The 92,143-nt window shown below is 47.9% G+C and carries 85 protein-coding genes, 1 pseudogene and 1 riboswitch (1 of these 87 cut by a window edge); of the genes and pseudogenes, 38 read left to right on the top strand and 48 right to left on the bottom strand.

The window, feature by feature from the left end:
* Positions 1 to 228, bottom strand: a pseudogene (locus ACSF8W_RS11975) (IS110 family transposase); the annotation flags it as partial.
* 108 nt (positions 229 to 336) lie between these two features.
* Here ACSF8W_RS11975 and ACSF8W_RS11970 point away from each other — a divergent pair.
* The gene (locus ACSF8W_RS11970; RefSeq protein ID WP_500847548.1) at positions 337 to 690 is read left to right on the top strand and encodes a tRNA-binding protein; all 354 of its coding nucleotides are present in this window, start codon (positions 337 to 339) and stop codon (positions 688 to 690) included.
* A 144-nt stretch (positions 691 to 834) separates the two neighbouring features.
* Positions 835 to 1,824, top strand: a complete 990-nt coding sequence (locus tag ACSF8W_RS11965) for a transposase (protein ID WP_500847547.1) — start codon at positions 835 to 837, stop codon at positions 1,822 to 1,824.
* A gap of 318 nt (positions 1,825 to 2,142) precedes the next feature.
* Here the strand turns inward: ACSF8W_RS11965 and ACSF8W_RS11960 are convergent, their stop codons facing one another.
* Positions 2,143 to 2,640, bottom strand: a complete 498-nt coding sequence (locus ACSF8W_RS11960; RefSeq protein ID WP_500847546.1) for a GNAT family N-acetyltransferase — start codon at positions 2,638 to 2,640, stop codon at positions 2,143 to 2,145.
* Positions 2,637 to 2,909 carry a type II toxin-antitoxin system TacA family antitoxin gene (locus ACSF8W_RS11955; protein WP_500847545.1) on the bottom strand — a complete coding sequence of 91 codons (273 nt, stop codon included), beginning with the start codon at positions 2,907 to 2,909 and terminating at the stop codon, positions 2,637 to 2,639. The genes ACSF8W_RS11960 and ACSF8W_RS11955 overlap by 4 nt, the downstream gene beginning before the upstream one ends.
* A gap of 207 nt (positions 2,910 to 3,116) precedes the next feature.
* On the opposite strand from ACSF8W_RS11955, the gene ACSF8W_RS11950 reads away from it, so the two are divergent.
* From ACSF8W_RS11950 to ACSF8W_RS11930, 5 genes are all read left to right on the top strand, one after another.
* Positions 3,117 to 3,392: a hypothetical protein gene (locus ACSF8W_RS11950; RefSeq protein WP_500847544.1), complete on the top strand. Its 276-nt coding sequence runs from the start codon at positions 3,117 to 3,119 to the stop codon at positions 3,390 to 3,392.
* Between the two features lie 43 nt (positions 3,393 to 3,435).
* Positions 3,436 to 3,693, top strand: coding sequence for a hypothetical protein (locus ACSF8W_RS11945; RefSeq protein ID WP_500847543.1), 258 nt, complete (start codon positions 3,436 to 3,438; stop codon positions 3,691 to 3,693).
* A gap of 432 nt (positions 3,694 to 4,125) precedes the next feature.
* On the top strand, positions 4,126 to 4,512 hold the full coding sequence (gene yidD, locus ACSF8W_RS11940; RefSeq protein WP_500847542.1) for a membrane protein insertion efficiency factor YidD: 387 nt from the start codon (positions 4,126 to 4,128) through the stop codon (positions 4,510 to 4,512).
* Positions 4,513 to 4,573: 61 nt separating this feature from the next.
* Entirely contained in the window at positions 4,574 to 5,119 is a 546-nt protein-coding gene (locus ACSF8W_RS11935) for a DinB family protein (protein ID WP_500847541.1), read from the top strand.
* A gap of 197 nt (positions 5,120 to 5,316) precedes the next feature.
* Entirely contained in the window at positions 5,317 to 5,733 is a 417-nt protein-coding gene (locus ACSF8W_RS11930; RefSeq protein WP_500847540.1) for a hypothetical protein, read from the top strand.
* Between the two features lie 112 nt (positions 5,734 to 5,845).
* Here ACSF8W_RS11930 and ACSF8W_RS11925 read toward each other — a convergent pair whose 3' ends face one another.
* Positions 5,846 to 7,744, bottom strand: coding sequence for a hypothetical protein (locus ACSF8W_RS11925; protein ID WP_500847539.1), 1,899 nt, complete (start codon positions 7,742 to 7,744; stop codon positions 5,846 to 5,848).
* Between the two features lie 823 nt (positions 7,745 to 8,567).
* Between ACSF8W_RS11925 and ACSF8W_RS11920 the strand changes: the two genes are divergently transcribed.
* The 3 genes from ACSF8W_RS11920 (at position 8,568) to def (ending at position 10,115) form a co-directional block, all read left to right on the top strand.
* Positions 8,568 to 8,852, top strand: coding sequence for a hypothetical protein (locus ACSF8W_RS11920; RefSeq protein WP_500847538.1), 285 nt, complete (start codon positions 8,568 to 8,570; stop codon positions 8,850 to 8,852).
* Between the two features lie 7 nt (positions 8,853 to 8,859).
* Entirely contained in the window at positions 8,860 to 9,459 is a 600-nt protein-coding gene (locus tag ACSF8W_RS11915) for a class I SAM-dependent methyltransferase (RefSeq protein ID WP_500847537.1), read from the top strand.
* 152 nt (positions 9,460 to 9,611) lie between these two features.
* The gene (gene def, locus ACSF8W_RS11910) at positions 9,612 to 10,115 is read left to right on the top strand and encodes a peptide deformylase (RefSeq protein ID WP_500847536.1); all 504 of its coding nucleotides are present in this window, start codon (positions 9,612 to 9,614) and stop codon (positions 10,113 to 10,115) included.
* Between the two features lie 130 nt (positions 10,116 to 10,245).
* Here def and ACSF8W_RS11905 read toward each other — a convergent pair whose 3' ends face one another.
* The 5 genes from ACSF8W_RS11905 to ACSF8W_RS11885 form a co-directional block, all read right to left on the bottom strand.
* Positions 10,246 to 11,469 (bottom strand): L-lactate MFS transporter, encoded by a 1,224-nt coding sequence (locus tag ACSF8W_RS11905; protein ID WP_500847535.1) that lies wholly within the window; start codon positions 11,467 to 11,469, stop codon positions 10,246 to 10,248.
* A 341-nt stretch (positions 11,470 to 11,810) separates the two neighbouring features.
* Positions 11,811 to 12,047, bottom strand: coding sequence for an HP1242/YdcH family protein (locus ACSF8W_RS11900; RefSeq protein WP_500847534.1), 237 nt, complete (start codon positions 12,045 to 12,047; stop codon positions 11,811 to 11,813).
* Between the two features lie 155 nt (positions 12,048 to 12,202).
* A complete protein-coding gene (gltS, locus tag ACSF8W_RS11895) occupies positions 12,203 to 13,429 on the bottom strand; it encodes a sodium/glutamate symporter (protein WP_500847533.1) in 1,227 nt (408 codons plus the stop codon).
* A gap of 605 nt (positions 13,430 to 14,034) precedes the next feature.
* A complete protein-coding gene (locus ACSF8W_RS11890) occupies positions 14,035 to 14,367 on the bottom strand; it encodes a hypothetical protein (protein WP_500847532.1) in 333 nt (110 codons plus the stop codon).
* Between the two features lie 198 nt (positions 14,368 to 14,565).
* Positions 14,566 to 17,736 carry a putative bifunctional diguanylate cyclase/phosphodiesterase gene (locus ACSF8W_RS11885; RefSeq protein WP_500847531.1) on the bottom strand — a complete coding sequence of 1,057 codons (3,171 nt, stop codon included), beginning with the start codon at positions 17,734 to 17,736 and terminating at the stop codon, positions 14,566 to 14,568.
* A 376-nt stretch (positions 17,737 to 18,112) separates the two neighbouring features.
* On the opposite strand from ACSF8W_RS11885, the gene galM reads away from it, so the two are divergent.
* Positions 18,113 to 19,186, top strand: coding sequence for a galactose-1-epimerase (galM, locus tag ACSF8W_RS11880; RefSeq protein ID WP_500847530.1), 1,074 nt, complete (start codon positions 18,113 to 18,115; stop codon positions 19,184 to 19,186).
* A gap of 60 nt (positions 19,187 to 19,246) precedes the next feature.
* Here galM and ACSF8W_RS11875 read toward each other — a convergent pair whose 3' ends face one another.
* Both ACSF8W_RS11875 and ACSF8W_RS11870 read right to left on the bottom strand, forming a co-directional pair.
* A complete protein-coding gene (locus ACSF8W_RS11875; protein ID WP_500847529.1) occupies positions 19,247 to 19,840 on the bottom strand; it encodes an HD domain-containing protein in 594 nt (197 codons plus the stop codon).
* 25 nt (positions 19,841 to 19,865) lie between these two features.
* Positions 19,866 to 20,885: a substrate-binding domain-containing protein gene (locus tag ACSF8W_RS11870; protein WP_500847528.1), complete on the bottom strand. Its 1,020-nt coding sequence runs from the start codon at positions 20,883 to 20,885 to the stop codon at positions 19,866 to 19,868.
* 390 nt (positions 20,886 to 21,275) lie between these two features.
* On the opposite strand from ACSF8W_RS11870, the gene ACSF8W_RS11865 reads away from it, so the two are divergent.
* Positions 21,276 to 21,587 carry a hypothetical protein gene (locus tag ACSF8W_RS11865; RefSeq protein WP_500847527.1) on the top strand — a complete coding sequence of 104 codons (312 nt, stop codon included), beginning with the start codon at positions 21,276 to 21,278 and terminating at the stop codon, positions 21,585 to 21,587.
* Positions 21,588 to 21,727: 140 nt separating this feature from the next.
* Here ACSF8W_RS11865 and torA (ACSF8W_RS11860) read toward each other — a convergent pair whose 3' ends face one another.
* From torA (ACSF8W_RS11860) to punC, 8 genes are all read right to left on the bottom strand, one after another.
* Positions 21,728 to 24,208, bottom strand: a complete 2,481-nt coding sequence (torA, locus tag ACSF8W_RS11860; RefSeq protein ID WP_500847526.1) for a trimethylamine-N-oxide reductase TorA — start codon at positions 24,206 to 24,208, stop codon at positions 21,728 to 21,730.
* Positions 24,209 to 24,231: 23 nt separating this feature from the next.
* Positions 24,232 to 25,410, bottom strand: coding sequence for a pentaheme c-type cytochrome TorC (torC, locus tag ACSF8W_RS11855; protein ID WP_500847525.1), 1,179 nt, complete (start codon positions 25,408 to 25,410; stop codon positions 24,232 to 24,234).
* Between the two features lie 52 nt (positions 25,411 to 25,462).
* Complete coding sequence (gene torE / locus ACSF8W_RS11850; RefSeq protein ID WP_500847524.1) at positions 25,463 to 25,639, bottom strand: trimethylamine N-oxide reductase system protein TorE; 177 nt, start codon at positions 25,637 to 25,639, stop codon at positions 25,463 to 25,465.
* A 426-nt stretch (positions 25,640 to 26,065) separates the two neighbouring features.
* Positions 26,066 to 26,737 carry an arginine ABC transporter permease ArtM gene (artM, locus tag ACSF8W_RS11845; RefSeq protein ID WP_500847523.1) on the bottom strand — a complete coding sequence of 224 codons (672 nt, stop codon included), beginning with the start codon at positions 26,735 to 26,737 and terminating at the stop codon, positions 26,066 to 26,068.
* Positions 26,734 to 27,423 (bottom strand): arginine ABC transporter permease ArtQ, encoded by a 690-nt coding sequence (gene artQ / locus ACSF8W_RS11840; protein ID WP_500847522.1) that lies wholly within the window; start codon positions 27,421 to 27,423, stop codon positions 26,734 to 26,736. The genes artM and artQ overlap by 4 nt, the downstream gene beginning before the upstream one ends.
* A gap of 39 nt (positions 27,424 to 27,462) precedes the next feature.
* Positions 27,463 to 28,194: a lysine/arginine/ornithine ABC transporter substrate-binding protein gene (locus ACSF8W_RS11835; protein ID WP_500847521.1), complete on the bottom strand. Its 732-nt coding sequence runs from the start codon at positions 28,192 to 28,194 to the stop codon at positions 27,463 to 27,465.
* 67 nt (positions 28,195 to 28,261) lie between these two features.
* On the bottom strand, positions 28,262 to 28,990 hold the full coding sequence (gene artP, locus ACSF8W_RS11830; RefSeq protein ID WP_500847520.1) for an arginine ABC transporter ATP-binding protein ArtP: 729 nt from the start codon (positions 28,988 to 28,990) through the stop codon (positions 28,262 to 28,264).
* Positions 28,991 to 29,443: 453 nt separating this feature from the next.
* The gene (punC, locus tag ACSF8W_RS11825; protein ID WP_500847519.1) at positions 29,444 to 30,646 is read right to left on the bottom strand and encodes a purine nucleoside transporter PunC; all 1,203 of its coding nucleotides are present in this window, start codon (positions 30,644 to 30,646) and stop codon (positions 29,444 to 29,446) included.
* 142 nt (positions 30,647 to 30,788) lie between these two features.
* Here punC and punR point away from each other — a divergent pair, with 142 nt between their 5' ends.
* The gene (punR, locus tag ACSF8W_RS11820; protein WP_500847518.1) at positions 30,789 to 31,691 is read left to right on the top strand and encodes a DNA-binding transcriptional activator PunR; all 903 of its coding nucleotides are present in this window, start codon (positions 30,789 to 30,791) and stop codon (positions 31,689 to 31,691) included.
* 164 nt (positions 31,692 to 31,855) lie between these two features.
* Here the strand turns inward: punR and ACSF8W_RS11815 are convergent, their stop codons facing one another.
* The 10 genes from ACSF8W_RS11815 to ACSF8W_RS11770 form a co-directional block, all read right to left on the bottom strand.
* Complete coding sequence (locus tag ACSF8W_RS11815) at positions 31,856 to 32,134, bottom strand: DUF2986 domain-containing protein (protein WP_500847517.1); 279 nt, start codon at positions 32,132 to 32,134, stop codon at positions 31,856 to 31,858.
* Positions 32,135 to 32,250: 116 nt separating this feature from the next.
* Positions 32,251 to 32,862 (bottom strand): CDP-alcohol phosphatidyltransferase family protein, encoded by a 612-nt coding sequence (locus ACSF8W_RS11810; protein ID WP_500847516.1) that lies wholly within the window; start codon positions 32,860 to 32,862, stop codon positions 32,251 to 32,253.
* Positions 32,856 to 33,527 carry an ATP-binding cassette domain-containing protein gene (locus ACSF8W_RS11805; RefSeq protein ID WP_500847515.1) on the bottom strand — a complete coding sequence of 224 codons (672 nt, stop codon included), beginning with the start codon at positions 33,525 to 33,527 and terminating at the stop codon, positions 32,856 to 32,858. The genes ACSF8W_RS11810 and ACSF8W_RS11805 overlap by 7 nt, the downstream gene beginning before the upstream one ends.
* A gap of 25 nt (positions 33,528 to 33,552) precedes the next feature.
* A complete protein-coding gene (locus ACSF8W_RS11800) occupies positions 33,553 to 35,289 on the bottom strand; it encodes an ABC transporter permease (RefSeq protein ID WP_500847514.1) in 1,737 nt (578 codons plus the stop codon).
* A 65-nt stretch (positions 35,290 to 35,354) separates the two neighbouring features.
* Positions 35,355 to 36,626 carry an ABC transporter substrate-binding protein gene (locus ACSF8W_RS11795; protein WP_500847513.1) on the bottom strand — a complete coding sequence of 424 codons (1,272 nt, stop codon included), beginning with the start codon at positions 36,624 to 36,626 and terminating at the stop codon, positions 35,355 to 35,357.
* A gap of 25 nt (positions 36,627 to 36,651) precedes the next feature.
* Entirely contained in the window at positions 36,652 to 38,904 is a 2,253-nt protein-coding gene (locus ACSF8W_RS11790) for a dihydrolipoyl dehydrogenase family protein (RefSeq protein ID WP_500847512.1), read from the bottom strand.
* A 9-nt stretch (positions 38,905 to 38,913) separates the two neighbouring features.
* Positions 38,914 to 39,504, bottom strand: a complete 591-nt coding sequence (locus ACSF8W_RS11785) for a carboxymuconolactone decarboxylase family protein (protein ID WP_500847511.1) — start codon at positions 39,502 to 39,504, stop codon at positions 38,914 to 38,916.
* 165 nt (positions 39,505 to 39,669) lie between these two features.
* On the bottom strand, positions 39,670 to 40,062 hold the full coding sequence (locus tag ACSF8W_RS11780) for a hypothetical protein (RefSeq protein ID WP_500847510.1): 393 nt from the start codon (positions 40,060 to 40,062) through the stop codon (positions 39,670 to 39,672).
* A gap of 304 nt (positions 40,063 to 40,366) precedes the next feature.
* Positions 40,367 to 40,960, bottom strand: coding sequence for a TfoX/Sxy family DNA transformation protein (locus tag ACSF8W_RS11775; RefSeq protein WP_500847509.1), 594 nt, complete (start codon positions 40,958 to 40,960; stop codon positions 40,367 to 40,369).
* A gap of 124 nt (positions 40,961 to 41,084) precedes the next feature.
* Positions 41,085 to 41,186: riboswitch (cyclic di-GMP riboswitch) on the bottom strand.
* A 217-nt stretch (positions 41,187 to 41,403) separates the two neighbouring features.
* A complete protein-coding gene (locus ACSF8W_RS11770; protein WP_500847508.1) occupies positions 41,404 to 42,411 on the bottom strand; it encodes a substrate-binding domain-containing protein in 1,008 nt (335 codons plus the stop codon).
* A 697-nt stretch (positions 42,412 to 43,108) separates the two neighbouring features.
* Between ACSF8W_RS11770 and ACSF8W_RS11765 the strand changes: the two genes are divergently transcribed.
* Positions 43,109 to 43,504: a hypothetical protein gene (locus tag ACSF8W_RS11765; protein ID WP_500847507.1), complete on the top strand. Its 396-nt coding sequence runs from the start codon at positions 43,109 to 43,111 to the stop codon at positions 43,502 to 43,504.
* Positions 43,505 to 43,607: 103 nt separating this feature from the next.
* Positions 43,608 to 43,793, top strand: a complete 186-nt coding sequence (locus tag ACSF8W_RS11760; protein WP_500847506.1) for a hypothetical protein — start codon at positions 43,608 to 43,610, stop codon at positions 43,791 to 43,793.
* A gap of 118 nt (positions 43,794 to 43,911) precedes the next feature.
* On the opposite strand, the gene ACSF8W_RS11755 is transcribed toward ACSF8W_RS11760, so the two are convergent.
* From ACSF8W_RS11755 to torC (ACSF8W_RS11740), 4 genes are all read right to left on the bottom strand, one after another.
* Positions 43,912 to 44,514, bottom strand: coding sequence for a hypothetical protein (locus ACSF8W_RS11755; protein WP_500847505.1), 603 nt, complete (start codon positions 44,512 to 44,514; stop codon positions 43,912 to 43,914).
* Between the two features lie 223 nt (positions 44,515 to 44,737).
* Positions 44,738 to 45,391, bottom strand: a complete 654-nt coding sequence (gene torD, locus ACSF8W_RS11750; protein ID WP_500847504.1) for a molecular chaperone TorD — start codon at positions 45,389 to 45,391, stop codon at positions 44,738 to 44,740.
* 185 nt (positions 45,392 to 45,576) lie between these two features.
* Positions 45,577 to 48,108, bottom strand: coding sequence for a trimethylamine-N-oxide reductase TorA (torA, locus tag ACSF8W_RS11745; RefSeq protein WP_500847503.1), 2,532 nt, complete (start codon positions 48,106 to 48,108; stop codon positions 45,577 to 45,579).
* 69 nt (positions 48,109 to 48,177) lie between these two features.
* Positions 48,178 to 49,344: a pentaheme c-type cytochrome TorC gene (torC, locus tag ACSF8W_RS11740; RefSeq protein WP_500847502.1), complete on the bottom strand. Its 1,167-nt coding sequence runs from the start codon at positions 49,342 to 49,344 to the stop codon at positions 48,178 to 48,180.
* Between the two features lie 205 nt (positions 49,345 to 49,549).
* Between torC (ACSF8W_RS11740) and torR the strand changes: the two genes are divergently transcribed.
* Together torR and ACSF8W_RS11730 are read left to right on the top strand one after the other, a co-directional pair.
* Positions 49,550 to 50,263, top strand: coding sequence for a two-component system response regulator TorR (gene torR / locus ACSF8W_RS11735; RefSeq protein ID WP_317521808.1), 714 nt, complete (start codon positions 49,550 to 49,552; stop codon positions 50,261 to 50,263).
* Positions 50,264 to 50,640: 377 nt separating this feature from the next.
* Positions 50,641 to 50,799 (top strand): hypothetical protein, encoded by a 159-nt coding sequence (locus tag ACSF8W_RS11730; RefSeq protein ID WP_500847501.1) that lies wholly within the window; start codon positions 50,641 to 50,643, stop codon positions 50,797 to 50,799.
* A gap of 60 nt (positions 50,800 to 50,859) precedes the next feature.
* Here ACSF8W_RS11730 and panP read toward each other — a convergent pair whose 3' ends face one another.
* From panP to ACSF8W_RS11700, 6 genes are all read right to left on the bottom strand, one after another.
* Complete coding sequence (panP, locus tag ACSF8W_RS11725; RefSeq protein WP_500847500.1) at positions 50,860 to 52,521, bottom strand: pyridoxal-dependent aspartate 1-decarboxylase PanP; 1,662 nt, start codon at positions 52,519 to 52,521, stop codon at positions 50,860 to 50,862.
* 75 nt (positions 52,522 to 52,596) lie between these two features.
* Entirely contained in the window at positions 52,597 to 53,586 is a 990-nt protein-coding gene (locus ACSF8W_RS11720; protein ID WP_500847499.1) for a DUF2860 domain-containing protein, read from the bottom strand.
* A gap of 43 nt (positions 53,587 to 53,629) precedes the next feature.
* Positions 53,630 to 54,157 (bottom strand): hypothetical protein, encoded by a 528-nt coding sequence (locus ACSF8W_RS11715; protein ID WP_500847498.1) that lies wholly within the window; start codon positions 54,155 to 54,157, stop codon positions 53,630 to 53,632.
* 235 nt (positions 54,158 to 54,392) lie between these two features.
* Entirely contained in the window at positions 54,393 to 54,491 is a 99-nt protein-coding gene (locus tag ACSF8W_RS11710) for a MetS family NSS transporter small subunit (protein ID WP_500847497.1), read from the bottom strand.
* Entirely contained in the window at positions 54,488 to 55,975 is a 1,488-nt protein-coding gene (locus ACSF8W_RS11705; protein WP_500847496.1) for a sodium-dependent transporter, read from the bottom strand. Before ACSF8W_RS11705 ends, ACSF8W_RS11710 begins: the two co-directional genes overlap by 4 nt.
* Positions 55,976 to 56,374: 399 nt before the next feature.
* Entirely contained in the window at positions 56,375 to 56,965 is a 591-nt protein-coding gene (locus ACSF8W_RS11700; protein ID WP_500847495.1) for an outer membrane beta-barrel protein, read from the bottom strand.
* A gap of 150 nt (positions 56,966 to 57,115) precedes the next feature.
* On the opposite strand from ACSF8W_RS11700, the gene cydH reads away from it, so the two are divergent.
* Both cydH and ACSF8W_RS11690 read left to right on the top strand, forming a co-directional pair.
* A complete protein-coding gene (gene cydH / locus ACSF8W_RS11695; protein WP_500847494.1) occupies positions 57,116 to 57,205 on the top strand; it encodes a cytochrome bd-I oxidase subunit CydH in 90 nt (29 codons plus the stop codon).
* Positions 57,206 to 57,306: 101 nt separating this feature from the next.
* Positions 57,307 to 58,500, top strand: a complete 1,194-nt coding sequence (locus ACSF8W_RS11690; RefSeq protein WP_500847493.1) for a patatin-like phospholipase family protein — start codon at positions 57,307 to 57,309, stop codon at positions 58,498 to 58,500.
* Between the two features lie 77 nt (positions 58,501 to 58,577).
* Here the strand turns inward: ACSF8W_RS11690 and ACSF8W_RS11685 are convergent, their stop codons facing one another.
* Positions 58,578 to 59,483 (bottom strand): manganese-dependent inorganic pyrophosphatase, encoded by a 906-nt coding sequence (locus ACSF8W_RS11685; RefSeq protein WP_428477660.1) that lies wholly within the window; start codon positions 59,481 to 59,483, stop codon positions 58,578 to 58,580.
* 323 nt (positions 59,484 to 59,806) lie between these two features.
* Between ACSF8W_RS11685 and ACSF8W_RS11680 the strand changes: the two genes are divergently transcribed.
* The 3 genes from ACSF8W_RS11680 to emrD all read left to right on the top strand — a co-directional run bounded on the left by ACSF8W_RS11680 (position 59,807) and on the right by emrD (position 62,685).
* Entirely contained in the window at positions 59,807 to 60,157 is a 351-nt protein-coding gene (locus ACSF8W_RS11680; RefSeq protein ID WP_500847492.1) for a hypothetical protein, read from the top strand.
* 303 nt (positions 60,158 to 60,460) lie between these two features.
* A complete protein-coding gene (locus ACSF8W_RS11675; protein ID WP_500847491.1) occupies positions 60,461 to 61,060 on the top strand; it encodes a GTP cyclohydrolase II in 600 nt (199 codons plus the stop codon).
* 440 nt (positions 61,061 to 61,500) lie between these two features.
* Positions 61,501 to 62,685, top strand: coding sequence for a multidrug efflux MFS transporter EmrD (emrD, locus tag ACSF8W_RS11670; protein ID WP_500847561.1), 1,185 nt, complete (start codon positions 61,501 to 61,503; stop codon positions 62,683 to 62,685).
* An 87-nt stretch (positions 62,686 to 62,772) separates the two neighbouring features.
* Here emrD and ACSF8W_RS11665 read toward each other — a convergent pair whose 3' ends face one another.
* The 3 genes from ACSF8W_RS11665 to ACSF8W_RS11655 all read right to left on the bottom strand — a co-directional run bounded on the left by ACSF8W_RS11665 (position 62,773) and on the right by ACSF8W_RS11655 (position 65,555).
* Complete coding sequence (locus tag ACSF8W_RS11665) at positions 62,773 to 63,099, bottom strand: HI1450 family dsDNA-mimic protein (protein ID WP_428477657.1); 327 nt, start codon at positions 63,097 to 63,099, stop codon at positions 62,773 to 62,775.
* 256 nt (positions 63,100 to 63,355) lie between these two features.
* Positions 63,356 to 63,922 (bottom strand): elongation factor P-like protein EfpL, encoded by a 567-nt coding sequence (gene efpL / locus ACSF8W_RS11660; RefSeq protein ID WP_500847490.1) that lies wholly within the window; start codon positions 63,920 to 63,922, stop codon positions 63,356 to 63,358.
* Positions 63,923 to 64,034: 112 nt separating this feature from the next.
* Entirely contained in the window at positions 64,035 to 65,555 is a 1,521-nt protein-coding gene (locus ACSF8W_RS11655; RefSeq protein WP_500847489.1) for an EAL domain-containing protein, read from the bottom strand.
* A gap of 277 nt (positions 65,556 to 65,832) precedes the next feature.
* Here ACSF8W_RS11655 and ACSF8W_RS11650 point away from each other — a divergent pair, with 277 nt between their 5' ends.
* The 3 genes from ACSF8W_RS11650 (at position 65,833) to cobT (ending at position 70,152) form a co-directional block, all read left to right on the top strand.
* Positions 65,833 to 66,606 carry a nucleotidyltransferase domain-containing protein gene (locus tag ACSF8W_RS11650; RefSeq protein WP_500847488.1) on the top strand — a complete coding sequence of 258 codons (774 nt, stop codon included), beginning with the start codon at positions 65,833 to 65,835 and terminating at the stop codon, positions 66,604 to 66,606.
* Positions 66,607 to 66,634: 28 nt separating this feature from the next.
* Positions 66,635 to 69,040, top strand: a complete 2,406-nt coding sequence (locus ACSF8W_RS11645; protein ID WP_500847560.1) for a DNA polymerase II — start codon at positions 66,635 to 66,637, stop codon at positions 69,038 to 69,040.
* Positions 69,041 to 69,123: 83 nt separating this feature from the next.
* Positions 69,124 to 70,152 carry a nicotinate-nucleotide--dimethylbenzimidazole phosphoribosyltransferase gene (gene cobT, locus ACSF8W_RS11640; RefSeq protein WP_500847559.1) on the top strand — a complete coding sequence of 343 codons (1,029 nt, stop codon included), beginning with the start codon at positions 69,124 to 69,126 and terminating at the stop codon, positions 70,150 to 70,152.
* Positions 70,153 to 70,273: 121 nt separating this feature from the next.
* Here cobT and ACSF8W_RS11635 read toward each other — a convergent pair whose 3' ends face one another.
* Entirely contained in the window at positions 70,274 to 70,585 is a 312-nt protein-coding gene (locus ACSF8W_RS11635) for a hypothetical protein (protein ID WP_428477653.1), read from the bottom strand.
* A 270-nt stretch (positions 70,586 to 70,855) separates the two neighbouring features.
* Between ACSF8W_RS11635 and ACSF8W_RS11630 the strand changes: the two genes are divergently transcribed.
* Both ACSF8W_RS11630 and ACSF8W_RS11625 read left to right on the top strand, forming a co-directional pair.
* On the top strand, positions 70,856 to 71,116 hold the full coding sequence (locus ACSF8W_RS11630) for a DUF1289 domain-containing protein (protein WP_500847487.1): 261 nt from the start codon (positions 70,856 to 70,858) through the stop codon (positions 71,114 to 71,116).
* A gap of 140 nt (positions 71,117 to 71,256) precedes the next feature.
* A complete protein-coding gene (locus tag ACSF8W_RS11625) occupies positions 71,257 to 72,450 on the top strand; it encodes an ISL3 family transposase (protein WP_500847551.1) in 1,194 nt (397 codons plus the stop codon).
* Between the two features lie 51 nt (positions 72,451 to 72,501).
* On the opposite strand, the gene rplY is transcribed toward ACSF8W_RS11625, so the two are convergent.
* Positions 72,502 to 72,780 carry a 50S ribosomal protein L25 gene (gene rplY / locus ACSF8W_RS11620; RefSeq protein WP_428477651.1) on the bottom strand — a complete coding sequence of 93 codons (279 nt, stop codon included), beginning with the start codon at positions 72,778 to 72,780 and terminating at the stop codon, positions 72,502 to 72,504.
* A gap of 396 nt (positions 72,781 to 73,176) precedes the next feature.
* Here rplY and ACSF8W_RS11615 point away from each other — a divergent pair, with 396 nt between their 5' ends.
* Complete coding sequence (locus ACSF8W_RS11615; RefSeq protein ID WP_500847486.1) at positions 73,177 to 73,506, top strand: hypothetical protein; 330 nt, start codon at positions 73,177 to 73,179, stop codon at positions 73,504 to 73,506.
* A 185-nt stretch (positions 73,507 to 73,691) separates the two neighbouring features.
* Here ACSF8W_RS11615 and radD read toward each other — a convergent pair whose 3' ends face one another.
* Complete coding sequence (radD, locus tag ACSF8W_RS11610) at positions 73,692 to 75,443, bottom strand: DNA repair helicase RadD (RefSeq protein WP_500847485.1); 1,752 nt, start codon at positions 75,441 to 75,443, stop codon at positions 73,692 to 73,694.
* Between the two features lie 204 nt (positions 75,444 to 75,647).
* On the bottom strand, positions 75,648 to 76,142 hold the full coding sequence (locus tag ACSF8W_RS11605; protein WP_500847484.1) for a GNAT family N-acetyltransferase: 495 nt from the start codon (positions 76,140 to 76,142) through the stop codon (positions 75,648 to 75,650).
* 311 nt (positions 76,143 to 76,453) lie between these two features.
* Between ACSF8W_RS11605 and rsuA the strand changes: the two genes are divergently transcribed.
* The 4 genes from rsuA (at position 76,454) to ACSF8W_RS11585 (ending at position 79,915) form a co-directional block, all read left to right on the top strand.
* Complete coding sequence (rsuA, locus tag ACSF8W_RS11600; protein WP_500847483.1) at positions 76,454 to 77,149, top strand: 16S rRNA pseudouridine(516) synthase RsuA; 696 nt, start codon at positions 76,454 to 76,456, stop codon at positions 77,147 to 77,149.
* A 178-nt stretch (positions 77,150 to 77,327) separates the two neighbouring features.
* Entirely contained in the window at positions 77,328 to 78,518 is a 1,191-nt protein-coding gene (locus ACSF8W_RS11595; RefSeq protein WP_500847482.1) for a Bcr/CflA family multidrug efflux MFS transporter, read from the top strand.
* A gap of 8 nt (positions 78,519 to 78,526) precedes the next feature.
* Positions 78,527 to 79,174, top strand: coding sequence for a DUF2913 family protein (locus tag ACSF8W_RS11590; RefSeq protein ID WP_500847481.1), 648 nt, complete (start codon positions 78,527 to 78,529; stop codon positions 79,172 to 79,174).
* Positions 79,175 to 79,378: 204 nt separating this feature from the next.
* Positions 79,379 to 79,915: an outer membrane protein gene (locus ACSF8W_RS11585; protein ID WP_500847480.1), complete on the top strand. Its 537-nt coding sequence runs from the start codon at positions 79,379 to 79,381 to the stop codon at positions 79,913 to 79,915.
* Between the two features lie 604 nt (positions 79,916 to 80,519).
* Here the strand turns inward: ACSF8W_RS11585 and ACSF8W_RS11580 are convergent.
* Positions 80,520 to 81,995: a DUF2867 domain-containing protein gene (locus ACSF8W_RS11580; RefSeq protein ID WP_500847479.1), complete on the bottom strand. Its 1,476-nt coding sequence runs from the start codon at positions 81,993 to 81,995 to the stop codon at positions 80,520 to 80,522.
* A gap of 438 nt (positions 81,996 to 82,433) precedes the next feature.
* Between ACSF8W_RS11580 and ACSF8W_RS11575 the strand changes: the two genes are divergently transcribed.
* The 6 genes from ACSF8W_RS11575 to ACSF8W_RS11550 form a co-directional block, all read left to right on the top strand.
* On the top strand, positions 82,434 to 83,105 hold the full coding sequence (locus ACSF8W_RS11575; protein ID WP_500847478.1) for an ABC transporter ATP-binding protein: 672 nt from the start codon (positions 82,434 to 82,436) through the stop codon (positions 83,103 to 83,105).
* Positions 83,086 to 85,551 carry an ABC transporter permease gene (locus ACSF8W_RS11570; protein ID WP_500847477.1) on the top strand — a complete coding sequence of 822 codons (2,466 nt, stop codon included), beginning with the start codon at positions 83,086 to 83,088 and terminating at the stop codon, positions 85,549 to 85,551. The genes ACSF8W_RS11575 and ACSF8W_RS11570 overlap by 20 nt, the downstream gene beginning before the upstream one ends.
* Positions 85,551 to 86,639, top strand: coding sequence for a lipocalin-like domain-containing protein (locus tag ACSF8W_RS11565; protein ID WP_500847476.1), 1,089 nt, complete (start codon positions 85,551 to 85,553; stop codon positions 86,637 to 86,639). Before ACSF8W_RS11570 ends, ACSF8W_RS11565 begins: the two co-directional genes overlap by 1 nt.
* Before the next feature lie 37 nt (positions 86,640 to 86,676).
* Positions 86,677 to 87,975 (top strand): amidohydrolase, encoded by a 1,299-nt coding sequence (locus ACSF8W_RS11560; protein ID WP_500847475.1) that lies wholly within the window; start codon positions 86,677 to 86,679, stop codon positions 87,973 to 87,975.
* 351 nt (positions 87,976 to 88,326) lie between these two features.
* Positions 88,327 to 90,468: an FUSC family protein gene (locus ACSF8W_RS11555; RefSeq protein WP_500847558.1), complete on the top strand. Its 2,142-nt coding sequence runs from the start codon at positions 88,327 to 88,329 to the stop codon at positions 90,466 to 90,468.
* 50 nt (positions 90,469 to 90,518) lie between these two features.
* A protein-coding gene (locus tag ACSF8W_RS11550; protein WP_500847557.1) for a TolC family protein crosses the window boundary here: on the top strand, positions 90,519 to 92,143 show its 5' portion. It continues 37 nt past the right edge of the window; 1,625 of the gene's 1,662 nt are visible here — the first part of the coding sequence; its start codon is at positions 90,519 to 90,521; its stop codon lies beyond the right edge, outside the window.

The following is a 92,143-nucleotide window of genomic DNA, read 5'->3' as shown; positions in this document are numbered from 1 at the left end:
AGCCGCCATGATTTTTGGTGTATGACCAAGCTTTGTTAATTCACGCGCCCAATAATGGGCACTGCCACAGGCTTCCATCCCGATGATAGCGGGTGGTAAGTTTGCAAAAGTTTCAATAACCTTAGATCGCGCTATTGTTTTGTGGTTCAGTACCTTGCCTGTAGAATCCTCACCATGGATACTGAACGAATGTTTGGCTAAATCGATGCCATAGAGTGATTTTGACATGGTGGCCTCCGCACATTTTTCACCCAGACTCATCAAGTGTGGCAGAGTCTGGATGAGGGGGAGTCCATGTCATTCGTTATGGCTCAAAAATAAATAAAGAGAATTAAAATGGAATATGCACCAATTAAAGAACTTATCGCATTCAGTGACTTTGAAAAATTAGATATACGAGTGGGGACGATTACAGCTGTTTCTGATGTTAAGAAATCCAATAAATTAATGAAGTTGACCGTAGACTTTGGTGACCATGAACGTTCAATTCTTGCTGGTATTAAGCAAGAACGTGAAAATCCATCTGAAATTGAAGGTAAGCAGGCTCTATTTGTTGTTAATTTACCTGAGCAGAAGATGGCTGGTGAAATATCTCAAGGTATGCTGTTTGATATTGGTTATGAAGATAAATTAACTCCTTGCTTGGCTATGCCAGAAACTCCAATGCCAAATGGTAGCAGAGCAGGTTAGATACTTGTCGTAGATTCTAAGCCATAACAACACGCCCTGAGGTGGACAGTCAAGATAAAAATAACCAAGACACCCATACTTTTGTACTTTCTGCCCTGTGTTCTAGGCTTTCTTTGTCATGGATGAATCAGGGAACCTGCAAACATGCCAAGGGCAAGGAAAACGCAAGTCAGCTTGACCGACACGCCGTATTACCATTGTGTGTCGCGTTGTGTGAGAAGAACCTTTTTATGCGGTAAAGATCCGCTAACGGGGCAATGTTTCGAGCACCGACGAGCATGGGTGGAGCAGCGACTGCTGTTTCTTGCCAAGGTGTTTGCGATTGATATTTGTGCTTACGCGGTGATGAGTAACCACACCCATGTGGTACTGCATGTGGATGCTGAACAAGCTAAAACGTGGTCACAGGAAGAGGTGATCACCCGCTGGCATCGGGTGTGTAAGGGGAATTTTCTTTCTAACACCTGGCTGGACGAAAGTCTGCGCAGTCAGATGGATCGCGCACAGCTACAGGCGGTCGAGCGTATTGCAGAAGACTGGCGAAAACGGCTGCATGACATCAGTTGGTTTATGCGTTTACTTAATGAACCCATTGCGCGCCAAGCCAATAAAGAAGACGGTTGTACCGGACGTTTTTGGGAAGGGCGCTTTAAATCTCAAGCCTTGTTAGATGAAGCGGCGCTCGTTGCCTGCATGGCTTACGTTGACCTTAACCCTGTTCGGGCGGGTATCGCGACAACCCCCGAATCCTCAGCCCATACCAGTATTAAAAAGCGCGCCAATGCTGCCAAATCAATCTATCAACCGAAGACCTTACTCCCTTTTGTGGGAAATCCTCGAGCCAATATGCCTAAAGGCTTACCTTTTGCGTTTACTGACTATTTATTACTTGTCGATGAAACAGGGCGTGCTATTCGTGAAGGAAAACACGGCTACATATCAAAAAACGCATTGAATGTGATTTCCCGTCTTGGCCTGAGTGAAGAAAATTGGTTGGAATTAGCCTGCCATTTAGAGCAAAACTTCTCTGGTGCAATCGGTAAAGAACACATGTTGCGTGAGTACCATCACCATATTGGCCAGCAACGAACTCAAGGAGTAAGTGCCAGTCGACGGCTGTTAAGCGCGGCCTGACAAATCACAGTAACGGCTGTATCTTCGACTGGCCATTTGGCTAGGCTTTGCCGGGCAAGAAATTGACGTAAATCGTCATGTAATAGCAGTGAGTTCAAAAATATGGATGCAGGAGGTTAATGGAACGGGGAAAGGATGAGAAAAATAATGTCTGAAGAAAGGATGCTGTTAACGGTTTTTATCGTGGGTGTCATTGTAAAAGTTGGGTGGCCTCCGAATGGCCTCCGAATGTTTCTTACTCAGACTCATCAAGTGTGGCAGAGTCTGGATGAGGGGGAGTCCATGTCATTCGTTAGTTTGCTAAAGGCTAGCGATTAACTAGCCTAAGCTTGCTCTCACATCAGCAATGGTGATGAAGAGTTTATTTTCAGCGTCTTCAAATGCTTGAAAACCATAACGTTCATAGAAGTGTTTCGCACCGTCTTTGGCATCAACGATAACAACTGGAAATGCAACGCTATCACTTGCAGCTAATAGCTTTCTGAGTGCGTCAATAAGCAGCCACTCACCAAAGCCTTTCCCTTTGTATCGGTCATCGACAGCAAGGCGGGCAATCAGACCACCAGAGGTGGATGATTGGTGTTTTTTTTGTAACTTATCGGGTAATGCCTTTAAGTCAATTGGTGTCATTGTTAGCGTGTAAAAGCCGATGACATGTGAGTTGTCGTTATCATCTTCCAAAACAAACGTTCTGGTGTTGTCCTTTTTTGCTTGCTGACTCGCCATTACTTTTAAGTAATTATTGAGAGCTTCGATACCACAGTTGAATCGGTTTCTATCGTGTTTAGCTTTATCTAGAAGTGCCGTATTCATCATTGAGTTTTGCTCTCGTATCGATCAGCAGCAGCTTTTAGTTTTGAGTTCTGTGTAGCAGGGCGGTCTAAAGCGTCCATCAGCAACATAGCATCAGCTTGGCTCAGTTTTAAAGCCTGTTCACGTTCGATGACTTGTTTGGCTTTTTCGATTGCAGCGCTTAGAACAAACGAGTTGATGCTAGACATGCCGGTGATCGCGGCAGCCTTAGTAAGTAAGTCTTGTGTATCGACATCAACTCTAGCGGTGATGCGAGGCAAAGAAGTAGCCATAATTATATCTCCTGTTGTGTCAAAGTGTCACATAGGTATTGTGGTCTTAAAATGAACAATAAGCAATTGTTGTGTCACTTTGGCACGCAAACTAACAAACGACTATGGTGTTGCGCAGCCAACACTAAATACAGGATGTTGAACAAGCCCAACGTTTCGTTATCGTGTAAATGGTGCGGTGGGTTTGAAGGGAGATCGGCCAGTCATATGAAAGACGTATTTGTAGCTGTCGTTGTTATGGGCATGTGCTTTGTCAGTTTTCTGGGGTGGGTTGCAATGATGTTTGCTGCTTTACCTGGCGATGAAATGAGCTATACCTTGTCAATGCGTATTGTTAGAGGTTTATTTTATACCTATCCCATTATCGCGCTATCATCAATTTACTTTTTATATAACCAACTTGACGTTAGTTACTATGCGTTATTATGGTGTGCAGTACCATTACTTCCTCTTGCACTCGTTTGGTTGATCTTTAGCCTATAGTGTTTGAGTTTTTATGTTCCGATGACTTACCTGTTGACGCATCATGATTGGGATTGTACCAATAACCAATATCTTAAAAAGGCAGCATAAAATGACGGTATATCAAAAAATTGCAATGGGGCTGGGTTCTGGGTTGCTTGTTGGTTCAGTTTCTGCTGTGTTACCAAGTGTGCAGTTTTGGTTTTTTGTCGCGGGTTTAAGCTTATTGAATTACGTTATTGTGACGAAGAAAAATAACGCAATCAATGTATTGCTTGTGATGCAGATGATCCTATGCGGTTGCGGCCTCTCAAAAGTATAGTGGTGTATGGCGTATTTCACGCTGTGCTGGTTTGCATCACAAAATGACAATGAAGAAGTTGTACGAAAGCATAATTTCGTTCTATCTCTGGATAAAGTTCAAGCGTTTTGTAAACTGAGTCTTTGGATCGCCAAGTTGACGATAGGTCAATATCTATAATTAAGCACAGTAGAGGGAAATACCATGAATAAGTATATTATTTCGTTAATTGTCTGAATATTTACTTTTTCATCATTAGCGTATGCGAGAACTGACGTCAGTGATTATTCAATACAGGATGCGCTAAATACAGAGCACGCAAAATCAAAGTTGGGTGATGATGTTAAATTTATTTTGGTACTCAGCGTCATGGTAAGGTAGTGAAAGATTTAGGTGAGTTTAAAACGAACAAAAAATGAACGCTTTAATTTAAACAGATATTGAATCATGTAGGTGTTAGGGGGTACAGTGCGAACGCTTGCTATTTTACTTATTCGTTTTTATCAGAAATATATTTCGCCCTATAAAGGTTTTCATTGTGCGCATGCTTATTTGCATCACGGCGATTCGTGTTCGGAAGCGATAAAAATGATCATTGAAAAGCAGGGGGTATGGCGCGGGTATGCTCTTGCTAAAGTACGGTTGAATGAATGTCAGCAAGCCTATGTGTATATAACGGAACATGATAGGCGCAAACGTAAAAAACGCGACTATTGTGATGTGTGTGCCGATCCTATGTCAGTGTGCGATGTGACAGAGTGTGTACCGAGTAAATCTTGTGATATGCCTGATTTACCGTGTGACTGTTCCTTACGTGCTTACCGCCGTCAATGCCTGTGAGTCTTCGCGCTGATACCGTGCCGGCAAACCGATAAGAAGCAACTAATGGACGAAAAGGTAAATGGATTTATCCTCAAATTTTAGAATGTTAGCGTTGTATAACCAACGTATGAATCAACAACTACTGGATGTGTGTCATCAACTGACCCATGAACAGTTACATCAAGAAACCCACGCTTTTTTCCCCAGTGTGATGGCGCATTGGAATCATATCTTATTCGGCGATTTGATCATGCTTCAGCGGTTAATCGCCAGTGGTTTGGTCCATGTGGATACCGAGGTTATTTATGCTTTACCGACGTCTAAATCAGTGAATGACACATTTGTGTCGACGCTCGATGATCTGGTGGTTTTACGTACCCAGGTTGACGCTGTCTATTTGGATATTACGCAATCTTTTACTGCCACGCTGTGTACTGAGACGGTTAGGTACACCACGACAAAAGGACAGGTGATAGAAAGAACGCTGGGGGAGTTTTGCCAGCATATCTTTAATCATCAGACCCATCATCGCGGCCAGTTAACTTGTATTTTAAGTCAACTCGGCCTGGACTTTGGCTGTACCGATCTGCCTATGGTTGTGCCTGAAGGCGCCCGCAGCGCGTGATTGGCTAGGTTTCCCCCTTGGCGGTGATTCCCTATATCAGTGAGTGCAAGTGTTGCAAGAACCTGCGATCACGCCCTGAGTTTTAGGTAGAACCGACTCTTATGCGGCAGAACCCGTTGTTCTTGTACACCCTACGTGGATACTGGATGCTTGCTGAACGTCATGAATGACGATGTGTGATTAACAGGAGTAATGGAATGCAAGGTGCTGGCGGTACATCCGGTGGGATTGGCCACTTTTTTATCGGCTTAATCATGATGTGTGGCGGTTTTTACATGCTGTTCAATGCCATTTCTGTGTCATCAAGTTTTGGGCTGGGTTCGCGGTTGTACGGTGTCTCGGCCTTTGGTTCGAGTATTGGTATTACTGGCGGGATGGTGATGATCCCATTCATGTTCGGCATTGGTTTTGTGTTTTTTAACAGCAAAAGCATTATGGGGTGGCTGCTGTCTATTGGCTCAATGACAGCGCTTATCTTTGGTGTGATCTCGTCTATTCGCTTCAGTTTTAAAACGATGACCGCCTTTGAACTTATCGTTATTCTGGTTTTGGCGATCGGGGGGCTGGGGGTATTTTTGCGCTCATTGAAAACCATCGATAAACAATACAGTTGAGTATACGAATAACTCGTCGGAAATGAAGCATTTGGGTGATGAAATACAGCGATAAAAAATCCGAGTGTATGGCATACACTCGGATTGGCGTTATCCGCGATCTTTTTATGTATTAGAAAATAGCGTTGAACTGAACGTAAGGGCCCCACATTACATCGAAACGATTGTAATCGAAGTAGATTTCATCGTCAGATGCGTCCATGAGGAAGTTGTCAGTGGTGTACTCTAAACGTGCACGTAGGCCGGTTTGAATCGAAAAACCTAAACCAGATGCTTCACGCCAGCGGCGCTGATAGATATAGCCCATGTCTAGGCCGCCACTCAACACAAAGCCGTATTCGCCTGCGATCCCTCCGGTTTCACCATTACGTGCGCGTTGCTCAGCGTCTGCTGACATGCTGTGTTTTACCACACCAAAGCCCAGATTTGGACGTAGGAAGAAACGGTCGTAGTCGACTTCGTAGCGGGCACCATAGGCCGCTTCGTCACTGCCCATTACCATCATCAAGCGTGCTTGTTCGTAATCTTCATCAAACGTTGCACCAAGCACATGGTCGCTGTCGCGATTGCGCGTAAAACCGACGGCGCTTGGCATTGCGTAGGTCGAATAGCTTAAACCCATGTACATGCCACCTTCGCTCAGTACCAAGGTTTCTACGTTTAGGTATTCTGTCGAGAACGCTTTGTTAACGTTGCACCCTGCTTCCAAACATAAGCTATCACGTTCAGATTTGTACGTCGCAACACCGTCTGTTTTTGTCCAATCAATCTTCAGACGTAGGGTGTCTGCACCTTCAAAAAAGCTGTTGAAGTCAACCAGACCCGTTAGCATGCTTACCGCATCAGAGGTACCGGCTGGACCGTGTTCTTCTGCTTGATTTGTCAGGTACTTCAACGAAACTTGTGTGTCACTGTAACGAGCTTGAAAATAAACAGAGTGTAATAAACTTGGGTCAATCTCGTAATCGGTTTCGATGTCATCTCCGACAGACTGGCTGGCTTCCCATAGGTTGTAAGTCATCCCATAGCCAGCCATAAAATCTAGCTGAGATTGTTCTGAAAAATCGTTGTGGTATTGATCGTCAACCAGCAATCTTTCAGGGTCGATCAAATAGGTACGCAAGCTTTCATCACGGCTGGCTGTTGGGCTTTCTGCGGTTACAGCGTATTGCGCACCGTACACGAAGACTTCGGGGTTAAAGCCGAAGTTTTCATCACCGTTCGTTAATACGTGGCGTTTTGATTGCTCACCAGCAAATGAATACACCGTTAACCCTTTGTTGAACGGGTTGATGTACTCGTACATGGCCACGACGCCTTTAGTGCGGTTTACCGGGTAAGTCGCAATCACATTGCGGCGGTCTGAGCGGTTATGTAGGCGGGTAGGTTGTGTTTGCCAAGCCGCGTCACCTTGACGATCAAGGGTGTATAGGTTGGTGTAGTTTACCGTGCGGTTGTCGGCATTTACGAATGCGATAGCAACAGTACCCGCTAGGTTATTGTTTACTTGCGCAAAGTCAGACGGCATCGGCAGTGTGATGTTGCGTTCACCGTATGCGGTGTGGATATCCAGAGTTTCTTCATTTACACACAGTAATTCGCCGTCAAAGCTAAAGCCAGTGGCTTGTGCATTTTCACATAGGCTGTGCTCGGTACGCATTTGGCTATAACGACCAGAGACAAAGTAGTAGTCATTGCGCGAGCTGCTTTCCCCGTTTTCTTTCACGTGCTCTTGTTTCACCAAGGCGTAGGCGCGGTTTTTGTAACGTGTGGATGTTAACAGTTCCGCATCGGGATTGAAGTGATGAACATAGCCTCCAATATTTAGTGACATGTCACATTCTTCGTCACAGTCTGGATTGCGTTGGTCAAACTCGATAAGGGGGGCCCTCGCGGCATTACGTAAGGCGTGCTCGGTAATGGTTTTTTCTGCCGGTGCAGTCAGCTCATACGCCGAAGCCGAATAGCTTATTGTGCCTAATAGCGCAGTAAGCAGTAAAGAATGTTTCATTGAGTATCAATTTCCAATGCAGGTTAACGTAACGTTCTGCCTGACGATTGTCGGGTTGGCAGAAAAGAATATTTCAGAGGCGATCGTCTACGTACTGGTTTTATGAAAATAACCAGTATGAAATGCCAAGATATATGATTTAAAGCATTCTATTTATTCTCTGAAATTAAAACTATCAATATCGAGAAAAGCAAACTCAATAGACTGAAAAACAAACTGTTCGCTACGTTGTTGCTCTAAATTCATGAATAATAGTAACTTTTACCATGGTGTCGTGAGGTGATGTTAGTTCTATGCTTATTTATCTTCTACAATAAAATAGATATATATTGGTGGGTTTGTATGTTCAAGAGGTATATTTGGTGTATTTGGAAAGTGACGAATTCATTTACTACTTAACAAGGTGCCTATGGCGGTAATGATTAAACGACGGCTTTTTAGCTCAAGTCAAAAGTGATGGTGAAACACGACCTGTGTGGTGATGTATTGGGTTAGAGAGTAAGCGTAAACAGGTTCGATTCACTCGCAAAATGGAAAGGTGAGGCCGTTTGAATCGGGTGTCGTTGTCGCCGCTTTGTTATATTGGTTCGCGTTATATCCATTTCGTTATATCTATGACGTATGGGTTGTTCTGGCTGCACTGAGATTGATGCCTGATCGTGAATCAAGGCCGTCACGGGTAGTGTGCACTTGAAAGGGGGGGAAGGTTAAAAAGATATGCGTCGAAGTATTGGGATTAAGTGACATTGGCAAATCATCTCACCCAGTGAGTTATAAGTACATCAATAATTAGTGTTAATCCTCATCATACAAGGAGAGTTACATGGCTAAATATCAATTTTTCTGCAAGCCGGAATCAAACCGACGCGAGTTCACGTATTTGGATATGGAAAGCAATACGTTTACTCAGGAAAAAGCCCAATTACTCGAGCTGGGCTTTGAAGTGGAAGATGATGTGTTTTATGCCGATTCGCCGGAAGAGGCGGTAGACAAGTTTAAGTCAAACATGTTGTCGCCAGCTGGCGATTATGCCAATTCTACACCGGCTGGGGGGATGGCAACCTTCTTATTTGAGTCTTACAAATCGTTGTTTGGCAAAAAGAAATAACCCAGACATGACGCCGACAGAAACAGGTCAAGCGTATGATCAAATCACCGACCAGTGGGATGATGGTACTTTTGACCGCCGTAATGGCATTGCTCAGCACGAAAAAGCTATCATGTTCGCGAAACAACGGGGTCTGGCATTGGATATTGGCTGTGGCCCGACAGGACGCATCATCGATGTTCTTTTAGAGGCTGGCTTTGCACCTACCGGATTGGATGTTTCTACCAAGATGTTGGTCTTGGCTCAGCAGCGTCATCCTCAGTTGCCCTTTGTACATGCAGATATCTGTGAATATACGCTGACGGAGAAGTACGACTTTATCACCGCGTGGGACAGCATTTGGCATATTCCACTTAGCCGGCAAACTGCAGTGATGGAGAAAATAGTTGCCAGTCTCAATGTTGGCGGGATTTTCATCTTTTCTTTTGGGGGGACCGATGAAGCAGGGGAGCATACTGATAATTACATGGGGCCAGAGGTGTATTACTCTTCACTAGGGACACAAGGATTTCTTCGTGTGTTTCTTGAGTTGGGATGTTTGATTCGTCATGTGGCGTTTGATCAGTACCCTGAGTTGCACACCTACATGATCGTTGAAAAGGCCTAATCCGCAAAGCTGTTTGGGGTGAGGGTAAGGGCGTAGGTTATGGCCTTCATTGGAAATATGCGGGGTGCATTACAGCGGTATTTGGGGTATAAGCATGGCATATCAACGCGTGTGTTGAGTCGCAGGCACTAACGAACAGAGAGTAAGCGTATATGGCGGTTTTAGAGATTTTAACCATCCCCGATCCAAGACTGAAAATCAAAGCGGAAGCTGTGACGGACATTGATGCCGTTCAGCCACTGATTGATGACATGCTGGAGACTTTGTACACCACAGGTAATGGTGTTGGTTTGGCATCTACGCAAGTCGGCCGTAAAGAGGCGGTGGTGGTTATCGACTTGTCAGATGAGCGTGATCAGCCGTTGGTGTTGATCAACCCTGAAGTCGTGAGTGGCGACAATAAAGCCATGGGCCAGGAAGGGTGTCTATCAGTACCTGAGTACTATGCCGATGTTGAGCGTTACACCTCTGTTGTGGTAAATGCATTAGACAGAGAAGGGCAGCCTATCACGATTGAGACCGATGAGTTCTTGGCTATCGTGATGCAGCACGAGATCGACCATTTAGGCGGTAACTTGTTCATTGATTATTTGTCACCCCTGAAGCGACAAATGGCGATGAAGAAAGTGAAGAAGCACCTGAAAACGCAAGGCTAATCGGAACAGCGAAAGCGTGCTGATACAAGCGCTAGCCGATACAAGCAAAAAAAAAGCACAGCCCGAAGGCTGTGCTTTTTTTCGCCGCTATACCCACGCTCATGAGATAGGGCGAAATGGAGGAGAACGATTAGGCGTTAGCCAATTTCTTCTCTAGGGCTTCCGCATCAACAGGTTTCGTGATGAACGACAGGAAGACTGCCACTGCCATCATTGCTGCACAGATTGTGTAAGCCAGTGTGTATGTGCCTGTTGTGTCAACGGCGATAGCAGCAACGACAGGACCGATGAAACCACTCACACCCCAAGCGGTGTATAGCACGCCGTAGTTTGCGCCGTAGTTTTTCAGACCGTAGTAGTCAGCCGTGATAGATGGGAATACAGCCAGTAGCGTACCGTAACCAACACCTGCCAGTGCTGCACCGATCATCAGTGTGAAGTCATTAGTGAACGTTGCGAACAACGCCATGTTGATACCCTGCATGATGAACGCGATCATCAGTGTTTTCACACCACCGATCTTATCAGACAGCATACCCGCAGCCACACGGCCACCAGAGTTGAAGATAGACAGAATAACAACCAAGTAAGCCGCTTGCGTGATGTTCGCTTGCTGAGCTGCGATAGAGGTGATGTTACCGATAACCATCAGGCCAGCAGATGATGCAAGAGCAAACATAACCCACAGAGAGTAGAACTGTGGTGTTTTAATCATTGCACGCCAGTTAATATCAACAGGCTTGGTTGATTTACCCACTGCGCTCGCAGGAACCGCAGGGGTGTAGTCTGCTGGTGGGTTGTTGATGGTGCACGCTAGTGGTACAGCGATAAGCAATACAGCGACACCTAGGATAAGGAAGCTGGTGTTGATGCCATACGTGCTGATCAGCATAGACGTTAGTGGCGCCAAGTAAACCGCAGCAAGACCGAAGCCCGCAGCGATCAGGCCATTGACCAAGCCTTTCTTAGACGGGTGGAACCATTTCATTGCAGAAGGCGCAAGACATGCGTAGCCGAAACCGATACCACAACCTGTCATCAGGCCGAAGGTCACGATAAGCAACATTGGAGAAGTCGCAAAGCTTGAGATGATCATACCAAGGCCGACCATCACAGTACCCAGAATAAGGATACGGCGAGGACCCATACGGTCTTGTAGTACACCTGCGATTAGCAGTGATGCTGCAAAGGTGATCACTGCAACGGTATAAGGCATAGATGCGTCAGCATTTGACCAACCAAGGTCAACCACTAGCGCTTGTTTGAATACACTCCATGCGTACAAAATACCCATACACAGGTTGATACAGAAACCTGCCAACAGGATCTGCATAGCTTTATCGATTTTTTTCATGTTGTTCTCTGTCACGACGACGAAAGCAGCTCGGACGATACCGTGCTGCACCTACTCTAAAATTTTTTGTCTTTATCAACAAAAGTTGTATTGCTGCTAAAGGTGCGCGGATTCTAACAACTATTTTCTAATAGGAAACCGTTTGACACACATCGTTACAATTGCGATGCGCTGTTCTTGAGTTGTTCATAACATATTTATGTTTTCTTTATTGATAATTCAGAGTGTTAGTGAATATGTCAATGGATGGAGGTACGCGGCGAATGTGTAACGAAGTGTGGCCACCGTACGTTATTTGTACGATGGCCACACAGAGGCGATATTCACCGGAGATAGGCAGGCTAATTAGAAAGAATACCGTACAGCTTATCTTTGAGTTGAAGGCGTTCTAATTTGAGTTGGGTGAAATGCGTATCATCGGTGGGGACGTTGTTTCCTTCAAGGCCGCGTATTTTATGGTCGAGGTGGTGGTATCGGTCAGACATCTGTTTAAAGTGCTGGTCGCTGTTCTTCAGATCCTTGATCTTGTCATGCCATTCAGGAAATTCGATAAAGAGTGCGTGATTCTCACCTAACATTGTCAGTACTCCGTCGGTTCGTCTTTCAAACATACCGCATAGAACGGCTGCGGATGACTTTAATCATAGATCCAGATCGCCAAAACAGAAAAGGCCAAGTCGTCGACTTGGCCTTTTTGTCAGGTCTGCAGTGCCCACGCGGAGTGGGCAATACGCTACTGAATGAAACTGATGTAGGTCTGCAAAATGATCAGGTTGGCGATATCAATGAAGAACGCCCCTACAATTGGCACCACCATAAAGGCTTGCGGAGAAGGACCGTTACGCGAAACCAGTGAGCCCATGTTCATCACGGCTGTTGGCGTTGCCCCCATACCAAATCCACAGTGACCGCCCGCGATAACGGCGGCATCGTAGTTTTTCCCCATGATGCGGAACGTCACAAAGTAGGCAAATACCGCCAGTACAACCGTTTGTACTGCCAAAATCGCTAACATGGGTAGCGCCAGCCCGAGCAATTCCCATAGCTGCAGGCTCATGAGTGCCATTGCTAAGAACAGGGATAACGAAATGGTACCCAAGGCATCCACGGTTTCATGGTTGATTTTGTAGACTTTGGTTGATTCACAAATGTTCGTGATGAAAACACCAATGAACAGTGAGTATACAAAGTCGGGGATACGCAGCCAGCTAATGCCAAAGCTGTCGATCACTTCTTTGACGTGCGCGGCACCTGCAACACAGATCAGAAGAATGAAGAGTGTTTCAATCGTATTTTTTGACGTAATACGATCTTCTTCATATTCACTGTAGGTAACCAGATCAGGGTGATCGATGTGGTGGTTTTCACTGGCGCCACCGAAATCTGATTTTAAGTTGAATTTGTCGATCAAGCGTTGTGCAACAGGGCCACCGATAATCCCGCCCATGACGAGCCCGAACGTAGCAGCAGCCATTGAAAGCTCGAGTGTCTGTAGGCCGTAGTTATCTGCAAAGGTTTGCGACCACGCAGCACCGGTACCATGTCCACCGGATAGGGTGATGGAACCCACCATTAAGCCCAGTAGCGGATCGAGCCCCAGCAGTTTACTCATGCTGACACCTACGGCGTTCTGGATAATGATGAACAGTGTTGCGACACCCAGGAACAAGAAGACGCGAGAACCCCCTTTGGCCAAAAGTTTGAGACTAGCGGCAAGGCCTACAGTGGCAAAAAACATCTGCATTAATGTGTCTTTCAAGCTGAGCTGGAAAGTAATGTCGTAACCTTGAGTGTGCATGATCGTAATAACGATCGCGACAATCAGTCCGCCCACGATGGGCTCTGGAATATTGTACTTCCGTAATACCTTAACTTTGCTATTAATGAAGTAGCCAAGAAAAAGCACAATAATCGCAATGAGAAACGAATCAAGTTCGCTTACTTGTATTATAGAGTTCATGATTATGTCTTTTCATTGTTTTTTTAGAAGGCAAGTTTACTCCCTAAAAAGGCGGCTGCCTATATTGCTATTTACCCATCAATAGTGTAGGCGTTGCATTTCTGTTTTGTTGTTTTTGTTTGTTTTTACGTGTATTTGTCTTGAAAGTGAAAGTAATGCGTTGGTTGTTGTGATGAATAGGTTGCGCAGTATGATTTGATGCAGAGGCATTGTTAATAAGCGTGAAACGGCCTCTGATAGGGCAAATCAAGTGGATGGTTGAAGCAAATCAGCGGTCTATTTGTGTTTTCTATAAAAGGAATAGTCACTTAGCAGAATATAAGAAAGAATATTGCTTGTAAGTGAGATGTTACGCTCAACTTGCTGTTGGTTAAACTTTATTCAGTGAGCGTGTATTTCTTGGATTGCGGGAAAGTGAATGAAAAACAACCAATATTTTTTTAAAATTATTGTTTAATAAATAGGATATTTCTTCTATGGCGGTAAATAAGCATTGAAGATTAGCAATAAAACGACGTTTTAAATGGTTATTTACGCAAATTTTTGAAAATTCAGACGCGTTTTTTATTTGAAGGGATTTTCATGACATGAGAAAGGCGCAGCGGCTAGCTGCGCTTTTTCAGTTTAAGTGACTTGCGGAGTTGATTGATATATTCCACTCGCGCTGGGTTTGCAGGGGGAGAAGTGGTTTCGAGTTGATGCAGGGTGTGTGCTTCCGTTTGTGTAACACAGCGGCCATTAATACGTTGATGGGGCAACTTGGTGTCCATCGTGGCTTGTTGAGACGCCTCTTCCTGCGCTTTCGCCAGTGCTTCGCGTGCAAGGCTTTGATTCGTTGGATCTTGTACAACGTGTTTACGCTTGTAAGCTTGGCCTGCGGGTTGCACTTGTTGCTCACGCTGTTTAATGAAATTGTCTAAATGTTCACTAAAGCTCATTGGATTCCTGCTTATATATACGACTTTCCTAAATTATATACCCAAGTGAACCCAAGATGCGCGTCTGAACGAGAATTAATGTGCGTAAATAGCGTGATGGCTCATCCAAATGAGGATATGTCATCATCATGCCATCACAAGAGCGGTATTTACCGTTTGGTGGGGATCCCTTTCACTTTGTCCCGTGGCAATGTTGGCTTAAAAAACGGGATCGGCATTAGCATTTAAATAGAGTTTCTCAAAATGCGGGATAGGCACCGGCCGACCAAATAAAAATCCTTGGAATTCTTCAACGCCAATGCGCGAAAGAAACTGCTCTTGAGAATCATACTCCACGCCTTCGGCAACCACGCGCATATTCAAATTATGTGCTAATTCGACAATGGAGCGAGTAATGGCGATGTTGTCTTTGTTCCACGGGAGGTCTTTGACAAATTCACGGTCAATTTTCAATATATGGGTCGGGAAGCGACTTAAATAGGCCAATGATGAATACCCCGTGCCGAAATCGTCAATCGCAATTTTGATCCCTAGCGCTTCTAGTTTGGTCAATTTGTCGAGGGCGGTTTCTACATCGGTCATGATCACGCTTTCGGTGATTTCCAGCTCAAGATAAGACGGGTTGCAGCCTGATTCTGATATCGCTTGCTGAACCGTGTCGACAATGCCAGGGTTGAGTAATTGGCGAGCAGAAAGATTGAGCGCAAAATTAAGGTAAAGCCCTTTATGTTGCCATTGCGCCAGTTGTTCACAGGCTTGCTTGATCATGTGTTCTCCCGCTTCCACGATCAAACCGGATCGCTCAAGGACAGGGATGACCTCCATCGGAGACTGTATTTCCCCTGCATCGTTATGCCAACGCAGTAAGGCCTCTACACCACAAATGTTATGGGTTGATGCATCCACTTTGGGTTGGTAATACAACTCATACTGTGGCGTCCCTAGGCTTTGCCGCAATGAGGATTCGAGATGTAACTGTTTCGCCGTTTCGATGCCCATTTCACGGGTATAGAAGCAGAATTGATTACGGCCTTCCCCTTTGGCTTGGTATAGGGCAATTTCCGTGTATTTATTGAGGTTTTCAATGTTATCGGTGTCATCCGGTAACAAGCTGATCCCTAAGCTGGCCGTCAGGAAAAACTCCCGCTTAAGAATGCAAAGGGGGGCGCTCAGTGTTTTCAGCAGACGTGCAGCCAAGGTCGCAATATTGTCTGGGGTGACCGAACGAGTGATCAAAATAGCAAATTCATCGCCACCTAAATGGGCGAGGAAGTCATGATTGCGCAAGGCGTGTTGAATGCGCTTCGCAACGGCTTGGATCACAATGTCACCGGTATCACGGCCGAGTGAATCATTGATTTGCTTAAAGTGGTCAAGATCCAAAATCAATAACGCGATGTGTTTGCGTGTATGCTGGCAGGCTTCAATGGCTTTTTCTATCTGCTGTTGTAGCAACATGCGGTTGGGTAAATCGGTCAGGTAGTCATAATGGGCCATTTTGTGCAGGCGATTTTCCGCCAGTACGCGTTCGGTAATGTCTTTACCGGTAGAGAGATAATGACTGATTTTTCCTAAGTGATTCACGATAGGCGAGATGGTTTTTTCTTCATACCAACTGTCGGCGTCCGACACGCGGTGGGCGATCACCCGTTGAATGACGGTGCCTTGTTTAAGCTGTTGTTGTACCGCGCGGATTTCATTGACGCTGGGTAAGCTTTTGCGTAACAGCAGGGCGGATTGTGTACCGATGATCGAATCAGCAGAGACTTTGTTATACCGCTCAAAGGAAGGGTTAACGTATTCAATGATGCCTTTCTCATTGGTGATCAAAATCGCATCCTGACTTTGCTCCAGCGCCCAAGACATACTTTTGAGTTTATTTTCCCGTTCAATCCACTCAGTCACATCCCGTAAGTTCAGGAGAATTTCACTGCTTGAACTGTAAGAGGTTTTGGTCGCAATCACTTCGATATGTCGTGTCTTAAAGGTATGAATATCGATTTGCTGTTTAATCACGTGGCCATTGGTGCTTTCTGTCGTGCAAAACTGTGCAATCAAGGCGTTGATTTGCTTTCGTACTTGCGGGCTTTTGATCAAGGCTTCCAACGGTTGAGGGAGCGTGTAGTCTTTTTCATCACACGATAAGATGTGTTTAGCGGCATCATTAATAGAGAGGATGCGCCGGTGCTTATCCATCGTCAATAAGCCATCTGGTACATGTTTTAGTACGGTGGCATATTTCAGGGCGGTGTCATTCACTTTCACATAGAGCTTTTTCTGGGCTTTAAGCGATTGGAATAAATGCCACGCAAACACCATGACTCCAGCAATGAGCGACATGATAAGAATGGTGAACGTGGTGAATTTGATGATCCGTTGCTGAGAATAGGCTTGCTTAATCAAGGTGTCGTGCATGTTAACACGGGTGATGAGCGTCCAAGGAAGATCGCTACCCTCAAAAGGTAACGTACGTAATTGATCATGGGGAGACGTCGGCTTGGAAAAGAACCGACTGTAGGTATAGAGGTAATCATCAACCTGAATCTGCCCATTGTGCTTTTTTTGAATATCCGCCCATAGCATGGCATAAGCGTCATTGAATTCGGCCACATTACTGTCGAAGTAGGAGGGCATAAAGGTCAGGCTTTCTTGTGGGTCAGGCCCGAGCAGCCAATGTCCCTGATTATTGATGAGCCATGTTTGTATGTTGCTTTGTGTTTCTGATTGCCCGTATAGATTCATCAATTTGTTTAAGTAGCTTTGCCCGCGGTAATTCACGGCGAGCAACCAACTCTCGCCCTGTACTTTAAAATGGCTGATGAAGCGGATAATAGGAATAGGATCGCCCGGGGTATTATCATCGTACAGTTGAAACGCAGAGGTATAGATCCGCTCTGGCAGGCTGTTTAAGGCATGCTTGATATCGGGAGGTATGCGGTGATTCGCTGGTGAGCCTTGCCCCGTGGGGGATGAAGGCTGTGCAATATGATGAGCGGTAAGATGGTTGGAATTATTCGCCTGAATAATCAGTGATCCGGTGTGGTTGTATAGGCTGATTTGCTCAAAATTGTCACGTGCGGTCGCGACTTGCGTGAAAATATCAATGAGATGGCGGTATTGTTCTTTTGGCGTCATGCGCATTTGAGACGTATTTCTGACCTTGTTAGTCAAATAGCGCAGGCCAGTGAGCACTGGCGTAAATTGATGTTGGGTGATGTGTAGTGATGACTGATGACGGCTGTGTTCACGTGCCTGTATGCTGCGCTTGAGTTGTTGTGCATCTTCATTATAGATGTAAAACGTACCTGCTAAAGAAGCTAAAAGCAGTACAATCAACAAGATAAGAAAACGAATTAACGCTTTTTTCATACATCGTCCATGAAGTCCCCAAACCAAGATAAGTATAGTGTTTTAGTGTCTTTGAGTGCATATTTAATATCTGCCTAAAAGGTATAAAATTATCGGTTCGTGTGCTGTGTAATGCTTTTTTGAACTTTAGGGCAACGGTTTCATCTGCGGCGTGGAGTCATTGCATGCTTATGAGAGATAAGCTTGGCAAAGTGAGCAATGGTATGCATTACATCACGAAATAACAGTTAATCCTGCAATGCATGTAAACGTTTACACCTTTTGTGCCTAGGATCACAGAAAGTAGTCGGAAGTCATTGATACACTGCTTATTATGAGAAAGGGAGCCTAAGACAAGGAAGCCCTGCGCCTATTTGCACAATGAAGGTGATAAATAATGACACTCCCTCTACATTTAGCTGGTTTATATGGCAGCATGCGTCAAGATCGTGCGATGGATGGTCAACCTGCCAATCTTTACACCCTCACCAATGCCGCGGGAATGACCGCAACATTTATGGACATCGGGGCGACGTGGATCAGCTGTACGCTGCCTGTTGCGGATGAACAGCGTGAGGTGGTGCTGGGATGCCGCACCTTAGCGGATTATCAAACACAGTCTGCGTATATGGGGGCGACGGTGGGGCGTTACGCGAACCGTTTGGCCAAAGGGCAGTTTACCGTCGATGGTACGAAGTATCAGGTCGCGGTTAATCAGGCTGGTAATACGTTGCATGGTGGGCCTGACGGATTTCATCAACGTCGTTGGGCCGTGCAAAAGCATGACGCCTCGCAGGTTGTTTTTACGTTGGTGTCTGAACATGGTGATCAAGGATTCCCCGGCCAACTGACGGCAAGCGTGACCTTTACCCTAACGAAAGACAATGCGTTAGTGATTACGTATGACGCCGAGTGCGATCAGGCGTGTCCGGTGAATCTCACCAATCATGCTTACTTTAACTTGGCGGGGGCAGAAAGCGGCCATGAGTGTTTGTCTCACACACTCACCATCGCCGCAGAGGCATTTGTACCGACTGACGAGGTGGGGATCCCTACCGGAGAATGGAAACCCGTTGTCGGAACGGGCTTTGATTTCCAAGAAGCAAAAACCATTCGTCAGGACTTCTTGGCGGATGATGAACAACGCTTGGCTAGTGGTTACGATCACGCCTTCGTTCTTTTACCGACCGTGACAGATGGTCACACGGTGGCGATGCAAGCGGTGTCGCCGGATCGCGATGTCACGTTGTCTGTGATGACCACGAAGCCAGCGGTACAGTTATATACCGGTAATTTCTTGGAAGGGAATCCCGCCAGAGAAGGGATTTACCATCAATTCGATGGTTTTTGTTTAGAAACCGAATACTTACCGGATGCGCCGAACCATCCTGAATGGCCAGAAACCGGCATTTTGGCAGTAGGTGAGCGTTATCAGCATAATACGACGTATCAGTTTTCGATAGCAAAATAATGCGTCAAGATATGCAAAGAGCCACATAATGTGGCTCTTTTTTTTCTCTGACACGCACGCTTACGCGTCTTTTAGCCAGCCGTTAGCAACCGCTAAGTCGATTTGTTGGCAAGCATAATCCCACAGCATAGGTGTAACTTGCTGCAAGTAGGTATTACGCGCGATCACTTGTGATTTAGTGACACCGTGACGAACCCAACTGCCACCCTGATTGGCCATGTTTTGCAGCAGAGGCAAAATACGATCCATGCCTTTGGCAAAGCGCGCATCCGCAGTTTCAGCTTGTTCAAACTCCAGCCATAAGGTTTTCATTGCTTCAAATTGCGCTTCGGGTAACAGGCCGAACAGGCGATTTGCCGCTGCAATTTCTTTGTCTTCTTGGCCATCGAGTTCTTGTTGGGCGGCGAAAGCGAACGTATCACCGGCATCAATTTCAACGATATCGTGGATCAGCAGCATCATGACGGCGCGGTTAATATCGACAGGCTCTTCGGTGTACTCGCTCAGCACCTGTGCCATCAGGGCAATGTGCCAGCTGTGTTCAGCACTGTTCTCTTGACGGTTATTGTCCGCTTTGACCGTGGTTTGGCGATAGACACCTTTCAGGCGGTCTAGTTCTAAGATAAACGCCAACTGTTGTGGAAGATTTTGCATAACGTCCTCTGTGTTTTCTTTCTATTTATTCGTGCGTCTTATTCGTACGAACTGGGCCGACAGAATGGCGTTTGACCAAGGTAGGGACAAACATTCTGATCGATGCATCGTTGGTTTCTTTCTGCGCCAGTTTGAGCGATAACAGTGCCGCTTGTTCCGCCATGATGTGAATAGGATAGCGAATTGTCGTCAGTTTTGGGTGCAAATATTTGGCAATCAAGCCGTCATCAAATCCGATCAGCGAGAGGGCTTCCGGCACCTGAATATGGTTATCTTCTAACACCGACAAGCCACCGGCGGCCATGTAGTCGTTATAGGTCGCGACGGCCGTGATCGGCAATTGCTTTGAGAGTAAGGCGATCATTGCCGACTCGCCGCCGTGTTCGTCTGGCGTGCCGTATTCGATGTAGTTTTCACTGCTGCATAAGCCATGTTCTGCCAATGCCGCCAAATAGCCGGCTTTACGTTGTTCGGTATCTTCAATGGCATGGTTAGAGCAAATGTAACCGATATGCTGGTGGCCGTGTTTGATCAAGTGCTCGGTCGCTAAATAGGCCCCTTTGAAGTTATCTAGTGCAATACAGCGCGGTGCGATCTCTTCAATATAACGGTTAATGATCACCAATCCCGGTACTTCCTCGGCATAGCGGATCAATTCTTCATTGGTTAAACCTTTGCTGTGAATAATCAACGAATCACAACGGCTATTAATCAGTAATTCGATGGCTTCACGTTCCGTTTGGGCATCGTGATAGCCATTGCCGATCAATAATTGTTTGCCTTTCAGGCGCACGACATGGTCGATGGCTTTGAGCATGATACCGAAAAAGGGATCGGAGACATCACCAACCACCACACCCACGGTATTAGTGGATTGGCTCACTAAAGCACGGGCATTCGCATTGGGGCGATAGCCGAGCGCTTGCATCGCGGCAGTTACCGCGGCGATAGAGGCTTGACTGGCTTTGGGCGATTGATTCACCACCCGAGATACGGTGGCGACAGATACGCCGGCGGCTTTCGCCACATCTTTAATGGTCGCCATGGTGACAGTCCTCGTGACGGGTTGGCTATGTGCGATTGATGGTGGGAGTTGTTTGCGGGCTATTAAACCGCGTCTGTGTAAACAGTGCAATCATCCCGTTTCCCCTTTTTATGGAATGCGATATTGATCGTTTAAAATCAGCAAGTAAGAGATGTGTAATCGTTGTCATTTCTGTCAATTATTCTCATGATGGATAAAAGGGATGAACTTGACCATTTCAAGGGGGGACAGACATCGAGGTCGCGTGATATATGCCGAGAAAATCGTGAGGAATATACGTGTAGCGTGTAAATGGGTGAGTCGATATGACAGTGTCGTGTGACGGCTAAGCGGTTTTATGTCACAGAATAAATAGATAAAGTAAAAAACGTGAAGTGAAGGAGGTGTCGCATGGAGGCGGTAACGGTACTTTTTGACGAGTTGTCTGGGCATGGCAACTATATCGGGCTTGTGTTTGGGTTGTTAGGTATAGCGTGCTTTTGGGTACTGCCCGTGATTGTGTCGCTCACCCATTCACCTAAATACACCAAAGTGATTGCGTTGGCGTGTGTGCCGGCTTTTTTCTATTCACCGTTGTGGGTGGGTTTACTGGTTTTTGCTGTGATGGGGCGGTATCTCGAAAAATGGGTGGATGACCTTAAATGCTTGAAAAACTTAATGGGTAATGTGCAACAAGGGAGTGGAGATAAGCGACATGGATGAAGTAAAAGTGTTATTTGAGGAAGCATTTGGCAGTGGCAACTCTGCGATGCTGGCGGTTGGGATCATTATCGCTATTACGTAAAAAATGCCCTGATACAGGATCAGGGCATGATGGATGGCGTTTCTGATTGCGTGTGTTACTAGAGTGCCGTGAGGGTTTGATTCACTTCAATCGGCCCGCCAAAGGCGGTGACCGGTGGCACTGTGCCTGTGAATTTCTCAAAATCTACTAAGCAGGTGTTGGCGCTGGTGGCTTGTGCTAACTCTGAAGACGGAATGTCTTGGGTCAGAGTATTAGGGTCACCATAGGTATCAATGGCTCCGACTTTTTCATTTAACGGCCCATACCACGCACCTTCTTCAATGCGGATCACCCCACGCGGGTAGCTGTCACTCAAAACCGCGCCGGCCAGTAGTTGACCGCGGTCGTTAAACACCCTGACCAAATCACCGTTTTGAATACCTTTCGCGGCGGCATCTTCTGGGTTGATGTAAACCGGTTCGCGACCTTGTACCGCATAGGTAGCGCGGAAGGCGTCTGATTCACACATCTGCGAATGCAAGCGCTTGTCTGGGTGGCAAGATTGCATCCAGAACGGGTGTTTCTTGGAACCCGGTCCACCGTGTGATCGTTCGCTTTTCTCAAACCACATCGGGTGCCCCTGACAGTGATCGTAGCCATAGCGGGCGATCTTCCGGCTAGTGATTTCAATGAAACCGGATGGGGTGCCAAGGGCGTTGATTTCAGGATCTTGACGGAAATCGGCGTGACGTACCCAAGGCTTGCCTGTCCCGAAATCCAGTAGGCCTTGTGCCCAGAACGTGTCAAAGTCCGGCATATCGAATTTGCCTTTATTGGCATTGCGACAGTCCGCGTATAACGAGCGTACCCATTCCATTTCATCCATACCGCGGGTGTATTCTTTGTGGCGACCGAAGCGGCGGGTTAATTCCGTGAAAATGTCAAAATCAGATTTTGATTGGTACAAGGGATCAACCAATTTGTGCATCGCCAGTAAACCGCGCCCACTGTAAGAGCCGTACACATCAATGTCATTACGTTCAAACTGGGTACAAGCGGGCAGCACGATATCCGAGAAGCGGCAGGTTGCCGTCCATGCAAAATCAATGGTGACGACGGTTTGCAGTTTCTGGAAGGCTTGCTTCATCCGGTTGCGATCTTGGTGGTGGTGCCAAGGGTTATTTCCGCTGATCACCATCATCTTGTAATCCGGCAGGATCACTTTGTTGCCGTTATAACGGATCTCTTTGCCGGGTTCTAATAAGCAATCTACCCAGCGTGCTACCGGAATCGTGCGGCTGTAGCCATTAAAATCGTTGTTATCCCACTTGGGCTTATAGCCTTCGTCGACATTACGCGGGAAGCCGCCTGGGGCTGCAAACCCAGTAGACGGTACACCGATCCCGCTGTAATGGTGACCGTAGGAGATCCCACCGCCTGGCAGGCCGATTTGACCGACCATCGCTGCGATAACCGCGCCCATCCAATACGGTTGTTCACCGTGTTCCTGACGCTGAATACACCAGCCAAACAGAATTTGGGTTCGTTCCGCGACCAGCATACGGGCAAAGTTACGAATGGTGTCGGCTTGTACCCCGCAGACCTTGGCGGCCCACTCTGGGGATTTTTCGATACGGTCTTTGGTGTTGCCTTGTACGTAGTCAATAAATTCATCAAAGCCAAGGCAGTACATTTTGATGAAGGCTTTGTCGTAAAGATCGTCGTTGTACAGGGTATGCGCGACCGCCAACATAAACGCCACATCGGTTTGTGGGTTAATGTAGAGGTGATCATTCTCGAGATACCGTTGCGTCTTGTTCTTGACCGGATCGACCGACAGCACATTGATCTCGCCGCTGGCCACTTTGGCTTTGAGCTTGGCAAGAAACGGGTAAGACTCGTGGGTTTCACAGTTCCAGCCCACTTGCAGGTTTTTCACCGGATCTGTGGCCCATAAAATGACATTCTTGCTGTGATCAAGAATCTCTGACCACGAAGTGCCTTGAGCATACACTTCGGTAGAGCCCAAGACATACGGCATGATGGTTTGACCAGCACCGGTCGAGTAGTCGCCGACTTTGGTAATGAAGTTGCCGTGCATGCCGACCGCCCGTTGCATGTGGCTGGTACAACTATGGAACTGGCCGGTTTGTCGCCATCCCGTTTGACCTGCATGCAGTGCCCATGGGCCGTAGTCTTTTTGAATGCGTTCCAGTTCACGGTAGAACAAATCGAGTGCGTCATCCCACGTCACGCGGATAAAACGGTTATTGCCGCGTGTTTCTGTGCTGTATTTGTGCTTTTTCAGCCAGTCAAGGCGCACCATAGGGTAGCGCACGCGAGAAGGGCTATAGATGATCCCTTTAATGCCGTTCAGCATTTCCGTCGGATATTGATCAACTTCAATTGGCTGAATGTCTTGCACTTTACCGGCATAAACATGGGCGCGGAACGCCCCCCAGTGAGAGCCTGACACTTTCCATGAACCGGTGGTTTCCACCGCGAACGCACGGGTAGAGGTGAGCAAGCTTGGGCCGATAACCCCGACAGCGCTGGTGGTAGCAAGGCCTTTGAGAAAACATCTTCTGGTTAAAGACATAGTGAGATTACTCCATCCATTGCTTAGTGTGAGTTGTCAGAAAAATCAGAAGAATGCTTCTGGAGGTACTTCAGCACCAGTGCTTCACTGTCACGGTCGAAGTTAACAAAGGCCAACATGCCGTTGAACATACTTGGCCAGGTATTGGCATCAAAATGCGCTTCTGCAGGTTGGGTATGGCATACCGAGCAGTTGGTGTTATAGGCTGAGCGTGCTTTATCCCACGCTGGCGTAATGTCGTTGATCAGCGATGCTTTTGGCATCCACACCGTAGCCGTGACACGCTGCCAAGGCAGACCCGTCAGTTCGTCCACTTTTTCTTCATATTTGCTGACGATTTGCGCGTTTTGGGCCGCGTCTTTTAGCAGTGACGCCACAGCAATGTTCATGCCGAAGTCTTCTTGGATCACGCGACCATAACCTTTGTTTTTACGCCAACCGGCAATTTCGACTTCAATCGCATCATCGTTTTCCGTCAGGATCTTAACCGCAGACGCGGGGTTCAACAGGCCCGCTTCTTTTTTCAACTCACTGTCTTCGTATACCGGTAAGTAGCGCACGCTATACACGGTTTCGCCGTCGTTATATTGGGTTTGATTGGCAATTTGCATGAGTTCAGCAATTAAGCCACCGCTGCTGTCCATGTTCTTGGGTAGGTGGTGGGCAATGCCTTTGTGGCAGTCGACACAGCTTTGATCCCGCTCCGCTGCATTTTGCATTTGCACGCGGGCGGTCGCTGACATTTTGCTGAAATCCATCCCGTCATAGTCATGGCAGTTACGGCATTCCAAGGAGTTATTGGCGCTAAAACGATCCCACTCGTGTTGGGCGAGCACAATACGGCGGTCTTCAAACTTTTCAGGGGTATCGATAGAGCCCGCGACATGGGCAAAGACTTCTTTGCTGGCTTGAATTTTGCGGGAGATTTTCGCCGTCCAGTCGTGGGGAACGTGGCAGTCAGGGCAGGTTGCCCGCACGCCTGAGCGGTTTTTGTCGTGAATAGTGCCCGCAAATTCAGGTACCACATTGTTTGCGTGGCAACTTACGCAAAACTCTTCGGTATTGGTGGCTTCCAGTGCGGTATTAAAGCCGCCCCAAAACAAAACGCCTGCGATAAATCCGCCGAGGGTGAGAACGCCCAGGCTGATATGAACACTGGGGCGAGACAGTGTCTGCCATGCTTTTGCTAGAAATGTTTTCATGATTGATTCTCTTTACATAAATCCCTGTAATGTGCAGCGCGTGATATTTTGGTTATGCCCCGTGTCCGGGAGGCCCCATGACAAAGAGTTGCAGCATCCAAATGGTGAAGCCGTAGCCACCGACGGCAATGACACTCAATAGTGGAAAGAGAACAACGGTGATGAAGAAAAACGCCATCCATTCGCGTGTTTTTCGTTTTTTTTCTGACATGCTAAGACGGTTATCCATAGAGCGATCTGCCTGTTCAGGAAGGAATAATACGATTGAGCGTAAGTGCTAAATATATTTTCAAGGCATGGTAATGGATGTTTTATTGGCGGTTCAATAAGCAAGAAGAATGAAACGGTGTTCAGTTTTTCATTATTTGAACTGAAACCGAAAGGTGAATAACTTAACTATTGATATGTTTATTTATTATTGATTATGAAAAATAATGAACGGTTATTTTTGGTGATAATTCAGAGGATGGGGCAGTTTTGCACAGTTTAACGCATTGAATAGACAATAAATGTAATCGATATCATAAAGCAATGTGTTGCATTGATTGCAAAGTGTGACAAGTATGACAGCAGATAAATAGTGCATGTTGGAATATGAAAAAGCCATTACAGCCTCAATGGGCGGTAATGGCTTCTGTTATTTTATCGCATGGTGCTATTGCGCATTTTCAAATTCGAGGGCTTTTTTCTCAACGTGACGGAATAGTAAGGTCAGGCATCCGTTCACTGCCAGATAAAATGCGCCGGCCACACTGAATACCACTAATGTGTCATAGGTTTGTGCATTAATCCGTTGTGCGTAACCCATGAGATCCATAATGGTGATCGTACTGGCTAACGAGGTGCCTTTGAATACCAAGATCACTTCGTTGGAATACGCCGGAATGGCACGACGAATCGCATAGGGCAGCAATACGCCCAAGGTGACTTTTGTATCCATCCCCAGTGCACGGCATGCCTGCCATTGACCTGAAGGGATGGCATTAAATGCCCCTTTGAACAGTTGGCTGCTGTATGCCGCGGTATTGAGCGCAAGTGCCAGCATGGCGCAGAACCACGGTTGGCGGAGCCATTCCCAGGCAATACTTTCCCGTACACTGTCAAATTGCCCTGGCCCGTAGTAAATCAGAAAGATTTGTACCAATAGGGGGGTGCCAGTAAATAGGGTGATCGTCGCACGGCTGATCCAGTGCAGGACTGGTGTGCGCAAAATCAGGGTTAATGTCATGCCCAACGCCAGTAAACAACCGACGACTAATGACGCAGCCGTTAACTCTAAGCTGGTAACAAGGCCTTGTGCAAGTTGCCAAAGATGTTGTTCATTCATGCTGAAGCCCCTTGCGCCTGATGCCCGTCTTGTACGCTGTATTTTTTATCAAGAATTTTGACAAAACGTTGTGTGATCAAGGTGATCACCAAGTAAACCGCGGCGGCAGACGCATACCAAGTAAAGCTTTCATGGGTTGCGGCGGCGGCTAACTGGGCTTGTTTTAGTAAATCGGTCACCCCGATCAAGGACACTAACGCGGTGTCTTTAAGCAGCACTAACCATTGGTTCGTTAAACCGGGCAGGGCGTGGCGCACCGCTTGTGGCAAGACAATACGAATAAAGGTATGGTGCTTGCTGATCCCTAATGCACTGGCGGCTTCACGCTGGCCGTTAGAGACGGCTTTTAATGCCCCCCGCAAGGTTTGTGCGGCATAGGCTGCAAAAATCAGTGACAGTGCGATCACCCCTGACAAGAATGGGCTGAGTTCCATGAACTCACCAGTGATCAAGAACAGCACTTGGGTTGAGCCAAAAAAGATAAATAGAACAATCAACAGTTCAGGCAAACCACGGAGTATGGTGACTAACGCCGTGGTTGGCCATGCGATGACGCGGTACCGAGACATCTCACCACCGGCAAACAGGACTGCTAATGCTAAACCGACGACTACGCTGGCAAGGCTGAGCTGGATGGTTACCCAGCTCGCTTCCAGTAGCGTCAGGGCATAACCTGATAACGCCATATATTACTCACTTATAAACAAGGTGACTGAGCACGTGTTTTATTCACCAAAATACTTGTCAAAGATCTGCTGGTAGGTGCCATTGTCTTTCACGGTTTTCAGTGCTGCATTCAGTTTGTTCAGCAGGGCTTCGTTGTCTTTATTCAAGGCAATACCGAACCCATTACCGAAGTATTTTGCATTGGTGACAGGGTTGCCGACGTAAACAAGGCTATCGTTTTTCTTGAACCATTCCGCCACAACCGCCGTATCACCAAACACAGAATCAATACGGCCATTTTGCATATCAATGAACGCATCTTGGTAGCTGGCGTATGGTACGGCGGTTACCTTGCCCATTTGCTCAGTCAGGTAGCTTTGGTGCGTAGAGCCGTTCTGAACACCGACACGCTTACCTTGCAGGGCGTTTTGGTCTGCGACTTTGTCTTTCAGCGCAACGAAAGCCGCTGAGTTTTCATAATAAGCATCGGTAAAGTTCACCACTTTCTGACGCTGTTCAGTGATATCAATACCGGAAATTGCTGCATCATAACGACGGAATTTTAAGGCCGGGATCAAGCTGTCAAAAGGCTGATTGTGGAAGCTGCATTTGGCTTCAATCACATCACAAAGGGCATTCGCAAGATCAACGTCAAAGCCTTGAATTTGATTGTTTTCATCCATGTATTCAAACGGGGCGTAAGTCGCTTCCATGGCGAACTTAATTTCTTCTTGAGCGGCTGCGCTAAAAGCCGTCAGGCCGATAATAGAAGCGAGTAGTAATTTTTTCATCGCGATACTCCGTGCGTTGTTTGCGGCATCACGTCGGCTGTGATGCATAGTAAAGTGGAAATAATAATCAGTGGTTGAGGTAGTCAGCAAACTGCGGGGTAGCAGGGTGAGTGAATGCCTCTTTGGTTCCGTGTTCAACCATGTGGCCTTTTTCAAGGTACAGCACATGACTGGCAATTTTTTTGGCGAAATCCACTTCGTGGGTAACGACCACTTGTGTGATGCCGGTTTCGCTTAACTGTTTGATGATACTGACCACTTGATTGGTGATTTCAGGATCAAGCGCCGCAGTGGGTTCATCGAACAGCAACACATCCGGTTTCATCATCAGGGCGCGGGCAATGGCGACCCGTTGTTGTTGCCCACCCGACAACTGGAGGGGCCAAGCCTGTGCTTTATCGGCCAGTTGTAGCGTGGTTAGAATCTCCAGTGCCGCTTTGGTGGCGGTGGCTTTATCCTGACCCAGCACTTTCATGGGGGCTTCAATCAAGTTGTCGATAACCGTTAAGTGTGGCCATAGATTGTATTGTTGAAAAACCATGCCGACTTTACGGCGTAATTTGAGTCCGGCTTTTTCACAAACCGGTTGAGAAAAGTCGAATTGCTCACCGGCAATGCTTAACGCACCACTGTTGGCGGTTTCGAGCAAATTCAACACCCTCAGTAACGAGCTTTTACCCGCACCGCTTGGGCCAAGTAACACTAAGGTTTCGCCTTGTTGGCATGTAAAGTCCACGTTATGAAGCACTTGCGTGTCACCGTAGAATTTGTTGATAGACTTAACTTGAATACTCATGCTGACTTACTGCATTAATTGTCATCTGTGGTTCATATTACCGATAGTGAGATCTTATGCAAGAAAATTGTATAAAAAATCCATTTATCGGTGCGCTTGTTTAACGAATGTACTATATGCGGTTGTATTTACCACTTAAATGTCCGGTTTTTCAGAGTTTGGTCAACAGATAACGTATGCATTATCGTGTGCCACACCGATTTAATGAGTGTTTTATTCACTATGGGGTCACGGTGTGATGCAAATAAGAAAAAAGAGAAAGGCAAGAAGCGGCAAAAAAGCGGGAGGGAGAAACAAGATGGTGTGATGAAGAAATAAGAAGGCGTGATGAATGGGGGGGGGATCTAAACGCAGGGTATAAAAAAGGCCACCCGAAGGTGACCTGATTACATCTGTGTCTATCTGTCATGTTATGCCGGTGCTGGCGCGCAGACATGACAGATAAGAAGGCACTTATGCGGTTTGCAGCGCGTGCTCGTTACGTGCTTTCACGACGAAGGCATAACCGATCAACGCCAGGAAGCCCGTTACGAACATGGCCGTTGTGACGGTCATCAGGCCGTTAGCTGCAAATGCCGATACCAAGCCGCTTGCTGCGAAACACACCATGGTCTGTAGGAAGTTCAGAAGACCCGCAGCGGTTGCGCTACAGTTTTTGAAATCTTCCAATGCTTTGCTGATGATGATGGGATAAATCGCACCGTTCGCAATCGCAAGGAAACAGAATGGCAATAGGATTGGCCAAATCGTTGTTGGTTCCGTGTTCAAAGAAATCAGGAACATAACTGTCACGCTACCAAAGAACAATTTCAAGATCCAAGGCAGAAGTTGCTGGCTGTCGTATTTGTTCAGCAATGCGCGGCAACCGTAACCACCAATGATGAAGGCAACGGTTTGTGGTGCGTAGCTTAGGCCGATATCGGCACCTGAGTAGCCCATTGCTGACATCACGAACGGCGAACCAGTGAGGTAAGCGAAGAACGCAGCCGAACACGCAGCGAAGATAATCATGTTACCAATGAATTTTTTTGAACTCAGGATCTGACGGTAGTCTTGACGCAGCTGAACCGTGATTTTTTCCTGTTTTTTGTCCAAATTGGCACTTTCAGGCTCTTTCAAGGTCATGATGGCCAAAACGGCACCAAAGCCAACTAATGCGATGAAGATACTGCGCCAGCCGAATTGGCCTTCAAGCAGTGCGCCAGCCAGTGGTGCCAATGCCGGAGACAGCGCGACCAACGGCATAATGGTCGCGAATACGCGCTCAGACACCTTGCCGTCATAACGGTCAATCACCACGGCCTGCCAAATCACGGTCGCGCTACAGGCGCCAAGTGCTTGAGCAAAACGGGCAACCAGCATCATCTCAACGTTCGGTGCAAATGCACACAGTACAGAGGCGATGCTGAACAAGGTCATACCGCCCAGTAGCACTTTAATGCGGCCGATGCGATCAGAAAGGGGACCATAGATCAGCTGACCAAGGGCCATGCCAAGCAGGAAAATACTCAGGCTTAAGCCAATCAGAGATTGTGAGGTGTTGAAATCAGCACGAATGGTTTCAAACGCAGGCAAATACATGTCCGTTGCCAAAAAGCCGAGCATACTCAGGCAGGCAAACCATAATGTGGTGATTTTTGAAGGTTGGTTAGTCATAAAAGGGTTCTATCATACTGTTTTTCTATATTGTGTAGTTTATCGATGGTTTTGGATGGTGTGAAACGGTAAAATTTCACTACTGCTTTCAAAAAAATTGATGCTAAATGTCGCGATAACGTTTGCGGTAAGGTGAAGGGCCATGTTTTCGTATAATGATCTGCAAGTAATTGATGTGGTGGCACGACGAGGCAGTTTTTCTGCGGCGGCTGAAGAGCTGCACAAAGTGCCCAGTGCCATCAGTTATACGGTGAGAACCATTGAAGAACGATTAGCTGTCGATTTATTTGTTCGCTTGCACCGACAGGTGCAATTAACCCCTGCTGGTGACTATTTCGTGGAAGAGGCGCGCGGGTTGCTCAAACAGATGGAGTTGCTGAAATTACAAACACAACGGGTGGCAAACGGGTGGTCACAGAGTGTGTCAGTCGCGTTGGATACTGTGGTGCGTGACAGCCGAGTGAATACCTTAGTGCGGGATTTTTACCGTCAGTTTCCCGATATGGAACTGCATTTGACCATGGAAGTGTTCAATGGGGTATGGGATGCCTTAGCGGATGGCCGTGCGGACATAGCTATCGGCGCAACCGCTGCGGTACCGGTGAGTGGGCATTTTGATTATCGGGATATGGGCGTATTAGTGTGGCGGTTTGTGGTGTCACCGGATCATCCGTTGGCCGGTGCCGATCACGCATTGGAACCGGAAGAGTTGGCGCAGTATCCGGCCATTTGCTTGGAAGATACCTCACGGGTGCTCCCTAAGCGAATCACTTGGTTGATGGATAACCAGCGTCGGATCATGGTGCCCAATTGGCACAGTGCGATGTCTTGTTTGAAGTCGGGATTGGGGATCTGTGTGGTGCCGGAACATATGGCGCTGGCGAAGATGGCCAGTGGTGAGCTGGTGGAAAAACAGTTGGCCGTGAAGCCGCCGGTCAGTCCGTGTTGTTTGGCGTGGAATAAAGAAACGCAGAACCCTGCGATAGATTGGTTACTGGCGTATTTGGGTGACAGTGAACAGCTGCATCGCGAGTGGATGCGTTAATGCCCGCAAGGGTATACCGTTAACGCCATGCCATTAAGCCGATAGCGCGCAGGCGAATACTTCAAACCGTGTGAAAGCAGGCAGCGAAATCGCCCGGCCTGCTTTACACGAAATCGGCGTTACACGTTCGGCAGATAGCCTTGGCGTGTTCAGCAAAAGACCGATTAGTTAGCGATCTCAGCCGTTTTTTCTTCAGCGACAGCATCTGTCTCTGTTTCAACGTCAGCGTTCACGTCAACGCCTTCTGCTTCAGTCTCTTCTACCGCAGCGTCTAGGGTTTCCATGTATTGCTCAACCGTCATGCCTGCCAGTTGCGCGGCTTCTTCATACTTCGCACGATCGGCTTTAGAAATGTAACGTGGCTTATTGCTACGGTGTAACTTTGCATTCTTACGCTTTTGGTGTTTTTTTAGCGCTTGATTGATTTTCTTCTTACGGTTCATGAGGACGTCGTTGCCTTTGAAAATGAGCGACGATTGTAGCGGGAATAATTTGCTTGGCAAGCGGAAGCCACCGATGCCAAGCAAGATGTTGACGTTGTTGTCCTTTGGTGTGCGGTTTAATACGCCTTTAAGGTGTGGTATCCCACCCAGATGCGCGTCATGGTGGTAACCCAACACAAGGTGCCGAAAATCCACGCGATAAGGGCAAAATGCTGCGGCAACAAGCAGAACAGAATAAAGCAGGCGATGGTTTCGGTGCCTTCGGTGAGGCCGCCTATGTAGTAAAGCGATTTCTGTTTGTACACGGGGCTTTCAATGTTGTGCTTACTGGCCATGATGGCAAAGCTGAGAAAGCTTGATCCGGTGCCGATAAAGGCAAAAATCAAAAAGGCCCCTGCGACCGCATTGGCGTCGGGATTGGCCAGCACAAACCCAAAGGGCACCAGTGAATAGAACAAAAAATCTAACGTGATATCGAGGAAGCCCCCGCAGTCCGTGATCCCTTGCCGACGGGCGATCGCTCCGTCTAAGCCATCAAAAATCCGGTTGAGTACAATAAACCCCAGCGCCCACTCATATTCTTGCAGCATTAATGCGGGCAGGGCGAACAAGCCCACCACAAATCCCGTAAGGGTCACTTGATTGGCGGTAATGCCCATGCGATCAGGCAGCGCAGAAAGGACGGTCAGCGGCCAGCGAATGAGTTTAATGGCGTAGCGATCTAACATGATAACGGTTCCTGTGAAGCATCAGAGGGGTGTGAAGGCCAAGGCCAGAGTAAGACACGCCCTTGAGGCGGGACATCGTCGTCATCATGAGTGACCATGATGGTTGGGATCTGACGGGCACGAATTTGGTTAAACACAAACTCACGAAACGCCGTACGCAAGGCTTTATCCAATTTACTGAACGGTTCATCTAACAATACAGCGTGTGGCTCAGAAAGAAGCATCCGCATCACGCTGATCCTTGCCCGCTGCCCGCCCGACAAGGCTTGCGGCAGGTTATCGCGTAATGCACTTAATCCCAATGTGTCCAATGTGTCCAACGCGAGTGTACGCCGTTCATTGCCTCGGTAGTGCTTGGGTAACCCAAACATCAGATTTTCCAAGACCGTCAGGTGTGGGAACAGCAAGTCATCTTGGAATAACAGGCCAATTTTTCGTGCGTTTGGTGTTAACGGTAACATGGGGATGTCATTGAGCATGACATTCCCCGTGACGTGAAACGGGCGTGAAATATGGCCAGCAAGGGCGCTTAACAGAGTGGATTTCCCGCAGCCGCTGGGGCCCATCAAGGTAAATATCTCCCCTTGAGCGACCGAAAAAGACAAGGGGCCAAACAGGATATCGTCACCCTGATGCAGGGTGAGGTTGTCGACAGACAGTGTCATCGGTGGTGTTGCTCCCTGATTGTGCTCATGATCGAGATTGTGATGATAAATGTGATTGCGGCTGACGCGGATGCACTGCTGAGTCGCGTTGGCCGTGTGAATAATGCGATGTCCAACGGTTTATCCATACCGCCAGCGTAAAGAACACCAAAGGTAATATTCCTTGTAGCAGACCATAAATCGCCATCACGCGGCGATCTTGCCCGCTGGCCAGTGCAACAGCTTCGGTGGTTAAGGTGCTGATCCGTCCAGCCCCTAGCATTTGGGTTGGCAGGTATTGTGCCAAACTCACGCTGATCCCCACGGCCAGCCCCATGAAAATAGCGGGTTGCACCAGTGGGCGTTTCACCTGCCACCAAGTTTGCCATGCGGTTTTGCCTAAACTGCGGCTGCATTGATCTAAGCGCACATCGTAGCTGCGCCACGCGCCTTCAAGGGATAAATACAGGTATGGGAACACGAAAAAGAGGTGGCTCCATGTCACCCATAACCCATAGTGCTGCCCGGGCACCCAATAGGTGGTGACCTGTATACCAAACAGCAAAGAGAGTTGGGGCGTTACCAGTGGTATGGCAATGACCCAATGCGGAATACCGATGTGATATTTCTGCCGGTATTCCAAACAGCCGATGGCGAGTATTAACGCTACGATGCCGCTACTCAGGGCAAGGAGCATACTGTTCCCTGCGAGTGTTAGCAAGGGCTCAAGTTCTTGTTCCCAAAAGCGAAAACTGTAGCGGCTTGGCAGCAAATCAGGAAAGCGCCAACGCTGTGCGAACGACCACACCAGCAATGTCGGTATCACGAGAAGGGGGATGGCGACAAAAGGCGAATACAGCGGTACGGCACGGTGTAAGCGTAAACGCAGACGGGAATTTATATGGGCCGATGAGGGACGTGCCGGGCCATTGAGTTGCCAGCGGCGCAGACCATCGACCACACACCACTCTACGCCACGTAGGACGAGTAGGGTGAACAATGTCAGCGCGAGTAAAAGCAATGCCCCCGCGGCGGCACGAGGCAGCAGGTGTAAATCCGGCTCATTGAACCAGCGCCACACTTGAATCGCAAAGGTAGACGGGCGTTGTGGCCCGATAAACAGCGCAATGTCGACAACCGATACCCCGTACGCGGCCACGGCCCACAACGGTAAACGCATCTTCGGTAACCATAAAGGAAGGATTAATTTTCGCCAACTTTCATGCTGGCTATATCCCAAACTGGCCGAGACGGCGAGCAGCGGTTTGACCTGCAATTGTTGCAATACGGCAATGCTCATCAGTAACAAGAAAGGCGTTTCTTTGAGGGCCAAAACGATAAGCAAACCGATGCCGTATGGATCTTGTACCACCGTAACACTGTCGCTTGGGGTGATCCCAGCGACGGCCAGCAGGCGGTAAAACCACCCGGTGGGGGCAAACAGCAAGGCAAAACCTATCGCAAAAGCAACATGTGGCATCGCCAGCATCGGCGATAACGTATTTTCTAAGCGTTGCCACTGTGCGGTGTCCCAATAACGCCGCAAGATAAAATAGGTAAAAATCAGCGCGAGTAAGGTGCTGCCCAACCCCGTAAACAGGGACAGCATCAGTGACGTGCTTAACCCCGGCCAATGCAGCAGGTGGGTAAACGCATCAACATTCGGGGTGAGATAGCCCAATGGCGGTAACCATGATAAGGCGGGAAGCATGACGCCGAGTAACCCGGGGATCAATGGCGCAATGCACAATAACAGGGCGAGCAGGTATAACAGATGGATCATACAACACTCAAACAATGGGAGGGTTACCCCTCCCGCGAAAATAGACAGTGATCAGTCAGTGAAGATCAATTGCCGTAACGTTTTTGCCACTCGAGTTCAATGGCGGTTAACCAACTCGGGTGCGGTTCTGGAATTGCTTTATACAGGCTAAAACCCTGTGTACCGGTCTTTGTGTCCTGGGCCTGCTTGCCTTTTGGTTGCTCGCTTTGTGCTTGCTTGCCTTCTGGCTGGATCTGCATCAGTGCCGTAGACGTTAATACCGACGGATCGCCCCAAATTTTGGCGTCCGCTTTACGTGCTTGCGCGGCGGGGCTCATCAAAAAGTTGATGGTAACCAGTGCGCCTGCTTTGGCGTTGGCATTCCATGGGATCGCTAAAAAGTGAATATTTGACAGGGCACCTTGCTGAAAAGCAAATGTCTGTGCTGTGTCGACTAAGTTACCTTGTTCAATCGCGGCATTGGCGGCATTGGGGTTAAAGGTGATGGCCAGTAACAACTGTTGGTCATCCAGCAATTGTACTGTTTCGCTGGTGCCAGACGGAAAACGCTGGCCTTGATGCCACGCCACCGGGTGAAGCTGATCAAGGTAGTTCCACAGGGGCGCCGTGACGCGTTCAAACCGCTGACGTTCTGTTTTGTTGTCAATGGGTTGGTACAGTTCATCGGGTTTGTCTGTCAGTTCCAATAGCGCGGCTTTTAAGAAGCTGCTGCCATGGAATTCAGGCGGCTGCGGGTAACTGATTTTCCCGGGATGCGCTTTGGCGAGCGTTAACAGTTCGGCAAAGCTGCGCGGAGGCTGTTTGAGGGTATCGGTGTCGTGGATAAACACCAACTGTCCCACGCCCCACGGGGCTTCGAGTCCGTCTGTCGGTTCGGTGAAATCGCGATCAATCGGTAGGCGCTTATCGACATATTGCCAGTTAGGTAGCTTTTCCGCGAACGGCCCGTACAGCAGATGGCTTTGTTTCATGGAGCGGAAGTTCTCGCCATTGATCCAAACCAAATCCACGCTGCCACCGCTGTCTTTTCCGGCGGTTTTTTCCGCGAGTAAGCGTTGGGTGGTTTCAGCAATGTCTGCCACTTTGACATGCTTGAGATTAACGCCATATTGCGATTTTAACTGGCGACTGGCCCAGCGCAGGTAATCGTTGATCTCCTGACTGCCACCCCATGCATTAAAATACACGGTTTGTCCGAATGCCTGCTTTTCGATGTCTGCCCACGGTTGCGAGGCGAGGGCGGTGACGTGAGCAGTATTGTCTGTGGTTGCCCACGCCGCGTGAGCGGCGAGGGCCAATTGGCTGGCCAATGCCAGCTTCATCAGTGTCTTTTTCATTACGGTTTACATTCCCTGTGCGTCATTATGCCCGTTTGGCTTCCGTATCCTGTTTGACGGCGGCCTTGGGTTCAGATGTGGACTGGGTGTTGGCTTGCGGCGGCTGAGTATCAGGCTGCTTTGCCTCATGGCGCATCCAGTCATGGTATTTTTTTACCCATGCTAATAAGCCTTGAGGGGCGTTGGCCCTTTTCCATTCGCCGGCCGTGTACTTGGCTGCCTCACTCATGGTGGGGTAAGGGTGCACGGTACCGAGAATTTTATTCAGCCCTAAGCCGTGGCGCATCGCAAGGGTAAACTCTGCTAACAGCTCACCGGCGTGATGACCGACAATCGTTGCGCCCAAAATCGTGTCTTTACCTTTGGGCGTGATCACTTTAATGAAGCCTTCATCGGTACCATCGGTGATGGCACGATCCAAATCATCAATGCCATAGGTTACTACATCAAACGCGATGCCTTTGGCGATGGCTTCTTTTTCGTTTAGCCCAACACGTGCGAGTTCAGGTGCGGTGTAGGTGACTGCAGGTAAGACCGAATAGTCGGTTTTGAATTTTTTGAACTGACCAAACAGCCCATTAACCGCAGCATACCAAGCTTGGTGCGCGGCGGCGTGGGTTAACTGGAACGGGCCGGCCACATCACCCACCGCGAAGATGTTCGGGTATTGGGTTTGCAGATAGTCATTCACTGCCACAGTGCCACGCTCGGTGGTGGTGATCCCGAGATCTTCTAAGCCAAAGCCGGTCACGTTTGCCACGCGACCCAGCGCGACCATGACGGCATCAAATTCAACATGGATCTCATTGCCGGTGTTATCCACCAAGAAGGCGTGTTGGATGCGTTGACCCTGATCGTCGAGGGTGTTGCTAAAACGGACTGCTTTGTGACCGGTTTTGACGTTCACGCCATCTTTGGTCAGGTTATCTGCCACCACTGCTGCGGCATCGCTGTCTTCGCGGATCAGCACTTGATCGGCCATTTCTACCAGTGTGACCGTACTGCCTAAACGCGAGAAGCTTTGGGCTAACTCACAACCAATCGGGCCGCCGCCCAGAACTAACAGGCGTTGAGGTTGTTCGGTTAATCCCCAGATCGAGTCAGACGTCAGGTAATTGACCGAATCAAGGCCAGGAATGGCTGGAACCAAAGGGCGGGCACCGGTAGCAATCACTATATTACGGGTGGTAATGCGTTGCCCGTTCACTTCCACTTCCCACGGTGATAAGACGGTTGCATCACCTTGGATGCAGTTGACGCCCAAGCCGGTATAACGGCTGACGCTGTCATGCGGTTCAATTTTGCTGATCACCGTATGTACACGGGCCATGACGTGTTGGAAATCTACCGTCACAGCGCCAGTGGTAATGCCAAACTCTTTCGCTTTCGTGATTTCAGACATGGTGTGCGCCGCACGGATCAGGGCCTTGGATGGCACACAACCGGTATTTAAGCAGTCGCCCCCCATTTTATGGCGCTCAATCAGGGTGACTTTGGCTTTAACCGCTGCGGCAATATAAGCACTGACCAAGCCGCCAGCCCCTGCACCAATGACCACCATGTTTTGATCAAAGTGAGCGGGCTTTTGCCATTGCGCATACACACGACGCTGTTTTAGCCATCCCATGATTGTTTTAGCAATAAGAGGGAACAGGCCCAGTAACACGAGGGAGATCAGCACGGGGGCGGAGACAATGCCCGTCAAGGTGTCGATTTGCCCTAGCTGCGTACCGGCATTGATGTAGATTGCCGTACCCGCGAGCATCCCGATCTGGCTGACGACGTAGAAACGTCGTGTGCTGATCGGTGTTAGTCCCATAAGCAGGTTAACGAGAAAGAACGGGAATATCGGAATGAGTCGCAAGGTAAAGAGGTAAAACGCCCCTTCTTTTTCAATGCCGGTATTAATGGTTGCCAAACGGTGGCCGAAACGTTGCTGTACCCAATCGCGCAAAATATAGCGGCTGAACAGAAAGGCCAAGGTTGCCCCAAGGGTGCTGGCGAAAGAAATCAGCAATAAGCTCCACCAGAAACCAAATAAGGCCGCGCCTAATAAGGTCATGATAACCGCCCCGGGTACTGATAGGGCGGTAATGGTGACATAGAGCGCGAAGAAGATCAGGCTAGACAGCAGTGGGTAGGCCGCAATGGTATCTTGTAAGGCCACCTGTTGGGCTTTCGCTTGGGCTAATGTGAAGTACTGGCCGAGATCAAAGCCTATCCATAAGCCAATTAATGACAGGACAAGGCCTGCCACCATGATTTTTTTTCTGTTCATAGCATACTCCTAGTGTTCATCCTTGGCGGCAGGCTGATCCGCCTGTTGAGCCGCATTAGGTTGAATGGGTAACGAACAAAAACCCTGTTCTGGGACATCAAGCGCGGTATTGAATTTCGCGGAGAGATTTTGAAAGGCAATCAACGCGGTTAACTCAACGATAGCATCTTCATCAAACCCTTGTTTTAACGTAGTAAGCATTTCGTCAGTCACGCGCATTCCTGTGATCGTCATCGCTTCTACGTAGTGCAAAACGGCCTGCTCTTGCGGGGTAAAAAGATCACTGTGTTGCCAATGGGCAAGGGCTTTAATTTTTTCTTCAGAGTCACAGCGTTCTGCCAGTTTCATGCCATTGGCATCCACACAGAAAGCGCAATCATTGAGTTGGGATACACGCACACACACCAAAGAACGCAGCACAGGCGTTAACGGTGAGTGTTTACGGTCAAGATAGCCAAAAAAACCGGCCACTAACCAAAACAGGGTAGGCTTGCGTCCCCACAGCAGGGCAGGGTTAAGCACCTTGCCATAGTGGCGTTGCTGCAGCCAAAGCAGTGGCTTGATCAGAAGGGAGTAGCGGCGTTTAGCTGAAATGCGCAAGGTAACCTCTGTGATTGTCTGAGTGTCAGTGAATGAGCAACCTGATAGGTCATATTACTTGATGATAGCCGTAATATTACCGAAATTATCAGGGAGTTATGACACAAAGACCTTGAGGCTGCTGAATAAATTTCAGAAAAAGAAAAAAAAGCGTCTATGAGTGTGTTAGTTGATGGTTAATTGCACAGTCCGAGAGGTGGGCTGGGCGAGCAATTCGCTTTTTGGGAGCTCAGTGAGCAAAATGTAGCCACAAGCCATAATGGGGATAATGGCGAGCACCATGGTTTTACCAATGTGATAGCTGCGATACCAATATTTGCGTGCGCGAATTTTTAGTGCCAGACCCCATACGAGCAGTGTGACATTCAGCACAGTAACGGCAAGTAACACATCATGCAATGCGTTGACCGGCGCCAATTGCTGGTGGACAAGCAAGATAAGGAGTGCGGGGGGCAGCAGGCTTAACAGGACTAATGCCCGCATGATACGTGGCCATTTACTGAATTTATCTTTGAACATGTGTTCACTTTGCCCAGGAAATGGCTTGGAATATTGCATGGTAGCCCCTTTAACGACATATATATCCAAGGGATGTGAGAGCGGGATATTTACACGAATGGAACAAGTTGCAATGCTATTGATTGAAACGAGATCCTTAACGTCACTTGGATAAAAGCCATTTTACAAGTGAATGTCGGTATTGGAAGAGGGCGAGGGTGTTTCTCAGCAGGTTTGGGAGGTAATTCAATGTTTGGCATTTGTTGACAGTATTTTGTCAATGCAAGACGTGACGGCAGGTTATAATCATAGAAATATAAATAAGAGATCATAAAATCTCTTATTTATATATAACGTGTTTATTTTAGCTTAATTTAGCTAACAGTTCTGAGCGGCGATCTTGTGGGATGACTGACCAGTGGCGACCGCTAATTGCGCCTTCAAGTGCCCATAGCATATCGATACTGACACTGCCTGAGTGGCTGTCTTGTAATGCTTTGTATGCGTTAATCGAACCGGCTTCAAGTAGTTGATCTACCGTGATAATACCGGCTTTCTTTAGCATGCGTTCGTTGGCAAGGCGCAAGTTTGGTAAGTCTTTAATGCGTTCAGGGCCAGCGGTGTTTTTTGATTCTTTATCAACCTGCGCGGCGGCCAGTGAACGCTCTGCTTGTGCGATAATTTGTGTTGTATCCTGCCACCATGCATCCGGAATAGCGTAATGTTTGGTCACGACAGGAAAGCCGCGCTTTTTATAAATATATGGCGTCAGGCCGGCTTGTTTAAATTCTCTTTCATTGGCCGCATTGGCGCGTAAATGCAGTTTGTCATTCACGACAAGTGCAAACATCGTTTCGCCAGAAAATATACCAAATCCGCCAAACATAGAACGTGATTTTACGTTCTCAAAGCGACCAAAAAATAAACGTAGTGAGTCTTTAAGTACTGGTTTGTCCATGCTTTTTCTCGATGATTGTTAATTAGGGTCACCTAACAACGAGCGAGGATTGTAGAATAGCAAAGCATGTTGTTCATTCTGTCAGAGAATAATGAGATTTGCCCTGACATAAATTGCTATATCCATCGGCAACCCCGCTACCATAATCAACAAATAGTGTGTATTTGTTTCTCTTAGGCCGGAGGCTTTGCGTCCCAATCTTTCGAGTGGTTTGCCTTGTTCGTGACAAAAAAGAGAATATCTTAGTTAATAAATTTGACCTTGCTCCCAATTTTAAAAGTGTGATCTTGCTCCCATTATTTGGCGTTATAATCTGCTCGTAGTAGCTTTTTTGTGTCGTTCTTAAGCGTGGTTTCGGCTAAAAATGGGACAAAAAAAGCGAAGGTCCAAGACCTTCGCTTTCGTTGTTCACGGTAAAAAGTCGCTTTTTGCGCGCGCTGAACTTAGTTATTCAGATCGCGGACAGATTTGCGGATCACCAATTCAGGTATCATTTCAAATACCTGTGTGGCATGTGTCTTGTCTTTCACACGCTGCATCAAGATCTCAACCGCACTCTTACCTAGGCGACGCTTAGGCTGGTGGATTGTGGTCAATGGTGGTGAGAAGTACGGCGCCAGGTCGATGTTATCGTAACCGATGATAGAGACATCTTCCGGTACGCGGATGCCTGCTTGCTGGAACGTACTGATCAAACCCATAGCCATGATGTCGTTGAAGCAGAAAATGGCGGTAGGACGAGATTCCATGGCAATGAACGCTTCTGCTGCTTTTACTGCAGACTCACATTCAAAGTCACCTTCCAATAGCCAATCGTCATTCACGGTCAGGCCAGCTTCGTTCATGGCTTTGCGGAAGCCTTTTAGACGTTCACTACAAGCTACTTTTTCACTTTGGCCAGTCAAACAGCCAATGGCTTTATGGCCATGCTCGATGAAGAATTTCGTCGCGACGTAACCGCCAAGCTCAGCATTGTCTTGAATGTTGTCGGTGTGCGGGCTTTCTGGGCCCCAGTCCATAACAACCATCGGTAAATCTTTCTGGCGTTCTAACAGTGTCAGCAACTGTTCATCCAGATCTGAACACATAACCAACAGGCCATCGACACGTTTTTCTGCCAGCATGCGCAAGTAATCACGCTGCTTAACCAAGTTGCCCTCGGTGTTACACAGAATCAGGGTGTAGCCTTCGCCGTACAGGTATTCTTCAACACCGTGAACCACTTCTGCAAAGAAAGGGTTGGTGGATTTTGTGACAAGCATGCCGATGGTACGGGTCGTGTTACATTTTAAGCTACGTGCGACCGCACTCGGGGCGTAATTCAGCTCATCAACCGCGGCAAGTACTTTCTTTTGTGTGGCTTCTGCGACGAAGCGCGTTTTGTTTATCACGTGAGAGACTGTTGTGGTCGATACGCCAGCCATACGTGCAACATCTTTAATCGTTGCCATAGTTATTCTTCTAATAATAAAAGGTCAGAGGACCCAATAATGAAAACTTTACCCAATAGAGCAATGGACTTATGCGTCAATACTGCGAAGTGCATTGCTCTTTTGGGTACAGGGACTAGAAACAGAAAAAGCCGCATCATAAAGCGGCTCCGTTTCGAGCGATTACCAATGTTCGTTTTAATCATCGCATGCAGTTGCATGGTGTAATCGCTTGCGTTCACATTTTACTTACCGTGGCCAAGAGTGCAATCTTTCTTGCTCGAATAACTAAGAATAGTTGATAGTCATCAACATTTGTCCTCTGCATTTAAATAATTTAGCGGTTATTTTTCACCGTTTTTTATTTCTATCTCTTTGATAAGATTAAAAATGACAAAGGGGTGAACTTGCGATTTTTGGCTCTGTTTATGGGGTAACACAAACGTATAATCGTCGCATATTACAATGCTGGTCACGTTAAAATAGTCGACTGAGTGATGGCCTATAACGCATTAAAATGTCGTTTTTGTATGATTTTTTGCCAATTTATTCAGTAGGATAGTGCTTTTTACCAATGTCCCCTTGTTGTTTTAGGGGATTATAGCGGACTCTGTCGGATTCCTTTGATCGTGATCATCGTCTGTTTTATCCAAGCTTGATGAAGCGAAAATCCGTGTGATAATTAAAATAACCCTCGTAAGATAGAACGGACAGTATCATGTCGACAAATAACAAAGCTGGTGTGCGATTTGCTTATATCGCAAGTTTTCTAACACCTTTTACCCTGCTTCTTTCTGGTATCGTTGCGATTATTTATTCAGGCTACAAGCTGAATAAAGGCACTGATGCCGTAAGCTACAGCCACTACTATACGATAATTCGTTCATTTTTCATGTTTTTTACCTTTTTCGTCGTATTGGGTGTAACGGCTGCAACTATGACCGGTATGTTGGCAGGTGCGGAATATTGGGTACATAGTGATATGCTGGATTACGTGTTAGACGTACTGCCATTTGTGGGCGCAGTGATTGCAGTGATTGCGGTTCTCAAATGGTTGTTCCAGTTGATCCGCGGTATGCGTTTGTTGAGCCAGAACAAGGCGATTGACCTATAAAGGCCAATTCTACGTCATGACAAAAACCGGTGCTTGCGCCGGTTTTTTTGTATCTGCCATACTGTCAGTAGCGATACGATAAAGTGTATCGCGGGGAGAACCTATGGTGGTAAAACGCATTGATACCTCAGGCTTGCCGGGCCACTTTTCGTATGATACCCCGCGAAAAATCAGTATGCATGATGATGTGCCGATTTGGCACGACTGTTGTGTGTGCGAGGCGGAACCGTATTGGTTAGCAATATTGGAAGAAGAAAAAGCCTTGTTGGACAAAGAGGATGAAGAATAAGGCAAAGAGGGTCAGTAGGCTAAAACACACCCTGTCGCTTCCTTACGGTCTGCGAGACAGTAGGGCATCCACAGGGTGTGTATTCAAAACAAACGTAGCAGAGGACGATTGAGCAGGGTTATTGCACCGTTTCAAGGAGGTGTTTTAGCTCATTCAACAGTTCGTCTGTTTTTGGATCAGAGGCTTTCATGGCCGCCAAAGTGTCTTGCTGAAGATTTTGCTGCAAGGTAACGAGCGTTGGATCGGTGATCAGGGTTTGACGCTGCTTCGCTAATTGCTGCTTTGCGGCGGCAAATTCTTTCACGAGTGCATTGCGCTCTTCTTCAGGCATGTTGGTGACACGCAGCTTTTCTTGCAAGGCTTCCGCTTTGGCGACAAAGGCATCCGGGTTGTAACCGATGTCTTCCGCTTTTTGTTTGTACGTCGTTTCCAGCGCCTTGGCTTGTTTGACCAATTCAGGGTGACTTTTCAATGCTTGCTGGCGGATGCTGGTGAGATCGCGCTGGATGGCATTGATTTTATGTATCGCGGCTTTTTTCTCTTGGGCTTGTGCCAATTCGGTTGCCGTTGGAGCGGGCGTGACTGTCTCGGCCGTTGTGTTATTGGCGGACGCGGGTAATGCTGCGCCGAGCGCACCGGCAAGTAAAACCGGAAGTGAATATTTCGTCAACGTTGACAGTAGTGATGAAGACGTCTTTTTTGCTGTATTGCTTATGGGCATTTCGGCACTCTTTTGTTTCATGTTTTGATACGCTGACTGTATAAAATACCATTGAGAGAAATGTCAGTCTAATGTCATGAATGCTGGATGAAAGCTGAACAGTGCTATGAGGACGGCAATGAAGACGAGAGCTAGGCGGGGGATAGCTGGCATAAAAAAGCCGGCAATCCGTATGCCGGCAAACGAAGATAGTGTTATGGATGCTGGCTAGTGCCAGTCAGGGTTATTGTTCGTCACCTGCAAGGAATGCAGCATCAAGCTGGCAGAATGCAAGCAGCACTTCAGCGGCTGCGGCATAAAAACCAAACTTGTCGTGTTCGTTTGCTTTTGCCGTAAACTGTGGCAACCAGTTTAGTAGCATTGCATTGATGAAGGATAGCTGGGCTTGCATCAGGGTTTCTGCGTCGTCGACAGACGCGCATTGGTTCGCCATGATGATCAGGTTACCCATGAAATCCAACTCGACAGCCAGGTGGTCAGCGGGCTCATTGAATTCTTTACGCTGCGCAATGTTGTAGGTTTCCATTAGCGCTTGCATATCTTGTGCGGGCTTGTCATTCATCAAACCGCTTTTGCCGACATACATGGACGCATATGGCAAGGCGCCAGACTTTGGTGTGCTTAGGAACAGGCCACAGAAGTCAGCCGCAAGTTCTAGCTGTGCATCGTCACGGACATCCAAACGTTTCAGCGCATCACGAAAGTGCTCAACAGGGGCTTTTAGCGCAGCCGTCATGGCAAGGCCAGACAGAAACGTGACCATCTCACCATTTTGGTACTGCTCAATGTCTTGCTCGGTTAATTCGCGAGCGAATAAAGATGACATCCACCAGTAAATTTCTGCGCGCTGCTCGTTGAAAGCAATAAATTCTTTCATGATTTCTCCACATCCAGACAATACGGCCTAATAGGGGTGACCGTAAAGAAAAACATATTCACATAGAATAAGCCTAATAAGTATATCTAATTTATTAACTTAGTGTATGTGGATAGGTTTTTTAGTTAAACCGAGTGAGTAAAAAAGGAGTCAGAGGCCGAAGCCCCTGACCCTTAGGCATTAACTTATGCTAGATCCATTGCTGGGAATAGCGGGTTAATGTCAGTCACTTCTTTTGGACCGTTGAAGCCAGTGACTGCAGGAACAGTACCAGTGAACTTCTCGATCTGTACCAGCGCAGAAGCAGCAGATGTTGCTTGAGCCAGTTTCGAAGAACCGATGTCTTGTGTCAGTACGTTTGGATCGCCGTATGTACAGATAGTGCCAGCTTTACCGCCTTCTAGCGGGCTGTACCATGCACCTTCGTGGATACGACAAACGCCAGACATGTAATCGTCAGTCACAACTGCACCAGCCAATACTTGGCCACGGTCGTTGAACACACGTACGATGTCACCAGACTTGATACCACGTGCCGCTGCATCTTGGGTGTTGATGTAGATAGGCTCGCGATCCGCAACCGCGTACGTTGCACGGTGCTCCGTTGACGAACAAAGCTGTGAGTGCAGACGGTGTTTCGGGTGCGTACTTTGTAGGTTCAATGGGAACTGCTGAGAACGTGGACCACCGTGGCTACGTTCTGTTTTTTCGAACCACATTGGGTGACCTTGACAGTCATCGTAACCCATGTCCGCGATAGTCTTACAGTAGATCTCGATAAGACCTGATGCAGTACCTAGTGGCTCAAGGTCAGGTTCCTTACGGAATGACTCGTGACGAACCCACTCTGCGCCTTCAGGGAATTCGATGAAACCTTCGGTTTCCCAGAATTTCTTGAAGTTAGACATACGAACGCCAAGACCACGGCCTTGCAGACGTGCACCGTTGTAGATCTCTTCGATCAGTTCCATCTGCGTTTTACCGCCAGTGAAGGCTTCTTCACGGTCGTAACGACGGCAAAGTTCACGGAAGATTTCGAAGTCATCTTTTGATTCGTACATTGGTTCAACAATCTTCGGCAGGGCAATGATACCCGCGTTAGAGTGGTTACCGTACTGTTCGATATCGTTACGCTCGTACGTCGTCGTTGCAGGCAGAACGATGTCCGCAAAGCGACATGTTGCCGTCCACTGGTGATCGATAGATACAACGGTTTCTAGCTTCTGCCACGCCGTGATCATGTTGTTACGATCTTGGTGGTGGTGGAATGGGTTGTTACCGCTGAAGATAGCCATCTTCATCACAGGGAACTTAATTTTCTGACCGTTGTACTTAATGGTCTCGCCAGGGTTCTTAATACAATCAACAAAACGTGCAACAGGGATGAACGTTGAGTAACCGTTGTATGAACCGTTGTGGATTGGCGGCACGCCAGTCACACCGCTAAAGCCAGACATCAGTGGGCCGTTCGAGGTGATAGAACCTGCGTCATTGTAGTGCCAGCCGAAACCGAAGCCACCGCCAGGTAGGCCGATTTGACCCAGCATTGCTGCCACAACCACTAGCATCCACGCGTACTGCTCACCGTGCTGCATGCGCTGTAGACACCAGCCACCGATGATTTGCGTACGGCCAGACGCCATTTGACGTGCTAGCGCACGGATTTCATCGGCTTTAACGCCACAGATCTTCTCTGCCCACTCAGGTGATTTCTCAACACCGTCTGTTTTACCTAGCAGGTAAGGCAGGAACTTGTCGAAGCCCGTGGTGTAGTCAGCCAAGAATTCTTTGTTGTATAGGTTTTCGCTGTACAGCGTGTGCGCGATAGCCAGCATCAGTGGAACGTCAGTTTGTGGGTTAACACGCACTTGTTCGCCGCCAACAGTCTTCTGAGTGTCGGTAACCACTGGGTCAACGAAGATCACTTTGATCTCGCCTTTCTTCACTTTCTCAGCAAGCTGATCGTAGTAAGCGTATGGGCTGTGGTCAGGAACCAACCAGCCAACCTGCAGGTTCTTGATTGGGTCAGAACCCCATACAACGATAGTGTCAGAGTGCTCAAGTACTAGCGGCCATGAAGTCTGTTGTTCGTAAACTTCCATTGCACCCGCAACGTACGGCAGGATCACCTGCGCAGCACCTGTTGAGTAGTCACCCATCTTACCAAGAGTGGTACCGTGTAGACCGATACCACGCTTCATCATTGTACCGGCGTTGTGTAGTTTACCTACAGACTGCCAGCCAGTGTGACCTGCGTATAGCGCACTTGGGCCGTAAGAGTTCTGGATGCGCTCCATTTCGTGGTAGAAGAAGTCAAGCGCTTGAGACCATGGCACACGTACGAAACGGTTGTCACCACGTTGTGTGGTGTCTGATTTGAAGCCGTGCTTCAACCAGTCAATACGCACCATTGGGTATTTAACACGTGCAGGGTTGTACACCACTTCACGTACACCGTTGATCATGGTGGTTGGGTGCTTGTCTTTCTCAAACGGTACGGTATCAACCCATACACCGTTGACGACTTTTGCACGGAATGCACCCCAGTGAGAGCCAGAAAGCACATCACCAGTGAACGTTGCTTTTGTCTCAGTTGCTGCCATCGCTTTGCGAGGAGCCAGCAGGCTTGTACCTACCACAGAGGCTGCACTTGCAGCGATCATGCCGGATAGGAAGCGACGACGTGTAACGCCTTTATTGAGTACTTGAGTTGCCATTGAGCAATCCTTAGTTTGAATTCTTGTTATCTAGGGTGGGGGAGATGTCTCCCCACACCCCGTCAGGAATTAGTGGTGGCCAGCGCCGCCTGTGTCGCTACCGTGGTTCTGTAGGTATTTCAACAGAGTACGTTCTTCCGTTTTACTAAGACGGTAGTAGGCGCTCATTGCGTTTAAACTCGAGATCCAACCATTTGCTGTGAAGTGGCCAGGTGCCGGTGCTGCGTGACACGCATTACACGTTGCACCGTACATGTCTTCTGCGTAGTTCCAGATAGGCTGGATGTTGTCTAGCATGTCATCAGGTGTGATCCATGCTTGAACAGACACGTGCTGCCAAACGATGTTAGTTGCGCTGTCAGTTTGCTCTTCAAGAATTTGCTCAGTCGCTTTCACGTCACCACGGATGGTTGCTTTGAATACACGTTTACCCATGTACTCAGTCATCACACGGCCTTTACCGCTCTTCTCTAGCCAGCCGTCGATTTGCACTTTTAGCATGCCATCTTTACGTTCAATCACTTTCACTTGAGAAGCAGGCAGTAGTTTACCGTCAGCTTTAGATTTCGCATCCGCTGTAGCGTAAAGATCTTTTTCGCCAAGAGAGTAAAGTACTTCAGCTGCTGCACCTTGAGACTTCGCTGTTGCTTGAAGCTCTTGGTAATCTTTCTGGAAGCCACCCGCCATGTTTGGCAGTTCGTGTGCGATACCTTTGTGACACTCGATACAGTTCATGTCTTCAGCAGCGGCTTTGTTCATTTCAAAGGCGGCTTTAGCAGACTGCTTAGAGTGATCCATCGCATCGTACGAGTGACAGCTCTTACAGGTTTTAGAGTTCTGGCTCTTCATTCGATCCCAAACGACTTGCGCCAGTTCAAGACGGTGTTCTTCCAATTTCTCTGGGGTATCAATCTTGCCCGTTACGAAGTGGTGGTAAACGTCTTTCCACGCACCTAGCTTACGCTGGATAGCACCAGGCAAGTCTTTAGGCTGGTGACAGTCAACACATTCAGCACGTACACCCGAGGCGTTCTTGAAGTGAATACTTTGTTTATATTCTTCGTAGTTCTGCTGCATGGTGTGACATGACGTACAGAATTCAGTTTGTGAGGCAAATTCAAAGCTCTTGTGAACTGTCAGAACACCCGCCAAGGTAATACCAATACCAACTAGCACAAGAGCAAGGATCGAATACTTGCTGCTTGGTTTAGTCAACATTTGCCAAAGTTTTTTCATAGTGGAAGATTCCAAATAAGAATGAAGTCAGTCGTAACGTAAAGTACGGTGACGTATAAATTTTTATGGGGTAATCTTAATTCCACGATGTGAATAAGGATAAGGGCGGCGATGAACAGGATTTTCTGCATTATGACAAATTGTGAATGGCTGCCAATTATGCTAACGTTTTATAGAACAGTAAATAATACATTAAGAGAATAAAATGAGTCACCACGTACTTGTTGTTGAGGATGAAATTGTTACCCGTACTAAGCTAGTCGGGTACTTCGAGAATGAAGGATATAAAGTCAGCCAAGCGGAAAGTGGCGCGCAGATGCGTGAGGTAATGGCCAGCGAAAAAATTGATCTGGTTATGCTCGATATTAACCTGCCTGGCGAAGACGGATTGATGCTAACGCGTGAACTTCGTAGCCGTTCAGAGGTAGGGATTATTCTAGTGACAGGCCGCACCGACAGTATCGATCGTATTGTTGGATTGGAGATGGGTGCGGATGACTATGTGACTAAGCCGTTCGAGCTGCGAGAGCTGCTTGTACGCGTAAAAAACCTGTTGTGGCGCATCTCTCTGGTCGAAAAGGCCCGAGATGAGACCATGGTGGAAATGCAAGAAGACAGCATTATTCGCTTTGGTGATTGGCAGTTTGATATTAACAAACGTGCCCTTACACACAACGGTGTGCCAGTGAAATTGACCAAAGCTGAATACGAGTTATTGGTTGCGTTCTCTTCTCATCCGAATGTTGTGCTTAGCCGTGAGCGTATCTTAAATATGCTAAGCCACCGCGTTGAAGCGCCGAATGATCGTACCATTGATGTACTGATCCGCCGCATGCGTTCTAAGATGGAAGTCGACCCGAAAAACCCACAAATTTTTGTGACCGTACACGGTGAAGGGTACATGTTTGCAGGCGATTAATTGCCATTAATGACCGTGTTTTACCGGTTTTCATAAATTGTCATATTTGGGCTGATATTCGATGAGTATCAGCCTTTTTTGCATCTGTCAATCGGCGACTTTGTTGATATTGATCAAAAAAAAAGAGGTGTTGTTAATAGCGCAAACGTGTCAATTCCTACCTTTCCTTGTCATTTTTTGTGATTTTACTGGTGTATTTATGACTTCAGTACCGAGTTGTTGGTTTTTTGACCAGTCTTCCGTCCTCCTATTTTGTAGAAAATTCCCCTTGAAAACACCAAGTGGTGATAATTTCATCGCTTTCGTGGTGGTTATTGCAGCATTTGATTGTTCCGTGTCTAGGGATTTATCCGGTTCTCAATGGATATAAATGCGTTATGAATACAATTTACGTCCCTAGTCATATTCACGTGAAGGAAAATGATGGGAGGAAGAGAGATAAAGATGGAGAGAAAGGGGGAGCCAGCCTGAAAGCGAAAAGCATATTAACGCTTTTGATTGGGGCGTTATCGGATGAAAAAAAAGGCTTTGCCTAGCATGACTAGGCAAAGTGAAGAAACGTACAGATCGACGCATTTATCATGATTTGTTACACTTTATGCGCGGCTATTTCGCTGCAAAATGTGCTCTGTTAACGTTGATATTTTCGGTGAGCTGATGAAGCTTTGCGTGGCAATTTCTGCTTGTTCAGCCAGCACATCATTTAAAATGCTCTCGGTCGTGAGCGGGTTGGCGAGCACGACACGAAATACCGTGGTGAGACGACGTGCCCAACGGTCTGGCGTAATCCGCGTTCGCGAGACAAAAGACTTCCCTGATTCTCGTTGACGCTTCTGAATAAACTGGGTGAGGTCATCCAATGCCGTAAGGAGTGTTTCCCGTTCATCATCGGTGGCCAGCGGCAATGCTAACTGCGTACGCGCGGGCACATAACGGTAGGTGAGCAGACACAATTCTGGCTGAGTGACTAATTCAAAGTCAGGGTGCTCTGCAATGCGTTGTGCAAAATAGTGTGCTTTTTCAATGCTGTTATTGATTAACATTTCATAGCCTTGGCGGCTGATAATGTTCAAGCTGGCATAGAGCAGCATGGCCATTCCACTGCGGGAGCCTTCCAAGGTATGTGTGCCTAAATCTTTTGAGCCTTTACGCAGGATATACTCTGCATGGTGTTCAATCGCCGTCATCAGTGCCGGGTTTTTGAAGATCACCATACCGGCACCCATGGGTACATACAGTTGCTTGTGTGCATCAATAGTGACAGAGTCAGCGCGTTCAATACCATTGAGCAGGTGGCGATATTTCTTCGACATTAATGTCGCGCCACCCCACGCCGCATCCACATGAAAATGGCAACCATAAGTTTGCGCGAGATCCGCCAATTCAGACAGGGGATCGATCGTGCCTGTTTCGGTGGTTCCCGCGACACCAATAATGGCGAAGGGTTTGATATTCTGTGCCACCAACGCATCTAATTTGGCTTTCATCTCCGACACAATCACGCGGTTGTCGCTGTCGGTTTTTATCGGGATCAAACTGTCTCGGCCAATCCCCAGTACATCGGCCGCTTTCTTCAGCGAATAGTGGCCACGTTCTGATACCAGCACCGCGAGATCCTGATAGCCATAATGCTTCATGGCACGAAATAGCCCTTCTTGCGCCACGCCTTTGAAGTCACCCTCTGGTTTCAGTGCGTTATTTCGCGCCACCCACAATGCAGTGATATTCGCAATGGTGCCACCAGAGCAAAAGGCCCCCAATGAATGGTTCGCACTGTGCATCCAACGTTGATAGAAGGGTTCGGGCTCATCATAAATGAGGTTGTGCAGCATACCCAACACTTGGCGTTCAAGCGGCGTAAATGCTTTAGAGGTCTCAATTTTTACCAAGTTTTGATTGAGCGCAATCATGATTTTGGATAAGGGCATCAAGAAATAGGGCAGGGCTGATGTCATGTGTCCAATGAATGTCGGTGCAGAAGTATGCACCGATTGCGCCACTAACTTATTGAGAAGAAAGTGTGTGTGATCGGAAACGAAAGCCGGGTTCTCTGGAAGTTCAGCCGATGAGAAGTCCTTTTCAATTTCCGCAAGCGGTTTCTCTGTCGCTGCAATGTGTGTTTGAAGGAACACATTGAGGTTTTCAGAGATCTCTTTTTCGATTCGTCCTAAGGTTGAATCGGGTGCCTCCGGCACGGTAAAAATACGATGCAAAGACGCTTGTGTTGCATCAGCTTTTTTCAAATCCACTACAGCCATAACCTTTGTCAGCTTGTCACTTTGTCGGCAAATTGTTGCTAATTTAATTCAAATTAGTGTGTCTGTCGAAAAAAATTAGAATCGGTAGTTCATGCCGACGCTGATCAACAAGCTGTCTTCATCATAAAAACGTATGTTTGATTGACTTTGGTTATAGCCTAAAAGTGACACGAAGCCCCAATTTTTCCATTCAAACGGCGCCTTATATTCATAGGCGATGAATGCCCCCCAGCGGTCATCTTTCTGCGTGCGATCAAAGACCGGATTGTTTTCATCAAAATCCACACGGTCATAACTGAAGGTCAGTGCGAGGCTTGAACTTTCAAGCATTTGAATCACGCCAAACTCTGCACCATAGCCGTCACTCGACATTGCGTTGCCTTTGGCATCAATACGGGTGTAACTGCCGGCAAAACGCAGGAACTGGGCGCGATTAAGTGGTTTAAAGTAGCTTAATTGACTGTAATAAATATCACTGTCACGGCGCATATCGGCTTGTTCATCAGGGGTGAGCCGTGCGCTGCCACTGCGTTCTTGATCGATGTCTTGTGAGCCCACGGCGAACTCTAAAGAGAAGGGACTGTTCATGATGCCATCATACTGAAAACGCACACCACGAATTTTGCTGTCAGTTTTTTCGCGTGCTTGACCCGTCAAATAGGGATCTTGCCATGTTTCGCTGTCCATCAACCCAGGCACATAACTGAGCGTTATTGCACTGCGGGGAGATAAACGGTATTTGTACCCTAACTCTACATGGAAGCGTCCCAAGGCCAAATCAGAACGGCTGGTACCGAAGTAGATCTGTTGGTTTAACGCATCATTGGTATAGCTAACGGTGCCCAGTGGGGCGATCAATGCCGAACTCTGCTTATCTCCCTTTGACGTTAAATCGGGGGTGACAGTGTTGTCGGTATTGAACTGAGAGTGACTTTGCGTATAACCCGCTAACAATGACAGATCCAGCCCGAAGCCGGCATGCCAAGGACGAGGTTGATTCGCCTGTGCCGTGGTCGTACACATCGCCGTTAAAACGGCAAGGGTGCATGTTGTGATCTTGTCCATGATCGACGTTTCCTTCTACGTGGTGAGAGGCGGGCTTATAGGCTTATTGGCACTGAATATCGGCGATGGCATTCATCTGTTGGTTATAGGCATTCAGAGGCAGCTCAATCTGTGCCGGATGCGTTAGCAATTCAGCAAAGGCGCTTCTGAGCGCGTAGTTTTTTGCGTGTGGTTTGCTTTGGCGATCATCGAATGCCAGCTTTGCCGCTTGACCGAGGGCACTCTCTTGCGTGGACAGTTCTTTAATGTCGCTTTGGGTCAGGTTAAGCCATGACTCTATCGGTAACGACAGTTGCAGTTTGTCTTTGTCGTTAGCCAAGTACCAATCAACCGCATCACGGTTAAACATGAAGTGGTGTTTTCTGCCCATCAGGAACCAGTCACCGACGGTTTTCAGGCTCGGATCTTTTGCGACAGATAAATCGACTAATTGCTGATACCAATTTAACGACGCATCAATGTATTGGTGATACTTGTCGCTTTCACACTGTGTGCGGGTGTCCATGTTAGGTGCGGCTACCGCAGTAACAGGAACCAAGCTCGTGGCAAGTAAGAGTGCAGCTAACTTCATGACGTATCCTTACGATGGAGAATGGTGGACCCAAAAGGCGATCGGCCGACAAGGCTTGAGTCACGTTTGATGAAGATTGTAACGGGATGATTGCGATAAGGAAAATGAAAGTTTGCTGGAATGATTGATCGTTAACAATAATCCTGTGTCATTAAAAAAACAAAAGGCGCCGAAGCGCCTTCTTAATGTGCCTTGAAGCATGCTCAAGGCTGTGCTGATAGCGTGGGCACTATGGCTATGGCTTTTTACTCATGGCGATGGAGATACAGTACGCTGCGCCGCCCCAAGTGATCCCAAAGCCAAACAACATCATAATGATTGCGCCTAACGTCATAGTTTTGCCTCCTGTTGATTGGCTGATTTTGAGGTGATGTTGATGATGATGGCGACAATCAGCATGGTGCCGACTAACCCCCAACCCAGTAACATCAAGTCAAATTGTGCGTAGCCCCCGTACCCTTCTTTAACGGTATGGAGCAGGTTTGTACTGAGAATAATCGCCAGCATGATAGGGCTCAGGAAGCGCAGGCAGATCTCAAACCATTTACCGATACTGAACTCAGAACAGGCATTCACATACTGGCGAATGTCAGAGATTTTGAGTAGCCAAGCGATAATGGCAATTTCAATTAAGCAACTGGTAAGCAGCGCAATGTTGTTTATGAAGTAATCGACTAAATCCAATAACAGTAACCCGCCGTTGGTCGCAAACGCCATGGATACCACGTACCCCGTACCGCACACGACCATCGCCGTTTTCTTACGTGTCCAATTGAGCTTATCGATGATGGCCGATGTCACGGCTTCAATGATGGAAATGTGTGAACTCAGGCCCGCCACGACCAAGGCCAAGAAGAACAGGGGACCCAGAATGTACGGAGCCGGTAGTAAGTTAATCGCCGCTGGAATCGTAACGAATGCAAGGCCGACCCCTGCGGATACCACTTCCGTAATGGGTTTGGCTTGTTCTTGTGCCATGTAACCCAATACCGCAAAGATCAATACACCCGCCATGATAGAGAAACCGCAGTTGATCAATACCGTCATAAACGCGTTATTGTTAATGTCAGATTGTTTGGGCAGATAGCTGGAATACGCAATCATGATGGCGAAGCCGACACTCAGCGTGAAAAATATTTGCCCGTAAGCGGCAGACCATACTTTCGCGTCTAAGATTTTGCTGAAATCGGGCTGGAACAGGTAATTCAAGCCATCCAATGCCCCGGGTAAGAAAACAACCCGCGTGATCAACCCCAGTACCATCAAAAAGAGTAACGGCATCATGATTTTACTGGCGCGTTCGATCCCGCCTTTCACGCCGGTAAAGATGGCAGCAAACGTGATAGCCCACGCGATGGTCATAGGAATGGCAATGTGCAGTTGTAAGTTACCCAGTTGCGTTGGGGTATTCTCCCCGAGCTGCAAGTATTGATTAAAGAAGAAGGCGTTGGTATCACTGCCCCAGCTTTGGGTAAAAGCAAACCCGAGGTAGGAGATCGCCCAACCGATAATTGCGACATAATACACCGCGATAATGGCGGCGATGGACACTTGGAACCAGCCTAGCCACTCGAACTTTGTGCCGAGCTTTGAGAAGGCACGCGGTGCCGCTCCCCGCAATTTATGGCCCAGACTGAATTCCATGATCATAAAAGGAATACCGGCGGTGATCATGGCAAAAAGGTAAGGAATAAAAAAGGCGCCACCACCGTTTTCGTAAGCCATATAAGGGAAGCGCCAGATATTACCTAATCCGATCGCAGACCCGACAGCGGCAAGAATAAACCCCGCCCGGGAGCCCCATTGTTCTCGATTCATAAACATCTCCTTATGCAAATCAAGTCCCTGTGAAAAGCGAATTTGTCAGATGAAAATGCCATAAGTTGAGCGAAAATGGCATTTTGAGTGAAAGGTTAAACTGAGTGACATGACGAGATTAACTATAGTGCAAATGTAAATCAATAGAGTGTTTGTTTGTGCGAACATGTGACAAAGGTGTTTCGTGTGTGTTTTGTTGTGAGGTTTGGTATGGAGAAAGAAATAATGGGAACAGTGGGAGTGAAATATACTGATATTTGACGACGTTTTGCCGTTTAATTATTTTTTAATTAAACGAAGAAACCCCTGCTGATGGCGGGAAATACGTTATTGGTATCGCGCAGGAAGAATAAAGGCCAGTATATCTGGCCTTTTATTTCGAATGCGGGGTAGCATGTGCTAGAAAGAAAAGGTGATGCCCACATTGGTTTGGAATTGGCTAAGCCATTTAGAATCGATCTTAATGTTGCACGATTCTGTGCCAGTTGGCAGCGTACAGTTTGCAATACTATCACTGTCAATCAAGTTGGCGAGCCAGCGTGCTTCGAACACGAGAAACAGGTTGTCTGTCAGGTGGTATTCTGCACCGCCTTGAAGGCCAGCAGAAAAGAACAAATCGCTGTCTGTCCAATCGGCGTCGACAATGGTGGCCCCCATACTGGCACCAAAGTACGTATCTAAGCGCTCAAAGGTTTCAAAGCGTAATGAACTTTGGAAATGCGTATAGGTGAAAGAACCGTCACCAAAATTTTCAACAGAATGTGGCTGGTGGCTGATGAATAAGCCAGCACGGCCATTGTATAAATCGGTTTCGAGCCCTAATGCGTAATGGGCATCATTGTCGGTATTGATCTTAATGCCACTTTCATCAGTGACGCTGTTAGAGAAGCTGTAGCCGAGATAAGGTGTGATATAAACGGTGCTTTCAGCCCATGCTGCACCGGAGGTGATCAGGCAAGTCGCCATCACCATTAATTGTCCTAATTTCATAGATATTCCCCAAAGGCTTTAAACGAACTCGCTGCTTATTTAGTGTGACATCTTTCTGATATTAGTGCTTTTGTAATGGTCAGAACCTTGAACTCCCCCTAAAATAGAGTTAACAAATTGTTAATGGTGCAGTGTAGTGAGGAGGAAAGTATGGAATTTGATCTAAAATTAGCGCTCGGCGTAACAGTAGCAGCAATGGCGGTGATTCTGACCTTTAGCCTCATCTCCATTACTATGTAAACCATTAATAAATTTAGAATAAAGTTACACGTATTCCAGTGTTGTTCAGCTAGGGACGGTATTCTGTCAGCAGTAAACTCAGTAGTGGGTGAGACAGGTCTATGACGAACCATTTACCGTTTAGTTTAAAAGATGTTGATCTATCTCTGGTCAATCATTTTTCACGGCAGTTACTGTCGGCACGAAAATTGAAAATCGCCCTCGTTGTCCAAGGTGGTGGGCAACGAGGCATTTTTACCGCCGGTGTTTTTGATGCTTTTCTGGAATCCGGCTTTGACCCGTTCGAGTTGTACATTGGGACATCGGCCGGGGCATTAAACTTATCCTCCTATATCAGCCGTCAGCCTCATTTTGGGTATCAATTCATTGTCGATTACACTACACGGCATGAATTTTTTAACGTCTATAACTACCTCAGCAAACAGCAGCCCATGAATCTTGACTGGGCTCTTGAAGCCGTGCGTCCGCATGGTTCACTTCCGTTAGATGTGTACACTGCCCGGCAGGTATTACAACACCGCCAAGCCTTCGCCTGTGCTACCCGTAAAGACACCCTGCAAGATATGTATATGCCCATGTACCAAGCTAATTGGTGCGAAGTGTTGCGTGCCAGTTGCGCCATTCCGGTGATTTATAACGAACCTGTGATTCTTGATGACTTGGATTGGGTCGATGGCGGTGTCAGTGCCGCGGTGCCAGTAAAAGAAGCTTGGTTGCGCCAAGCCGATTTAGTGGTGGTCATACGCACAGAGCCGATAGAGCCGGATGAAAGTAGCCCGTTTAATGATTGGCGGCATAAAATTGAAACCGTTTTGCCGGATTACATTGATCGATTAAGCCTAAATAGCTCTTTTGATCGGGTAAAAGGACTGCATTCGGAATTAACCACAAAATTTGAAGGATGGAAGCAGGCGTGGGGCGAACAACACCATCGTGCTGATAATGTCGTGGAAGAGGTGCTTAGTAATGATAAATCACGAGGTTGGGGATTGCTGTCTGCCGACAATGTGGAGCGTCTTCTGTCGTTGACGGGGCACAGCAAAAGCCGTGAAATTATGGATATGCTCAATCAACATTATCAAACCTACGAAGCCGCCCATGCGTTTATGCTGTCGCCACCTGCGGGACTCAAAGTGATTCAAATTGCGCCAGAGAAAAATCTGTGTAGTCGGGCGTTACTCAGTGATAAAGATGATCTTGAAAAAGATTACCGCGAAGGGAAAGTGGTGGGGCGAGAATTTGTCACTCATTTTGCTGAGATCTTAAATGAAACGTCGACTTTAAAAGGTCGATAGTGACAGCGGGAAGCCGGACAAAAAAAGGAACGCGCAATGCGTTCCTTTCTATTTGACGTATTAAACCGACTGCGCGATTAAGCCAGTACAGTTTGAAGCCAAGGCCAACCTTGCTTCTTACGGCTTAGCGTATCTTGCATCATCAGCATGCCATTTTCAGCGAACTGATCCAGCGTTGCATTCCACTCGCCTTTGTAAAGTAGGCGCGTTGTGCTGGTAGTGATGTCAGTCAGCATCAGTGCTGCCATCGCTAGGCCTTCTTCGTCACAACGACGCTGAAGATCGGCTTCTAGCTCTTCGATCATGCTGTCAACTTGCTCAAGCGTAGCAAGTTCGATCTGGCCAACAACAACGTCACGGTTGTTGAATGGGTAGGCTTTAAGATCTTTCTCAACAAGTTGAGCGGCGGTTAGACCTGCGATGTCAGTTTTCGCAATCAACAGCTCTTTGATGAAGGTATCAAGATCTTGTACATCAGCAATCACAGCCAATTCTGCAACCGCATCTTTGTCTTTTTGTGTGCAAGTTGGAGATGCAAAACCTACGGTGTCGCTTAGGATTGCAGACATCATCAGGATCGCCAATGGGCGAGTGATTTCTGTGTTTTCCATCTTGAATAGGTTGAACATGATGGTACATGTACAGCCTACAGGCCAAATCCATGCTTCAAGTGGGTTAACGGTTGTCACATCACCTAGACGGTGGTGGTCAACAATACCCATGATTTCCGCGTCAGCGATATCATCAGGACCTTGTGCTAGATCAGAGTAGTCAACCAGCCAGATTTTCTCGCCAGCCACACCTGTGCACATTTCAGGCTGCTCAACACCCGCTTGCGCTAGGATGTGTTGCGTTTCACGGTTTAGTTCACCTTGGCGAACCGCTTTCGCTTCTAGGCCGCGTGCTTTTAGAAGTTCTGCGCCAACTAGTGCAGAGCAGATGCTATCGCTATCTGGGTTTTTGTGACCAACAACTTGAATCATGTCGTTTCCTTTACTGCGTCGCAGGCAGCAAGTGGCTGCCTGACCAATTAATTAATCCTGCCTGGTAAACCAGTAAGAGTCAGGAATTGTAACCGCGCAATTTTAGAGCTTCTATCAAAAATAACAATTACCGGTGTGTAAAAAATCGCTGGTTGCTTATTTCATCAGCGACACCTTACTGAAAATGCAACACAAATGACCAATCATCCCAAAGGGAACGCCTGTGCATGGTGGCCAGTCAGTGGGCAAGGCTAGGATTTTGTCATACAAAGGTGTATATATAATGCAATATATAGTGTCCGTTTGATGTGAGAGTGATAAAAATGTTGGCTATTCGGTTGTTGCCTGTTGTGCTCAGTAGTTGGGTGTTTGCCGCACACTTTTTGCGCGTAGGCGCGATGGTGCCGTTGGCGCTTTTCGTGCTGTGCCCGTTGCTGTTGGTGATCCGCCACCGCGCTATTCCGTGGGTGATGAGTGGGTTATTGGCGGTGATTGCGTTGGGCTGGCTATGGATCACTTACGATATGGTGACAATGCGGGTGATGATGGGGGCTGACTGGATGCGTATGGCGATGATTATGGCAGGGGTTGTGTGTTTTACTTTAGCGTCAACATGTTGCTTTCAAACTCAATCTGCCCAGCGTTTCTACGCTAAGCGTGCCGCGTCGAAATAAAGCCATTCACCTTGCGGGTTTTTATTGTTATATTATAACAATAATGACGCAGTAAATTGGTCAAGTATGGCGCGAGTGTCATTCCATGCTTTCGGGCTGTTTTCGTGTCATAATTTTAGATATCATTGCGCGTCAAATGACCATAGCAACGAGTCTATTCTGTGCATTGCTTCTAAAGTGTCAGCACAGGATAGTGTGTATTGAGTTTTAGCCTTATGGTTTGTTCATGTCGGCGGGCCAACGATTGCTGGCTGTTGAGACGAGAGCATTGACTGCTTGGCTGTAGAAGTACTTAGGAACAACATGGTAAATGTAAGGGCACGAGTGCCTTTTAAAGTCGGCCAGAGAAGTGACATTGCGGCCGATCTGCTTTCATTCAATGGGTTGAAATCAGGTAAAGAGCATGTCGCATTGATTTTCCAAGATGCAGACCAACGTACAGAGCCGCCATTGGTACGCATGCATTCAGAATGCTTGACGGGCGACGTCTTCCATTCGTCACGTTGCGATTGTGGTGAACAGCTGGATGAAACCATCGAAAAGATGGGGCTAGAAGGCGGTGTGCTGCTGTATCTTCGCCAAGAAGGCCGCGGTATTGGTCTGTATAACAAAATCGATGCTTATGAGCTTCAGAGTCAGGGTATGAATACCTATGAAGCCAATAACCATCTGGGTTTTGGCGATGACTTGCGTGAATTCAGTGAAGCGGCATTAATGCTTCAGGCATTGGGTATTACGTCTATCCGTTTGGTAACGAATAACCCGAAGAAGATCCGTGAGTTAGAAGGGTTTGGTATCGTGATCACCGAAGTGGTCGGCACCAAAGCCCACGTGAAAGACGGTAACGAACAGTACCTGAAAACGAAAGCCAGCCACGGTAAACACCGCTTCCATTTTGATTAATCGTGCTTCACGGTTGCTGACAAAGCCTCGCCTTGTGCGGGGCTTTTTCTTATCTGTGTATGCGCTTTGTATGACTGATGGTATGCGTGACTTACGTTATGCGTCATCGTAGTTGCCCTCCGACACTTTCCTGTTTTGACTCCGCGCTATATTCCTACTGCTTTGTCATTAGTTTTACTAATGCAATTGATAACAAACAATCGTGCTGTAAATCACGCTAAATGGTTGCTCACACAGAGGTTGCGCATTACTATCTGCGCGAATAAAGCAGCTGTTGATGCTAATCTTTTGTTAAATTCCAATCATATAATTTGACCTGCAATTTAAATCCAGAGTTTTATTCTTTCATCGTGCGTTTATTTCAATAAATCACACCCAAAACAAAATATTATTCTGTGATAAGGAACCGGATTGTGGATCAGCAATCATCTTCTACGAACATGGGCAAGTTGCTATTTCTGATTATCGTGCTGGTCGCGGTAGGGCAAATGACACAAACCATGTATGTGCCTTCTATTCCCGCTATGTCTGAGTTCTTCTCAGTGAAGTCGTCATATCTGCAAGCGGTCATGGCGGCTTACTTAATCCCTTACGGTTTGTCCCAGTTCATTTATGGTCCACTGTCTGACCGTATCGGTCGTCGACCGGTGATTATTGTGGGTATGAGTATCTACTTAATCGGTGCGGTAGTGGCGTTGTTTGCACCGAGCTTTGAGTGGTTCTTGATGGCCAGCTTTGTGCAAGGCATGGGGACCGGTTGTAGCGGCGCAATGAGCCGTACTGTCACGCGCGATTGTTATGACGGTGCCGATCTACACCGTGCGAACAGTTTGGTCAGCATGGGTGTGATTTTCTCGCCACTGCTTGCACCAGTGTTGGGTGGCTACTTGTCTACCGTGTTTGCATGGCAAGCCAGTTATGTCTTCTTGTTGGTGTTCGGCGTGATCGTGACTGTTGCGATGATGTGTTTGTTTGCTGAAACCTTGCCTGCGGAAAAACGCCGCCATGAACGTGTCATGGTCAGTTACCGTTATGTCTTGGGTAACCGCCGTTTCCAAGGTTATGTGTTGTGTTTGATTGCCACCTTTGCCGGTATTGCTGTTTTTGAAGCGGCCGCGGGTGTGTTACTCGGCAGTGTGTTGAAGCTGAATCCTAACACGGTGAGCTTGCTGTTCGTGTTGCCGTTACCGGGTTATATGGCTGGTGCATGGTTATCATCGGTGTTTGCGAAGCGTTGGGGCAATACGCGTGCAATGTATGCGGGCATGGTGGCTATCATTGCAGGCGCTGTGACCATCTTAATTCCGGGTATCGCGGGCTTAGTGACCGTGAATTCACTGATTGGTGGGGCATTTATCTACTTTATTGGTGCTGGCGTGCTTTTCCCTGCCGCAACAACCGCTGCGATTCAACCTTTTCCACACCATGCGGGTACCGCTGGGGCAGTTCTGGGTGGTTTACAAAACTTGGGTGCGGGTATTGCGACACTGGCGGCATCCATGATGCGCGCAGAAGATCAATACAGCTTGGGGGCGGTGATGAGCGTGATGGCTATTTTAGTGGTGATCAGCATGTTCTGGGTACGCCACAGTGAGCACCAAGAGTCACACGCTGTTATGCAATAAATGCAGAACCTGTTCTGGTAGCAGTCACAATAAAAAAGCGGCGTATGTTATACGCCGCTTTTTTTACATCTGTGAGTGACGATTAAATCAGTCGCGCTTCCACAGAATGTGACAGAATTTGTTGTCAGGGTCACGGCTTACTAATAGGCGCGCAAACACATCATCAAGCTCGTCGTTCTCTTCGTTTACAAGACCAATACGCACTTCCGCGTACACGTCTTTATCGACATCAAAGCCAACGTGCTCTTCCCAGTCATCTTTGGTTTCAACGAGTTCCGCTGCGCCACGGTCATCAAACTGTAACGTGAATAGCAGTACGTCTGCGGGCTCCAAATTTTCAGAAGCCATCTCTAGAAAAATGTCGTAAGCCGCGTCAATAACGTCGTCGTATGAAATAAGGTTAGGTGTGTCCATGAACGCTGTCTATCTCTGGTTTTGAGTAAGGACACAGTATAACGAGAGAGAAAAGGAATACCAAGTGTGATGAGAAACCCGTAAGCATCAAAAGCCATGATCGATAGCGAGGGACTGTAGCAAAGCGGCGGGCGCGGATAACGAAAGAGAAAGTGAAAGAGGCAGAATAATAAAGATAGGGAAAAGACGAAAAAGTAGGATAGGGGGAAGCTCATCTAGCCGAGCGGCACTCGGCTAGATGAAATCGCATTAGCGATTATGCACGGCTTGTGTACTTACGCTCAGCCGTGTTAACCACGATGCGGTCTTCAGGAGAAATGTATTCAGGAACCTGAACCACTAGACCTGTAGAAAGACGCGCTGGCTTAGTACGCGCAGACGCTGAAGCACCTTTGATCGATGGATCAGTTTCAACGATAGTTAGCTCAACAGAAGAAGGCAGTTCTAGACCTGCTACTTTGTCGTTTACTAGGATCACGTGTAGACCTTGTGTGTCTTCAGTGATGAACAACATTTCGTCTGCGATATCAGCCGCGTTGAACGTGTGCTGATCGTAGTTTTCGGTATCCATGAAGATGATTGTGTCACCGTCAGCGTAAGAGTACGCAACTGCACGCTTAGTCATGTCAACGGTATCAACTACGTCATCTGCTTTTAGACGCTCATCAACACGTGCGCCTGTTGCTAGGTCAGTACAACGCATTTTGTAAATTTTTGTACCGCCACGGCCGCCAGGGGTCGTTACTTCAATGTCTTTTACTAGCAATGTCTTGCCGTTAGTAACAATGGCAAAACCTTTTTTAATCTCACTTGCTCTTGGCATGTTTATTACCTATTGCGTTAATAAAGCTTCTTACTTTAAAGAGGGCGGATTATACAACCGAAAAAGCCGTTAATCATCACTTTGTTTAGTAGTTTATGTCAGGTTTCGCCACTTACGCTGAATAGATTTTGAATTTTGCAATAAAACGTTTGTAAGGCATTGGTTTCGCGTAATAAAAACCTTGGCAGTAATCGATATCAAGGTCCAGAACCTGCTGTGCTTGTGCGCGACTTTCAACCCCCTCTGCCACCAAACTGCAATCAAGGCGGTGTCCCATTTCCGCCATGTTACCCAAAATGGATTGGGTCACAGAGTCCGTCACAGATGCAGCAACGAATGAGCGGTCAATTTTTAGGATATCAAAGCTCAGCGCTTGCAGCGTTGACAGCCCCGCATAGCCCGTACCGAAGTCATCTAACGCCCAGCGAATACCCAAATCACGTAAACGTTGCATACCGGATAACAACGACGGAATATCGGTATTGGAGAAATTATCACGCTCAGAAAACTCCATCACAATACCATGCGACAGCACCGGGTATTGTTTGATGATGCTGGCGACGGCGTTAACAAATGCAAAGTTTGCAATCATGGAAGCGGTAACATTAATCGACAGATAAAAGGGCTTACCAAATGTCATGATGTCCATTTTTTCAAAGGCAGCACGTTCAATCAATTGTAATGTGATATCGTTAATTTGCCCGGATTGTTCAGCGGCAGGAATAAATTCCAATGGTGCAATAATTTTACGCACAGGGTGTTGCCAGCGAACAAGTAATTCAGCGCCAACCCACCCCCCGGTTGAAGCATCAACAATCGGTTGATAATAAGCACAAAATTCATTTTGTTCGATGCCACGTTTTATTTCCAAAGACAGTGAATCACGCCATGTTAAATAATGGTTTAATAACAATGTAAATAATAATGAACATACGGCAATAATTAACAAACTATAGGGCAGAACGCTTAATGCCAGATCAATGAGCATCGCTCCTGTGTATCCGGTTGTGACCGTATAAGGAAAACGCGGCGACGCGATGGTTGTCTGGTAATAAATGCGCTCATTGGTTAATGGATGGCTGCGACTGAGTAGGGCGCTTTGGGTGTTATTCACCATAGAGAAAATTGTAAGATTGCCACCCACGCCCTTGAACCAAAAGTCTAAATATCGGGTTTCTAATAGCACGCGGTACCAGGTTTCATCAAAGCGAGCCATGAAGAAAATCCCTTCTACTTTGCGGCGCTGACTGATACCACGGTATAACGAATAAGGCTTATCTGATTGGTATTGAGTCGTATGCTCAGGATCGACAGGTAAGTTTATAGACGTTAAAATACGATCACTACATGCAAAGCGGTGATTTTTAATCACACTGATCTCTTCCGTCAATGTGGAATTAAAAGTGAGTGCTTCAAGTGCTTTAATGCTTTCTTTACTGCATGTTGGATACAAGCGATCAATTGTTGTTAAACGGCTTTCCAACTCAATAAAGTGAGGCTCAATAATGCTGAATAATTCAGACGCAGTGGCTGCGGACTCTTTTTTTGCCATGCTTTCAAAATAAAACAACAATGTTACACATCCAAAAATGAATGTTATAATAAAGATAAAATATGTATTATTTTTCGTCATTACTTTTCATGCGCCAGTCAGAATGGGCGGGACTATATAGTAATTTTATCTTTTTGGATATGGGAAAGTATAAATAAAAATATTGGATGAATGATTAAAATAAAAACACTATTTTGTATGTATTAAGGAAGCCATAAAATGCTTTTTCTGGATGATTATGTTTTGAGTTAGAGTAAATGCTCCATACTTATTCAGCAATGAGGCTGAGAAGGGCTTTTTCATGCACACGGCTTGTAGCGTATAATCGGCGGGTTTCTTCATTTAACAAGGCAAAATTGTGGCATCGGCTTTACCTGTACTCGTCAATCAATCCTCTCTACAGCCGCAAACGGCTGCGATAGTTCGGGGGATCCTTCATCAGTTTACCGTGGGATTAGGACCGGTATTGCACAGCCTGTATTTGGCAGGCAGTGTCGTGCGTGGCAGCGCGGTGGCGGGCCGTTCCGATGTGAACATCACACTGGTCGTAATGCGGGATCTGACACCCAATGAACAATCAACGATTCAGGCGATCGCGCGACGTGCTGAACAGCAACAACGTTTCTTTCCGCACGTGTCGGTGCAATGGGTCAGTAAACAAACCGCCACATCATTACACGCTATTTTTGATTGGGGATTTTGGCTAAAGCATTGTTGTTGCTGTGTTTATGGTGATGATTTATCGACCCGTTTTGGACGTTTTGAAGCCAGTTGGGATATTGCGCGTGCACAGAATGGCGATATTGCACTGCAACTGGAAGATTACCGCCAGAAAATAATGAAAACACAGGTGTTACCGCATTATTTGGCCTATTGCCGCGACATTGCGAAGAAAATGCTGTGGAGTGCTTATTCACTGGTATTTCACCGAGAGGGGCATTTAGTTTGGTCTATTGAGGAAGCGGCTGCGCTATTCTTAAAATATTATCCGGATAAATCCCTTAATGTAGAGCGTCTCTTTATTTTATTGGCGGGGCAACAAGTCCCGAAAAAAGCGGCGTTATTCATGATTAACGACTTTGGCCGTTGGATCGTGACTGAAATTGATAAAATCGACCGCAAAATTGGCTAATGCTAACGGTCACAGAGAGGTCAAGTTGCTGACTCAAGCACACGTTCAAACTCAAGCTCAACCCGCAAATAAAGGCTTCGTGTTAACGAGGCAGTCTCGCGATGTTCGTGGGCGTACAGAAATTGTGCTCTGGGTTAGCACCCCAACCGGTCCCGCGCGGCTTGTGGTGCACGATGAAAAGCCGGTCTGCTTTATTCGTCAGCAAGAACAAGAAGCGGCACAGGTAGCATTGCACAATGCGGGATTAAGGGTGACGTGGAAACCGTTGCCGCTTAAAAACTTCCAGCATGACGCTATGTCGGCCTGTTACTGCACCGCTATTCGGGACAGTTTGCAAATCAGCACGGTGTTAGCGCCGCTGGGGATTGATGTCTTTGAAGCCGATATCCGTTTAGCGGATCGCTATTTGATGGAACGCTTCATCAAAGGCGGCATCGCGTTTACCGGGCAGCATCAGTCACGTGCAGATTACGACGATTATACTGGCGTGAAAGCCAAAGCGGCTGATTACAAACCCACGCTGTCGACGGTGTCGTTGGATATCGAATGTTCTGAAAAAGGTATTTTGTATTCTGTTGGTTTACACAGTGAGCGTGATAGCCGCGTGATCATGGTGGGCGAACCGACCGCAGAGCAAGCAACGATACCGTGGATCCAATGGGTGGAATCTGAAAAAGCCCTGTTACTGGCGTTAGAAAGTTGGTTTTTACAGTTTGATCCCGACATTGTGATTGGTTGGAATGTGATTGATTTTGACTTTCGCCTGTTGCTTAAACGGGCTGAGTGGAATGCAATTACCTTACGGATAGGGCGAGGGAAGCAGCCACCGCATTGGCGTCAGTCGTCACAAAACCCGAATCAGGGGTTTATTAGCGTGCCAGGCCGGGTCGTCATGGACGGGATTGATACCTTGAAAACTGCGACATATAACTTCCGTTCATGGTCGTTAGAGTCTGTGGCACAGTCACTCTTGGGAGAAGGGAAGGCGATCCATAATGTCCACGATCGCATGGCGGAAATTAACCAGATGTTCCGCGAAGATAAAGTGGCCTTAGCGACCTATAACTTGCAAGACTGTAAGCTGGTCACGCGGATCTTCGATCACACGCATATGCTCGATTTTGCCATTGAACGTTGTTGTTTGACGGGGGTGGAGCTGGACCGTATCGGTGGTTCTGTTGCGGCGTTTACGAACTTGTATTTACCCCAGTTGCACCGCGCCGGTTATGTGGCCCCAAGCCTTGAGAGTGACAACTGGATTGCCAGCCCTGGCGGTTACGTGATGGATTCTAAGCCGGGGTTGTATCAGTCGGTATTGGTGCTGGATTTTAAATCCCTGTATCCGTCTATTATTCGTACCTTCCGCATTGATCCGCTGGGGTTGGTTGAAGGTTTGTTGTTAGAAGAAGGCAAAGGGGATGATCAGGCCATTGCCGGTTTCCGTGGCGGACAGTTTCATCGTCAGAAACACTTTCTGCCGCAAATGATTGAAGATTTATGGGCGGCGCGTGATCAAGCCAAGCGTGATGGCGAGAAAGCGTTTTCACAGGCGATCAAGATCATTATGAACTCGTTTTACGGCGTATTGGGATCCTCGGGGTGTCGATTCTTTGATCACCGCTTAGCGTCATCCATTACCATGCGTGGCCATGAGATCATGAAAACCACCCGTGAGCTGATTGAGCAGCAGGGCTATGACGTCATTTACGGTGACACCGATTCAACCTTTGTGTCCCTGAACAGCGCATATCGCACGGAGGATGCCGATGCCATTGGCCTGCAATTGGTCACACACATTAACCAATGGTGGATGGCACACTTGCGTGAGACGTACAGTGTGGAATCGGCGCTGGAGCTGGAATATGAGACGCATTACTGCAAATTCTTGATGCCGACGATTCGCGGGCAAGAAACCGGTAGCAAAAAACGCTATGCGGGCTTGATTCGACAAGGGGATGAAGAAAAAATTGTCTACAAAGGGTTAGAAACGGTGCGTACGGACTGGACGCCATTGGCGCAAACCTTCCAGCAGGCGTTATATCATCGCGTGTTCCATGACGTAGACGTGGACGAATATGTGCAAGAGTACGCCCGAGCGACACGGGCCGGTGAGTATGATGCTGAGTTAGTCTATCGCAAGCGGTTACGCCGTCACTTATCGGAATACCAGAAAAATGTGCCCCCGCATGTGCGTGCGGCGCGACTGGCTGATGAACACAATGTACGTATGGGTCGCCCGATGCAATACCAGAATGGGGGATGGATTGAATACGTGATCACCGTGAATGGTCCAGAACCGATTGAAGCCCAACACAGCCCGATTGATTATGACCACTATGTGGATAAGCAGCTTCGTCCTGTGGCTGATGGCATATTGCCGTTTATTGGACGCTCCTTTGATGCCATGACGGCACCGCAACTGGGCCTGTTTTAGTTGGCCTATTTTAGCGCATGACTATGCCAATATAGCCGTCATAGAAACATAACGATAATGTAAAATAAGGCAAAGAATACATGATGTTGAACACCCAGTATGCAGATGCGATCCAACAGCGGATCGATCAAAAAACCAAACCTGTCGGTGCGCTTGGTCAACTAGAGTTTGTCGCTTTTCAGTTGGCGATGATCCAAAGTCAGGGGAAGGCGGCAGCAGTTGATACCATTACTCTGACGCAGCCCTCGTTGCTGATTTTTGCTGGTGATCATGGTATTGCCGATGCTGGCGTGAGCATCGCACCGAGTGCTGTCACGCAGCAGATGGTGCTGAACTTTTTGGCCGGTGGTGCGGCGGTGAACAGTTTCTGTCGTGTCAGTAACGTGGCATTGAATGTGGTCGATTGCGGTATTTTGTATCCGGTAGAGACGGACTCCCCACTATTGCTGTCTCAGCGGTTGGGTGATCGCACCGCGAATTTTGCGGAACAAGCGGCGATGAATGCAGACCAAGTGGCGCAAGGCATTGCATACGGTAAAAGCGTGGTGCAGCGTGTGATTGACGGCGGCAGCAATCTGGTAATGTTTGGGGAAATGGGCATTGGAAATACCAGCAGTGCAGCGGCACTGTTGGCCGCAGTGTCTGGTCAACCGGTGGCAGAATGCGTGGGATTAGGGACGGGGATTTCTCCAGAACAATTGGTTCTGAAACAAGCGTTGGTAGCACAAGGTGTAGCGCGTTGTGACAGTCAGGATCCTTATGCTGCGTTAGCCGAAGTGGGTGGGTTTGAGATTGTGCAGATGGTCGGTGCTTTCTTGGGGGCGGCGGATAAACAAACCCCTGTGCTGGTGGACGGCTTTATCGTGACGGTAGCAGCGTTACTTGCTACGCGTATTCAACCAGAAGCCCGTGATTACATGATTTTTGCACATCAGTCGCATGAGTCAGGCCACCGTTTGGCGTTGTCATTACTCGATGCTACACCGTTGTTGGATTTGTCACTGCGTTTGGGTGAGGGCACGGGCGCAGTATTGGCGGTGCCATTAGTGTACGCATCTGCCGAGTTTTATAACACTATGGCCAGTTTCGCCGAAGCGGGTGTGACGGTGTGATCTTGCCATGACCGCATGATCTTCGCGTAAAGAAAAACCCGCATTATGCGGGTTTTTTGGATCGTGAGGATCAGCGCAGATCTATACGTGTGCTTCAATTCATACGGTTAATCACGGCAGATCAATTGAAAAATTGCACATCCGTAACGGTTGCTTTGGCGGCATGCACGGGCTCAAACTTGATGGCACCACGGTTAGGGGTACAGATCTGGTACTCATCCCCACAATCAAAAATGGCAAGGACGGTCTCTTCAACGCGGAAAACATCAGGCAGGGGTTGGCCAATCTCACATGTGCACGTTTGCCCTTCATGTTCCCATGACAGTTTATAAACACGCTGCGCTTGTTCAGGTGCAGCAATGTGCGTCGCGATAGAGCTGAAAATGGCTTCTGCTTGCTGTGGGCTTGTTGCCGATGGTACAAAAAAATCCATGGTTCCCTCCAAGTGAGATAGCAGACAATAGTGACTGCATTCAAAAAATAGCGTTATTTATCCTGATAACTCTCTCAGACTAGCAAAAAAATTGTTTAATTGGCAAGTTCGTTAATGTCATCTTTATTAACATTGATGAATTACATTAACAATTCTGCTGCGATATCACGTCATTGAAAGCGTGGATGAAAATGCCGCTATACTTGTTTTATCAGGTATTTAAGGCTTTATCAGACCGTTAAACGCAGAACGAGGAAGGGGAATAACACGGTGGAGCAATTAGATTTTTTTCCGATCCCCAGCCCGTGTATTGGCGTGTGCCAAGCCAATGATCGCGGATATTGCAAAGGGTGCTATCGTAGCCGTGAAGAGCGTTTTCATTGGCAACATCTGACGAATGAACAAAAACGCAATGTGGTGCGCCTTTGTCGCCAACGCTATTTACGGGTGCAGCGTGCAAGACGGGCTGCACAGCAAGGTGAAGAAGGGGGGAGGGGTGAAAATACGGATCCGCAACAGCCTTTGTTTTAACTGTCAGGGTGTTTTCTACAAGTATAAAATCTGCAGGCATAAAAAAAGGTTCATCGCGGATAAGCGGGAACTCAAAACAAAAACGGTAGTAAGTGATAGAGTTTTATCGCCAAACAAAACCAACACAAACTACCGTTTTCATGCCGAATCATACTTTCCTATCTTCATTCTGGGAAGGCTTTCAGATAGTAAAGTCTCATCAGACTGCATCACTTATTACGCTCACGCTTGAACCTCACTCTATCGCAAAGTGCCCTTGCGGACTTAATGCTCAATCCGTGCATGAGTACCAATGGCGTAACGTGAAGGAAGCAACGCTGCTTGGAACGCCAGTTGAACTCTTTGTTCAAACTCGGCGGATTAAATGCAGTCACTGCGGTATTAGAACGGAGCGATTATCTTGGCTGGAGCCTTATGCTCGTATCACCAATCGCATGCGAAGTTATATCGAACAACTGCTGCCTCTTTTGCCGATCAAGCATATCGCCGAGATGACAGGAGTGCATTGGCACACCATCAAAGAGATAGATAAGCGCCGGCTTCAACAAGTGGTACCTCAAGTTAAATGGGGTGAATTGAGGCAACTCGTCATGGATGAGTTCGCCATTTTTAAGGGGCACCGCTACGCCACTGTCATTGCAGATGCGAAAAGTCATCAGGTTATCTGGATTGGTCTAGGTCGCAGCCGCAAAGATATACGACCATTCTTCGAGTTGTTAGGCGAACATGGCAAGAATATCGAAGCGGTAGCCATGGATATGAATACGGCTTTTGATCTTGAGGTTCAAGCGCATTGCCCAAATGCACGTATTGTTTATGACTTGTTCCACGTTGTAGCAAAGTTCGGTCGAGAAGTGATGGATAGAGTCAGAGTCGACCAAGCCAATAAGCTAAAACATGATAAGAAAGCGAGGCAATGGGTAAAGCGGTCACGCTGGGTATTATTGAAAAATAGAGATAATTTAAATACACAGCAGAACAGCTATCTCAATGAAATATTGGAGATAAATAAGGACTTGATGACGACCTATGTATTGGGCGCACAGTTGAAGGAACTCTGGCGTTGTGAGTCAGAGCATCAGGCAAAGAGCTTATGGAAGGTGTGGTGGGCTCAAGTCAATGAAAGTGGAATTAAACCCCTACAAGAGTTTGCCCGAAAGCTCAGTCCTTACCTTCATGGGATTACCGCTTCAGCACGCTATCCGTTGAACACCTGTACGCTTGAAGGGATCAATAACAAGATAAAATTAATAAAACGGATGGGCTATGGTTACCGAGATACCGATTACTTCTTCTTAAAGATCAAAGCGGCTTTCCCCGGAAAGCCGCGATGAACCAAAAAAAAGCGCCATAAAGGCGCTTTTTTGAAGAGTATGAACCCGCAATTAGATGCGTTTGAAGTCCATGTGCTCAACTTTTGGCTTGAACGCGTGACGCTGGATATCTTGAGGCTTAACCTGGATTTCCTGGCCATCAACAACTAGAGTGATTGCTTCGTAGAACGCAGCTTTATCCATCTGGTTGATAACTTCGTCGTGGTTTAGCTCGATAGCGATCGGAGCAGCTTCGCCGCCGTAGATGATTGCTGGGAACTTGTTTGCGTGACGTAGGCGGCGGCTCGCACCTTTACCTAGGTCAGTACGTAGTACTGCTTCAAATTTCATCTTAAATACTCTTTAAGTTAGTAATAAGATCCATGATCCACCAAGTAATGCGACCTTACTCAATGTCATAAATCGAGCGCGGATATTACCAATGTTGTCCGTCAGCAGCAAGCATAAAACCCATCAAATTTAGTCAATGACGTAAATTATCACCGTATCGTTAGAAATACTCACACTGCACGCTATTTTATGGTTGTTTTCCAACCACTTTCATTGCGATGGCCTCGTTGGGGGGCCTCGAAAAGAGCATAAAATGGTAAGTGAGTGGGGGGTGAATCTGACAAGGAAGTGCGGTGAACCTCCCACTTTTTAATGAAGGAAACATGAAAATAGTGTACGCGATCATAAAATCAACGTAATTTCATCATGTTGATAACTAATTTTGATGAGTGAATCATGGATACGAAGACGAATAATGCGTCTTTTGTGACGCTGAAAGAGAAAGTGAGGAGCAGCATTGCTGTTTCGTCAAACGCGTTTGATAGCCAAGAAGCCAGTGCAACAGATATCACCCTCAATACGATTCGCGATCTTGCCAGTGAATATGACAAGAAAAGCATTGTGCGAGAATTGACTCGCTACCATGCCGAATTAGACAGTCTACTGAATTACGAGGCGGGCAATATGGCTGCCGCTGAAATGATGATGGCGGATAAAGCCCGTCGCCAACACTGCCAAGCGGCGTTGAAGTACCTTGAAAACAAAACGTTTGGGACGAGAGGCTAAGCTTTATCGAATAAGCTTTATCGAATAAGCTTCATCGCATAAGCTTTACCAAATAAGTGTTACCGAACAGACAGGCGCTGACCGATGACTGATGTTATATGCCCGCTCCCCACCTTAAAAAGAGAGGGGAGCTGGCATCGAATTGCGGCACTTTGGGTGTTGCTTATGCTTAGCGCATTTGCGCGTTAAGCATCTTGCTTTTGGTATTGGTCGAGATCAAACAACTTGTCTCGGATTGCCCAGAATCGGCCGCTCTTGCGCGCGATAATGATTTCCGGCGGGCGCAGGCGGTGCTCGTTGTTGGCCACTTTGCTTGGCGCGGTGTCCGTAAACGGGCGATGGCGATCCACCAAGTGGGGATTAATGAATTTCTTCAAAAACTCGGTTTTTTGTGTTTTGGTCGAGAGTGGCCACACTTCGCTGATCTCAGCCTCTTCATCGCTAATATAAATCACCTTCAATTGAGGCTTGCCAAACTTGTTCTTGCCCGGCTCTAAGCGAAAGTCGGTGCATGTCATGATCATCGCGTCTTTCAGCTTCAATGCATCACGCAGCTTTTTATCCGGATCCACCATTACTGCATCACACTGATGGCAGCGACGGGCAGCGATGTCGTTGTCTGCGCCGCATTCTTCACAGTATTTCGCGCGAAAACGGTAGCCGCACTCTTCGCGCTCGCCAGTGTCGTCGTCTTCAAAGTAGCCCTGACAGCGGCGGCCGTAATGCTCAATCAAAAAGCCGGCAGGATCCAACTTGCCCCAGAAGCTGTTATTAAAGCCACAGGCCGGACAGGGCACCATGATCACTTCACTGTCGCTGTTCGGTTTGGGATCGCCCACTTCCGGTTGGTACAGGTCGTAACAGTTACCGGCATATTCCAGTACCAAGCAATCTTTCTTGCCTTCAAACAAGCGCAAACCACGACCAACAATTTGCTGGTACAGGCTGATGGATTCGGTAGGGCGCAAAATCGCAATTAAATCCACATGCGGAGCGTCAAAGCCTGTGGTCAGTACCGACACATTGACTAGGTATTTGATCTCTTGGCGCTTGAAGGCATTGATGATGCGATCTCGCTCATCCAATGGGGTATCACCGACGACCAGTTCGGCGTTTTCATGGGCAAGGTAGCCCATGATTTCTTTGGCGTGGTTCACGGTGGACGCAAAAATCATTACGCCGCGGCGATCTTTCGCGTAGTCGACAACTTGATCGATGATCATCGGTGTGGCACGTTGCGACTGTTCAATCACACTGTCGAGATCAGCTTCTTTATAGCGGCCGTTGACTGACGGTTTAAGGCTGGAGAAATCATAGCCGAGCACCGCCATGTCCATCACTTTCGGTTCGGTAAGGAAGTTTTCATCCAGCAAGTAGCGGATCGGCAGTTCAAAAATACAATCTTGGAAGAAGCGGTCTTGCTCAGTACGGACTTGACCGCGCGTGTGGTATTTGTAGATCCAGCCCATCCCCAAACGGTATGGCGTGGCGGTTAAGCCCAAAATTTTGATGCCGGGATTAATGGCTTGCACATGGCTGATCACACGGCGGTACGCGCTATTTTCGTCATCGGGCACGCGGTGGCACTCGTCGATCACTAGCAGGGAAAACTCATTGGCGAAGAGATCCAAGCTGTTGGCCATCGATTGCACCGACGCAAACACCACTTGCTTGTCGGTTTCCTTACGGCCTAATCCGGCAGAGAAAATCGATGCTTTTAAGCCATAGCTTTCGTATTTGCTGTGGTTTTGTTCCACTAATTCTTTCACATGCGTCAGTACCAAGACTCGCCCGCGGGCAATGCGCGCTAATTCGGCCACGACCAAGCTCTTCCCAGCACCGGTAGGCAGGGCAAGAACGGCAGGTGTGCTGTGTTTTCTGAAATAGTGGATGGTGGCATTCACGCTATCTTGTTGATAGGGGCGGAGAGTATACATAGCTTGGGTCAGACGCTGTTCAATGGGAGATCTGTGGCTAGTGTACTGGTTGGCACTCGGATATGCGAGGAGATGAAAAAGAATCGCACCACATTCAACGAACGGATATAGAGCTTGTATACCGAGGTTGTATGCAGTGCGAGGACTGTTCTGAGAATCAAGGGCCGCGCGTTGTGAATTCAGTTGCGCGTTATATGGGCGTGCTCACGAGGCAATGGTTAGCGGCACTTCTTCAGGATGAAGCACTTTTGTCATCATGCAGAATTGACGGCGTGGGACAAAGTCATGCTTTTCATAGAACTTTCTCGCGCCACGGTTACCAATATTCACTTCAAGCGACAAGGCGTTAACGCCAGCCGCTGTGAGGTGTCGTTCAATGTTTGGCAGTAGATCGGTACCGATACCTTGCTGTCGCCAATCAGACTTCAGATAGAACTGATCGATAAGGCCAATACGGCCACCGTGTTCAAGGCTGAAGCTGTAGCTGATAATGATATGTCCAGCGATGCTTTTCTCGCCACCGTCTTCGATTTCAATCAGCCAGGCTTGGCCGAGCTCTGGGTTGCTGAGTAATTGATGGATCGCCTGTTGTGTCTGCTCTTTTTTTTGCGGAAGCACTTCATACTCAAACAGTTCTTCAACCAGTTTGAGCAACATATCCATGGAGGAGAGACTTGGCGCAACAAGTGAGATATTCATAATGAGACCTTTGCAGTTAGGCATCCTCACCGAAAGGTAAGGAGATTGTCTTTTTATACGAAATCAACATGCGTTCCGTCCATTGTTTGAGGTGGTAATCTTCAAAAAATGTTCGAGAGTTTGAGGTTAGTTAAATTCTGAAAAAATGCACGGAACTTTCGGGTCAATCGCATGGCGGGCACATTGCATCAATGCACATACCTCGCCGGACTTATTTACGTGCTTCAATTTTAGTTCAAAACCGACAATGGTAATGTGAAGTCGCCAGATAAGTTGTATCATAGGCGTTTTAGTACCCTCTGGAGCCAGTAATGAGGCTTGATAAATTCCTGTGTACCACACTCGGCATCACCCGCAGAGAAGCGGCGAAAGTGTTGAAAGAAAAACGTATTGAAGTGAACGGCGAAATCACAAAAAGCATTGCGCTGAAAGTGACCGATGACTGCGACGTTGAATTTGACGGCCGTCCTCTACGTTTTGAAGGCCCGCGTTATTTCATGCTGAATAAGCCGCAAGGTTTCGTGTGTTCACATGTGGATGATCATAATCCGACCGTGTTTGTTCTACTGGATATTGTGAGCCCTGAAAAGCTGCACGTTGCCGGTCGTTTGGATGGCGATACAACAGGCTTAGTATTGTTAACGGATGATGGTCAATGGTCACACCGTATTACCTCGCCTCGCCATCATTGTGAGAAGGTGTACTTTGTTGAGTTGGCTGACCCGCTTCCGGAAGAAACCATTCAGCTATTTGCTGAAGGGGTGCAGTTGCGTGGGGAAGATGAACTAACACGTCCTGCGAAGCTGGAAATTGTGAGTGAACGCGAAGCCGTGATCACCATTTCAGAAGGCAAGTACCACCAAGTGAAGCGTATGTTTGCGTCTGTTGGCAACCGTGTCGTGGGTCTGCACCGTGCACAAATTGGCCCTGTTGCGTTAGATGAAGCGTTAGAGCCGGGTGAATACCGTCAGCTAACAGCAGAAGAAATCGCTGCATTCATGCCATAACCAGTCAGTATGCATCGTGGCTTTACGCCATGATGAAATCAGAAGGAGGGGAAACCCTCCTTTTTTTATCGCTAAACACTGTTAGACCGAGACTATTTCTTGCTAAGAAAGAGTTTATTCAGCTGATTCATCGTACAATGCCCGCCATTTTGATCATTTTCTTTCCCACAGAGTCCCTATGACGACAAAAGACGGCCCATCGTTGAGTTTGCCATTTATTTTGATTTTAGGTGCGATTGGCGCCTTAACACCGCTTGCGATTGACATGTACCTTCCCGCGATGCCGACCATTGCGCGTGATCTCGCGGTGTCGCCCAGCTTGGTACAAACAACGCTAACCGCGTATACCGCCGGCTTTGCCATTGGTCAGTTATTGCATGGTCCGCTCGCGGACAGCTATGGCCGTAAACCGATCTTGTTGATCGGTATTTTTGCCTTTGCGATTGCGGCGATGTTCAGTGCGATGTCGCAAGGCATTGTGGAGCTCACGTGGGTACGTGCCGCACAGGGCTTTGCCGGTGCCGCGGCGGCTGTGATCATTCAGGCGTTAGTGCGAGACATGTTCGAGCGTGAAGAGTTTGCGCGGATGATGTCGTTTATCACCCTTGTCATGACCGTCGCGCCGCTGATTGCGCCCATGTTGGGCGGCTATTTAGCGGTCTGGTTTGGTTGGCGATCCATTTTCTGGGTGTTGGCGGGCTTTGCGTTGCTCATCATTGTGGCGGTGGGCGTCAAAATCCCTGAAACCTTGCCTGTTGAAAAACGGTTACCGTTCCATTTAGGCTCGACACTGCGTAACTACGCAAAAATGCTGACCACCAAACAAGCGGTGGGTTTGATCTTTTGTAGTGGTTTCTCGTTTGCTGGCATGTTCACCTTCTTAACCGTGGGCGCCTTTGTTTATATTGATCTTTACCACGTCAGTACGCAGTATTTCGGTCTACTCTTTGGCTTGAATGTGGTGTGCTTGATCGTGATGACCAGCATTAACGGTCGTCTGGTGAAAAAGAAAGGCTCACACTGGATGCTAAGATTTGGCCTGAGTGTGCAGTTAATCGCCGGTCTGGGCTTGGTTTGCGGCCAACTGCTTAACCTAGGCTTGTGGGGGGTAGTTATCCCTGTCATGCTATTTGTTGGTACGATTTCGATTATCGGTAGTAATACCATGGCATGCTTGTTGGGCAAGTATCCCCACATGGCAGGTACAGCGTCGTCACTTGCCGGCACCATGCGTTTTGGTACGGGTACCGTGATTGGTGGTTTGGTGGCGATGATGCCGGATGCCACCGTGTGGCCGATGGCCCTGTCTATGGCTGCCTGTGCAATATTGTCGGCGGGATTTTACTGGTCGTTATCGCGTAATGCTTAAGGAAACACATGGCTACGTTTTATCAAGAAATTTATAAAGTGGTTTCGAATGGTCTTCAAGACCTTGCGGAGTCACAAGCAATGGGCAAAACGCCTAAAAACCCAATCAGCGAAACGCACTTTTTCAGTGCTTGGGTTACCAAGGCCATTAAACAGCAGTGTTATGACACCTGCGTAGTCGATACGTTGGTGAGCTGGCAGAAACAATCACGCAGCATGGGTAAACACGCGCAACTGAAGCAGCAGTTTATCGATATTGAGCGTGTTTACGCGGGTATTCCTCGCGATGGTGAGCAAGCTAACGCCGTGACCTTGTCACAATTTACGGCTTTGTATGCCGTCCTTGAGCAAGCTGAGTGGATCGTTGCTACCGAGTATGAAGTGAACCGTAAGGTGACGCACCATACTGACGGTCAAGGTTCGCTGGTGGTGTGTGCCGCGAAAGCCAAATTGGCCTTTGCCGAAGACGGCGAACTCGTGAAACCATTGTCCCTGTTTGTTCGTGGTGACGTGAAGCAACTACTGGCAGAGGCGTACAAGCAGGGCATGTTGCTGTACAAAGTGACTGACTATAAATCTATCGTGAAGTATCACGGTGAGTATGTGGTTTATCCGAATAACGCCGGTAAGCACTTGCCAGAAACCCCAGCCGAATAAGGGCAGGGGATAGATGGATCCCAATGAAAAAGCGGGCTGATGCCCGCTTTTTTTGTGTCTTCACAGATCAGCTGTGTCTGTCAAAGTAGGCGCGATGGTAATATATTGCCTGAAATCTCATATATAAAAAAGTGATCAATGTCACGCCTAAGTGCACATTAACGCCTTACTATGTGCGCTTTTGCAGTACATGTGGTTTCAAAAATGAAAAAGCTCCTTCTTGTATCCCTTCTTTTCAGCAACTGTGCCTTCGCTGGCGATCACTTTTATGGCGGTGCTGATCTCGCGCTCGGCAATAAAACCGAGTTAAAAGAGGCGGGCTCCATTGATGAGACAAATGATTTAGGTGTTAACGTTTACGGCGGTTACAGCTTCACAATGACGCCAAACGTTGATTTGGGCTTGGAGTTGGAATACCAAAACTTCGGCCAAGCAGAATTTGTGAAAGGCGTGAGCGTAGATGGTGATGCATACTATGTTAACTTCCGTCCAAAATTCACCGCCCCGAACAACAACCTTTACAGTGCTTTCATTTTTGGTGCCGGCACAATGAACGGCGAAGCCAAAGTACTTGGTCAATCAGGTTCGGATTCTAAATTCACCTACCAGGCGGGTGTAGAGGTGGGTTACATGTTCAACAACGTTGATGTCGGCATTGGCTACCGTTACCGCACCGCTGATTTTGATGACGTAAAAGTGTCTATTCAAGGCGTCACTGTGGGTGTGCGTTACAACTTCTGATCGTCCTTATGATCGGTTGAATCAAATGAAAAGCGGGCTGAGAGGCCCGTTTTTCATCAGTTAAGTGAGGGCATAAAACATAATCAATATATGAAATTAACAAAATCAATGATTATTCTTCGATGATTACATTGGCTAAACCATTTGTTTTAAATTCAATATTAATTATTTGATTGCCTAGTGAAAACTCTCCACCAACAAATAAAATTCCACATGTGGCAATAATAATTATCAGATAGATTGAATGAACTTTCATTTGTAGCCCTCGAAATATTGAAGAAACATGACGAGTATACTACGTGAACATGTGCTCAAACAGCCTTTTATTTCATAACATTATGATTTTTAAGTAAAAAGTTACAATTAAGGTAACGAGAAAAGTAATCAGAGTTATGTTTAAGTCATTGATTAGATAGTGGTGTTGCTGTTATTAATGTATGTTTTTATGATGCATATCCTTGCTAGATAATGTTTTTTCGAACAAATTCAAACGTTTTTTAATGGCAGAAACGATAAAAACAAGGCCCTCATCCCGCTTTCGCTTTTACTCGCGACGCGCTGACTCGAACCTTGTTCCTGCTTTTCCTCACCCCTTTAAGCCCTATTAAACCGTCTCTGTTTTCCCCTCTTGTGCTTTGGCTTTACAGCGTTTGACCAACGCATGGGTCATACCTCGGAAAATAAACAGGTGGGCAGGCATCATGGCAAACCAGTAGAGCAGGCCAGAAAATCCCGCCGGGTGCCACCATGCACGAATATCGACTTCACGGTGATCGCCTTTGTCTTCAATGGTGAATTCCAATCGGCCTAACCCCGGGGCTTTCATGCCAAACAGCAGGGAAAGGAAACGGTTAGGTTCAAGGTTGATGACCTTCCATGAATCCACTTTATCACCCAGTTGTAAGGTATCAGGATCGCGGCGATAACGGTGCAGGGCATCCCCGCCAATGGCGGCATCCATCCATTCACGGATACGCCAAAGGAAATTGGCATAGAAGTAACCTTCCTTGCCACCGACCAATTGCACTTGGCGCCATAATTGCTCACACGTGGCATCGGTTTTCAGGGTGTAACCGGCCTGTTTGGGGTAGTAACCATAGCCACTTTGCCAGCGCGCGAGGGCATCGGGATCAAAGCCCCAAATTTCGTTTCTAACGACTTCCGATTCATGGCTTAAAGAATGTTGGATCGCCTCATCGTATGAGAGCAGCTTTTGCGGGATTAATGTTTGCAAATCATGGCCATCAGCAGGGAGATCAAACCGTAGCCCGCCGATCAGGGCGCTGGCTATATTGGTCGGCACCGATGTAATAAATCGTAGCCAAATCGCCGCAAAGGACGGTGTCAGGAAGGACAGCGGTACAATGCGTACTTTCTTTCCGGCGAGTTTGCCTAGTTTACGCAGTTGGTCTTGGTAAGACAGGTTCTCGGGGCCGGCCATATCCATGATGCGGTGGGTGTGCGGCGGCAGCGTGAGTAATTGCAGTAAATAGTGAATGACATTACGCAGTGCAATGGGGGAATTACGTGATGTCACCCATTTCGGTGTCAGCAGAACAGGCAGGTGATAGACAAAATCACGCATGACTTCAAAGGCGGCCGAGCCGGGGCCAACGATGATGCCCGCGCGCAACTCGGTCGTGGGAATACCGCTTTCACGCAGAATATCCCCCGTGGCTTTACGGGCCGACAAATGTTTGGAATGCCCGTCAGCAGGCTGCAAGGCGCCCAGATAAATAACGTGTTTCACCGTGTTGTTTTTTATGGCATTACTTTTCAGTGCATCGGAAAAACGACGCGCGGCATCGAGTTCAATGTCAATGAAGTCATGACCATGGTTCATGCCGTGAACGAGAAAAAAGACGCTGTCGATATCCGTGAGCAAATCATCGAGGTTATCCGGTGCATTCAGGTCAAGGTGGTGGAGGGTGACGTTGCCGGTTGCTTCCCAACCGCGCTTTTCGAGCACGTTCAGGTTACGCCCTGTGGCTTTAACCGTGTAACCCGCATTGGCCAGTTCCGGTACCAAATGCGACCCCACATACCCTGACGCGCCAACCACTAAGACCGTTTTTACCATTGTTCACTCCCTGTTATTATCGCGTATGCCGTTTCCCATGCACCGCGTTGCCATTCATGGCGCTATCACAACATACTGTTATATAACACTGTAGCGGATATTTTTGCAGGGGGAGTGTCACAACGTGAAACCACAGAATAAACTTGCAGGGTAGACGTTACGTAGTAACGGAGAGAGACGGTAAAGTAATAGGAATGCAGAACGTGTCTTTTGGGTATATTAACAAGCAAGATCTGGCAGAATAAACAAGCAAAAAATAGCCACAATCTGTAACTAAACGTATTGATTTTCTTACGGTTGTGAGTGTGATGTAAGGGATTGTAATGGTTTTGTAGTGACTTGGCTGTTTTTCTGCGTAAGGGTTTTAAAGTGCTTTATAGAGATACCGCTTTCCTGTAAATTCCACAGCACTCAACTTTCCTACTGCCGGGGACAATAATGTTACGACTGGTCGACCTTTGCAAAGGCTATATGGATGGTGACGAATACCATTCGGTGTTGCAAGGTGCAGAATTAGACCTCAAACAGGGTGAACAACTTGCGTTAATGGGGGAGAGTGGCTCGGGAAAGAGTACACTACTGAATTTAATTGCCGGGTTGGATGTCGCCGATTCAGGGGAAGTGTGGTTGGGTGATAAGCCTATTCATGCCATCTCTGAGCGCGAACGTACTGCCTTTCGTCGTAATAACATTGGCCTTGTTTTCCAGCAATTCAACTTACTGCCTACGCTGACCACGGCGGATAACATCCGTTTTTGCCGTCAGTTAAAAGGGCTACCTGAAAAACCCGCGTTGTGGCGACAAATTATTGCCGCGTTGGATCTAATGCCATTGCTCAGTCGCTATCCGGAAGAGATGTCCGGTGGACAGCAACAACGTGCAGCGATTGCCCGTGCTTTGTACATGGAACCCCAAATTTTACTTGCTGATGAACCGACCGGTAGCTTAGATGAGCGCAATGCCGCCGCGGTGATCCGTTTGTTGGTTAGCCTGACCAAACAGCTTGATTGTACCTTGCTGCTGGTGACGCACAGCCATCAAGTAGCGGAACACATGAGCGGTTGTATTCGTCTGCAAGGAGGACAGCTACATGTTAAACCCCGTAGCTAAGGCGCTTTGGGGGCATTATAAGCGTCACCCACTGCAAATTGTGCTGGTCTGGTTTGGTTTGACTTTAGGTATTGCCCTGTTGGTGGGCGTGCTTGGTGTAAACCAACAAGCCCGTGAAAGTTACCGTGATGGCGAACAACTTTTCTCCAATCCTTTTCCGTATCGCATTCGTCACGTCCAGCCATCCTTAAAAGTGCCGCAAGGCTTTTATATTCAACTTCGTCGTGTCGGATTTGATCAATGCGTCCCGCTTGATCAGCTGCGCGTGCAAACCAATGATGGCCGCGATGTAGATATTGTCGGGGTTGACCCGATCGCGCTGTATTCCATGTTTAAGCAACAGCCAACGGTGAGTGGGGGCACCCAAGCGCAAATGCTGTCGCTGATGCAGCCGCCGTATCCGTTATTGGTGGGTGAGCAGTTAGCGAATTACATGAATTTGGTGGACGGGCAATACCTCACACTGGAAACCGGCAAGCAAATCGGCCCGCTGAAAGTGGTGTCTGAAGAGCGGATCAGTGGCCCTCGCATGGTCGCCGATCTCGCATTACTGCGTTCATTGCAACCGGGATCAGGGTTAACCGCGATTCTATGTAGCGATCTCTCGACAGATGATCAACGTCGACTGATGGCGCAATTGCCGATGGCACTGAAATTGGAACAGCAAGAAGTGGCGGGTTTAGAGCCGCTGACCAATGCGTTCCATTTAAACTTGTTTGCCATGGGCATGCTGGCGTTTGTCGTGGGGTTATTCATTTTTTATCAGGCGATGTCGTTGTCGTTCAGTCAGCGCCAACCCTTGGTCGGCTTAATGCGCCAAGCGGGGGTCTCTTCTTTCCAGTTAGCCAGTGTGCTGATGATGGAGCTGATGGGATGGATCGTACTGGGCTTGATCGGCGGAAATATGCTTGGCTTGCTGTTGGCCGAACGCTTATTGCCATCCGTGGCTGAAACGCTGAATGACTTGTATGGAGCGAATATTAGCTTAGCGGTGGAATGGCACTGGGAGTGGGGCGTTGCGTCCTTGCTGGTGGCCATTATCGGTAGTTTGTTGGCGTGTGGTTGGCCATTGCTGCGTTTGATCAAAACCCCGCCAGCACGTTTAGCCACCCATATGTCGTTAGTGCGATTTAGCGGCCGTGAATTTGCGCTGCAAGCCTTGTTCTCTTGCCTCTTCTTGGGCGTGGCATTGGCGGTGTATCAATTGCCTCATGGGCAGGAAGAAGGCTTCGTCTTGATCGCCTGTATTCTGATTGCCTCGGCCTTGGTGATGCCGTTTGTGTTACTGCAATTTTTCCGCTTGCTGGGCAACGTGGTGAAATCGGCGCGTTTGCGCTGGTTCTTCTCGGATGCCGCCGCAAGCCTGAGTTACCGTGGCGTGGCCGCGATGGCTTTCATGTTGGCATTGGCCTCTAATATCGGCATGGAAACCATGGTGGGCAGTTTCCGAAACACCACCGAAACTTGGTTGGATCAGCGTCTGGCTGCGGATATTTATGTGCGTCCGTCCATTAACATGGCACCGCGGATGTCGAACTGGCTGGAAAAGCAGGACGAGGTTGAGCAGGTATGGTGGCAATGGAGCAAAACATTGGCGACCCAAGTCGGCAAATTGCAGGTCGTGAGTATCGGCGGGACAGGCGATGAAAAACAAGCAATGGCGATCAAAGTGTCGGTGCCGGAATACTGGCAGAAACTGCACCATGGTCGTTCGATTTTGGTGAGTGAATCATTAGCCCTTAAACAAGGGTGGAAGCCGGGACAAGTGGTGGACTTACCGCCACCGATGAATAAGAAGTGGCACATTGCCGGAGTGTATTACGACTACGGCAACCCGCATGGGCAGATCATCTTATCGCAGAAGCGTTGGCAGGCTATTTGGCCGCATAAAGGGCAAGTGGCACTGGCTATCCATCTCGCGGATGGGGTGAATACCATGGGCATGATGCAAAAATTGGGTGAGGCATTCCGTTTACCTCCAGAGCGGGTACGGAACAATACCGAGTTAATGCAGCAAGCCATGAAGGTGTTTGATCGTACCTTTATCGTTACCGCGACCCTGGGTAAGTTAACCTTGTTTGTGGCGGTGTGCGGGCTGTTCTTTGCCACGTTAGCCGGTGAAATGTCACGCCAGCGCCAGTTTGCGCTGTTGCGTTGTATGGGCATGACAGGCCGTGAGTTAGCGTTGCTGGGCGGTGGACAGTTGCTGTTAATTGGTTTGATGACCGCGTTAATGGCGTTGCCACTGGGATTAGTTTTGGCCCAGTTGTTGATTGATGTGGTATTGAAATATTCCTTTGGTTGGACCATGCCGGTTGAATATTTCCCGGTAGATTACTTTGTGTCGTTGGGCTCTGCGTTGGCGGTGTTACTGGCGGCGGGCGCTTGGCCGGTATGGCGCTTAGTCAAGCGTTCGGCGATTTTGTCATTGCGAGAGGCGTTCTAATGCGAACTTTACGTCATAAAGGACTGGCCTGTTTATACGGTGCGGTATTTGCGTTACTGGCGGGGTGTGATCAGCCCGCGCCGACAGTGGGCCGTTCTGTATCAGTGATGATGGATGAAGAAACTGACACGTTCACGCCGGTTGAACCGAGGCGCACGTTTACGTTTCCGCAAGACCATTTACCGCATCCTGATTTTCGCAATGAGTGGTGGTATTTCACGTCAAATTTAACCGCAGAAAGCGGGGAAGAGTTTGGGGTGCAGTGGACACTGTTCCGCCATGCGTCAGCCAACCGAACCGGTAATGGCTGGCAAAGTCCGCAGCGTTATATGGCGCATGTGGTCGTCACCAGCGAAAATAAAACTTGGGCGTTTGAACGTTTTGCACGGGGCGGCGTAGGCCAAGCCGGTGTGATTGGTCATCCTTTCCGTGCGTGGATGGATAACTGGTATTGGCGATCCTACGGCGATAATCCGTTTCCTGGTGTGTTGTCGTTTGATGATGAGGGCGTGAAAGCCAAATTGGCCATACAGAAAAATGGGGCCGTCGTCCTACAAGGTGACGGCGGGTACAGTAAAAAGCATCCAACGTTAGACATTGCTTCGTATTACTACAGCGCGCCGTTCTTAAAAGTGAAGGGACGCCTGGAGTTAGACGGAACAAAATATCATGTCACCGGCGACGGTTGGTATGATCGTGAGTGGAGCAGTAAAGGCTTATCATCGACGCAGTTGGGGTGGGATTGGTTTTCCATACGGCTTGATGATGGCAGTGCGCTGATGTTGTATCAAATCAGGGAAAAAAATAAGCGACCATATTACTTTGGTTCGCGAAGTTGGCCTGATGGTCGAACAGAGCCGTTGTTGTCGGAACAAATCCGATTGTCGCCTGTTTCATTCACGACCCACAATGGCAAGAATTACCCATTAAACTGGTACATAGAAGTACCATCCCACCAGATAAAAATAAAAGTGGATGTTGTACGCAAGGAACAATGGTTGCCGTTTGTGTTTTCATATTGGGAAGGCCCAATTCGCATTACTGGTAGCCATAAAGGACAGGGATTTATGGAGCTAACGGGCTATTAGTGCTTGGCGCCTCATAAAAAGAGTGTAGGAAGTAGACGTGTTAGATCATTTTCAAATCGATGAATCGCTGTTAACCCAACGGTTAATGACGCACCGTCGTGAGTTTCACCGTTATCCGGAAGCGGCATGGCAGGAATTTTTCACCACCAGCCGTATTGCCAGCCACCTTGAAATGATGGGGTATAGCTTGCATTTCAGCCGCGACATCATTGATCGTGATGCGATCATGGGGCGCGAAGAAGAGCGGGTGGCGAAAGCACAAGAGCGTGCGATGAGTTGGGGCGCATCAACACAGTATCTGGCACAAATGGAAGGCGTGACAGGGATTGGCGCGACCTTACATACCGGTAAGCCGGGGCCGGTCATTGCTCTGCGTTTTGATATTGATGCGGTGGAGGTGATGGAAAGCCAAGACGATATGCATCGTCCGCGCTTTTTGGGCTTTGCCTCATTGTCACCCGGTGTTGCGCATGCGTGCGGTCATGATGCGCATGCTGCGATGGGGTTAGGGGTGGCTGAAGTATTGGCGGAAAACCGCGAATTACTGACCGGTACCATCAAACTGTTGTTCCAGCCTGCCGAAGAAGGGTGTCGCGCGGGTAAAGCCATTGCGCAAAGCGGTTGGCTGGATGATGTGGATTACTTCTTCGCTGCGCATATTGGCATGAACGTGCCAAGTGGTACTTTGGTGTGTGATCCGCAGCACTTTTTGTGCAGTTCCAAATTTGATATTCACTTTACGGGCAAGCCTGCTCACGCCGGTATTGAACCTAACGCGGGGCAAAATGCGTTAGCCGCCGCGTGTACGGCGGTGAACCAAATGCTGGCGATCCCGCGTCACCGTGATGGCATGACCCGTATCAATGTCGGACAAATGCATGCCGGTGACGGCCGTAACGTGATCCCCGCGAATGCGGTATTGATGGGCGAAACGCGGGGTGAAAACCGCGAGTTGAACTCGTATATGTTCCAGCAAGTGGAAATGATCGCGCAAGCGGCTGCCATGATGCACGGTGTGAAGGCCGATATTAGCCCGCAAGGGGAAGCTATCGGGTTAGTTAACGATGCCGAATTGGTTAACTTGCTGGCGCAGCTTGGACCCGACAGCGGTTTCACGGACGTTGTCACCGAGAAAGATTTCGGGGCCAGTGAAGATGCGGGTTATTTAGTCGATCGTGTACAGGCCAAAGGCGGTAAAGCCATTTATTATTTGGTTGGCTCCGATCTGACCGCAGGTCATCACAATGGTGATTTCGATATTGATGAAAGCCGTATGCTGCCAGCCGTGAAATTGATGCTAAATGCGATTCAAGCGGTACAATCTCGAATTCTTTGATGCCCTTTTCGTTCGCTTGAGGCGGTCATGTCCGCTCCCTAAACCCTGAGTTTACGCTCAGGGTTTTTTATTGTGTTTTTTTCTGTTTTTCACCCGTTTTTTCCTTTTTGTATCACCCCTATTCAAAAACTTGCCACAAATAAATCATCGAGTATTGATGAGCTCTTCTAGGCTTAACACAGTGTGCTGGTGTGAGCCGTATAAGAAAAGAGGAGGCGGGACGAGGTGGCAACAAGGTCTGAGTCGGTGCCTAAGTTAAAGGGGAAAGCAAACAGTGTGCCTGCGGACGCATCCGCAGCTGATGACGGCGTGCGCTTGTTACAGCCGCAAACCTGGTTGGTGCCGTTTTGCTTGAATGATACCTTCAAGTTCGCTTTCCGTGTTGCGATTAGCCTGACATTGGCCTTTCTTATTCCCATGGCGATGGGCTGGAATCAACCGTCCACTGCGGCCACCACGGTGATGTTGATTGCATCCACAGGCAGTCGGCGAGAGTCCTTAGCCAAAGGGACGTTGCGGGTGCTTGGCACCATTGCCGGTGGCATCATCGGTCTATTGTTGGTGGGAATGTTCGCACAAGATCGCTTGCTGTATATGCTCAGCGTATCGTTGGTGATTGTGGTGGTGTTTTATATTCGTACCGCTTACCTTAATGATCCGACCTTGTTTATGCTGACGGGCGTGATGGTGCTGATGATGTATAACGGCGGCGATGCGCAAGGGGCATTTTTGTACGGGGTTGATCGAACCTTCATGACCATTTTTGGCGTGGTGGTGTATACCTTGGTGGGGGTTTACGTATTTCCGCCACGGGTAGAGCAAAACCTGCATCAATTGGCCACCACGCTCAGTCAGGCGCAACAAGCCTTATTCGCGCATATTAATGCGGTGACACGTTATCCCGCAGAAGATAATAAAACAGAAACCTTGAGTCAGGCAGTTTTTGCGGCTCAGCAAGCCTTTGATGCCCGCTATCACACCTTGAACGGGGAATGCAGTGCCATTTCGGCGTACAAAAAAGAGTGGGATGGGGCGGTGCGCTTGTTTCAGCAAGTCACGGACATTTTACTGTTTGCGGCGAAAGATCATGCCCGTTCTGATGGGCATCCGGCGGACTATGTGGTGAAGTATGGCCAACTGCATGAGCAGATCATCACGCTGTTTGAACAGTTACCCCGCGCATGGGAAACCCACGCCGCCACGCCGCCGGAGGTGTACGACAACATTGAATACAACAAAGCGTTATTGGCCAATACAGGGCACCTGTACCGTGGGGAAGCTATTACCAACGTTTTTTTACTCAAGCAATTACGTGAAAAACTGAGCCAATTACACAGTTGCATTAGCAGCATTGATTCCGTGACGGGCTTTGTCGGGTTTACCTTGCCTGCCTTGAAAGCGTCGCCCAATTTTAATTGGTGGGATGCAGAAAACGCCAAAACCGCAATCAAAGTGTTTGTTGTGTATTGGCTGACGGGGTGGTTTTGGATCATGGCTAATCCACCTGGGGGCTATAATTTGGTGATTTTTGGCACCTTGTTTGTGTCGTTGCTGTCCTACATGCCCGTCCATCCTTTTGTGTTGTTTATCCTCTTTACTCTGGGCTTTTTGTTTTCTGTTCCCGCGTATGTGTTTTTGTTGCCGCAGTTAACATTGGGATCAGAATTAGCCTGTTTTATTTTTGTTTATACCTTCGTCGCATTTTATTTCCTCAAAGGGCCAATCACGATTTTCTTCCTGCTTGGGATGTTCACCTTAGGGCTGAATAACCAAATGGTGTATCACTTTGGTATTACGTTAACCATTGTCAGCCTGTTTTATCTCACTGTAGTGGTCGTGGTGGTGTCGCATTATTTTCCTTTTACGTCACGGCCTGCCGATTTAGTGATGGTGTTTCGAGAGCGTTTTCTCCGCCACGCCTACCGGCTGATTTTACTGCATCAAACGCCGAGACTCAGTTGTTGGGATCGTTGGGTGTCGGTATGGCGCATGGCCACCATGAAAGTGGCGCTGACCAAGATGAAAGTGTGGAGCAGCAAGGTTAACCATGGCTTTTACCGAGAAGTGGATGCCGAGAAATTGACCGCCTTTGTCAGCGAGTGTGAACGGTGTCATCACCATCTCACCATGTTGCTGAAAGCCAGCGATCGCTTGGCTGAAAGCCCGTTAGTGCGCCGTGCCCGTCAACAACATAAAGACACGGTGATCCCACCGTTGATCGCCGCATTAATGATCTTGCCGACGACGCGTGATACTGAGGCGGCCAACGCGAATGAAAAAGAAGATGTGTTGCTTGCACAGGATTACCAGCAATTAGAAACCCGTCTTAATACCTACTTTACGTCATTGGAGTGGGAGGCGTATTCACATTCAGACATTGCGGATTTTTATATTTTCCTAAACTTAAAGAAAAACATGTTTGAATCTTTACTGCGCTGTAAACAAGCAAGTGATGCCGTGCAGTGGCTGGCTTTCTCAATGAAGTCATTTTAGGGGGAAACGTGACGCGCACACGACACGCAGGTATTTTGCTGCTTTCACTCATGCTTATGCCCGGTTGTACCGTCTTAGGTCCGGATTTTTCCGGCGTAGCGGCACCCACGTTGCCGGCCAGTTGGGGCGCGCATGACACGCAACAAAGCCGAATGAAAACCGCGCGCTGGTGGCAGCAATTTAATGATCCGGCTCTTAATCAACTGGTGTACACGGCCAGTCAGCAAAATTTAGACATTGAAGCGGCGGGGTTGCGGATCCTGCAAGCCCGTGCCGCGGTGGGTGTCGCGGATTCGTTTCAGTATCCGCAACGGCAGGCGCTGTCAGGCAGCGTGGCGAAAATCTACCAAAACGAAAATACCTTTGATAACGCCACGGTCAGTTTTGATGCGGCGTGGGAGTTGGATGTGTGGGGGCGTTATGCCCGTGGTATTGAGTCTGCCGAAGCGTCGCTCTATGGCTCTATTGCGTCCTATCACGACATTCTTGTCACGATCTCCGCAGAAGTGGTGCGCAACTACATCAATTACCGCACGTTTCAAGAGCGGGTGCTGCTATCACAGCGCAACATTGATATTCAAAAGCGCGTAGTGCGGATCACACAAGTGCAGTATGACTCTGGTGATGTGACGGAGTTGGATGTGCAGCAAGCCAAAACGCAGCTCTACAACACCCAATCGGCTTTGCCCAGTTTACAAATCGGCATGATGCAGTCACGCAATGCGCTGGCGGTGTTGTTGGGCATTTTGCCTGATCAGGTCCAAGGGTTGCTGCAAGGGGCGCAAATTGACGCCAAAATTAACGCGTTCGACAATAAATATCAGACCGAACGTAACCGCCGCTTATCCACCGATTACGAGCAATTTTCGTTGATCCCCGCCACACCCAAGTTATTCCCCCAGATAGATGCCGGGCTGGTGTTACGCCGACCGGACCTGCAATTGGCCGAGTTACAGGCGCAAGCCCAAAGTGCACAAATTGGCATCGCAAAAGCGGATTTGTACCCGCAGTTTTCGTTGTTTGGTGCCATTGGTGTGAACAGCACGGTGCAGGCGGGTAATGACTTCTCATTCAGTGATGCGTTGAATTTGTCGTTGGGGCCAACGTTTTCGTGGAATATTTTCCAGTATGGGCGGGTGAAAAATACCATCCGCCTTCAAGATGCCCGCTTCCAAGAAACCCTGACCAACTACAACAAACAGGTGCTGCTGGCGGTGCAAGAAGTGAGTACCGCGTTGTCTTCATACCAATTGAATTTGAGGCAAAAAACGCTGGCGTTTAACTCAGTCGATGCGTCGGTGCGGGCGTATAACTTGTCACTGACGCAGTATGAAAATGGCCAGATCAACTTTGAGCGTTTGCTCAGTTCATTAGAAAAAATGACCCGCAGTGAAGATGCTTACGCCATTGTCAAAGGCAACGTCGCCAATCAAGTGGTGGCGCTGTACAAATCACTCGGCGGTGGGTGGGAGGCGGAAACCGGCCGCGCCTTTATTCGTCCTGACACCCAACAGCAATTGAAAGAGCGCACCGATTGGGGCGAGCTGTTGGATGACACGGTGTTACCCGCCTTGTCGCCGGATGCAGTGCCACCGGCCACGTCACCGTTTGGTGAACCGATTGATCCTAGCCAGCAGCGTTACCCCGGTGCGCCTGTTCATTCGTCTGATCGTCA

It is taken from the genome of Photobacterium sp. 270122K (assembly GCF_059941365.1).
Note: the sequence above shows the minus strand (reverse complement) of the source record. Positions and strands in the feature narration are given on the sequence as shown.

Coding starts and splice junctions, on each gene's coding strand:
- cydH (WP_500847494.1), top strand. CDS start 57,116: ATGGAATTTGATCTAAAATTAGCGCTCGGCGTAACAGTAGCAGCAATG.
- ACSF8W_RS11935 (WP_500847541.1), top strand. CDS start 4,574: ATGGATTTATCCTCAAATTTTAGAATGTTAGCGTTGTATAACCAACGT.
- punC (WP_500847519.1), bottom strand. CDS start 30,646: ATGACTAACCAACCTTCAAAAATCACCACATTATGGTTTGCCTGCCTG.
- ACSF8W_RS11710 (WP_500847497.1), bottom strand. CDS start 54,491: ATGACGTTAGGCGCAATCATTATGATGTTGTTTGGCTTTGGGATCACT.
- ACSF8W_RS11665 (WP_428477657.1), bottom strand. CDS start 63,099: ATGGACACACCTAACCTTATTTCATACGACGACGTTATTGACGCGGCT.
- torR (WP_317521808.1), top strand. CDS start 49,550: ATGAGTCACCACGTACTTGTTGTTGAGGATGAAATTGTTACCCGTACT.
- ACSF8W_RS11915 (WP_500847537.1), top strand. CDS start 8,860: ATGACGCCGACAGAAACAGGTCAAGCGTATGATCAAATCACCGACCAG.
- ACSF8W_RS11760 (WP_500847506.1), top strand. CDS start 43,608: ATGGTGGTAAAACGCATTGATACCTCAGGCTTGCCGGGCCACTTTTCG.
- artM (WP_500847523.1), bottom strand. CDS start 26,737: ATGAATGAACAACATCTTTGGCAACTTGCACAAGGCCTTGTTACCAGC.
- ACSF8W_RS11580 (WP_500847479.1), bottom strand. CDS start 81,995: ATGGTAAAAACGGTCTTAGTGGTTGGCGCGTCAGGGTATGTGGGGTCG.
- ACSF8W_RS11685 (WP_428477660.1), bottom strand. CDS start 59,483: ATGATTCAAGTTGTTGGTCACAAAAACCCAGATAGCGATAGCATCTGC.
- ACSF8W_RS11960 (WP_500847546.1), bottom strand. CDS start 2,640: ATGATGAATACGGCACTTCTAGATAAAGCTAAACACGATAGAAACCGA.
- gltS (WP_500847533.1), bottom strand. CDS start 13,429: ATGAACTCTATAATACAAGTAAGCGAACTTGATTCGTTTCTCATTGCG.
- ACSF8W_RS11950 (WP_500847544.1), top strand. CDS start 3,117: ATGAAAGACGTATTTGTAGCTGTCGTTGTTATGGGCATGTGCTTTGTC.
- ACSF8W_RS11625 (WP_500847551.1), top strand. CDS start 71,257: ATGCCGAATCATACTTTCCTATCTTCATTCTGGGAAGGCTTTCAGATA.
- ACSF8W_RS11615 (WP_500847486.1), top strand. CDS start 73,177: ATGGATACGAAGACGAATAATGCGTCTTTTGTGACGCTGAAAGAGAAA.
- ACSF8W_RS11905 (WP_500847535.1), bottom strand. CDS start 11,469: ATGAAAAAAATCGATAAAGCTATGCAGATCCTGTTGGCAGGTTTCTGT.
- efpL (WP_500847490.1), bottom strand. CDS start 63,922: ATGCCAAGAGCAAGTGAGATTAAAAAAGGTTTTGCCATTGTTACTAAC.
- ACSF8W_RS11815 (WP_500847517.1), bottom strand. CDS start 32,134: ATGAACCGTAAGAAGAAAATCAATCAAGCGCTAAAAAAACACCAAAAG.
- ACSF8W_RS11810 (WP_500847516.1), bottom strand. CDS start 32,862: ATGTTAGATCGCTACGCCATTAAACTCATTCGCTGGCCGCTGACCGTC.
- ACSF8W_RS11730 (WP_500847501.1), top strand. CDS start 50,641: ATGAATACAATTTACGTCCCTAGTCATATTCACGTGAAGGAAAATGAT.
- ACSF8W_RS11945 (WP_500847543.1), top strand. CDS start 3,436: ATGATTGGGATTGTACCAATAACCAATATCTTAAAAAGGCAGCATAAA.
- ACSF8W_RS11680 (WP_500847492.1), top strand. CDS start 59,807: ATGTTGGCTATTCGGTTGTTGCCTGTTGTGCTCAGTAGTTGGGTGTTT.
- ACSF8W_RS11885 (WP_500847531.1), bottom strand. CDS start 17,736: ATGAAAAAAGCGTTAATTCGTTTTCTTATCTTGTTGATTGTACTGCTT.
- emrD (WP_500847561.1), top strand. CDS start 61,501: ATGGGCAAGTTGCTATTTCTGATTATCGTGCTGGTCGCGGTAGGGCAA.
- def (WP_500847536.1), top strand. CDS start 9,612: ATGGCGGTTTTAGAGATTTTAACCATCCCCGATCCAAGACTGAAAATC.
- cobT (WP_500847559.1), top strand. CDS start 69,124: ATGTTGAACACCCAGTATGCAGATGCGATCCAACAGCGGATCGATCAA.
- ACSF8W_RS11675 (WP_500847491.1), top strand. CDS start 60,461: ATGGTAAATGTAAGGGCACGAGTGCCTTTTAAAGTCGGCCAGAGAAGT.
- ACSF8W_RS11605 (WP_500847484.1), bottom strand. CDS start 76,142: ATGAATATCTCACTTGTTGCGCCAAGTCTCTCCTCCATGGATATGTTG.
- ACSF8W_RS11755 (WP_500847505.1), bottom strand. CDS start 44,514: ATGCCCATAAGCAATACAGCAAAAAAGACGTCTTCATCACTACTGTCA.
- torC (WP_500847502.1), bottom strand. CDS start 49,344: ATGAAAAAACTTTGGCAAATGTTGACTAAACCAAGCAGCAAGTATTCG.
- ACSF8W_RS11715 (WP_500847498.1), bottom strand. CDS start 54,157: ATGAAGTTAGCTGCACTCTTACTTGCCACGAGCTTGGTTCCTGTTACT.
- torE (WP_500847524.1), bottom strand. CDS start 25,639: ATGGATAACCGTCTTAGCATGTCAGAAAAAAAACGAAAAACACGCGAA.
- ACSF8W_RS11655 (WP_500847489.1), bottom strand. CDS start 65,555: ATGACGAAAAATAATACATATTTTATCTTTATTATAACATTCATTTTT.
- ACSF8W_RS11635 (WP_428477653.1), bottom strand. CDS start 70,585: ATGGATTTTTTTGTACCATCGGCAACAAGCCCACAGCAAGCAGAAGCC.
- ACSF8W_RS11795 (WP_500847513.1), bottom strand. CDS start 36,626: ATGAAAAAGACACTGATGAAGCTGGCATTGGCCAGCCAATTGGCCCTC.
- ACSF8W_RS11955 (WP_500847545.1), bottom strand. CDS start 2,909: ATGGCTACTTCTTTGCCTCGCATCACCGCTAGAGTTGATGTCGATACA.
- radD (WP_500847485.1), bottom strand. CDS start 75,443: ATGTATACTCTCCGCCCCTATCAACAAGATAGCGTGAATGCCACCATC.
- ACSF8W_RS11720 (WP_500847499.1), bottom strand. CDS start 53,586: ATGGACAAGATCACAACATGCACCCTTGCCGTTTTAACGGCGATGTGT.
- ACSF8W_RS11575 (WP_500847478.1), top strand. CDS start 82,434: ATGTTACGACTGGTCGACCTTTGCAAAGGCTATATGGATGGTGACGAA.
- rplY (WP_428477651.1), bottom strand. CDS start 72,780: ATGAAATTTGAAGCAGTACTACGTACTGACCTAGGTAAAGGTGCGAGC.
- ACSF8W_RS11800 (WP_500847514.1), bottom strand. CDS start 35,289: ATGATCCATCTGTTATACCTGCTCGCCCTGTTATTGTGCATTGCGCCA.
- ACSF8W_RS11585 (WP_500847480.1), top strand. CDS start 79,379: ATGAAAAAGCTCCTTCTTGTATCCCTTCTTTTCAGCAACTGTGCCTTC.
- torA (WP_500847526.1), bottom strand. CDS start 24,208: ATGTCTTTAACCAGAAGATGTTTTCTCAAAGGCCTTGCTACCACCAGC.
- galM (WP_500847530.1), top strand. CDS start 18,113: ATGACACTCCCTCTACATTTAGCTGGTTTATATGGCAGCATGCGTCAA.
- ACSF8W_RS11925 (WP_500847539.1), bottom strand. CDS start 7,744: ATGAAACATTCTTTACTGCTTACTGCGCTATTAGGCACAATAAGCTAT.
- ACSF8W_RS11970 (WP_500847548.1), top strand. CDS start 337: ATGGAATATGCACCAATTAAAGAACTTATCGCATTCAGTGACTTTGAA.
- ACSF8W_RS11765 (WP_500847507.1), top strand. CDS start 43,109: ATGTCGACAAATAACAAAGCTGGTGTGCGATTTGCTTATATCGCAAGT.
- artQ (WP_500847522.1), bottom strand. CDS start 27,423: ATGGCGTTATCAGGTTATGCCCTGACGCTACTGGAAGCGAGCTGGGTA.
- ACSF8W_RS11590 (WP_500847481.1), top strand. CDS start 78,527: ATGGCTACGTTTTATCAAGAAATTTATAAAGTGGTTTCGAATGGTCTT.
- ACSF8W_RS11565 (WP_500847476.1), top strand. CDS start 85,551: ATGCGAACTTTACGTCATAAAGGACTGGCCTGTTTATACGGTGCGGTA.
- torA (WP_500847503.1), bottom strand. CDS start 48,108: ATGGCAACTCAAGTACTCAATAAAGGCGTTACACGTCGTCGCTTCCTA.
- punR (WP_500847518.1), top strand. CDS start 30,789: ATGTTTTCGTATAATGATCTGCAAGTAATTGATGTGGTGGCACGACGA.
- ACSF8W_RS11570 (WP_500847477.1), top strand. CDS start 83,086: ATGTTAAACCCCGTAGCTAAGGCGCTTTGGGGGCATTATAAGCGTCAC.
- panP (WP_500847500.1), bottom strand. CDS start 52,521: ATGGCTGTAGTGGATTTGAAAAAAGCTGATGCAACACAAGCGTCTTTG.
- ACSF8W_RS11770 (WP_500847508.1), bottom strand. CDS start 42,411: ATGGCAACGATTAAAGATGTTGCACGTATGGCTGGCGTATCGACCACA.
- ACSF8W_RS11865 (WP_500847527.1), top strand. CDS start 21,276: ATGGAGGCGGTAACGGTACTTTTTGACGAGTTGTCTGGGCATGGCAAC.
- ACSF8W_RS11805 (WP_500847515.1), bottom strand. CDS start 33,527: ATGACACTGTCTGTCGACAACCTCACCCTGCATCAGGGTGACGATATC.
- artP (WP_500847520.1), bottom strand. CDS start 28,990: ATGAGTATTCAAGTTAAGTCTATCAACAAATTCTACGGTGACACGCAA.
- torD (WP_500847504.1), bottom strand. CDS start 45,391: ATGAAAGAATTTATTGCTTTCAACGAGCAGCGCGCAGAAATTTACTGG.
- ACSF8W_RS11870 (WP_500847528.1), bottom strand. CDS start 20,885: ATGGCGACCATTAAAGATGTGGCGAAAGCCGCCGGCGTATCTGTCGCC.
- ACSF8W_RS11920 (WP_500847538.1), top strand. CDS start 8,568: ATGGCTAAATATCAATTTTTCTGCAAGCCGGAATCAAACCGACGCGAG.
- ACSF8W_RS11790 (WP_500847512.1), bottom strand. CDS start 38,904: ATGAACAGAAAAAAAATCATGGTGGCAGGCCTTGTCCTGTCATTAATT.
- ACSF8W_RS11930 (WP_500847540.1), top strand. CDS start 5,317: ATGCAAGGTGCTGGCGGTACATCCGGTGGGATTGGCCACTTTTTTATC.
- ACSF8W_RS11705 (WP_500847496.1), bottom strand. CDS start 55,975: ATGAATCGAGAACAATGGGGCTCCCGGGCGGGGTTTATTCTTGCCGCT.
- ACSF8W_RS11780 (WP_500847510.1), bottom strand. CDS start 40,062: ATGCAATATTCCAAGCCATTTCCTGGGCAAAGTGAACACATGTTCAAA.
- ACSF8W_RS11835 (WP_500847521.1), bottom strand. CDS start 28,194: ATGAAAAAATTACTACTCGCTTCTATTATCGGCCTGACGGCTTTTAGC.
- torC (WP_500847525.1), bottom strand. CDS start 25,410: ATGAAAACATTTCTAGCAAAAGCATGGCAGACACTGTCTCGCCCCAGT.
- ACSF8W_RS11595 (WP_500847482.1), top strand. CDS start 77,328: ATGACGACAAAAGACGGCCCATCGTTGAGTTTGCCATTTATTTTGATT.
- ACSF8W_RS11875 (WP_500847529.1), bottom strand. CDS start 19,840: ATGCAAAATCTTCCACAACAGTTGGCGTTTATCTTAGAACTAGACCGC.
- ACSF8W_RS11890 (WP_500847532.1), bottom strand. CDS start 14,367: ATGAGCTTTAGTGAACATTTAGACAATTTCATTAAACAGCGTGAGCAA.
- ACSF8W_RS11700 (WP_500847495.1), bottom strand. CDS start 56,965: ATGAAATTAGGACAATTAATGGTGATGGCGACTTGCCTGATCACCTCC.
- ACSF8W_RS11690 (WP_500847493.1), top strand. CDS start 57,307: ATGACGAACCATTTACCGTTTAGTTTAAAAGATGTTGATCTATCTCTG.
- ACSF8W_RS11775 (WP_500847509.1), bottom strand. CDS start 40,960: ATGGACAAACCAGTACTTAAAGACTCACTACGTTTATTTTTTGGTCGC.
- rsuA (WP_500847483.1), top strand. CDS start 76,454: ATGAGGCTTGATAAATTCCTGTGTACCACACTCGGCATCACCCGCAGA.
- ACSF8W_RS11965 (WP_500847547.1), top strand. CDS start 835: ATGCCAAGGGCAAGGAAAACGCAAGTCAGCTTGACCGACACGCCGTAT.
- ACSF8W_RS11900 (WP_500847534.1), bottom strand. CDS start 12,047: ATGTTAGGTGAGAATCACGCACTCTTTATCGAATTTCCTGAATGGCAT.